Source organism: Pseudomonas sp. MF6767 (genome assembly GCF_016405475.1).
In the GTDB taxonomy this organism is placed as follows: Bacteria; Pseudomonadota; Gammaproteobacteria; order Pseudomonadales; family Pseudomonadaceae; genus Aquipseudomonas; species Aquipseudomonas paracarnis.
This window is the reverse complement of the sequence record NZ_JAEKCY010000001.1, coordinates 395,848-508,240: the sequence shown is the minus strand read 5'-3', so window position 1 is coordinate 508,240 and position 112,393 is coordinate 395,848. Positions and strand designations below refer to the sequence as shown.

Annotated in this window: 103 protein-coding genes and 2 pseudogenes (1 of these 105 cut by a window edge); 48 read left to right on the top strand and 57 right to left on the bottom strand. The window is 61.4% G+C overall.

Annotation, left to right across the window (positions count from 1 at the left end):
- From JFT58_RS02355 to phoB, 3 genes are all read right to left on the bottom strand, one after another.
- Positions 1-886 carry the 5' portion of a hemolysin family protein gene (locus tag JFT58_RS02355; protein WP_003195620.1) on the bottom strand. 455 nt of this gene lie to the left of the window's left edge, so 886 of the gene's 1,341 nt are visible here — the first part of the coding sequence; the start codon lies at positions 884-886; the stop codon falls past the left edge of the window.
- A gap of 257 nt (positions 887-1,143) precedes the next feature.
- On the bottom strand, positions 1,144-2,430 hold the full coding sequence (gene phoR / locus JFT58_RS02350) for a phosphate regulon sensor histidine kinase PhoR (RefSeq protein WP_219857405.1): 1,287 nt from the start codon (positions 2,428-2,430) through the stop codon (positions 1,144-1,146).
- A gap of 79 nt (positions 2,431-2,509) precedes the next feature.
- Complete coding sequence (gene phoB, locus JFT58_RS02345) at positions 2,510-3,199, bottom strand: phosphate regulon transcriptional regulator PhoB (RefSeq protein ID WP_003195617.1); 690 nt, start codon at positions 3,197-3,199, stop codon at positions 2,510-2,512.
- 152 nt (positions 3,200-3,351) lie between these two features.
- Between phoB and JFT58_RS02340 the strand changes: the two genes are divergently transcribed.
- Entirely contained in the window at positions 3,352-3,729 is a 378-nt protein-coding gene (locus JFT58_RS02340; RefSeq protein WP_054896059.1) for a COG4315 family predicted lipoprotein, read from the top strand.
- 123 nt (positions 3,730-3,852) lie between these two features.
- Here JFT58_RS02340 and ubiA read toward each other — a convergent pair whose 3' ends face one another.
- A complete protein-coding gene (gene ubiA, locus JFT58_RS02335; RefSeq protein ID WP_054896058.1) occupies positions 3,853-4,743 on the bottom strand; it encodes a 4-hydroxybenzoate octaprenyltransferase in 891 nt (296 codons plus the stop codon).
- Positions 4,743-5,306, bottom strand: coding sequence for a chorismate--pyruvate lyase family protein (locus JFT58_RS02330; RefSeq protein ID WP_034129121.1), 564 nt, complete (start codon positions 5,304-5,306; stop codon positions 4,743-4,745). Before JFT58_RS02330 ends, ubiA begins: the two co-directional genes overlap by 1 nt.
- A 195-nt stretch (positions 5,307-5,501) precedes the next feature.
- On the opposite strand from JFT58_RS02330, the gene JFT58_RS02325 reads away from it, so the two are divergent.
- The 3 genes from JFT58_RS02325 to JFT58_RS02315 all read left to right on the top strand — a co-directional run bounded on the left by JFT58_RS02325 (position 5,502) and on the right by JFT58_RS02315 (position 7,320).
- Positions 5,502-5,669 carry a rubredoxin gene (locus JFT58_RS02325; protein WP_014720509.1) on the top strand — a complete coding sequence of 56 codons (168 nt, stop codon included), beginning with the start codon at positions 5,502-5,504 and terminating at the stop codon, positions 5,667-5,669.
- 36 nt (positions 5,670-5,705) lie between these two features.
- On the top strand, positions 5,706-6,854 hold the full coding sequence (locus JFT58_RS02320) for an NAD(P)/FAD-dependent oxidoreductase (RefSeq protein WP_054896057.1): 1,149 nt from the start codon (positions 5,706-5,708) through the stop codon (positions 6,852-6,854).
- A 190-nt stretch (positions 6,855-7,044) separates the two neighbouring features.
- The gene (locus JFT58_RS02315; RefSeq protein ID WP_003195589.1) at positions 7,045-7,320 is read left to right on the top strand and encodes an HU family DNA-binding protein; all 276 of its coding nucleotides are present in this window, start codon (positions 7,045-7,047) and stop codon (positions 7,318-7,320) included.
- 103 nt (positions 7,321-7,423) lie between these two features.
- Here the strand turns inward: JFT58_RS02315 and JFT58_RS02310 are convergent, their stop codons facing one another.
- From JFT58_RS02310 to tssA, 12 genes are all read right to left on the bottom strand, one after another.
- Positions 7,424-7,798, bottom strand: a complete 375-nt coding sequence (locus JFT58_RS02310; protein WP_044269929.1) for a DUF4259 domain-containing protein — start codon at positions 7,796-7,798, stop codon at positions 7,424-7,426.
- Between the two features lie 10 nt (positions 7,799-7,808).
- A complete protein-coding gene (locus JFT58_RS02305; RefSeq protein WP_082423351.1) occupies positions 7,809-12,179 on the bottom strand; it encodes an RHS repeat-associated core domain-containing protein in 4,371 nt (1,456 codons plus the stop codon).
- A gap of 14 nt (positions 12,180-12,193) precedes the next feature.
- Positions 12,194-12,628 (bottom strand): DcrB-related protein, encoded by a 435-nt coding sequence (locus JFT58_RS02300; protein ID WP_054896056.1) that lies wholly within the window; start codon positions 12,626-12,628, stop codon positions 12,194-12,196.
- Positions 12,629-12,643: 15 nt separating this feature from the next.
- Positions 12,644-14,590 carry a type VI secretion system Vgr family protein gene (locus JFT58_RS02295; protein WP_054896055.1) on the bottom strand — a complete coding sequence of 649 codons (1,947 nt, stop codon included), beginning with the start codon at positions 14,588-14,590 and terminating at the stop codon, positions 12,644-12,646.
- Positions 14,591-14,746: 156 nt separating this feature from the next.
- Positions 14,747-17,407 carry a type VI secretion system ATPase TssH gene (gene tssH, locus JFT58_RS02290; RefSeq protein ID WP_198834285.1) on the bottom strand — a complete coding sequence of 887 codons (2,661 nt, stop codon included), beginning with the start codon at positions 17,405-17,407 and terminating at the stop codon, positions 14,747-14,749.
- Complete coding sequence (tssG, locus tag JFT58_RS02285; protein ID WP_034129114.1) at positions 17,400-18,443, bottom strand: type VI secretion system baseplate subunit TssG; 1,044 nt, start codon at positions 18,441-18,443, stop codon at positions 17,400-17,402. Before tssG ends, tssH begins: the two co-directional genes overlap by 8 nt.
- Complete coding sequence (gene tssF, locus JFT58_RS02280; RefSeq protein WP_054896053.1) at positions 18,407-20,266, bottom strand: type VI secretion system baseplate subunit TssF; 1,860 nt, start codon at positions 20,264-20,266, stop codon at positions 18,407-18,409. Before tssF ends, tssG begins: the two co-directional genes overlap by 37 nt.
- Positions 20,263-20,778, bottom strand: coding sequence for a type VI secretion system baseplate subunit TssE (tssE, locus tag JFT58_RS02275; protein WP_034129256.1), 516 nt, complete (start codon positions 20,776-20,778; stop codon positions 20,263-20,265). The genes tssF and tssE overlap by 4 nt, the downstream gene beginning before the upstream one ends.
- A gap of 72 nt (positions 20,779-20,850) precedes the next feature.
- Complete coding sequence (locus tag JFT58_RS02270) at positions 20,851-21,339, bottom strand: Hcp family type VI secretion system effector (protein ID WP_003195562.1); 489 nt, start codon at positions 21,337-21,339, stop codon at positions 20,851-20,853.
- 155 nt (positions 21,340-21,494) lie between these two features.
- The gene (gene tssC, locus JFT58_RS02265) at positions 21,495-22,991 is read right to left on the bottom strand and encodes a type VI secretion system contractile sheath large subunit (RefSeq protein ID WP_003195559.1); all 1,497 of its coding nucleotides are present in this window, start codon (positions 22,989-22,991) and stop codon (positions 21,495-21,497) included.
- Positions 22,992-22,993: 2 nt separating this feature from the next.
- On the bottom strand, positions 22,994-23,500 hold the full coding sequence (gene tssB, locus JFT58_RS02260; protein WP_003195557.1) for a type VI secretion system contractile sheath small subunit: 507 nt from the start codon (positions 23,498-23,500) through the stop codon (positions 22,994-22,996).
- Between the two features lie 54 nt (positions 23,501-23,554).
- A complete protein-coding gene (gene tssA, locus JFT58_RS02255) occupies positions 23,555-24,571 on the bottom strand; it encodes a type VI secretion system protein TssA (RefSeq protein ID WP_054896052.1) in 1,017 nt (338 codons plus the stop codon).
- Positions 24,572-24,964: 393 nt separating this feature from the next.
- On the opposite strand from tssA, the gene tagH reads away from it, so the two are divergent.
- The 13 genes from tagH (at position 24,965) to JFT58_RS02190 (ending at position 42,451) form a co-directional block, all read left to right on the top strand.
- Positions 24,965-26,293, top strand: a complete 1,329-nt coding sequence (gene tagH / locus JFT58_RS02250; RefSeq protein WP_054896051.1) for a type VI secretion system-associated FHA domain protein TagH — start codon at positions 24,965-24,967, stop codon at positions 26,291-26,293.
- 57 nt (positions 26,294-26,350) lie between these two features.
- Positions 26,351-26,860, top strand: a complete 510-nt coding sequence (gene tssJ, locus JFT58_RS02245; RefSeq protein ID WP_034129109.1) for a type VI secretion system lipoprotein TssJ — start codon at positions 26,351-26,353, stop codon at positions 26,858-26,860.
- Between the two features lie 18 nt (positions 26,861-26,878).
- A complete protein-coding gene (gene tssK / locus JFT58_RS02240; RefSeq protein ID WP_198834284.1) occupies positions 26,879-28,213 on the top strand; it encodes a type VI secretion system baseplate subunit TssK in 1,335 nt (444 codons plus the stop codon).
- A 6-nt stretch (positions 28,214-28,219) separates the two neighbouring features.
- Positions 28,220-29,509, top strand: a complete 1,290-nt coding sequence (locus tag JFT58_RS02235) for a DotU family type VI secretion system protein (RefSeq protein ID WP_054896050.1) — start codon at positions 28,220-28,222, stop codon at positions 29,507-29,509.
- Positions 29,506-33,006, top strand: a complete 3,501-nt coding sequence (tssM, locus tag JFT58_RS02230) for a type VI secretion system membrane subunit TssM (RefSeq protein ID WP_054896049.1) — start codon at positions 29,506-29,508, stop codon at positions 33,004-33,006. Before JFT58_RS02235 ends, tssM begins: the two co-directional genes overlap by 4 nt.
- Entirely contained in the window at positions 33,003-33,656 is a 654-nt protein-coding gene (gene tagF, locus JFT58_RS02225; protein ID WP_054896048.1) for a type VI secretion system-associated protein TagF, read from the top strand. Before tssM ends, tagF begins: the two co-directional genes overlap by 4 nt.
- Positions 33,657-34,376: a PP2C family protein-serine/threonine phosphatase gene (locus JFT58_RS02220; RefSeq protein ID WP_034129104.1), complete on the top strand. Its 720-nt coding sequence runs from the start codon at positions 33,657-33,659 to the stop codon at positions 34,374-34,376.
- Entirely contained in the window at positions 34,373-37,351 is a 2,979-nt protein-coding gene (locus tag JFT58_RS02215; protein ID WP_054896047.1) for a serine/threonine-protein kinase, read from the top strand. The genes JFT58_RS02220 and JFT58_RS02215 overlap by 4 nt, the downstream gene beginning before the upstream one ends.
- The gene (locus JFT58_RS02210) at positions 37,351-38,055 is read left to right on the top strand and encodes an ABC transporter ATP-binding protein (protein WP_019818123.1); all 705 of its coding nucleotides are present in this window, start codon (positions 37,351-37,353) and stop codon (positions 38,053-38,055) included. The genes JFT58_RS02215 and JFT58_RS02210 overlap by 1 nt, the downstream gene beginning before the upstream one ends.
- Entirely contained in the window at positions 38,055-39,239 is a 1,185-nt protein-coding gene (locus tag JFT58_RS02205; protein ID WP_096144021.1) for an FtsX-like permease family protein, read from the top strand. Before JFT58_RS02210 ends, JFT58_RS02205 begins: the two co-directional genes overlap by 1 nt.
- Positions 39,232-40,944, top strand: coding sequence for a formylglycine-generating enzyme family protein (locus JFT58_RS02200; protein WP_054896045.1), 1,713 nt, complete (start codon positions 39,232-39,234; stop codon positions 40,942-40,944). The genes JFT58_RS02205 and JFT58_RS02200 overlap by 8 nt, the downstream gene beginning before the upstream one ends.
- Before the next feature lie 84 nt (positions 40,945-41,028).
- Positions 41,029-41,952 carry a type VI secretion system-associated lipoprotein TagQ gene (tagQ, locus tag JFT58_RS02195; RefSeq protein WP_054896044.1) on the top strand — a complete coding sequence of 308 codons (924 nt, stop codon included), beginning with the start codon at positions 41,029-41,031 and terminating at the stop codon, positions 41,950-41,952.
- Positions 41,953-42,076: 124 nt separating this feature from the next.
- Positions 42,077-42,451, top strand: coding sequence for a hypothetical protein (locus tag JFT58_RS02190; RefSeq protein ID WP_003195530.1), 375 nt, complete (start codon positions 42,077-42,079; stop codon positions 42,449-42,451).
- Positions 42,452-42,580: 129 nt separating this feature from the next.
- On the opposite strand, the gene JFT58_RS02185 is transcribed toward JFT58_RS02190, so the two are convergent.
- The 6 genes from JFT58_RS02185 to exbB all read right to left on the bottom strand — a co-directional run bounded on the left by JFT58_RS02185 (position 42,581) and on the right by exbB (position 49,514).
- Positions 42,581-43,981: an aminoacyl-tRNA deacylase and HDOD domain-containing protein gene (locus JFT58_RS02185; RefSeq protein ID WP_032894530.1), complete on the bottom strand. Its 1,401-nt coding sequence runs from the start codon at positions 43,979-43,981 to the stop codon at positions 42,581-42,583.
- Positions 43,982-44,194: 213 nt separating this feature from the next.
- A complete protein-coding gene (recG, locus tag JFT58_RS02180; RefSeq protein ID WP_054896111.1) occupies positions 44,195-46,270 on the bottom strand; it encodes an ATP-dependent DNA helicase RecG in 2,076 nt (691 codons plus the stop codon).
- Between the two features lie 8 nt (positions 46,271-46,278).
- On the bottom strand, positions 46,279-47,199 hold the full coding sequence (locus JFT58_RS02175; RefSeq protein WP_003195523.1) for a hydrogen peroxide-inducible genes activator: 921 nt from the start codon (positions 47,197-47,199) through the stop codon (positions 46,279-46,281).
- 156 nt (positions 47,200-47,355) lie between these two features.
- Positions 47,356-48,102, bottom strand: a complete 747-nt coding sequence (locus tag JFT58_RS02170; protein ID WP_003195521.1) for an energy transducer TonB family protein — start codon at positions 48,100-48,102, stop codon at positions 47,356-47,358.
- Positions 48,099-48,524 (bottom strand): TonB system transport protein ExbD, encoded by a 426-nt coding sequence (exbD, locus tag JFT58_RS02165; protein ID WP_003195519.1) that lies wholly within the window; start codon positions 48,522-48,524, stop codon positions 48,099-48,101. The genes JFT58_RS02170 and exbD overlap by 4 nt, the downstream gene beginning before the upstream one ends.
- Before the next feature lie 6 nt (positions 48,525-48,530).
- The gene (gene exbB / locus JFT58_RS02160; RefSeq protein ID WP_034129097.1) at positions 48,531-49,514 is read right to left on the bottom strand and encodes a tonB-system energizer ExbB; all 984 of its coding nucleotides are present in this window, start codon (positions 49,512-49,514) and stop codon (positions 48,531-48,533) included.
- 188 nt (positions 49,515-49,702) lie between these two features.
- Here exbB and JFT58_RS02155 point away from each other — a divergent pair, with 188 nt between their 5' ends.
- Positions 49,703-50,554, top strand: coding sequence for an SDR family oxidoreductase (locus tag JFT58_RS02155; protein WP_054896043.1), 852 nt, complete (start codon positions 49,703-49,705; stop codon positions 50,552-50,554).
- Positions 50,555-50,680: 126 nt separating this feature from the next.
- Here the strand turns inward: JFT58_RS02155 and JFT58_RS02150 are convergent, their stop codons facing one another.
- The 6 genes from JFT58_RS02150 to JFT58_RS02125 form a co-directional block, all read right to left on the bottom strand.
- Complete coding sequence (locus JFT58_RS02150) at positions 50,681-51,421, bottom strand: hypothetical protein (protein ID WP_054896042.1); 741 nt, start codon at positions 51,419-51,421, stop codon at positions 50,681-50,683.
- A gap of 56 nt (positions 51,422-51,477) precedes the next feature.
- The gene (locus tag JFT58_RS02145) at positions 51,478-51,858 is read right to left on the bottom strand and encodes a RidA family protein (protein ID WP_003176922.1); all 381 of its coding nucleotides are present in this window, start codon (positions 51,856-51,858) and stop codon (positions 51,478-51,480) included.
- Positions 51,859-51,882: 24 nt separating this feature from the next.
- Positions 51,883-53,988: a bifunctional GTP diphosphokinase/guanosine-3',5'-bis pyrophosphate 3'-pyrophosphohydrolase gene (gene spoT / locus JFT58_RS02140; RefSeq protein WP_054896041.1), complete on the bottom strand. Its 2,106-nt coding sequence runs from the start codon at positions 53,986-53,988 to the stop codon at positions 51,883-51,885.
- 60 nt (positions 53,989-54,048) lie between these two features.
- Entirely contained in the window at positions 54,049-54,312 is a 264-nt protein-coding gene (rpoZ, locus tag JFT58_RS02135) for a DNA-directed RNA polymerase subunit omega (protein WP_003195508.1), read from the bottom strand.
- A gap of 167 nt (positions 54,313-54,479) precedes the next feature.
- A complete protein-coding gene (gene gmk / locus JFT58_RS02130) occupies positions 54,480-55,100 on the bottom strand; it encodes a guanylate kinase (protein WP_019818119.1) in 621 nt (206 codons plus the stop codon).
- Between the two features lie 10 nt (positions 55,101-55,110).
- Positions 55,111-55,974 carry a YicC/YloC family endoribonuclease gene (locus JFT58_RS02125; RefSeq protein WP_054896040.1) on the bottom strand — a complete coding sequence of 288 codons (864 nt, stop codon included), beginning with the start codon at positions 55,972-55,974 and terminating at the stop codon, positions 55,111-55,113.
- Between the two features lie 217 nt (positions 55,975-56,191).
- Between JFT58_RS02125 and rph the strand changes: the two genes are divergently transcribed.
- Positions 56,192-56,914, top strand: a complete 723-nt coding sequence (gene rph / locus JFT58_RS02120; protein ID WP_003195497.1) for a ribonuclease PH — start codon at positions 56,192-56,194, stop codon at positions 56,912-56,914.
- Positions 56,915-56,936: 22 nt separating this feature from the next.
- Positions 56,937-57,305 (top strand): DUF4870 domain-containing protein, encoded by a 369-nt coding sequence (locus JFT58_RS02115; protein WP_003195495.1) that lies wholly within the window; start codon positions 56,937-56,939, stop codon positions 57,303-57,305.
- A gap of 59 nt (positions 57,306-57,364) precedes the next feature.
- On the opposite strand, the gene JFT58_RS02110 is transcribed toward JFT58_RS02115, so the two are convergent.
- Complete coding sequence (locus tag JFT58_RS02110; protein ID WP_003195493.1) at positions 57,365-58,144, bottom strand: exodeoxyribonuclease III; 780 nt, start codon at positions 58,142-58,144, stop codon at positions 57,365-57,367.
- 82 nt (positions 58,145-58,226) lie between these two features.
- Here JFT58_RS02110 and pyrE point away from each other — a divergent pair, with 82 nt between their 5' ends.
- Positions 58,227-58,871, top strand: a complete 645-nt coding sequence (pyrE, locus tag JFT58_RS02105) for an orotate phosphoribosyltransferase (protein WP_054896039.1) — start codon at positions 58,227-58,229, stop codon at positions 58,869-58,871.
- Between the two features lie 165 nt (positions 58,872-59,036).
- Here pyrE and argB read toward each other — a convergent pair whose 3' ends face one another.
- From argB to coaBC, 5 genes and pseudogenes are all read right to left on the bottom strand, one after another.
- Positions 59,037-59,942, bottom strand: coding sequence for an acetylglutamate kinase (argB, locus tag JFT58_RS02100; protein ID WP_003213275.1), 906 nt, complete (start codon positions 59,940-59,942; stop codon positions 59,037-59,039).
- Positions 59,943-59,961: 19 nt separating this feature from the next.
- Positions 59,962-61,368 (bottom strand): annotated as a pseudogene (locus JFT58_RS02095) (phosphomannomutase/phosphoglucomutase); the annotation flags it as partial.
- Positions 61,301-61,555 (bottom strand): hypothetical protein, encoded by a 255-nt coding sequence (locus JFT58_RS02090; RefSeq protein ID WP_198834283.1) that lies wholly within the window; start codon positions 61,553-61,555, stop codon positions 61,301-61,303. The gene JFT58_RS02090 and the pseudogene JFT58_RS02095, both read right to left, overlap by 68 nt.
- Before the next feature lie 67 nt (positions 61,556-61,622).
- Positions 61,623-62,078, bottom strand: a complete 456-nt coding sequence (dut, locus tag JFT58_RS02085; RefSeq protein ID WP_034129254.1) for a dUTP diphosphatase — start codon at positions 62,076-62,078, stop codon at positions 61,623-61,625.
- 5 nt (positions 62,079-62,083) lie between these two features.
- The gene (gene coaBC / locus JFT58_RS02080) at positions 62,084-63,292 is read right to left on the bottom strand and encodes a bifunctional phosphopantothenoylcysteine decarboxylase/phosphopantothenate--cysteine ligase CoaBC (protein ID WP_003195481.1); all 1,209 of its coding nucleotides are present in this window, start codon (positions 63,290-63,292) and stop codon (positions 62,084-62,086) included.
- Between the two features lie 142 nt (positions 63,293-63,434).
- Here coaBC and radC point away from each other — a divergent pair, with 142 nt between their 5' ends.
- Positions 63,435-64,109 carry a RadC family protein gene (radC, locus tag JFT58_RS02075; RefSeq protein WP_072445639.1) on the top strand — a complete coding sequence of 225 codons (675 nt, stop codon included), beginning with the start codon at positions 63,435-63,437 and terminating at the stop codon, positions 64,107-64,109.
- 125 nt (positions 64,110-64,234) lie between these two features.
- Here radC and JFT58_RS02070 read toward each other — a convergent pair whose 3' ends face one another.
- Entirely contained in the window at positions 64,235-65,827 is a 1,593-nt protein-coding gene (locus tag JFT58_RS02070; RefSeq protein WP_054896029.1) for an ABC transporter substrate-binding protein, read from the bottom strand.
- A 457-nt stretch (positions 65,828-66,284) separates the two neighbouring features.
- Here JFT58_RS02070 and rpmB point away from each other — a divergent pair, with 457 nt between their 5' ends.
- Complete coding sequence (rpmB, locus tag JFT58_RS02065) at positions 66,285-66,518, top strand: 50S ribosomal protein L28 (protein ID WP_003176907.1); 234 nt, start codon at positions 66,285-66,287, stop codon at positions 66,516-66,518.
- Positions 66,519-66,529: 11 nt separating this feature from the next.
- Positions 66,530-66,685 (top strand): 50S ribosomal protein L33, encoded by a 156-nt coding sequence (rpmG, locus tag JFT58_RS02060; RefSeq protein ID WP_003176906.1) that lies wholly within the window; start codon positions 66,530-66,532, stop codon positions 66,683-66,685.
- 148 nt (positions 66,686-66,833) lie between these two features.
- On the opposite strand, the gene JFT58_RS02055 is transcribed toward rpmG, so the two are convergent.
- Positions 66,834-67,196: a cupin domain-containing protein gene (locus JFT58_RS02055; RefSeq protein ID WP_014720478.1), complete on the bottom strand. Its 363-nt coding sequence runs from the start codon at positions 67,194-67,196 to the stop codon at positions 66,834-66,836.
- A 230-nt stretch (positions 67,197-67,426) separates the two neighbouring features.
- Between JFT58_RS02055 and JFT58_RS02050 the strand changes: the two genes are divergently transcribed.
- Complete coding sequence (locus tag JFT58_RS02050; RefSeq protein ID WP_054896028.1) at positions 67,427-68,920, top strand: aldehyde dehydrogenase; 1,494 nt, start codon at positions 67,427-67,429, stop codon at positions 68,918-68,920.
- A gap of 178 nt (positions 68,921-69,098) precedes the next feature.
- Positions 69,099-70,241 carry an MFS transporter gene (locus JFT58_RS02045; RefSeq protein ID WP_054896027.1) on the top strand — a complete coding sequence of 381 codons (1,143 nt, stop codon included), beginning with the start codon at positions 69,099-69,101 and terminating at the stop codon, positions 70,239-70,241.
- Positions 70,242-70,365: 124 nt separating this feature from the next.
- Here the strand turns inward: JFT58_RS02045 and JFT58_RS02040 are convergent, their stop codons facing one another.
- Entirely contained in the window at positions 70,366-71,934 is a 1,569-nt protein-coding gene (locus JFT58_RS02040; protein WP_054896026.1) for a phospholipase D family protein, read from the bottom strand.
- Positions 71,935-71,995: 61 nt separating this feature from the next.
- Complete coding sequence (locus JFT58_RS02035) at positions 71,996-73,420, bottom strand: aminotransferase-like domain-containing protein (protein ID WP_054896025.1); 1,425 nt, start codon at positions 73,418-73,420, stop codon at positions 71,996-71,998.
- 167 nt (positions 73,421-73,587) lie between these two features.
- Here JFT58_RS02035 and JFT58_RS02030 point away from each other — a divergent pair, with 167 nt between their 5' ends.
- Positions 73,588-73,812 carry a DUF1127 domain-containing protein gene (locus JFT58_RS02030; protein WP_054896024.1) on the top strand — a complete coding sequence of 75 codons (225 nt, stop codon included), beginning with the start codon at positions 73,588-73,590 and terminating at the stop codon, positions 73,810-73,812.
- Here the strand turns inward: JFT58_RS02030 and JFT58_RS02025 are convergent, their stop codons facing one another.
- On the bottom strand, positions 73,813-75,105 hold the full coding sequence (locus tag JFT58_RS02025) for an NAD(P)/FAD-dependent oxidoreductase (RefSeq protein ID WP_054919714.1): 1,293 nt from the start codon (positions 75,103-75,105) through the stop codon (positions 73,813-73,815).
- A gap of 115 nt (positions 75,106-75,220) precedes the next feature.
- Here JFT58_RS02025 and JFT58_RS02020 point away from each other — a divergent pair, with 115 nt between their 5' ends.
- Positions 75,221-75,574 (top strand): YkgJ family cysteine cluster protein, encoded by a 354-nt coding sequence (locus JFT58_RS02020; RefSeq protein ID WP_054896022.1) that lies wholly within the window; start codon positions 75,221-75,223, stop codon positions 75,572-75,574.
- A gap of 71 nt (positions 75,575-75,645) precedes the next feature.
- Here JFT58_RS02020 and JFT58_RS02015 read toward each other — a convergent pair whose 3' ends face one another.
- Positions 75,646-76,134 carry an Lrp/AsnC ligand binding domain-containing protein gene (locus tag JFT58_RS02015; RefSeq protein ID WP_003176896.1) on the bottom strand — a complete coding sequence of 163 codons (489 nt, stop codon included), beginning with the start codon at positions 76,132-76,134 and terminating at the stop codon, positions 75,646-75,648.
- A 156-nt stretch (positions 76,135-76,290) separates the two neighbouring features.
- Here JFT58_RS02015 and dadA point away from each other — a divergent pair, with 156 nt between their 5' ends.
- From dadA to JFT58_RS01985, 6 genes are all read left to right on the top strand, one after another.
- The gene (gene dadA / locus JFT58_RS02010; RefSeq protein WP_054896021.1) at positions 76,291-77,592 is read left to right on the top strand and encodes a D-amino acid dehydrogenase; all 1,302 of its coding nucleotides are present in this window, start codon (positions 76,291-76,293) and stop codon (positions 77,590-77,592) included.
- Positions 77,564-77,917 (top strand): RidA family protein, encoded by a 354-nt coding sequence (locus JFT58_RS02005; RefSeq protein ID WP_034129083.1) that lies wholly within the window; start codon positions 77,564-77,566, stop codon positions 77,915-77,917. The genes dadA and JFT58_RS02005 overlap by 29 nt, the downstream gene beginning before the upstream one ends.
- A gap of 79 nt (positions 77,918-77,996) precedes the next feature.
- Entirely contained in the window at positions 77,997-79,070 is a 1,074-nt protein-coding gene (alr, locus tag JFT58_RS02000) for an alanine racemase (RefSeq protein ID WP_034129082.1), read from the top strand.
- A gap of 116 nt (positions 79,071-79,186) precedes the next feature.
- The gene (locus JFT58_RS01995) at positions 79,187-79,735 is read left to right on the top strand and encodes a cupin domain-containing protein (RefSeq protein WP_014720470.1); all 549 of its coding nucleotides are present in this window, start codon (positions 79,187-79,189) and stop codon (positions 79,733-79,735) included.
- Between the two features lie 182 nt (positions 79,736-79,917).
- Complete coding sequence (locus tag JFT58_RS01990) at positions 79,918-80,328, top strand: c-type cytochrome (RefSeq protein ID WP_034129081.1); 411 nt, start codon at positions 79,918-79,920, stop codon at positions 80,326-80,328.
- Positions 80,329-80,466: 138 nt separating this feature from the next.
- Entirely contained in the window at positions 80,467-82,389 is a 1,923-nt protein-coding gene (locus JFT58_RS01985; RefSeq protein ID WP_054896020.1) for an acetyl-CoA hydrolase/transferase C-terminal domain-containing protein, read from the top strand.
- 116 nt (positions 82,390-82,505) lie between these two features.
- On the opposite strand, the gene JFT58_RS01980 is transcribed toward JFT58_RS01985, so the two are convergent.
- Together JFT58_RS01980 and rep are read right to left on the bottom strand one after the other, a co-directional pair.
- On the bottom strand, positions 82,506-83,078 hold the full coding sequence (locus JFT58_RS01980) for a xanthine phosphoribosyltransferase (RefSeq protein WP_003195447.1): 573 nt from the start codon (positions 83,076-83,078) through the stop codon (positions 82,506-82,508).
- A gap of 58 nt (positions 83,079-83,136) precedes the next feature.
- On the bottom strand, positions 83,137-85,146 hold the full coding sequence (gene rep / locus JFT58_RS01975; protein ID WP_005792464.1) for a DNA helicase Rep: 2,010 nt from the start codon (positions 85,144-85,146) through the stop codon (positions 83,137-83,139).
- Positions 85,147-85,412: 266 nt separating this feature from the next.
- On the opposite strand from rep, the gene JFT58_RS01970 reads away from it, so the two are divergent.
- Positions 85,413-87,077 carry a putative bifunctional diguanylate cyclase/phosphodiesterase gene (locus JFT58_RS01970; protein WP_198834282.1) on the top strand — a complete coding sequence of 555 codons (1,665 nt, stop codon included), beginning with the start codon at positions 85,413-85,415 and terminating at the stop codon, positions 87,075-87,077.
- A gap of 125 nt (positions 87,078-87,202) precedes the next feature.
- Here JFT58_RS01970 and JFT58_RS01965 read toward each other — a convergent pair whose 3' ends face one another.
- Positions 87,203-88,606: a NorM family multidrug efflux MATE transporter gene (locus JFT58_RS01965; RefSeq protein WP_198834281.1), complete on the bottom strand. Its 1,404-nt coding sequence runs from the start codon at positions 88,604-88,606 to the stop codon at positions 87,203-87,205.
- Between the two features lie 152 nt (positions 88,607-88,758).
- On the opposite strand from JFT58_RS01965, the gene JFT58_RS01960 reads away from it, so the two are divergent.
- The 3 genes and pseudogenes from JFT58_RS01960 to JFT58_RS30705 all read left to right on the top strand — a co-directional run bounded on the left by JFT58_RS01960 (position 88,759) and on the right by JFT58_RS30705 (position 91,832).
- On the top strand, positions 88,759-89,679 hold the full coding sequence (locus JFT58_RS01960; RefSeq protein WP_014720465.1) for a LysR substrate-binding domain-containing protein: 921 nt from the start codon (positions 88,759-88,761) through the stop codon (positions 89,677-89,679).
- Positions 89,680-89,855: 176 nt separating this feature from the next.
- Positions 89,856-90,929: pseudogene (locus JFT58_RS30710) on the top strand (Cache 3/Cache 2 fusion domain-containing protein); the annotation flags it as partial.
- 42 nt (positions 90,930-90,971) lie between these two features.
- Complete coding sequence (locus JFT58_RS30705; RefSeq protein WP_430459260.1) at positions 90,972-91,832, top strand: methyl-accepting chemotaxis protein; 861 nt, start codon at positions 90,972-90,974, stop codon at positions 91,830-91,832.
- 3 nt (positions 91,833-91,835) lie between these two features.
- Here JFT58_RS30705 and JFT58_RS01950 read toward each other — a convergent pair whose 3' ends face one another.
- Positions 91,836-92,750: an ABC transporter six-transmembrane domain-containing protein gene (locus tag JFT58_RS01950; protein ID WP_034129060.1), complete on the bottom strand. Its 915-nt coding sequence runs from the start codon at positions 92,748-92,750 to the stop codon at positions 91,836-91,838.
- A gap of 112 nt (positions 92,751-92,862) precedes the next feature.
- On the opposite strand from JFT58_RS01950, the gene JFT58_RS01945 reads away from it, so the two are divergent.
- Positions 92,863-93,438 carry a TetR/AcrR family transcriptional regulator gene (locus JFT58_RS01945; protein ID WP_034129059.1) on the top strand — a complete coding sequence of 192 codons (576 nt, stop codon included), beginning with the start codon at positions 92,863-92,865 and terminating at the stop codon, positions 93,436-93,438.
- A gap of 6 nt (positions 93,439-93,444) precedes the next feature.
- On the opposite strand, the gene JFT58_RS01940 is transcribed toward JFT58_RS01945, so the two are convergent.
- Positions 93,445-94,941 carry a YifB family Mg chelatase-like AAA ATPase gene (locus JFT58_RS01940; RefSeq protein WP_054896017.1) on the bottom strand — a complete coding sequence of 499 codons (1,497 nt, stop codon included), beginning with the start codon at positions 94,939-94,941 and terminating at the stop codon, positions 93,445-93,447.
- A gap of 645 nt (positions 94,942-95,586) precedes the next feature.
- Complete coding sequence (locus JFT58_RS01935) at positions 95,587-95,850, bottom strand: accessory factor UbiK family protein (protein ID WP_003195432.1); 264 nt, start codon at positions 95,848-95,850, stop codon at positions 95,587-95,589.
- Between the two features lie 423 nt (positions 95,851-96,273).
- On the opposite strand from JFT58_RS01935, the gene glnK reads away from it, so the two are divergent.
- From glnK to sutA, 4 genes are all read left to right on the top strand, one after another.
- Positions 96,274-96,612, top strand: coding sequence for a P-II family nitrogen regulator (gene glnK / locus JFT58_RS01930; protein WP_002555808.1), 339 nt, complete (start codon positions 96,274-96,276; stop codon positions 96,610-96,612).
- A gap of 34 nt (positions 96,613-96,646) precedes the next feature.
- Entirely contained in the window at positions 96,647-97,984 is a 1,338-nt protein-coding gene (locus tag JFT58_RS01925) for an ammonium transporter (protein WP_020302863.1), read from the top strand.
- Between the two features lie 209 nt (positions 97,985-98,193).
- Positions 98,194-98,619 (top strand): secondary thiamine-phosphate synthase enzyme YjbQ, encoded by a 426-nt coding sequence (locus JFT58_RS01920; protein WP_054896016.1) that lies wholly within the window; start codon positions 98,194-98,196, stop codon positions 98,617-98,619.
- A 102-nt stretch (positions 98,620-98,721) separates the two neighbouring features.
- Positions 98,722-99,054 (top strand): transcriptional regulator SutA, encoded by a 333-nt coding sequence (sutA, locus tag JFT58_RS01915; RefSeq protein ID WP_014720461.1) that lies wholly within the window; start codon positions 98,722-98,724, stop codon positions 99,052-99,054.
- A gap of 187 nt (positions 99,055-99,241) precedes the next feature.
- Here the strand turns inward: sutA and JFT58_RS01910 are convergent, their stop codons facing one another.
- The 6 genes from JFT58_RS01910 to lptM are packed head-to-tail and all read right to left on the bottom strand — an operon-like array spanning position 99,242 to position 103,829.
- The gene (locus tag JFT58_RS01910; RefSeq protein WP_014720460.1) at positions 99,242-99,937 is read right to left on the bottom strand and encodes an HAD family hydrolase; all 696 of its coding nucleotides are present in this window, start codon (positions 99,935-99,937) and stop codon (positions 99,242-99,244) included.
- A complete protein-coding gene (gene xerC / locus JFT58_RS01905) occupies positions 99,934-100,833 on the bottom strand; it encodes a tyrosine recombinase XerC (protein ID WP_034129054.1) in 900 nt (299 codons plus the stop codon). Before xerC ends, JFT58_RS01910 begins: the two co-directional genes overlap by 4 nt.
- Positions 100,834-100,835: 2 nt before the next feature.
- On the bottom strand, positions 100,836-101,552 hold the full coding sequence (locus tag JFT58_RS01900) for a DUF484 family protein (protein WP_054896015.1): 717 nt from the start codon (positions 101,550-101,552) through the stop codon (positions 100,836-100,838).
- Between the two features lie 13 nt (positions 101,553-101,565).
- Positions 101,566-102,396: a diaminopimelate epimerase gene (gene dapF / locus JFT58_RS01895; protein ID WP_034129052.1), complete on the bottom strand. Its 831-nt coding sequence runs from the start codon at positions 102,394-102,396 to the stop codon at positions 101,566-101,568.
- A gap of 3 nt (positions 102,397-102,399) precedes the next feature.
- The gene (gene lysA / locus JFT58_RS01890; RefSeq protein WP_054896014.1) at positions 102,400-103,647 is read right to left on the bottom strand and encodes a diaminopimelate decarboxylase; all 1,248 of its coding nucleotides are present in this window, start codon (positions 103,645-103,647) and stop codon (positions 102,400-102,402) included.
- A 14-nt stretch (positions 103,648-103,661) separates the two neighbouring features.
- Positions 103,662-103,829, bottom strand: coding sequence for an LPS translocon maturation chaperone LptM (gene lptM / locus JFT58_RS01885; RefSeq protein WP_003195417.1), 168 nt, complete (start codon positions 103,827-103,829; stop codon positions 103,662-103,664).
- 238 nt (positions 103,830-104,067) lie between these two features.
- Between lptM and cyaY the strand changes: the two genes are divergently transcribed.
- The 3 genes from cyaY (at position 104,068) to rnk (ending at position 105,166) form a co-directional block, all read left to right on the top strand.
- Positions 104,068-104,400 carry an iron donor protein CyaY gene (gene cyaY, locus JFT58_RS01880; RefSeq protein ID WP_054896013.1) on the top strand — a complete coding sequence of 111 codons (333 nt, stop codon included), beginning with the start codon at positions 104,068-104,070 and terminating at the stop codon, positions 104,398-104,400.
- Complete coding sequence (locus tag JFT58_RS01875) at positions 104,400-104,621, top strand: DUF1289 domain-containing protein (RefSeq protein ID WP_215908744.1); 222 nt, start codon at positions 104,400-104,402, stop codon at positions 104,619-104,621. The genes cyaY and JFT58_RS01875 overlap by 1 nt, the downstream gene beginning before the upstream one ends.
- Positions 104,622-104,752: 131 nt before the next feature.
- Positions 104,753-105,166, top strand: a complete 414-nt coding sequence (gene rnk, locus JFT58_RS01870; RefSeq protein WP_034129049.1) for a nucleoside diphosphate kinase regulator — start codon at positions 104,753-104,755, stop codon at positions 105,164-105,166.
- On the opposite strand, the gene JFT58_RS01865 is transcribed toward rnk, so the two are convergent.
- The 3 genes from JFT58_RS01865 to JFT58_RS01855 form a co-directional block, all read right to left on the bottom strand.
- Positions 105,163-108,003, bottom strand: a complete 2,841-nt coding sequence (locus tag JFT58_RS01865) for a class I adenylate cyclase (protein ID WP_054896012.1) — start codon at positions 108,001-108,003, stop codon at positions 105,163-105,165. The two genes, rnk and JFT58_RS01865, sit on opposite strands and share 4 nt — an antisense overlap.
- Before the next feature lie 169 nt (positions 108,004-108,172).
- Positions 108,173-108,427 carry a TIGR02647 family protein gene (locus JFT58_RS01860; RefSeq protein ID WP_003195403.1) on the bottom strand — a complete coding sequence of 85 codons (255 nt, stop codon included), beginning with the start codon at positions 108,425-108,427 and terminating at the stop codon, positions 108,173-108,175.
- Between the two features lie 95 nt (positions 108,428-108,522).
- Positions 108,523-108,807: a hypothetical protein gene (locus JFT58_RS01855; protein WP_014720450.1), complete on the bottom strand. Its 285-nt coding sequence runs from the start codon at positions 108,805-108,807 to the stop codon at positions 108,523-108,525.
- Between the two features lie 125 nt (positions 108,808-108,932).
- Between JFT58_RS01855 and JFT58_RS01850 the strand changes: the two genes are divergently transcribed.
- Positions 108,933-109,592 (top strand): glutathione S-transferase family protein, encoded by a 660-nt coding sequence (locus JFT58_RS01850; protein WP_034129047.1) that lies wholly within the window; start codon positions 108,933-108,935, stop codon positions 109,590-109,592.
- Between the two features lie 42 nt (positions 109,593-109,634).
- On the opposite strand, the gene argH is transcribed toward JFT58_RS01850, so the two are convergent.
- The gene (gene argH, locus JFT58_RS01845; protein WP_054896011.1) at positions 109,635-111,029 is read right to left on the bottom strand and encodes an argininosuccinate lyase; all 1,395 of its coding nucleotides are present in this window, start codon (positions 111,027-111,029) and stop codon (positions 109,635-109,637) included.
- 500 nt (positions 111,030-111,529) lie between these two features.
- Between argH and JFT58_RS01840 the strand changes: the two genes are divergently transcribed.
- Positions 111,530-112,276: a LytR/AlgR family response regulator transcription factor gene (locus JFT58_RS01840; protein WP_034129045.1), complete on the top strand. Its 747-nt coding sequence runs from the start codon at positions 111,530-111,532 to the stop codon at positions 112,274-112,276.
- The last annotated feature ends 117 nt before the right edge of the window (positions 112,277-112,393 follow it).

Sequence of the window (112,393 nt, the reverse complement as noted above, 5' to 3'; positions counted from 1 at the left end):
ATTCGGGGATATGGTCCAGGGCAGCCAGTTCCAGGAGCAAATCCTTGATGTGCAGCAAGCCGACAAACTCGTTGCGCACCGCGTCATACACCGGGTAACGGCTGAATTTATGGCGACGGAACAGCGCGAGGATTTCCTTGAGCGGGGCGTTGAAGTCCAGGGTCACCAGGTCTTCCCGGGAGTTGGCCCAGTCCACTACTTCCAGCTCGCCCATTTCCACGGCGGAGGCGAGGACGCGCATGCCTTGGTCGCTGGGGTCCTGGCCACGGCTGGAGTGCAGGATCAGCTTGAGTTCTTCGCGGCTGTAATGGTGCTCATGGTGCGGGCCAGGCTCGCCTTGGCCCGCGATACGGAGGATGGCGTTGGCACTGGCGTTGAGCAGGTAAATGGCCGGGTACATCGCCCAGTAGAACAGGTACAGCGGCACGGCCGTCCACAGCGACAGCAGCTCGGGTTTGCGAATCGCCCAGGATTTGGGAGCCAGTTCGCCGACCACGATGTGCAGGTAGGAAATCACGAAGAAGGCGGCAAAGAACGACACGCCCTTGATCACTTCCGGCGACTGCACGCCGACCGCGCCCAGCATCGGCTCGAGGATGTGCGCAAAGGCCGGCTCACCGACCCAGCCCAGGCCCAGGGACGCCAGGGTGATACCCAGCTGGCAAGCCGACAGGTAGGCGTCGAGCTGGCTGTGCACGGTACGCAGGATCTGCCCGCGCCAGCCGTTCTTATGGGCGATGGCCTCGACGCGGGTGGCGCGCAGTTTGACCATGGCAAATTCCGCCGCAACGAAGAAACCGTTGAGCAGTACCAGGATCAGTGCAAAAAGAATCATGCCGAAATCGGCGAAGAGTGTAGCGAGGGTAATGCCAGGGGAAGGGTCCATGATGGGGTTTTGCAGGTTCCGTGTGTTCAATAGGGGTGACAGGGTGGGCCTGAAAGGCAGGCGCAAGTCGGCCAATGTAGCGGCTGACGGGGCGCTTGCCTAGTGCCCGCTGCCGGGCGGGGCTGCAAAGTCGTGTCGCAGAACCCGTGTGGGAGCTGGCTTGCCTGCGATGGCGGTCTGCCTGCTACCGATAATTTGGCTGACCCGCCGTCATCGTAGGCAAGCCAGCTCCCACAGTGGGCCGTGCTCACTTCCGCTTAATCATCGGCCTCGACCGCTCGCGAACGGTTTACCTGCGCCGGCGGAAAATGACAGGTAAAGGTACTGCCATGCCCCAGCACGCTGCTTATTTCCAGGCGGGCCCGATGGCGCAGCAGCACATGCTTGACGATGGCCAGGCCCAGCCCGGTGCCGCCGGTGTTGGAGTTGCGGCTGGAGTCGACACGGTAGAAGCGCTCGGTCAGGCGCGGCAGGTGCTTGGCGTCGATACCGATACCCGAGTCCTGCACACTCAGGTGCGCGCCGTGCTCGTCGGCCCACCAGCGAATGCGGATATTGCCCTTGTCCTGGGTGTACTTCACCGCGTTGAACACCAGGTTGGAGAATGCACTGCGCAATTCGCCTTCACTGCCCTTGAGCAATACGGTTGGGTCGGCCTCCAGCGTGATCTGCTGCCCGCGTTCGCCCGAGAGGGCCTGGGCATCGTTCTTGATCGTCTGCAACAGGCTCTGCACCGCCACGGGGTGGTTGTCCGAGGGGTAGTCCGTGGCTTCAAGCTTGGCCAGCAACAGCAGGTCGTTAAGCAGGGTTTGCATGCGCGAGCCTTGCACTTGCATCTGCTGCAGGGCGCGGCTCCAGCGCGGGTTGATCTCATCGACATTGTCCAGCAACGTCTCCAGGTAGCCGCAAATCACCGTCAAGGGCGTACGCAGCTCATGGGAAACGTTGGCGACGAAGTCTTTGCGCATCTGTTCCAGCTGGTGAATACGGGTCACATCACGTACCAGCATCAAGTGCTCGTTGTTGCCGTAGCGAGTCAGGTACAGCTGGATGCGCACGCGGTCGTTGGTGGGCGAGGGGATTTCCAGGGCTTCTTCGTAGTTGTCCTGCTCGAAGTATTCCTTGAAGCGCGGGTGACGCACCAGGTTGGTCACCGGCTGGCCGCTGTCCTGGGGCGTCTTGAGGCCCAGCAGAGTCTCGGCGGCACGGTTCCACCATTCCAGGTTGCCGTCGCTGTCGAGCATGATCACCGCGTCCTTGAGCGCGGCGGTGGACTCCTGCACCCGGTCGATCACCGCTTGCAGGCGCCCGCGTACCCGTTGGTCGCGGCGCTGCAGGTGGTAGATGCTGTCGAACACCTCGCCCCACAGGCCATAGCCATCGGGGGGGGCCTCATCGGGTTTGTGCTGGCGCAGCCATTCATGCAGGCGCAGCAATTGTTTGAGGGTCCAGCCCAGGTACAACGCGATGCCGGCGGCCAGGCTCCAGCCGTAATAGCCACTGATCAGCCCGACCAGCAGGCAGGCAGTGATCAACAGAAGCATGTGGCGGATCAGGGTGCCATGCCAGTTCTGGTTCACTTAAACATGCGTCCTTGTCAGCTGTTAAGGGAGGAGGACTGGCTCAGCCTTTGGTAGAAAACCGATAGCCGGTGCCGCGCACGGTTTGTACCAGATTCTCGTACGCGTCGCCCAAGGCTTTGCGCAGGCGGCGGATATGCACGTCCACAGTGCGCTCTTCCACATAGACGTTGCCGCCCCATACCTGGTCGAGCAGTTGGCCACGGGTGTAGGCGCGCTCCTGGTGAGTCATGAAGAATTGCAGCAGGCGGTATTCGGTCGGCCCCATCTCCGCGGGCTTGCCGTCGATGGTCACGCGGTGGCTGATCGGGTCCAGGATCAAGCCGTCGACTTCGATAGGCGCTTCGCCATCGGTCGGGCCGGCGCGGCGCAGCACGGCTTTGAGGCGCGCCACCAGTTCCCGTGGGGAAAACGGCTTGGTGATGTAGTCATCGGCGCCCACTTCCAGGCCCTGGATCTTGTTGTCCTCTTCGCCCTTGGCGGTGAGCATGATGATCGGGATATCCCCGGTCAGCTCGTCACGCTTGAGACGGCGGGCCAATTCGATGCCCGAGGTGCCGGGCAGCATCCAGTCGAGCAGGATCAGGTCCGGCTTGCGGTCGACGATAATGGCGTGGGCCTGCTGGGAGTTCTCCGCCTCCAGGCAGTCATAGCCGGCCATTTCCAACGCGACGGCGATCATTTCGCGAATGGGCGCTTCGTCGTCAACGATCAGAATGCTCCTGCCAACCATGCTCAATCCTCTTGTCATTTAACTGTCTTGCGCCGCATTAGATAACGGAATTATTGCAGTCGTGTGACAGTAATTTAGTCGCTTGGGCAATTAACGGCACTCTGGACTACCCTTTGGGTCCGAATCCTGACAACCACAAAAGGAAGGTTCCGATGACTTACAGCACTGTTTCCTGGAAAACCCTGCTGGTATCTGCGGTGTTGACGCTGCCAGGGTTGGCGTTTGCGGCAGAGCCGGCGATGACTAAAGATGGGATGTTGGTGGACCACAAGGGCATGACGCTCTACACCTTCGACAAGGACGCTGATGGCAAATCAGTGTGCAAGGACCAGTGCGCGACCAACTGGCCACCGCTGAAGGCAGAGTCCACCGACACCAAGACCGGCGATTGGACGGTGATCACCCGCGACGACCAGACCAGCCAGTGGGCCTACAAAGGCAAGCCTGTCTACACCTACAAGGACGACAAGAAAGCCGGTGACAAGACCGGTGATGGCAAAGGTAGCGTCTGGCACATCATCAAGCCTTAAGTCTGCGGCGCTGCTGAGTCCATCGAGGGCAAGCCCCTCCCACATTTTTTTGATGTGCGAATACAATCAAAATGTGGGAGCTGGCTTGCCTGCGATGGCGCCCCAACAATCACCACAGAATCCTCAGCGAACCGCGTAATCCACCACGATCCCGACAAAAATCGCCAACCCCGCCCAGTGATTATGCAAGAACGCCTTGAAGCACTTCATGCGTTCCCTGTCCCGTGTGTACCAGAACTCCCAGACAAAACAGCCCGCTGCCGCCAGCAACCCGAGGTGGAACCACCCGCCCAGCTCGAACCGTGCGCCGGCCAGCAACAGGCACGCCAGCGCCAGGCCTTGCAGGGTGAGGATGATCACGCGGTCAGCGTCACCGAACAGAATGGCGGTGGATTTCACCCCGATCTTCAAATCGTCATCGCGGTCGGTCATGGCGTAATAGGTGTCGTAGCCCACCGTCCACAACAGGTTGGCGATGTACAGCAGCCACGCGGTGGCAGGCAAATGGCCGGTCTCGGCGGTAAACGCCATCGGCATGCCCCAGGAAAACGCTGCGCCCAGCACCACTTGGGGGTAATAGGTGTAGCGCTTCATGAACGGGTAGCTTGCCGCCAGTGCGAGGCCGCCCAGGGACAGCAGGATGGTGCTGGCATTGGTCAGCAGCACCAGCAGGAAACTGATGCCCATCAGCACGGCAAAAAACACCAGCGCTTCCTTCGAACTGATCTTGCCGCTAACCAGCGGGCGTTGCTCGGTGCGTTTCACATGGCCATCGACCTTGCGGTCGGCCCAGTCATTGATCACGCAGCCGCCGGCCCGGGTCAGTACCACGCCCAGCACGAAAATCACGATATTGATCAGTGACGGCGAACCCTTGCCGGCGATCCACAGGGCCCACAGCGTCGGCCACAGCAGCAGGTAGATGCCGATGGGCTTGTCCATGCGCGTCAACTGAATGAAATCCCAGGCCCTGGGGTTCAGGCGGTTCAAGGACTTGAGCAGACGTTGGTACATCAGCAGTTCTCCGGATGATCTTGCAGCGCGTGCCAGAAACTGGGCAGGAAGACTTCCGCCACCAGCACGCTCAGCGCCCCGCGGTCGAAGCGCGAGCGGCGCGCCCACAGATTATCGGCCTGGTCCGCTGTCGGCAGCCAGGCACGAGGGTAGTGACACACTTCAATGGCCTGGCGGGTAAAGGCGCGGTCGCAGAACAGCAACTCGCCCAGCGAGCGGCTGCCCAGTTCGTCCATGTGCAGCCCGTCGCCCTGCAAGGCACTGCGGGCCGCCACGCTGCGGGCGAACACCCAAGGCTGGCCGTGCCCGCGCAAATACACCTCGCGTACCCAACCGATACTGGCCGGCGGTAGGTCCAGGGCGGCGCATTCGTCGTCGCGCAACGGTTGCCAGCCTTCGAACAGCGGCGTCACGCTGAAACCCTCGTTGGACAGCCACGTCAGCCGTCGCGTCAGCGAGCCTTCGTCAAACAGCCAGTTGAGGGTCAAGGGCGTGGGCAAGGGGCTCAGAAGGCTCTGGGTCAGCCATTGGCAAGCATCGGGAAGGGCGATTGAGTGCGGCACGGTGAGTCAGTATTGGCAGCAAAAGAGGCGGCGAGCTTACCATGGCACCCTGGGCTTTTGCCGTGCCAAACCCGTCGTTTGCGTCGAACGTGCTTGCATCTGCCGGCCCCGATCAGTACAAAACGCCCTGAGCCGCGCGGCAACGCTGGATCCATCGACCGCCGGCCAACACGCCTGAACCTGAGGAAGCATGTAATGAAGAAGTGGCAATGTATCGTCTGTGGCCTTATCTATAACGAAGCGGACGGCTGGCCGGATGACGGTATTGCACCAGGCACTCTGTGGCAGGACGTCCCGGAAGACTGGCTGTGCCCGGACTGCGGCGTGGGTAAGTCGGACTTCGAAATGATCGAAATCGCGTAATCCCGAATTTAAGAAACGTACTACAAGGAGAAAGGAATGAACGCACCTGTCGTGATCATCGGCACAGGATTGGCCGGTTACAACGTCGCCCGGGAGTTTCGCAAGCTCGACAGCGAGACCCCGTTGCTGCTGATCACTGCCGATGACGGACGCTCCTACTCCAAGCCCATGCTCTCCACCGGCTTTGGCAAGAACAAGGAAGCCGATGGCCTGAGCATGGCCGAACCTGGCGCCATGGCCGAGCAACTCAAGGCCCAGGTGCGCACCCATACGCGCATCAGCGGCATCGACCCAGGCCACAAGCGCCTGTGGATCGGCGAGGAAGCGGTGAGCTACCGCGACCTGGTCCTGGCCTGGGGCGCAGAAACCGTGCGCGTACCGGTCGAAGGCGATGCGGCTGAGCTGATTTTCCCGATCAACGACCTGGAAGACTACGCGCGCTTTCGTGCCGCTGCTGCCGGCAAACGGCGCGTGCTGCTGCTTGGCGCTGGCCTGATCGGCTGTGAGTTTGCCAATGATCTGATCCTGGGCGGCTATGAAATCGACCTGGTCGCGCCGTGTGAGCAAGTCATGCCGACCCTGCTGCACCCGGCGGCAGCCGCAGCGGTGCAAGCCGGGCTGGAAGGCATCGGCGCGCGTTTCCACCTGGGCCCGGTGCTCAATCGCCTGCAACGCACGGCTGATGGCCTTGAAGCGCACCTGTCGGACGGTGAAGTGATCCACTGTGACCTGGTGGTGTCTGCCATTGGCCTGCGCCCGCGTGTAGACCTGGCCGCAGCGGCCGGCCTGCAAATCAACCGCGGGATCATGGTGGACCGCCACCTCAAGACCTCCCACGCCAATATCTATGCCCTGGGCGACTGCGCCGAGGTGGATGGCCTGAACCTGTTGTACGTGATGCCGCTGATGAGCTGCGCCCGTGCCCTGGCGCAAACCCTGGCCGGCAATGCCACGGCGGTGAGCTATGGACCGATGCCCATCACCGTGAAAACCCCGGTGTGCCCGCTGGTGGTATCACCTGCGCCACGAGGCACTGAAGGCGTCTGGAGTGTCGAAGGGCAGGGTGCCGACATCAAGGCCCTGTGCCGCGATGCCAGCGGCCGCCTGCTGGGTTACGCACTGACCGGCAGCGCTGTCATGGAAAAACTGGCGCTGAACAAAGAACTTCCGCCGTTACTGGCGTAAATACCACCCGTTCTGTCGCAAACATCACGTTCATACCCCGAGAAAGGCCGCCGCGAGACTGGCGCGGCGCCCGAGGGCATGCCATCCTCACTCCCGTCTGCCGCAGAGTAGAGCCTGCGGCGCCTTGGCGCTGCTCCACCAGAGAGCAGCACGGACATAACAACAAAAAACCGTCAAAGAGGCTTCACATATGCGTAAACCAGATCTCGCAGCCGCCATCGCTGAAAAAGCCGATCTCACCAAAGAACAGGCCAACCGCGTCCTCAATGCCGTCCTCGAAGAAATCACCGGCGCCCTGCACCGCAAGGACAGCGTCACCCTGGTCGGCTTCGGCACTTTCCTGCAACGCCACCGCGGCGCCCGCACCGGCAAAAACCCGCAAACCGGTGAGCCAGTGAAAATCAAGGCGAGCAACACCGTAGCGTTCAAGCCGGGCAAGTCGCTCAAAGACAGCGTCAACCCGTAAGTTAAGCGGTACCGTCTCGAAGGGAGGCGGGGCGGTAAAGAAGATGGGCACGCCGACTGGGTCGGGTGCCCATTTTTTGTTGGGTGCTGATGCGTATGCCAGATTAAGCCAGCTCGCCTAATCGCATTTTCAGAGCGTCGATTTGTTCCTCCACTGCGTTGATAACATCGGCACTGTCGCCCCACATATCAAGAAACCCCCATTCGTCATTGGGCGGATCAATCAGTTGGGTCAGTATTGAAATAGCCTGCTCGATCAGGGGTTTGAGTTGTGCCAGATATTCAGCTGGCCATATATAGGGGTTGCCTAGGGTTTGTAATAGATAACAGGCAGCCCTAAAGGCGTCATAACGTTCTTCAGCGGGATCAAACTGGCTGATTTCGTTGATCAAGACCGCAAAATTTTGTTGCTTCCAGAACTCCTGAAACCAGTCCGCGGCTTCATCGTTTTCCCAAGGGTTGTAATTCCAGGCGCCCATTTTTGACTCCTTAGCCACATTTTCCGAAACGTGATGGTTTAGATTTTTCTGTTGCGACCCAGTTGGGGTTTTTGAATAGCTCACGTGTACCGGCAGGCGCTCGAAGGTTGGAGGTTTTTCCGCCGTCTACGCTCCTGCCGCCATTTCGCACAATTTCACTGGCTTCGACCTTGTAGATTTCCTGGGCGGTGGCCCCGTTCATACTGTGTAACTGTACCGAGCTGATTTTGTCAGCCGGCAGTTTTCCAGAAGCGACATGCTGACTCAGTCTTGAGCCGAAGGTTTGATCAGTAGTGGAACCTACGTAGAGTTTGCCATTTTTGTCAGTAAATCGATAAACACCGACTGATTTTGCATCCGAGCCAAGCGCCTCCAGGAGCGCTGGGTTCAGTCCAAGAGGATCGATCCAAGTCAGTGGGTTCGAGGCATAAGCGTAAAGATTCAAACCACCTGCCAGACCTATAGGGTCAGGTGTCGTAAAACGGCCAACGTCGGGGTCGTAATACCGCAAGGTATTGAAATGCAACCCGGTTTCTCGATCAAGATACTGACCCTGGAATCGCAGGTTTTGCTCCTCGATGAAGTACGCTTCTCGCACTTCTTCAAGGGGCGCGCCCCATGCTTCGTAGCGCGCTTGCCAAACTATGAGCCCATCAGTCTCAGTGAGGTACTCTGGCAGTCCGTTCAGGTCATTGTGGTAATACCGTACGCACTGGTGTTTCCCCGTACCGTCCACTCGAGCTAGCGGGTCATAGCTGTAATTGTCATATAGATAGAGGCTGGTCTGGCTATGCCGATGTTCCTGTAAAAGACGCAAGCCATCCCAGTCGAAGCGTGTTTCTCCCAGGCAGAGCCCATTGGCATCGTGTTCCGTTTTGCCAACACGCCGCCCCAGAGGGTCGTACACCATCCTCACAATCGTGTTCAGCGCGCCTTTCTGGCTATGCACTTTGATCAGGCGATGCTCGGCATTGTAAGTAAACCGTTGCAACCCGCGCGACGTGCTGCTTTTCTCGATCATCCGTCCAAGGGTGTCGTACTTGTAACGTTTGTCTTGATAGGTGAGCAGGCGGTTATGCCTTACCAGGCCGCCTTGGGTCGGGCCGTCGAGCAAATTGGCGGCAGCATCATAGGCGTAGGTTTCGCTGCGTCCTGCTTGGTGGTTGACGAGGATACGTCCCGTACTGTCGTAGCCCAGAAGCTCTTGACGGTCAGTACGACGACGCCCGATCAGGTTATCGCTTGGGTCGTAGCAGTATTCAGTCTCAACCAACGGTGGCAATTGCCACGGTTGGTCAATAATACGACGCTGTCGCGAGCGAACCCGTCCACTTCGATCATAGGCGGTACTCGTTTTGAGTTGGCCCTGAGTGCGTTGCACTTCGCGGTGCAAACGATCCCGCTCGAAGTCGCTAATGACCTTACCATCGAGATTCAACTGATGCAGGTGGCCACTGCCGTAGTACAAGCGATTGAGCCACCGACCATCGGGCAAGCCGGTTTGAATCAGGTTTCCCAGTTCGTCGTAACGATGCTGCACAGAACCGGCCGAGCTTTGTTCCTCTAGGAGCTGCCCCATGGCGTCATAGCTGAAACCGAGTGATTGCTCACTCCCATCAGGCGCTGTGAAAGTGACACCGATCAGTTGGTCGCTCAGGTCGTGGACGTAGCTGGTAGTACCGTCCGCAGTTATTTTGCTGACCAGGCGTCCAACCGGATCTCGCTGAAACTGGTGCGACAATGGGGCTACGGGTTCGCCTTCCGTCCCCGGCAGGTAATCCACGGCGACGACATCAGCCAGCGGATCATAGGTGTAGCGGCGCCGGCTCTGGTCAAGATCCTGCTGCTGTACCATGCGGTCCGCTGCGTCCCATTCAAAGTGATAGCTCTCTCCGTTCTCATTGGTCAGTTTGCGCAGTCGCCCATAGTCGTCATGGTCGAACATCACGCTGCGGTTATGCGCATCCCACCGTTGGTTGACCAAGCCGCGACTATTATAGGCATAGCGTGTGACGGCGCCGCCGGGATCGATGTGAGCAAGCAGATAACCAGTGGCGCTGCGCTGGAACTGTTCCACGCGACCATCCGGAAGCTGGCATTCCAGCAATAGCCCTCGAGGTCCGTACCGGTAGCGCACCGACTCGCCTTCCGCATTGGTCTGCACCACCAGATTGCCGAACGCATCGTATTGATAACGGGTGGGGTAACCCGAGCAATCTACCGCCTCGACCAACTGGTTCCATTCGTCCCAATGCAGTGTCTTGGTTTTTTCAGTGGCGTCGATGATTTGCACCGGCTGCCCGAACCCGTCATACACATAGCGCGTACGGTTTCCCAGTGGGTCGATTTCCTCGACGCAATTGCCACGCTGGTCGTACCGATAATGCCAACTGTTGCCTGCCGGATCGGTTTCCACTTGGGGCAATGCCCAGTGCGCCAGCCATTGCGTGCTACTGGTTCTGGACAGCGGATCGATGACGGCGCTCAGGTTGCCGGACGCGTCATAGTTGAAACGCCACTGGCCTTTTTGCGGATCAATCGCACCGAGCAACTGGCGATCATCGTTCCACTCAAACTGCCACGCATGACCCAGGTTATCGACGTAGCGAGTGATCTGGAACTGCGGGTTCCAATGCCGGGTGCTGACCCGCATCAGGCCGTCGGTCACGCGGGTAATGCCGGCGTCCAGGTCGTAATGGAAGCTGTATTCATCACGCGCATCTGTCCAGTGGCGGCTGACGCGCCATTCCGGGCCGCCTGGCCCAGGTACTTCAGCCCACTGGTAGAAGCAGCGCAGGCCACTCGGCAATTGGTGTTCGACCATTCGCCGGTCATTGTCGTAGGCAAAGCGTCGAAGGGTTGTACCTTGCTCGTCCAGCACTTCAGCCAGATCGCCCACGCTGTCGTAGCGATAACTGACGAGCACATCGCTGCGCGCATCGAAATGGTCCTGGCGCAGGTAGCGCCGCTCGATGTAGCTCACACGCCTAGGGTGTTCAGCCGAGTAGTTCAGTTCTACATGCATCAAATCGTGGGTGTCGCGCAGGCGATACAGTCGGCCCTGACTGTCGTAGTCGAGGAAAATCCGCCCCTCATTGCGATCACCCAGCAGATGCAAGCGCATCCGCGAGTTATTCAGCGGGTCGGGCTCGAACAGGCGATACAGGCCGTCGATGCTCTCGATCAATACCGCGCCGTCGCCACTGCGCCTGACTGCAAGGCCTTGGCCCGGATCGAACGCTCCGCCGGACAACGGGATGTAACCGATCTCCAGGCGGCGTCCTTGCTCGTCGATGTAGATTAGGTTTTCGTCCGCTTCTATCTCGATCGACACCTCATACGCGACGCTCCAGCCAGCGCCAAATAGGCCGTCCCGGCGTGTGTCGAGGCTGCTGTAAAAGCGCTGCCAATCTATCGGGAGCAATCCCTGCAATGTGAAGTCCAGTTCCTCATCCCCGCCCAGGATCTTGGCGCCCGTCGCGCTGTGCACTGGATTGGGCGAGCCATTCATGGCGCTCTTGAGCGCGGAGGTGACCTTGCTGGTTGCGTAAGAGACGGCGCCCCCCACCAGCAAACCACCGACCAGACACGGCAGCTTGGTCCAGAAACACTTCACATTGCCCCGTAACGCCATCACCACGGCAATGGCAAGCCCCACCCCCGGCGTTTTCCCGCTACGAATCTCCTGTACCACAATGGTCTCGCCACCAATGCGCACGTCCGGCGAAATCAAGCCCTTGGCCGTGCCAATCTTGGCGTCACAGGTACTGCGATCCCCGCTGCGTGCCGCAGGCTGCCCATTGATGAACACTGAGCTGGAACCCTCGGCAATGAATTGCAGGGGCATGGGCGGGTGCTTGTTGCACGCCACGGTATCCAGCGGGCAAGGCTCGGTGCCGGGGGTAGGCGAGGCGACGGTCGGGCGCCACATCTGCGAGAAAAACTCCCCGGCCATATCCAGGAAGCTTGGTGCCGGCGGCTCGCTGGGCGCGACCGGTACAGCGGTCATCTTACCGGCTGCGCGGGCGGCCTTTTTGCCATTGATAAACACATTGTGCGAGCCGCTGGTGATGAACGCATCGATTACTGGCGGGAACACCCAGTTGGCGGCGGACTCGCACCAACTGGATATTTTCAAGTCAGCCCCCGTGAGCCCAGCGGTGATGCCGACGACCGCGCCCACCACCAACACCAGGGCCACACCGCCGGTGGCGATGGTCGCACCGGTCGCGAGGAACACTGCCCCGGCAACGGCCAGGCAGCCCACGGTAGTGATCGCCGCATAGGCGGCCACTTCCAGCACACCGCCGAGAATGTCGGCCATCACCGAGGTGTGCAGCAGTGCGTCGCCTTCGCGGGCGGCCCAAAGGTCCTCACTCATTGCTCAGGCTCGACTCAAGGCGTGGCAAGGAAGTTGAGTGTGCTTTTCAGCGTTGCCCAGTGCGCCGCCTCGGCCGGGCCCAGGGGCTGGGCCTTGACGTAACTGAGGGCGATCAAGCGACGTGTGCCCGGTATCTGCATGGCCAGCTGATATTGGTAAATGTTGTCGCTGCCTTTGCTGAAGTGGTTCTGCACTTCAAACGCGTCGATGTCCTGCGCTGGACCGACCTTGACCGCTTGCGCCGGGGAATAGCGAAGGTCCTGGACCTGCTGTTCGAGTTTTTTCAACTGGCCTTCGAAATTGCTTTGCAGGCTCTCGCCATCGGCCAAGGGGCTGCGGCTCACCACCAGGGTAGTGCTCAGCTTGGCGAACTTGAGGATATTGATCGAGGTGTCCTGTACCTCGGCATCGGGCAGGGTGAATTGGGCTTCGTTGATCAGGTAGTTCATGGTGGCGAAATCTCGTTATTGACCAGCACCGGGCTTACCGGGGAATTTTGACTCGACGGCGGACTTGATCGTGCTTTGCACGCCTTGGGCACCGGGCGATGTGCCCTTGTCACTGCCCAGGTTGATGTCCAATTTGCCCTTTGTCTGGATCTTGCTGCTGCCGCTGGAAAACAGGTTGAACGAGCCGCAGGTCAGGTTGATGTCCCCGCCTGCCTTGAGCTCGATCACGCTGTCGCCGCACACCAGGCGAAGACTCTCGCCGGCCTCGATGGTGTAGTGCGTGGCGGCGCTGTCGGACTTGGCACCGCCCACGATCACCGTGTCGTTGTTGCGCACAACCCGCAGGCGATTGCTGCCGATGGTCACCGTCTCGTTATGCCCAATGCTCTTATTCCGGTCATGCCCCACCGAGTGGCTTTCATCCACCTCCACCACGATGTCCTGGTTACGCTCGGCATGGATATACAACTGCTCCAACCCCTTCTTGTCCTCCATGCGGATTTCATTGAAATTGGCCGGCGTGCCGCCTTTGCTGGAGCGGCTTTTCATGCCGCTTTGGGTGGCGTTCTCCGGCAAGTCGTAGGGCACCGTCTGCTCAGCGTTGTACACCCGCCCGGTGATGATCGGTCGGTCGGGGTCGCCTTCGAGGAAGCTGACGATCACCTCTTGGCCGATGCGTGGAATCTGCATCGAGCCCCAGTTCTTGCCGGCCCAGGATTGCGACACGCGAATCCAGCACGAGCTGTTTTCGTTGGATTGGTCGTGGCGGTCCCAGTAGAAATGCACCTTCACGCGGCCGTACTGGTCGGTCCAGATTTCCTCGCCCTTGGGGCCTACCACCAACGCGGTCTGCGGGCCTTTGACGATGGGGCGGTGGGTGTTGGCCAGTGGGCGGAAACTCTGTTGGGCGTCGATGCAGGTCAGGCTGCTTTCGAACTGCGCCGAGCCTGAACCGCCACCGCTTTCCAGGCTTTCTTGCACGATGAAGTAACGGCAACCGACGATCAGGTATTCGCGGTTCTGGTCCTGGCGACTGAAACCGGTGAGGCTGAACAGATGGCCCGAGCCCAGGCCGCGCGCATTGCCGCTGAACTCGATCTGTTCATGCAGGGTTTGCAGGGCCTCAATGCGGGTGCGCGCATAGTGTTCGCCGTCGGCGCTTTGCACGTAGGTGCCGGGGTAGTCGTACAGTGGGTAGTCGCCGGCGGTGTGCGGGCGCGGCATGGCCGAGCGCACGTCGATGCTCGCGCTGGGGCGCTGGAAGTCGTAGTCGTTGAGCTCCAGCGAGCCCGGCTGCACCTCCTGCGCCAAGTGCCAATTGTGCATATGGTCGCGTTCGCGCTGCTGCTCGTCCTTGGGGTAGTAGGGGATCGACGCGTAGCCGGGCACGCTGGTGTGGGCGCCATAGGCGTCGGCCAGCACCAGCACATGGCGGTCCTGTTCATGGCGGAAGAAGTAGTAGATGCCTTCCTGTTCCATCAGCCGGCTGACGAAATCGAAGCTGGTCTCGCGGTACTGCACGCAGTACTCCCACTCGCGATACGGCCGGCTGAGCGCGTCTTCAAAGTCGGAAAAACCCAGGTCACGGAACACCTGCTTGATGATCTGCGGGATGCTCAGGTTCTGGAAGATACGGCAGTCGGAGGTCCGGCTGAGCAACCACAGCCAAGGGCGCAGGGTGACTTGGTAACTGGCGAACTGGCCTTTGTCGATGTTCTGGCTGCACCGCGCAACGATCCCGTGGAAATGCCGCTCGCCGCCGTCCGCCAGTTGCAGGCCGACGCTCATCGGTTTACCCAGCAATTGGTTCAGGTCGATGTTGGCGTCCAGGGACGTCAGTTGCAGCTCATAGTTGAACAGCCGGCCCAACTCTTCACCGCCGCCCATTTCGTTGAGCAGCAGCACATCCGGCCCGAGGGGGCTGTTGATCTTGGCCAGGCGTGAAGCTTGGTTGAATAGCATCGGTAGTCCCGTAAATACCGTCATCACTGACGGAACCGGATCAACTGTGGGAGCTGGCTTGCCTGCGATAGCGGTGGATCAGTCAACATCAATGCTGAATGTCAGACCGCTATCGCAGGCAAGCCAGCTCCCACACTGACCGTATTCCAACAATAGTTATTCGGTGTCGCTGAAGTCGTAGTGCAATTCATTATCCCGACTGCTGATCCGCACCCCCGCCAGTGCCTTGCCTTCCAACATGCGCGTGAGGAATTCGCGGCTCATGTCCGGCAGCAGGCTGTTGGTCAGGATGGTGTCGATCATGCGCCCGCCGCTTTCGGTCTCGGTGCAGCGCGAGACGATCAGGTCGACCACTGCGTCGTCATACTCGAACGCGACTTTGTGGGTGTTCTCCACACGCTTCTTGATGCGGTTCAGTTGCAGGCGCGTGATCGCTTTAAGCATCTCGTCGCTCAGCGGGTAGTACGGGATGGTCACCAGGCGACCGAGCAAGGCCGGTGGGAAAATCTCCAGCAACGGCTGGCGCAGGGCCTTGGCGATTTCCTCGGGCTCGGGGGTGTTCGCCGGGTCCTTGCAGACGTGGGAAATCAGTTCGGTACCGGCATTGGTGGTCAGCAGGATCAGGGTGTTCTTGAAGTCGATCACCCGGCCTTCGCCGTCTTCCATCACGCCCTTGTCGAACACCTGGAAGAAAATCTCGTGCACGTCCGGGTGAGCTTTCTCCACCTCATCGAGCAGCACCACGCTGTAGGGTTTGCGCCGTACCGCTTCGGTCAGCACACCGCCTTCGCCGTAGCCGATATAGCCCGGTGGCGCGCCCTTGAGTGTGGACACGGTGTGGGCTTCCTGGAACTCGCTCATGTTTATGGTGATGACGTTCTGCTCGCCGCCGTACATGGCTTCGGCCAGGGCCAGGGCAGTTTCGGTCTTGCCCACACCCGAGGTGCCGGCCAGCATGAACACGCCAATCGGCTTGCTCGGGTTGTCGAGGCCGGCGCGGGAGGTCTGGATGCGCTTGGCGATCATTTGCAGGGCATGGTCCTGGCCGATGATGCGTTTCTTCAGGTGCTGGTCGAGGTTGAGCACGGTTTCCAGTTCGTTGCGGGCCATGCGGCCCACCGGGATGCCGGTCCAGTCGGCGACCACCGAGGCCACGGCCTGGTAATCCACGGTCGGCAGGATCAACGGGGTTTCGCCTTGCAGAGCGGTGAGGCGCTGTTGCAGATCGACCAGTTTTGCACGCAGTTCATCGTTGCCGCTGTCCACAACCCCGGCCTTCTCGCGCAGGGTTGCGCGGGTGGCGAGCAGCTCATCCACCAGGGTTTTCTCTTCGGCCCAACGGCTTTCCAGCGTGGCCAGACGCTCACGTTCGGCGGTCAGCAGCGCTTCGCTATGGGTTTGACGCGCTCCAATGGCAATGCCGATCGCATGCTCACGGGCGATGATTTGCAGCTCGGTTTCCAGGGCTTCGATACGGCGACGGCTGTCGTCCACTTCCGCGGGGACCGCGTGCAGGCTGATGGCGACGCGGGCGCAGGCGGTGTCCAGCAGGCTCACGGACTTGTCCGGCAACTGGCGCGCCGGAATGTAGCGGTGGGAGAGCTTCACCGAGGCTTCCAGAGCTTCGTCGAGGATCTGCACCTGGTGGTGTTTTTCCATTGTGGAAGCCACGCCGCGCATCATCAGCAGGGCCTTGTCTTCCGACGGCTCGGCAACCTGTACCACCTGGAAACGGCGGGTCAGGGCCGGGTCTTTCTCGATGTGCTTTTTGTACTCGGCCCACGTGGTGGCAGCCACGGTACGCAAGGTGCCACGGGCCAGGGCAGGCTTGAGCAGGTTGGCCGCGTCACCGGTGCCGGCAGCGCCACCGGCACCCACCAGGGTATGGGCTTCGTCGATAAACAGGATGATCGGCTTGGGTGAAGCCTGCACGTCTTCGATGACCTGGCGCAGGCGCTGTTCGAACTCGCCTTTCATGCTGGCGCCGGCTTGCAACAGGCCCACGTCGAGGCTGCGCAGTTCCACGTCCTTGAGCGCAGGCGGTACGTCGCCGGCGACGATACGCAGGGCGAAACCTTCGACCACGGCGGTCTTGCCCACCCCGGCCTCACCAGTGAGGATCGGGTTTTTCTGGCGCCGACGCATGAGGATATCCACCAGTTGGCGAATCTCCTCGTCACGGCCCACGATTGGGTCGAGTTTGCCGCTGCGGGCCTGTTCGGTCAGGTCCACAGTGAAGCGCTTGAGCGCTTCCTGCTTGCCCATCGCGCTGGGCGCCATGGCACCGCTGGCCTCGCCAGGGACGCCGGCATTGAAGCCATCGCTGGCGCTCAAGGCATTTTCCGGCGAGTCACCGACGTATTCATCAAAGCGCTCGCTCAGGGCCTCGGCCTTGATCTTGTCGAACTCGCCGGACAAACCCAGCAGCGCATGGCGCAGGCTCGGTGTCTTCAAGATGCCCAGCACCAGATAACCGGTGCGCACCTGGCTTTCACCGAACATCAGGCTGCCATACACCCAGCCGCGTTCCACGGCTTCTTCCACGTGGGACGATAGGTCGGTGATCGACGTCGAGCCACGCGGCAGGCGATCCAGGGCTTCGGTGAGGTCACGGGCCAGGCGCGCCGGCTCCACGTTGAACTGGCGGATGATGCGGTGCAGGTCCGAGTCCTGCAGTTGCAGCAACTGGTGAAACCAGTGTGCCAGTTCCACATACGGATTGCCCCGCAACTTGCAGAACACGGTGGCGGCTTCGATGGCTTTGTAGGCCACGCTGTTGAGTTTGCCGAACAGTGCGGCGCGACTGATTTCACCCATGCTCTGGATTCCTTGAGGTGGTGGCGTGGTCGGCGTAATGCCGGGCCAGGATTAGGTCGTTGGCGTCATGCGCAGGTTGGCCGAGCCAGGTGTTGAAGCCCAGGCGGAACTGGCCGTTGAGTTGCAGCGCCGGAACTTCGGGTTGTTGCAAAACCAGGTTCAAGTCCCAGTCCAATTCATGGCCCAGGTACTCGGCCACCCACGCCACCAGCTCGTTGAACGGCTGTTGGCCGGGCAGCATGCCCATGTAGTCATCCAGCGTGAGCGGGCCCAGGCGGATGCGGAATTTGTGCTGGCGGTCCCACACGTGGCTGCCCAGGCAGAAGTCCACGCCCAACTGGTTGGCGCTGACCCCCACGCGGCTGCGTTCGGGCAGTTCCAGCCATTGGCCGACGTATTCCTCGATCTCTACCGGCAGGCCGAAGTACTCGCTGAGGATCGCTTTCAAGCCATCCGGGTAACGGGTTTGCGCCGACAGATGGCCGCTGTAATGCAGCTTCGCGGTATCGGGGATCAGCCCTTGATTGAGCAGGCTCGGCATCCCGCGGCCACTCAGGGCGGCGAGGCGGGCGGACCAGTAGTCATCGTCCGGGCGGTCATGGCTGACCGTTGGCCGCGCCTCGGCCCAGGCCCGATAGAACAGGGTCAGCAAGCGATGGTGGAACACATCCAGGAACTGCTTGCTGGTGCTATCGGCGTTGTTGCGTTGGCGCTCGCGCACGTACTCGGTGATGTGCAGCGGCAGCGGCCCGTTGGGGCCGCCGAGGCCGAAAAAGAACTGCTCCAACCGCGCCGGCTTGCCGTCGCCACCGGGGTCGACCGAGGCGAGGGTGGCGGGTGCGAAGGTGCAATCGGCCTGCTGCCCCAGGCGCAGCGGATCATCGGCCAGGCGCAGGGAATGGCCGAGGCGTGGCAGCTCGGGCGTTTCGCACTCGATGCGCCGCAATGCCTGGAAGAAGTCATATTCCCAGGGCTCCTGGTGCATCGCGTCCAGGGTTCTCACAGGGTCGGACGCCGTCCGGGCTTGGCTTTCCATCGCATGATCTCGCCGCGTTCGGTGGTACGGATCACCGTCTCGGTAAAGCTGTTGATCGACACGTAGCGTGCCAGGAAGCGCTCCAGCACTGCACCGAGCAGGAACACGCCGGTGCCGCGAAACGCGTTTTCATCGAACTCCAAGGTGATTTCCAGGCCGCGGCCAAACACAATCGGGCCAGGCATCGGCAGGCGTCGAGTCACCGCCTTGCTGCTGACTTCGCGCAGGCCTTCGATCTGCAATTGCAGGGCGGCGTCATTGCTGTCGCCGTACAGGCGCAGCAGTTCGCGCAAGGCGCCGGCGCCCTGGCCCTCTTCGCTCAAGGACAGGTAGTTGAGCGACAACTGGCTGATCAGGCGCCAGGCCTTGGCGTCATGCGCATGGCTGGCACGCGGGCGGCTTGGCCCGGCGACGCACCGCACGGCCAGTACCGGCGCACTGTCGGCCAGGGTGAAGTCGGTCTTGCCGTTGCCCACGCTCATGAACAGCGGCAGGTCCCGGTTGGTGCACAGTGCCGTCACGCCCAACTGGCGCAGGTCATGGCGATACGGCGCCTGGCGGCTGTCCACCAGGCTGACGAAGGTTTCACTGCCCACATAAGTGGAGCGCGGGCCATTGCGGCGCTGATCGCTGGACAGCACACGCGGCTCGCGGCGCACGCTGTAATACGCTTGGTCGCGGCCATAGCGCGACGGATCGCGCACCGCATAGAACGGCAAGAACGGCTGCTCCGGACCGGTGCCATGGCCAGTAATGCCGCTCAAGGAGTGAATCTCGAAATCCATCGGCCGCGTACGGTCGGCGATCACGTGGTGTTCATTGACCCGGTCGGACAAATGGATGCGGTCCACGCGCTTGGGGAACAGGTTGATGGCGGGCGTGCAGAACGGCAAGAACTGCGCCGCGCCGACACTGCCTTCCAGGCTCGGTTCGTGGCGGTCGAACAGCACGATCAGTTCCAGCTCCTGGCCGTCACACCGTTTGACCGCACGGCTCAACTCGGCGAACTCAACGAACAGGAAGCGATGGGGCAGGGCGAAGTACTCCTGCAACAGGCGATAGCCCTGGAACGCCCGCGCTACCACCGGCATGGCCGCATCGGCATCATCGAACCCCCGCGAGCGCAACGCGCCCTGGGGCAGGCGCTCGACCCAATCGCCACCGGGCTGGCGCGCAAACACCGCGCAGGCGTTGCCCAGTAGTTGTTCGTAAAGGCGAAACGGTTGTTCATCAGCGCCGCTCAGGTACAGCGGCAAGGTATCCAGGTCGAGGCTGTTGAACGGCAGCTCGGCACCGGTGCGCAGGGTCAGGCGCAGGCCGGCCTTGGCTTTCGGTTCGCTGGCGGCCAGGCGCCCGAGCACGGCGGCGGGGTTGCCGAAATATTCGGCGTTGTTGACCTGCAAAGGCCACAGCGTCACCGGGTGCGCGGTGCGGTACTCGCAGCAGGTCTGGGTTTCACGACCCAGGGCGGCACGCAGCACCGTATCACGGGGTAGCGGGAAACCGCCGGCCAGGGAGCCTTCATCGGGGTCGGTCTGCAGTTGCACTACGGTCATCGACGGCGTCGGTGCCAGGTAGTGCGGGTAGGCGATTTCCAGCAAGTTGTGGGTGAAGGTCGGGTACTCGGCGTCGAGCTTGAGCTGCACGCGGGCCGTGAGATAGGCGAAGCCTTCAAGCAAACGTTCGACGTACGGGTCGGCGCAGTCCATACCGGACAGGGTCAGCCGACTGGCGATCTTCGGGTATTCCTTGGCGAACTCGGCGGCGCTTTCGCGCACGTGGTGCAATTCCTGGTTGTACAGCTCCAGCAGGCGCGGGTTCATGGGCGTCTCCGCTGGTCGGCATTCAGCACGCGCACATGGCCGGACTCCAGGTCCACGTCGGTCTGCAACAGCAAACGCAACGGCACCGGCTGTGCCCACAGGTCGCCTTCAATTTCGAAACTCAGGGCGTTGTGATTCATCTCGCCATGGCCCATGCGCGCCTTGACTCGCAATGTGTGGCGCAAAATACGCGGCTCGAAAGTGGCGATGGCCTGGTAAATCAAGGCTTCCAGGGCTTTGATGTCGACGCTCGAAGCGCTGTTGCCCGCCAGTGCCGGCAGGCCGTAATTGACCACCGAAGTGCCGGCCGGGGTGTGCAGCGTGGCATCGGTATCGAGTAACGAGGTGGTGTTAAGCAACCACGCCAGGTCACGCAGCACCGAGGCCTTCAATTGGGTCAGGGACAGCACGCGTTTGTCGGCGCTTTCCTTGGGGTTGGTCGGGTCTTCGTCGGTCAACCGGTCCAGCAGGGACGGTTGCAGACGGTCGCGGGAAGCGATTTCAGTTACCACCAAAGCAGCTCCACGGACGGGTTGCGAGAGGGACACAATGGCCGTGGCACCGGGCCACGGCCACAAGGGCTATCAGCGTTTGGTGTTGGAACGGATGTTCCAACCAAACTTGATGGCGCCGCCGTCTTTGGTGCCGTCGGCTTTCTGCGGCTGGTAGTCGACCATCACTTGGGCAAAGTTCAGGGTGACGTTTTCGGTCAGGCGATCATCGCTGCCCGAACCGCCGGTGCTCAAGGAGGTGACCAGCACTTCTTCCAGGTTGATCACCATGTACTCGACCTGGCTCTCGCCACCGGCCTTGCGCACGGTCAGCTTGACCTTGTCGATGTGCTTGCCGCTGGCGCAGTGCATCATCAGGTTGGGCGAAGCCTTGTCGACGTACTTGGTCAGCGACAGGTCCTGGATATTCACCTTGCCCGCGCCACCGCCACCGCCGACGTGCATGTTGCCGGACTGGGACATGCCCCAGCTCCAGTTCAACACATCGATTTCGTCCTTGTGGGCCTTGTCCATGGACTCGCCCTTGATGTCGCCGATCTTGATGAAAATATCAACAGCCATGTTTTCTCCCTGTGTGGCCCATGCCACTTGATTGGGTGATCGTTCCCACGCTCTGCGTGGTAACGCATCCTGTGACGCTACGCGTCACCGGGACGCAGAGCGTCCCGGGCGGCATTCCCACGCGGAGCGTGGGAACGAGCTAGCTCAATCGTTACTTATGCGCTTTTTGCCGAAGGCAGTTTCGATACCAGGCGCAACGACACCGTCAGCCCTTCAAGCTGATAGTGCGGGCGCAGGTAGAACTTGGAGTTGTAATACCCCGGGTTGCCTTCGACTTCTTCCACGATCACTTCGGCCGCCGCCAACGGGTGCTGGGCCTTGGTGGTTTCGGTGGAGTGCGCCGGGTCGCCGTCGACGTAGTTGAGGATCCAGTCCTGCAACCAGCGCTGCATTTCGTCCTTCTCTTTGAAGGAGCCGACCTTGTCGCGCACGATGCACTTCAAGTAGTGGGCGAAACGGCAGGTGGCGAACAGGTACGGCAGGCGTGCGGCCAGGTTGGCGTTGGCGGTGGCGTCCGGGTCGTCGTATTCGGCAGGTTTCTGCAGCGACTGGGCGCCAATGAACGCGGCGAAGTCGGTGTTTTTCTTGTGCAGCAGCGGCATGAAACCGTTCTTCGCCAGTTCCGCTTCACGGCGGTCACTGATGGCGATTTCGGTCGGGCACTTCATGTCCACGCCACCGTCATCGGTAGGGAACGTGTGGGCCGGCAGGTTTTCCACTTCACCACCAGACTCGATGCCGCGGATGCGCGAGCACCAGCCGTAGTGCTTGAACGAACGGTTGATGTTCACTGCCATGGCGTAGGCGGCGTTGGCCCAGGTGTACTTGGAGCTGTCGGCGCCGTCGGTGTTTTCTTCGAAAGCGAAGGCTTCCACCGGGTCGGTCTTGGCGCCGTACGGCAGGCGTGCCAGGAAGCGCGGCATGGTCAGGCCGATGTAGCGCGAGTCTTCCGATTCACGCAGCGAGCGCCAGCCGGCGTATTCCGGGGTGGTGAAGATCTTGGTCAGGTCGCGTGGGTTCGACAGTTCCTGCCACGAACCCATGCCCATCACGGTCGGCGAGGCCGCAGCGATGAAAGGCGAGTGCATGGCGGCGCAGACTTTCGACAGCTCGCCCAGCAGTTCCACGTCGGGCGGCGACTGGTCGAAGTAGTAGTCACCCACCAGGCAGCCGTAAGGTTCGCCACCGAACTGGCCGTATTCTTCTTCGTACATCTTCTTGAAGATCGGGCTCTGGTCCCACGCGGTGCCCTTGAATTTCTTCAGGGTCTTGTGCAGGTCTGGCTTGGAGATGTTGAGCACGCGAATCTTCAGTTGCTCATCGCTCTCGGTGTTATTGACCAGATAATGCAGGCCACGCCAGGCGCTTTCCAGTTGTTGGAAATCCTGGTGGTGGATGATCTGGTTGACCTGGGCGGTGAGCTTGGCGTCGATGGCGGCGATGATCGATTCGATCGACTTGATCGCGTCGTTGGACACCAGGTCGGTTTGCGCCAGGGCCTGTTCAGCCAGGGTGCGCACCGCGGTTTCAACGGCTTCGCGGGCACGCTCGGTCTTGGGCTTGAATTCTTGCAGCAGCAGGTTCGCGAACTCGCTGGCTTCTTCGGTGGTACCCAGGATCTGGCTGCCTTCGCGGGCGGTATTGTCCGTCATGATTACTGCTCCCCTGCAGGCTTGGGCGCGCTGGCAAGTGCCTGAAGCAATGCCGGGTCCTTGATCGCCTTCATGATGATTTCTTCAGCGCCAGTCTTGCCGTCCATGTAGGTCAGCAGGTTGGCCAATTGGGTGCGGGCTTCGAGCAGCTGGTTCAGCGAGTCGACCTTGCGGGCCACGGCGGCCGGGCTGAAGTCGTCCATGCTTTCGAAGGTGATGTCCAGGCTCAGGTTGCCTTCGCCTGTCAGCTCATTGGGTACGTGGAACGCGACGCGTGGCTGCATGGCCTTGAGGCGTGAGTCGAAGTTGTCGACGTCCACCTCAAGGAACTTGCGGTCGGCCACGGGTGCCAGCGGCTCGGCAGGCTTGCCGGCGAGGTCGGCCATCACGCCCATCACGAAGGGCAGCTGGACCTTTTTCTCGGCGCCGTAAAGCTCGACGTCGTACTCGATCTGCACTCGAGGCGCACGGTTGCGCGCGATGAATTTCTGAGAACTTTGCTTCGCCACGTTGCTGCTCCTGGTCGCTTGAGCGACGGTGTTGTTACTGCACGGTCCGGCGGCTTACTCGCTGTCGGGGCCGCGCAGGTTTTCAAATTGGGACATGCCATCGGGAATCAGATTGCGAACGATGGCCGCAAAGTCGGCATGTACCAGATTCTTGGCTCGGTTCAACAGCACCGGCAGCGGGCTCGAAGGCTCGTGGCGGGTGTAGTACGCAAGGATTTTGTCGAGGCTGCGCAGCACATCGTCGCGGGTGGCGATGTCGCCCGTCGGGCGAGGGGCTGCGGGCGCGGCGGCGTCGACCGAGGGGGCATTGTCTTCACTGACGGCCTCGGGATCGCTGCTGCTGTCGGTGTCTGGCACCGCTTGATTGAGAAGTTGCAGGGCCTGTTTGAGCGGCTGCTTCAAGGCGCTGAGGTCCACGCCCTGGGCGGAACCGACTTGGTCATTGACCTGTTGCTCAATGGCCTCGCACGCCGTGCGCGCCGCGCTCAAGGCGTCGCGGGTGGCTTGCAGTTGTTCGGGGTCGCTGTCCAGGAACGCGGCGTTGAGTTGCTGGTTGCCCAACTGTTCATCGGCAAAACTCTGCAGGCCGCTGGCGTTGAGCGCGGCGCGCAGGCTCACGGGCCCGAAGGTGCGCGAGCGTGTCAGGATGCTTTCGCGCAGCAGCCGAATATTGGTTTCGCAGGTCAGGCCGGTAAGGGCGTTGATGCGCACGGTGGGGTCGTTGTCATCGTCGGCATCCAGGCGCGGGTGCAGATCGGCCCAGTATTGGCGCAGCAAGGCGTTGATCAGCGTGAGGACTTCGGCCAGCCCGGCCACACCCTGGAGGGCGAGGGTGCTTTGCAGCAGAAAGTGGGTGATGCGCAGGTCTTTGCTGCGCTGCAACAGGTCGAGGCTTTGCTGCTGGATGCTGCGCCACTCGGGCGGCTCAGCGGGCAGGATCGAGTCGCCCATGCTGCGTTCGGGTTGGCCCTTGGCATCACGTTCCAATTGCAGAAATTGCGCGTCATATTCCATGTCCTCGCCACAAGGCGACGTCGCGGAAACGGCGGTGAGCAGCAACGGCACATCCACTGAATTCGATCTCCTTATCGGCCCGCTGGATGGCGGGCAATTCATGCACTAGTTGCGTAATGAACTTTGCATGTTTTCTTGGTCATACACTCAGTGCGCCACTACTGTGCCATCACTGATGTTCAAGAAGTTGTGCATTTTTGGTGTAGTACTTATGGCTTGTCAAGGTAAGCTATTCGCCCTCTGTGACAGATGTGCGGTGTTTAACAACCTGCGCGACTGGCGAGTCGAAAGGCGCGCCCAGAGCGGATTTTTGTCATGGAAGCCAGTTAAGATCAGCGATCATGCTGGTAAAAGCAGATTTTGGCGGTCGTTTGTACGACAGGACGGGACTCTCCAGGGCGGTGCTGCCTCCTGGGTAGACTGCGCGCGATGTATCAGCAAGGAGGCAAGATGTCGCTGTGTTTGACTATCACTAGTTATCACAAGATCACCCCTGGGCAATGCCCCGAAAAGTCCATGGATCAGGGCGTGATGGCTATTGGCCGCAGTTCTGACAATGACTGGGTATTGCCCGACCCTGAGCGTCTCGTCTCTTCGCAACATTGCGTTATTCAATACAAAGATGGCCGTTATTACTTGACCGATAACAGCACCAATGGTGTGGAGTTGGTCAAGGCGGGTATTCGTATGCGTCGGGGTAACAGCGAGCCGTTGCAAGATGGTGAGTTGATCCGCATCGGCGATTACGAAATCCAGGCGCGTATCGACTTCAACGTGCAGGCCATCGACAGCCAGCCATTTGCCGGTGACTCACCCAACAGCTTTGAAGCGCTGATGGGCGCCGTGGCGAGCCAACCTGCGCCCACACCGATGATCGCGCCGCAGTTCCAGGGCGCCTCGGCCATGGAAACCTTGCCAGACCTGTTCGACTTCCTCAGCCCCACCGCCGTGCCGCCGCCTACCGTGGCGGATCATGTGCCGTCCGAGCAACACGATTTTCGCCCCCCGGCTCCAGTGGCCGGACCGGCGCCCGAAAAGCCATTGGTGCAAGGCTCGGTGATTCCCGAAGACTGGGACCTGTTCAGCGACGCGCCCGCCCCCGTCGTCAATGCTGCGCCCGCCCCAGCACCGATCATCCCGTCGCCGCCCGTGGTCGAGCCTGTTGCGCTCCCCGTGGCCAATGCCGAGCCACCACCGGACCTCCTGCAAGCCTTCCTGCGCGGTGCGGGCCTGGACCAGTTGCGCCTGGACAAAGCCGACGCCTGCGCGCAGATGGAAAGCATCGGCCGCAGCTACCGGCTGATGGTCGAGGGCCTGATCGACGTATTGCGCGCCCGTGCCAGCCTCAAGGGCGAGTTTCGCATGCAGCAGACGATGATCCGCCCCGCCGAAAACAACCCGTTGAAATTCGCCCCGAATGCCGATGAAGCGTTACTGCTGTTGCTGCGTCATGGCAACCAGGCGTTCATGGCGCCGGACCTTGCCGTACGTGACAGTTTCGACGACCTGCGCGCCCACCAGTTGGCCGTGATGGCTGGCGTGGAAGCGGCGATCAAGCACTTGCTCACGCGCTTTGAACCGGCGCAGCTGGAGGAGCGCATGGGCAAGCCCGGCGGCCTCTCCAGTCTCTTCAATGGTTCGCGCCAGGCCCAGTACTGGCAGCAGTTCACCGAGCTCTACAGCAACATTTCCCGCGAGGCCCAGGACGATTTCCAGGACTTGTTCGGTCGTGAATTCAGCCGGGCCTACGAAGAACACAGTGCACGACAGCGACGCTGAAAACGCCTCGCACCAATGAATAAAACGGATAGCTAAATACGTCATTGAGGACGCAGGATGATTCCCAGGTTTTTACTCGCAGCCGCTACCGTGCTGCTGCTGACGGCGTGTGCCAACGACACTGCCAAACCCCAGGCGGCTGCCGAGGCCGAAGCTGACACGGCCGCCGTTGAGCTGCATTTTCACGCGATTGCCGGGCTTAACCCCGGTGCCAACGGCCAGGCCGCGCCGGTGCGGGTGCGCATTTTCGAATTGAAAAACGCCGCGACCTTTTCACGCTCCGATTACTTCGCCCTGGCTGACCGTGCGCAATCCACCCTCGGCCTCGACCTGCTGGACCAGGACGAAGTGATGGTGCAGCCCGGCCAACAACTGAGCCTGCAGCGCGATCTCGACCCGTCCACGCGCCAGATCGGCTTGCTGGTGGGCTACCGCGAGTTGGACCGTGCGCAATGGCGCACGGTCATCAACGTGCCGCCGCGCCAATACAGCGAATACCAGATCAGCCTCGACGTGCATGCCGTGCGCGCCGACGTCGTGGCTTCCCCATCCAGCCCAGCCCAATAACAAGCAATCGGAGCCCCCATGTCCTGGAACAATCGCGTGGTCTGGTCGGAAGGCATGTTCATCGGAACGCAGCACTTCCAGCAGCATGACCGTTACCTGGAAAACCTGATCGATGCCCGCAGCCGCCCGTTGTCGGCGGGTGCCTGGGGGTTCTCCGAGCTGCTGATCGACCAGGGCCTGCTGGCCCAGGGCAAGCTGGCGATCGTGTCGGCCCGCGGCCTGTTGCCCGATGGCACGCCGTTCAATATTCCCCAGGACGACCTGGCGCCGAGCCCGTTGAATATCGACGACAACCTGCGCGACGGCCTGGTCTACCTGGCCCTGCCGCTCAAGCGTGCCGGCGCCCGTGACACGGTGGACGAGGGCGAGGCCCTGGAAGCCGCGCGCTACGTGAGCCAGGTGCGTGAAGTGCGCGACGACAACGCCCCGTTCGAAAACCGTGCACCGGTGGCCGTGGGGTCGCGGGCGTTGCGCCTGCTGACGGCGCAGGACGGCATCAGCGACTACGCGGCCATCGGCCTGGTACGCATCAAGGAAAAGCGTGCCGACCGTGCGTTGGTGCTCGATGACACTTACATCCCGCCCGTGCTGGACGTGGCCGCGAGCAAACCGCTGACGGCCTTTCGCAGCGAACTGCTGGGCCTGTTGCACCAGCGTGGCGAAGCCCTGGCCGGCCGCGTGGTGGCCTCGGGTGCCGGGGGGGCCTCGGAGATCGCCGACTTCATGCTGCTGCAACTGGTCAACCGCGCCCAGCCGCTGATCCAGCACTTCAGCCAGTTGAGCCCGTTGCACCCGGAGCGCTTCTTCAGCGAACTGGTCAGCCTGGTCGGTGAGTTTTCCACCTTCTCAACCTCCAGCCGTCGCCCCCAGGAATACCCGCAGTACCAGCACGATGACCTGGCCCTGAGCTTCATGCCGGTGATGGCGGCCTTGCGTGAGGCGCTGTCGATGCTCATCGACAGCAAGGCCACGCCGATCCCGATTGTGGAGAAAGCCTACGGCATTCATGTGGCGATGCTGGCCGACAAGACCCTGCTCGACAACGCCAGTTTCATCCTCGTGGTGCGCGCCGATGTGCCCGGCGAAACCCTGCGTGCGCGTTTCGGCCAGCAGAGCAAGGTCGGCTCGGTGGAGCACATCCGCGACATGGTCAACCTGCAACTGCCGGGCATCGGCCTGCTGCCGTTGCCGGTGGCGCCGCGCCAATTGCCTTACCACGCCGGCAGCACCTACTACGAGCTGGACCGTGGCAGCGAGCACTGGCAGCAGCTGAATAATTCCGGCGGTTTCGCCTTCCATATCGCCGGGCAGTTCCCGGGCTTGAACCTGGCCTTCTGGGCGATCCGAGGATAATTGGCGATGCATCCCAATGATGATGACCGCACCCAGTTCATGCCGCGCCCGGGTGGCCGAGAACCTGCACCCGCGCGTGCCGAACCTGCGCCGCTGTCGATGCCGGCTGCGCCGATCCTCACCGGCAAGAGCCAGGGCCTCAACCCGCTGGAAAGTGCCGCCGGCCCGTTGCTGGCGTTGTTGACGCGGTTGCGCAACACCATTGCCCATCCCGCGCCGGCCAGCCTGCGTGCGCAGTTGCTGGCGTACCTGCGCCAGTTCGAAGAACGCGCCGAAGCCGCCGGTGTGGCACGCAATGAAGTGCTGTTGGCCCGTTACGCGCTGTGCACTGCCTTGGATGAAGCGGTGCTGAGCACGCCGTGGGGCAGCACCAGTGACTGGGGTAAGCAGAGCCTGCTGATCACCGTGCACAACGAAGCCTGGGGTGGCGAAAAGGTTTTCCAGTTGCTTGATCACTGTCTGCAAAGCCCACGGGAACGCCTGTACCTGCTGGAGCTGTTGTACCTGTGCATGTGCCTGGGTTTTGAAGGGCGTTACCGCGTGATGACCGACGGGCGCAGCCAGTTGGAAGCCTTGCGTGAACGCACCGCCGCAGCGATACGCAGCGCCCGTGGCGAGCACGAGCGTGAGCTGTCGCCGCACTGGCGCGGTGTGACCGTGGCCCGTGATCGCCTGGCGCAATTCATGCCGCCATGGATTGCCGTGGCGATTGGCTTGGCGCTGCTGTTGGCGTTGCTGTTCGGCCTGCGCATGAAGCTGGCCTCGGACGCCGAGCCGGTGTTCAAGAATATTCATGCCCTGGGCGAGATCCCGGTGCAGGCCATCGACCGTCCGGTGGCGCAGCCCAAAGTGATTGAGCGCCCGCGCCTGGCCGGGTTTCTGGCCGATGACATCAAGGCCGGCCGCGTGGCGGTGGAAGACAAGGTTGACCGCTCTGTGGTGACCATTCGTGGCGATGAGCTGTTCGCCTCGGCCAGCTCCAGCATCGTCGATGACTACCAGCCGCTGATGCTGCGCATCGCTGACGCCATTCGCAAGGTCAAGGGCCAGGTGCGTGTCACCGGGCACAGCGACAACCGCCCGATTGCCACGTTGCGCTTCCCCTCCAACTGGGCGTTGTCCGAAGCCCGGGCCAAGTCGGTGCTGGAGATTCTCGCGGCCAAGACCGGCCAGGCCGAGCGCTTCAGTGCCGAAGGCCGCAGCGACACGGAGCCGTTGGCTACCAACAGTACTGCCGAAGGCCGTGCCCGCAATCGTCGGGTTGAAATCACCGTATTGGCGGAGGGCGTCGAGTGAAGGCGTTTTTCAGTTTCATGATTCGCTGGGTGATCCCCGTGCTGGGCCTGATTGCCCTGAGCCTGATCATCTGGTTTGTTGGCCCGCTGCTGGACGTGCTGGTGCCCGAAGGGCGCCGTTGGGCGCTGATCGTGCTGGTGTTTGCGCTGTGGGTGGCCTACCGCGTGTTCCGCATTATCCAGGCCCGTCGCCAGGCCGCCGAAGTGATGCGCAGCCTGGCCGCAGAAACCCCGGTCGACCCCAACAGCGTTGCGACCGCCGAAGAGCTGTCCACGCTGCGCCAGCGCATGGACGAAGCCCTGGCACTGCTGAAAAAGGCCAAGCTGGGCGGCGATGAGCGCCGCAACCTCTACGAGTTGCCGTGGTATGTGATCATCGGTCCGCCGGGCTCGGGCAAGACTACCGCGCTGGTCAATTCCGGGCTGCATTTCCCGCTGGCGGCGCAATTGGGCGCCGGTGCGGTGCGGGGCGTGGGTGGTACGCGCAACTGCGACTGGTGGTTTACCGACCAGGCCGTATTGCTCGACACCGCTGGCCGCTATACCACCCAGGACAGCAACTCCACGGTGGACAAAGCCGCCTGGCTGGGCTTTCTCGACTTGCTGAAAAAGCAGCGTTCCCGCCGGCCGATCGACGGGGCGTTTATCGCCATCAGCCTCTCGGATCTGCTGCTGGGCACCGACGCCGAGCGCGCAGCCCATGCCGCCGCGATTCGCCTGCGCATCCAGGAGCTGTATACGCAGCTGGGCGTGCGTTTCCCCATCTACCTGATGCTCACCAAGCTCGACCTGGTGCCGGGCTTCATGGAGTTCTTCGACAACCTGAGCAAGGAAGAGCGCGCCCAGGTGTGGGGCATGACCTTTGCCCTGGACGACGGCAAAAACAGCGACAGCCCGCTGGCGCACCTGCAAAGCGAATTCGAGGGCCTGGAGCAGCGTCTCAACGAACGTCTGGTCGAGCGCTTGCAGCAGGAACGCGACCCGGCACGACGCGACCTGATCTACGGCTTCCCGCAGCAGTTCGGCGCGCTGAAAGATTGCCTGCAAAGCTTCCTCGAAGGCGTGTTCAAACCCAACGCCTTTGAAGAGCGCGTGTTGCTGCGTGGCGTGTACTTCACCAGCGGCACCCAGGAAGGCAGCCCGATTGACCGCCTGATCGGTGCCATGGCCCAGAGTATGAACCTGGACCGCCAGCACCTGGCGCGCCAGAGCGGCACCGGGCGCAGTTACTTCATCGAAAAACTCTTCACCGCCGTGGCCTTTGCCGAGCGCGGCCTGGTGGGGGTGAACCCGAAAGTCGAGCGGCGCCGCAAGTGGATCGCCCGTGGCGTACTGGCGGCCACCGTCGCGCTGGTGGTGGTGGTCAGCAGCCTGTGGTGGGTGAGCTATCGCGCCAACCAGGCATATATCGCCCAGGTCGATCAGAAGGTCGCGCCCCTGGGCCAGACCGTACAGAACCTGAGCCCGGCACAGCGGGAAGTGCTCGCCGTGCTGCCGTTGCTCAATGCGGTGAAGAACCTGGCGGGGGATTCGCCGAGCTGGTCCGAAGGGCTGGGGCTGTACCAGGGCGATATGCTCGAAGCCGAGTCCGCCAGCGTGTACCGCAAACTGTTGATCGCCGTGTTCGCGCCACGCCTGGTGACGCGTATCGAAGAGCAACTGCACGGCGGCGGTAACTCGGACTTTCTCTACGAGGGCCTCAAGGCTTACCTGATGCTCGCCGACACCGAGCATTACGACCCGGACTTCATCAAGGCCTGGATCGCCCTGGACTGGGACCGCAACTTGCCCCGCGACCTGCCGGCCGACCAGCGTCAGGCCCTGGCCGGGCACTTGCAAGCGCTGTTCGAACGCCATCCGCCGAGCGCGCGCCTGGACCCACGGCTGATCGACGACCTGCGTCGCCAATTGCAGCAATTGCCGGTAGCCCAGCGCGTGTACGACCGCGTCAAGCGCCAGAAACTGCCCGAAGGTATCCCGGACTTTCGTCTCAATGAGGCCGCCGGTCGCGATGCCGCACTGGTGTTCAGCCGCAAGAGCGGCAAGCCATTGGGCGAGCCGTTGAGTGGTTTCTTTACTGCCAAGGGCTATCGCCAGGCGTTTTTGCTCAGCAGCCTGAACCAGACCGGCACCCTGGCCGAAGAGCAATGGGTGCTGGGCCATGAACAGGCCGACCAGCAGAACGTGGTGAGCCTGGCCGCCGACGTGCGCCGTTTGTACTTCCAGGATTACCAGCGCCAGTGGGACTCGTTGCTCGCCGACATCGACTTTGTGCCGATCACCAGCGTGGCACAGGCCGCCGATGTGCTGCGGGTGATTTCCGGGCCCACCTCGCCGCTGAAAAAGCTGTTGGTGGCGGTCGCCAGGGAAACCGACCTGCAAGCCGAAGAACGCCAACTGGCCGCCAAAGGCGTGCCGGTGGAAGGCGGCGTGGACAAGCTCAAGGAGCGCCTCGGCAGTTTGCTGGGCGAGGCACAACCGACGGCGAATGCCCCGGCACCGGCGGATGATCCGGTGACCGCACACTTTGCCGAACTCAACAGCATCGTCAGCAAAAACGAAGGCGAACCGGCGGCCATCGACGGCCTGCTATCGGACATGAATGCGCTGTATGTGCAGGTCAGCGCCATGGTCGGTGCCAGCGGCGATGCCTTGCTCGGCGAGGCCAAGAACCAGGCGGCGGCTGCCGCCACGCGGGTCAGCCTGAACGCCGAGCGCCAGCCGCCGCTGGTGCAGGGCATGGTCAAGTCGGTGGTCAATTCCACCACCAACAGCATGATGGGCGGGGTGCGTAACCAGCTGAACGCGGCCTGGGTCAGTGAAGTGGTCAACGTGTATCGCCAGTCGTTGGCCGGGCGTTACCCGATGTCGCCGGGCAGTGCGCGGGACGCCACCCTGGATGACTTCGGCCAGTTTTTCGGTGTGGGCGGGGTGATGGACAACTACTTCCGCAAATACCTGCAGCCCTATGTGGACACGTCGGCACAGACCTGGCGCTGGCAACCGGGGGCGGCGCAGAAGCTGGGGATTGCTCCTGGCGTGCTGCAAACCTTCCAGCGTGCGGCGACGATTCGGGACGCGTTCTTCCGCTCCGGTGGCACCCAACCCATCGTGCGTTTCGAACTCAAGCCGGTGTCGATGGACCCTACCATCACCCAGTTCCTGCTTGACCTGGACGGCCAGCAGTTGAGCTACGACCACGGCCCGAGCCGGCCGGTAGCGATGCAATGGCCGAGCCCCGGCAGCATTGGCGTGGTGCGTATTTCTATCATGCCGCCGTCGGCCAGTGGTCGCTCCGGTATCACCCTGGACGGCCCGTGGGCCTGGTTCCGTCTGCTGGAGCAATCAGACCTCACGGCAGGCAACTCGCCGGACCGTTTCAACCTGCGCCTGCGGGTCGATGGCGCGAGCATCGCCTACGAGTTGCGCGCCAACAGTGCGTTCAACCCATTCAAGAGCCGCGTGCTCAGCGGCTTCAGCCTGCCGGAGCGGCTATGACGACCCTGGGTTTCTACGGCAAGTTGGCCAGCCGCGGGGACTTCGTCAGCCGCGCCTTGCCCCAGAGCTTTATAGGCCCGTGGGACAGCTGGCTGGCAGCGGGTTTGCTCGCCAGCCAGAACAGCCTCGGCGCTGACTGGCTGAATGCGTACTTGGTCAGCCCGTTGTGGCGCTTTGTGCTGGCGCCGGGCGTGTGCGGGCCGGATGCGGCGGCGGGCGTGGTGATGCCAAGCATTGACCGGGTCGGGCGGTATTTTCCGCTGGCGGTGGTGACCTTGCTGGATCACGACACCAACCCGGCGTCGCTGGTGGGCGGTTCGGACGCCTGGTTCGAGCAGGCTGAAACCTTGTTGCTCAGCACCCTCGACAGCGGCGCGACCTTCGAAAGCTTCAACGCCGGGCTCGACGAGTTGGGCGTGCCGGCCAGCGAGCCGCGGGCGGTGGACAGCCGTTTCGCCGGCCTGCAAAGGGTGGCAGCCACCGTGCCGCACCAGCGTATGACCGCACTGGCCGAACAGGCGTGCGAGGGCGCAAGCCTGTGGTGGGGGCGAGGTTCGCAGCGTATCTCCCCCGGTTTATTACGGTGCCAGGGCCTGCCTGCCGCCAGCGATTTTGCGCAGTTTTTGCTCGGACAAGAAGGTGTGGTGTAGATGGGCGTGACGTACGAATCCGCGAGCAAAAGCCATGTGGGCATGGTTCGCCAAGTCAACGAAGATGCCTTTCTGGACCTGCCGGAAAACCGCTTGTGGGTGGTGGCCGATGGTATGGGCGGGCACGCGGCGGGGGACTATGTCAGCAGCTTGATCGTCGATAGCCTGCGCCATGTGCCGCTGGGCCGCTCCCTGGACGAATACTCAGCGGCGCTGCGCAATGACCTGCTGCGCATCAACGCGGCCGTGCGCGAAGAAACCGCCAACCGTGGCGTGACCATGATGGGCAGCACCGTGGTGGTGTTCGCCGCGCGCGGCTTGCGCGGGGTGTGCCTGTGGGCCGGCGACAGTCGCCTGTACCGCTTGCGCGACGGCGTGCTGGAAAGCATTTCCCGCGACCACAGCTACGTACAAGACCTGCAAGACAGCGGCCTGCTCAGCGAAGCCGACGCCCGCACCCACCCGCGCTCCAATATCGTCACCCGCGCCATTGGCGTGGAGGCCCAGTTGGACGTCGCCTCGGTGGACCTGTTGATCGCCCCCGGCGACAGCTATTTGCTATGCAGTGATGGCCTCAACAAGACCGTCGAAGACCATGAAATCCGCGACGTGCTCAGCCATGACGCGCCGGATGAAATCGTGCGCAGCCTGGTGCACTTGGGGCTCAATCGCGGCGCACCAGACAACATCACCACCCTCGTCGTGAAGGTCTCGTCATGAACATCGTCATCCCGGGTTATGACATCGAAGGTGAGATTGGCGAAGGCGCCATGGCCAGCGTGTACTTGGCGACCCAGCGCTCGCTGGAGCGCAAGGTGGCGTTGAAGGTGATGGCGGCAGCGCTGGCGGCCGACCCGAGTTTCTGCGAACGCTTCCTGCGCGAGGGCAAGACGCTGGCGCGTTTGTCACACCCGCACACGGTGACCATCCATGACATCGGCAACGTCGGTGAGCTGTATTACATGGCCATGGAATACCTGCCCAATGGCACGCTCAAGGAGCGCATTGCTGCTGGGCTGACCCCGGAGCAGGGCGTGACGCTCATCCGCCAGATTGCCTCGGCCCTGGGCTATGCCCATGCCCAAGGGCTGGTGCACCGTGACGTCAAGCCGGCGAACATTCTGTTTCGCGCCGATGGCACGGCAGTGCTGTCGGACTTCGGGATTGCCAAGTCGCTGGACGATCGCACCCAATTCACCCAGGCCGGGTTTGCCGTGGGCACGCCGAGCTACATGAGCCCCGAGCAGGCGCGGGGTCAGGAGATCGATGGCCGCGCCGACCTCTACGCGCTGGGCGTGGTGCTGTATGAAATCCTCGTCGGCAAGCTGCCTTACAACGGCACAGATGCGCTCTCCACCGCGCTGGCGCACCTGACCGAACCCTTGCCGGAATTGCCGGTGCATCACGGGCGCTACCAGGGTGTGCTGCGCAAGTTGTTGGCCAAGGACCCGGCGGAGCGTTATCCGGATGCGGCAGCGTTGTTGTTGGCGCTGGATCAACTGCCTGCTGATGAATCGGATGCCACGCTGGTGCGGCCGCTGCCGATTCCATTGAGCGTTGATCTGGCGGGCATCACGCCTGTCACCATCGACATTCCGACGGATAAACCGCAACCGCAGCCAATAGTGCGTCAACCGGTGGTCACGCCGACGCAGCACAATGCTCCGTCCGAGCAGCGCCGTGGGCCGGTATTGGCCTTGGCCGCTGTGGCGGTCGCCGTCGCGTTGGCCATTGGCGGCGCCAGCTACTGGTGGTTGAACGGCGGCGATGAACCGGCCAAGCCGCCAGCCGCCGTGGCGCCCAAGGTGACGCCGCCCGTGGCTGTCGCTGAAGTGGATGGCGGTCAGCGCCCGTTGCTGATGGCAGGCAAGAAAACCTTGTTCCAGCGTGTACTCAGCAAACCCGGCGCCCTGCTTTCAGTGGACGCTGGGAGCCCGCCGGGTAGAGCGCTGCCGGCGTTTTCCGTGCTCTACGTGTATCAGCGCAAAGAAGTCGATGGCAGCCCGTGGGTGCGCGTCGGCGCCGCTACCGATGGTCGCAGCGACGGTTGGCTGCCGGCCTCCCAGGTCAGCGACTGGAAACAAAGCCTGGTGCTCAAGTTCACCGAGCGCTCAGGCCGGGCGCCCGTGATGTTCCTGCGCCAGCCCGGTGAGGTGGAAAAACTACTGGCTGACCCTGCTGCAGCGAAAAGCGCCTTGGCCAAGGCGCAGAACAACCGAGAAGACAACCAGCAAGTCCTGGCCCTGGAACCCACCGCCAGCGCGGTGCCGCAGAACCAGTTCTACCTGTTGCCGATCTTCGATTCCAAAGAGAGCTTCGACGACAACGGCCAGCCGGTGCAGTTGCTCAACGTGGCCTCCATCGACCCAGGCAGCCGCGCCGCTGCCAGACCGGCCAGCCCGACGCTCAGCGCGAATGCCGACGCATTCCGCACGGCGGTGGTGCTGGTGGTGGACACCACCGTGTCGATGCAGCCCTACATCGACCAGATTCGCGACGTGGTGCATGAGCTACAAACCCGCATTGCCGAGCGCGGCGAGTTGGACAGCGTCAGCTTCGGCATGGTCGGCTTTCGCAGCAGCATCCAGAAAACCCCGGGCCTTGAGTATGTCGCCAAGACCCTGATCAGCCTCGACCAAGGTCGCGACCCGCAGCGCTTTCTGGATATGGCGCGCCAGGTCAAAGCGTCGACGGTGTCCAGCCACTCGTTCAACGAAGATGCGTTTGCCGGGGTGATGCAGGCAGTGGACGGCATGGATTGGTCCGGCTACGGCGGGCGCATCATCCTGCTGGTTTCCGATGCCGGCGCGCTGCGCAAGAACGACCCGTTCGCCGCCACCCAGATGAACGAAGCCGAAGTGCGCCAGGCGGCCCTGGGTAAGCAGATCAAGATCTATGCGCTGCACCTGCGCACTGATGCCGGCAAGAAAACCCATGCCGGCGCCGAGAGCCAGTATCGCGTTCTCACCGCCGACGCCAACCCGCAGATCGGCGACCTGTATACGCCAGTGCCAGGGGGCGATGTGCGCAAGCTGGGTGAGCGCGTCGATGAGATCGGCACGGTATTCGCCAACCTGGTGCATCAGGTGCGCAGCAATACGCCGCAGCCAGTGCCGTTGCTCAGTGCCGCGCCGAGTCTGGCGGACAAGTCCGCCGCCGTCGGCTATGCCATGCACATGGACTTTCTCGGGCGCAAGACCGCGAGCCAGGCACCGCAATTGGTCAGCGCCTGGACCGCTGATCGTGACCTAACCAACCCGGCGCTGCCAGCGTTCCAGGTGTGCGTGATGTTGACCAAGCTGCAACTCAACGACCTGCAACAATCGTTGAAGTTGATCGTGGATGCAGCGCGCAAAACACAAAGCTCGCCCAAGGATTTCTTCCAGGAAATCGCCAGCGCCTCGGCCTATATGAGCCGCGACCCGCAGGCCCTGCGCAAGGGCGGCAACCTGGCTGACGGCGGCCTGCTCGGTGAATACCTGGAGGGCCTGCCGTACCGCAGCAAGTCGCTGAACATGACCCAGGACCTGTGGTTGTCATTGAGCGTGGCCGAGCAGGAAGACTTTATCGACGAGCTGGATTCGAAAATCCGCCTGTATGAAACCTTCCATAACGACGTGGCCAACTGGGTCCGTTTCGGCGATGCCGAACCGGGCGATGCGTTGTATCGCGTGCCGCTGTCGACGCTGCCGTAATGTTGAACCTGAGCGCGGTGCACAAGAGCCGGGGCGTCGGTAGCCAGCGCTACAGCCTGGTGATCCCTGCGTTGCAGCTGGGCGCGGGTGAACAACTGGCAATTGTCGGCCCCAGTGGTTGCGGCAAGAGCACCTTGCTCGACCTGCTGGCGCTGGTGTTGGCGCCGGATCAGGTGGGGCAGTTTGCATTCAACCAACACGACGTCGGCGCGCTGTGGCGTGCCGACCGGCAATCGGCGCTGGCCGCGTTACGCAGCCAGCACTTGGGCTATGTGCCGCAGACCGGGGGGTTGCTGGGGTTTCTGGACGTGCGCGGCAATATCGCGCTGTCGCGCCAACTGCTGGGCTTGCAGGACGACGGCCGCGTGGCGCGCCTGGCTGAGCAGTTGCAGATCAGCGATCAGTTGGCCAAGCGCCCGGCGGCGTTGTCGGTGGGCCAACGCCAGCGGGTCAGCTGTGCGCGGGCTCTGGCCCATGGGCCGCAACTGGTGCTGGCTGATGAGCCGACGGCGTCCCTGGACCCGCTCAACGCCGAGCGCGTGATGCAGGCGCTGCTGGCCCAGGCCCGCGAACACCGTACGGCCTGTGTGATCGCCACCCATGACGAACCGCTGGCCCGCGCCAGTGGCTTGCAGGTGCGGCGTATCAGTTGCCAGCGCGACCCAGACGGCGGCGTCACCGCAACCCTCGGGGAGGCGTGCTGATGCGCATCGGCCTGGTTGCTTCGCTTGCGTGGCAGGACTACCGCAACGATGGGTGGCTGTCGGCCTGTTCGGTGTTGGCATTGGTGGCGGTTATCGCGCCATTGCTGGTGTTATTCGGGCTGAAATTTGGACTGGTTAGCAGTTTGACCGAACGCTTGGAGACCGACCCCGCCAGCCGTGAAATCATCCCGTTGGGCGGTGGTCGATTCAGCGCGGCGTTTATCGCGCAGCTGGGTGAGCGCAGCGATGTCGCGTTTGCTGTGCCGCGCACACGGCAGATTGCGGCCACGGCGCAGGTGGGCACCTTGACCCTGGAAATGCTGCCGACTGCCGCAGGCGACCCGTTGTTGGCAGGCTTGCCGATGCCCCACGGCCTGGACCAGATCGTGCTCAGCCATACCGCCGCCGAAAAGCTCGCGGCAAGGCCCGGTGATTGGCTGGACACCAGCTTTGCGCGGCAAGTGGCGGGGCGCGTCGAGGCCCAGCGCACGCGGTTGCAGGTGCTGGCGGTGTTGCCGCTGGAGGCCTTCGCTCGCGAGGGCCTGTTTGCCGATCTGGCGTTGCTGGAGGCAGCGGAAGATTACCGCGATGGCCGTGCGGTGCCGGCGTTGGGTTGGGCCGGTGAAGCGGCGAGCGTGAGTGAACAGCGCATCTACCCGGCGTTTCGCCTGTATGCGCGCAGCCTCAGTGATGTGGAACCGTTGCGGGTGTATTTCGCCGAGCAGAACCTGTTGGTTTCAACCCAGGCGCACACCATCGCTCAAGTGCAATCGTTGAGCCGCAACCTGTCGATTGTGTTCTGGATCATCGCCGGGTTGGCGTTGGCCGGGGCGTTTGCGGCGATTTTCGCGGGGACCCTGGCGGCGGTGGCGCGTAAGCACCGTGAACTCTCGGTGTTGCGCCTGCTGGGGTTTTCCACCGCCGCGTTGTTGCTGTTTGTGCTGCTGCAAGCGCTATACAGCGCGGGTTTTGCCGCTGTGCTCAGCGTTGGGCTGTATGGCCTGGCTGAGGCGGCGTTGAACAAGCTTTTTGTGCAGGTGCCAGGCGAGTACGCCAGCCATCTGTTGGCGCGCCATTACGGCCTGGCCCTAGTGGCGGTGCTCGGCGTCAGTGCCGTGGCGGCCGCCTGTGGTGGTTGGCGGGTGGCCCGTATCCAGGCTTCTGAAGGAATCAGAGATGTATAAATTACTGGGCGCCTGCGTGGCGCTGAGCCTGGCCTCGCTGGCCTGGGCTGATGAAGCAAGTGACAAGCTCGACAACCCCAAGCCGTTGCCGGACGACGTGAGCCTGCCGCTGCCCTGCGAAGGTAACATGGTATTCCGCTACGCCTACATTCTGGCCCAGGGCACCCTGGATGACCGTGAAATCAGCCTGGGCTACCCCTTTGCCGAAGGCGAGGCGGGTTATCAGCAGTCGTTTATTTCCGGTTACCGCCGCGACTTCATCAACGGCCAGTTCACCCTCAAGGACTTGCCCAAGGACTGGAGCAAGGTCATCGCGCCGCAGATGCCGAAGACCGACGCCAAGACCCCGCTCAAGCCCATGCTGTACTTCATTGGCAAATACGAAGTGACTGCTCGCCAATACGCCCAGGTGATGGCCCAGGCGCAGGCCCTGGCCAGCGGCGAACCGGCGCCGGCGTGTGATGCGCCCATGGGCATGGCCGGGCGTTTGCCCAAGGTGAAACTGTCGCGCTTTGAAGCCGAGCGTTTCTCGGCGGTGTACAGCGCCTGGCTGATGAAATACCACCGCGAACTGCTGCCGGTGAGCGGGCGCGGTGCGTCGACCGAAGACGGTGGCCTGGGATTTGTGCGCCTGCCCACCGAAGTGGAATGGGAGTACGCCGCGCGCGGCGGCCAGGCGGTGAGCCGCCAGGACCTGGAAGGCCGGCTGTATCCACGGCGCGTCGAGGGCAGTGAAAGCGATGGCCCGCTGGCCGATTACGCGGTGTTCAACCAAGTGGCCGGCGGCACCGGCCAGGCAGCGCGGTTGATGCCCATCGGCACCAAATTACCTAACCCCATCGGCATGTTCGACGTGATCGGCAACGCCGCGGAAATGGTCCAGGAATCCTTCCAACTGGTACACGCTGGCCGCCGCCAGGGCACCTACGGCGGCTTTGTGGTCAAGGGCGGCAACTACCTAGAAGGCGAGGGCACGTTGTTCACCGGCATGCGCCGCGAATACCCGCTGTTTGCCGCTGATGGCACCGAGCAAAGCAACGAGACCACCGGTTTTCGCGTGGCGATTGGCGCGTTGTCGGCGCCGCGCTCGCGCTACAAGGAGCTGTTCGCCCAGTGGCAGAAGGAAGGCCGCCTGGCCGCGCTGACCGATGCCATCGACGACGCCCAGGACCCGACCAAACGCCTGGACAGCATCATCGCCGCCAGTGTCGATCCCAAGCTGCAAGCCGAACTGGGCCTGGTCAACGAAGAGCTCAAGCGCAACGTGTCGCTGATCGCCCAGCAACGCGAAGAAGCGGCGGGCAATTTGATCCAGTCGGCGGCGTTGGTGGCCGAGACCATCAGCAACTACAACATCCGCCTGGCCAACCTGCACAAGAGTCGCCAGCAGGCGGTGGACAGCAAGGACGAGGCCAGCACGCAGCTGTTCGACATGGCCATCACCAATGGACGCAGCGCGTTGGACGGCGCGGTGGCGATTTACATCGACAACCTGGCCACCGGCACGCGCTACACCGATGCGGTGATCCAGGCGCAGTTTCAACGGATCAAGGAAGAGTTGGATCGCAAGCCAGTGCTCGGCAAGAGCCTGGTGACGCGCGCGACACTGTTCGTTCGCCATGTTGGCAACTACCGCAAGCAACAGCGGGCCGACCCGGCAACGATCTTGAAGGAATTGCTCGCAGCGAGCGGTCAGCGGTCTTGATCGTTGGCTGTCTAGCGAGCTTGGAAGGGACTCAGGCGGCGGTGGGCCGTGCTGGGCAAGTCAAACTTAACAGAGATCACATCTATGCTTTTTTCCCGTAAGGCGGTTTCCAAGCGTCACCTGCTGCTGATCGCAGCTGGTTTCAGCACCGTGTTGACTGGTTGCGCTACGTCGCCTGCGTCCAAGGTGGCGTCGAGCACCAAGGTCGAGTACTACCCCAACTGCTACGAGCCGGTGCAGCACCTGCGCGCCACCGATTCGGACATGACCAAGTCGGTCGTCACCGGTGCCGCGATCGGCGCGGCCGGCGGTGCCCTGCTGGGCGCGCTGACCGGCGACAAGGACAGCCGTGGCCGCAATGCCGCGATCGGTGCCGCAGGCGGCGCCCTGGCTGGCGGTGCGGCGGGTTACTACACCGAGCGCCAGAAACAGATCACCGATGACAACCAGCGCATCGCGTCCTACTCCACCGACTTCAACAAAAGCGCCTCGGACATCGACCGCAGCACCGCCTATGCCAAGGCGTCGCAGCAGTGCTACCAGAGCGCATTCACCAAGCTGGTGGCTGATCGCAAGGCCAAGACCGTCAACGACACCGAAGGCCGCAAGCGCCTGGCGGAAATCGTCGCGGGCCTGAAGGAGTCCAATGACCTGATCGTGACGGTCAACGGCAAAGCCAGCGAAGACCTGAACAACTACACCCAGGCCTACGAGAAAGACCTGCAACAGGTCGGCGTACAGCGCAGCGATGTGGTGACCGTGGCCACCGCCGATACCACGCCAGTGGTCGCTACGACCAAGGGCAAGAAAGCCGTCAAGCCAGCCAAGAAGCCGGTTCTGCCGACAGTGCCGAAAGAAGCGGTCACCACCGAACGTAGCATCCAGACCGTGCAGGCCAAGCAAGCTGAAAGCAAGCAGGTCGCCAGTGCGGGCAAGACCCAGATCGAAGCAACCTGCCGCAATCCAAACCTGGCCGACTGGGCGCCAGTGCCTTGCCCTAACGTTTAAGTACTTGTTGCTATAAGCGTTAAACGCCAACCGATCTGCGCCTAAAGCGCGAGATCGGTGGCGTTCCTTTTGCAAATCGTTACACTGCTGCGGCCACTCCAATAAATACACCGAGGCCGTGTGCATGAAATTTCGTCTTCTCCTGTGGGTGCTGGGCCTGATGATGGGCAAAGCCAGCCGCACCAACCCCGCCTTCCAGCAGCAACTGGGTGACAAAGACCTGGCCTTCCAGCTGCAGACCCTCGACGGCAAGGTTGCCCGTCACTTCATCGTCAAAGACCAGCGCATCACCAGCCGCTCAGGTGTCCACCCGGCGCCGGCCTTCGCGATTGCCTTCAAGGATGCCGCCTACGGCTTCGCCACGATGCAGGCGAAGAACAAGCAACTGGCGTTCATGACGGGGATTCAGGACAAGTCGATCCAGATCAAGGGCAACCCGGCACTGGTGATCTGGTTCCAGGGTCTGACCAAGTATTTGAAGCCGAAGAAAAAGAAGTAGGTGGTCAGGTAGACCGAGTTGGATTCATCGCAGGCAAGCCAGCTCCCACAGTGACCGCGTTCCAACTTGGAAATACGGTCAACTGTGGGAGCTGGCTTGCCTGCGATAGCGGTTTAACAGGCGGTGGGCTTACCCCTGGCTGAACTGCGAAGCCAATTCGCGCAACAGCACTTCGGCATCCAGCACTTTACCCACCACGTCCTCGGCCTTCTCGCGGCTCAGGCCCAGGCGCTCAAGCAACGCGTCGGGAATGGATTCATCCGGCCCGGAGCCAATCCCCCGGCTGCGCAACAGGCGCACCGCCAGGCACACCAGGTTCGGATACTCGGCGTATTGCCCGTCATACGTGGGATCGTGCTGGAAGCGCAGGGCGGTGCACAGTTCGTCCGGCATGTCCCAGTAGCGCATCAGCCAGGCGCCGATCTGTTCGCGGCTGATGCCCAGCAAATGTTGCTCGACGTAGCTGTGGCACAGGTGCGGGTTGACCTCCAGGTGGCGGCAGATCAGCGAGAAGTGCGGCGGAAACACGTGGGCCAGCAGCAGGTAGCCGAAGTTGTGCAGCAAACCTGCCAGGTAGGTCAGGCCGGCTTCCGGGCGTTGGGCGCGGGGCATGGCGCGGGTCAGGCCCTCGATCACGGCGGCGGTGTAGATCGACTGGTGCCAGTACGGCGTGGACAGGTGCGGGCGGTCCTTGGGCAGGCTCAGGGTTTTGCCCAGGGCCAGGCCCAGCGCCAGGTTGATCACAAGATCAAAGCCCAGCACGCGCACGATGGCGTCTTCGACTGAGCGGATCTTGCCCGGCGAGGCGTAGTAGGGCGACGCGGCCCAGCTTACGACCTGGGCGGCAAGGGCCGGGTCGGTTTCCACCACGCCAGTAATGTCGTCGATGGTGGCGTTGGGATCCACGCGCAGCTTGATGATCTTCTGCGCCGTGTCGGCCAGCGGCGGAATTTCGATGGTCGCTTCCAGGCGTTGCTGGATACGGCGAGCGGTGAAGGCTTGCATCGCCTGGGTGATTTCCTCGCGGTCATCATTGGGGCGGTCGAGGTTCGGACGGATGTTGCTCAAGGGCTCACCGAACTGCGCGGCGCTGGCCTTGGTGAGCAGGCTCTTGAAGGCGTCGGTGGGGATTTCCAGCAACAGCCCGGCTTCGCCCGAATGCACCAGCAGGCTCGGCTCATTGAGCAAGCGGCCTTCGTACAGGCACGGCGAACTGGTCAGGGGCGGCAAGCCCGGCAGCAGGCTCAGGTCATGCTTGCCCAGCATGCGCTCGACCCGCTCGGGGGCGACGGCCGTGAGGCGGCGACCGGTGAGTTCGGCGAGGCGGTTGAGGTCCAGCAATTGGCTTTGGGGAAACAGCACCATGAGCGCGCCAACCGCATCTTCAAGCAACACCGCCTGGACCTTTCGGGCAGGGTTCAGGCCAGGCTGTTCGATGACTTCCGTGTAGGGGATGGCGAGCTTTGCGAGCAGCGCCCGAATGACCGGCGGGGCGGTCAGTGGGGCTGTGGCGAGGGCAACTTCTGACATGGCCTGATCCAATTTCTTACATTCATTGGAGTATAACCAGCTTGATACGGGTGTTGGTCGGATAAGTGGCGTTTGTGATGAGGTTGGCGGTGTGCTGATTACCCTGTAGGAGCGAGCTTGCTCGCGAAGACCTTCCTGGCGGCGCCATCATCCAGAGCGTCCGCGTCATCGTTGGCGTTTTTCGCGAGCAAGCTCGCTCCTACAGGGAAGAGGTCAAACCTGGCCGTACTGTTGGCCGTGGCGTAGCCAGCGGTTGAGCAACGGGCTGACGTGGTCGGGCCAGCGCTCAAGCAGGGCCTGGGCGGCGTCGCGGACTGCGGGCAACAAGTCAGCATCGCGCATCAGGTCGGCAACCTTGAATTGCAGCAGGCCGGTCTGGCGCGTGCCGAGCATTTCACCCGGGCCGCGCAGTTCGAGGTCTTTTTCGGCAATGACAAAACCGTCGTTGGTTTCGCGCATGATGCCCAAGCGCTGGCGACCGATCTGCGACAGTGGCGGATGATAGAGCAGCACGCAGTGGCTGGCGGCACTGCCCCGGCCAACCCGCCCGCGCAATTGGTGCAGTTGCGCCAGGCCCAGGCGCTCGGGGTTTTCGATGATCATCAGGCTGGCGTTGGGGACGTCCACGCCCACTTCAATCACGGTGGTCGCCACCAGCAATTGCAGGTTGCCGGCCTTGAACTCGGCCATTACCGCGGCTTTTTCCGCCGGTTTCATACGGCCATGGATCAACCCCACCTTGAGCTCACCCAAGGCACTGGTGAGGTCTTCATAAGTGGTTTCGGCGGCCTGGCAGGTCAGTTCTTCGGACTCTTCGATCAGGGTACACACCCAGTACGCCTGGCGGCCTTCGGCGCAAGCACCGCGCACGCGCTCGATCACTTCGACGCGCCGGGTGTCGGTGACCAGCACGGTGTTGACCGGGGTACGCCCCGGCGGCAGTTCGTCGAGGATCGAGGTGTCGAGGTCGGCGTAGGCGCTCATGGCCAGGGTGCGTGGGATCGGCGTGGCGGTCATGATCAACTGGTGCGGGTTCATGCGCCCGCCCACGCCTTTCTGGCGCAGAGCCAGGCGCTGTTGCACGCCAAAGCGGTGCTGTTCGTCGATGATCACCAGTGCGAGGTTCTTGAACTGCACTTCGTCCTGGAACAGCGCATGGGTGCCCACCACCATCGGTGCGCCGGCGGCGATCTGCTCCAGGGCGGCCACGCGGTTCTTGCCTTTGAGCTTGCCAGCCAGCCACGCCACCTCCAGGCCCAGCGGTTCGAGCCAGCGCTTGAAGGTGATGAAGTGTTGTTCGGCGAGGATTTCCGTCGGTGCCATCAGCGCCACTTGATAGCCAGCTTCCAGGGCTTGCAGGGCGGCGAGGGCAGCGACCACGGTCTTGCCTGCCCCTACGTCACCCTGGATCAACCGCAGCATCGGTTCTTGCTGGCTGAGGTCGTAGGCGATTTCATTGCCCACGCGCTGTTGCGCGCCGGTGGGCGCAAAGCCGAGGTTGGCCAGGTATTGCGCAGGCAGCCGCGTGGCTCTGGGCATCGCCGGGGCGCGCAGGGTACGCATGCTTTCGCGCAGGCGTTGCTGGGACAGCTGGTGCGTGAGCAGTTCTTCAAAGGCCAGGCGATGCTGGGCCCAGTGATGACCGAGGGCGAGTTCGTCCACATCGGCATCGGCGGGCGGGTGATGCAAATAGCGAATCGCATCGGCCAGGGGCGCCAGCTGATAGTCGCGGGCCAGCTCCAGGGGCAGCCAATCGGGCAGGCTTTGCGGGCCGAGCATGGTCAGGGTCTGCATGCACAACTGGCGCAGGCGTTGCTGGGTCAGGCCCTCGGTCAGCGGATAGATCGGCGTGAGCGTGGTGTCCACCGGTGGCGGCTCATCGCCGGTAATGGCGCGGTATTCCGGGTGGTAGATTTCCAGGCCTGATGCACCTGGGCGTGCCTCGCCATAGCAGCGCACGCGGGTGCCACGCTTGAGGCCTTCCTTCTGCGCGTTGCTGAAGTGGTAGAAGCGCAGGCTCAAGCCGCCGGTGCCGTCCTGCAGGCGCACCACCAGGCTGCGGCGCTTGCCCATCACCACGTCGGCGCCACTGACGGTGCCTTCGATCACCGCGTCTTGCCCAGGGCGCAAATGGCCGATGGGCACCACGCGGGTGCGGTCCTGGTAGCGCAGGGGCAGGTGGAACAGCACGTCCTGAAGGTTCTCCAGGCCGACCTTGGCCAGCTTCTCGGCCATGGCCTCACCGACACCCTTGAGTGCCGTCACCGACACCTGCGACAGCTCAGTCATACCGTGGCTTAGCTCGCAACGGGCGGCTTGGCCACCGAACACAGACGGATCGAGTCCGCGAGAATCTCAATCGCTTTGGGGCGCGGGAAGCTGGCGCGCCAGGCAATCGCTACGGTACGGAACGGCACCGGCGGCGTGAGTGGGCGCACTTCGATCACGCCCTGGGCGTAGTGATGGCTGTCTACCGCAGACAGCGGCAGGATCGAGATACCCAGGCCGGAAGCGACCATATGGCGAATGGTTTCCAGGGAGCTGGATTCCACCGTGGTGTGCTTGGCGCCGTCGTTGCCCTTGGTCAGGGTCGGGCAGGCTTCCAGCACCTGATCGCGGAAGCAGTGGCCTTCACCGAGCAGCAGCAGGCTCTTGTCGTTGAGCAGGCCGGCGTCGATGGTGTCCTTCTTGGTCCACGGGTGGGAGGCCGGCATCAGCACGTAGAACGGCTCGTCGTAGAGCGGCAGGGTCAGCACGTCCGCTTCGTTGAAGGGCAGGGCGATGATGATCGCGTCCAGCTCGCCGTTGCGCAGTTTGTCGCGCAGCACGTGGGTGAAGTTTTCTTCGATATACAGCGGCATCTGCGGTGCGACGCGATGCAGTTGCGGGATCAGGTGCGGGAACAGGTAGGGGCCGACCGTGTAGATCGCGCCGACCTTGAGCGGCGCGGTCAGCTGGTTCTTGCCGGCCTGGGCCAGTTCGCGAATGCTTTGCGCCTGTTCCAGGACCTTCTGCGCCTGGGCAACGATACCTTCGCCCACCGGGGTGAGGCGCACGGCGCTCTTGCTGCGCTCGAAAATCAGCACACCGAGTTCGTCTTCAAGCTTTTTCACACCCACCGACAGCGTCGGCTGGCTGACGTGGCAACGCTCGGCGGCATGGCCGAAGTGCTGTTCTTGGGCGAGGGTCACGATGTAGCGTAATTCTGTGAGAGTCATAGCGGGCGTCCATGAGGTTGCGGGCCAAGCATACCGGCTGCAATCGATAGACGCACGTTATCAGAACTTTGCTGGGGATTGAGTGGGGAATATCGGAATTTTACTGAGGTATTAAAGCGAATGTGGGAGGGAGCAAGTCCCTCCCACAGTGCTCTCTCAGCGGCGACGCTTGTCGATGTTGTAGACGAACGGCGCGACCAGTTCGACGCTGCCGTTTTTCAGCAGATCGGCAGGTGGCTTGGGTAGCGGCTGAGCCTTGCGGATCATCTCAAGGGTTGCACGGTCCAGGTCGGCGTTGCCGGAGCGGCCTTCCAGTTCGTAGGACAGCACATTACCTTCGCCATCGACCACGAAGCGCAAGCGGTTCATACCTTCCTTGCCACTGCGTTGGGCGCCGGGCGGGTACTTCTTGTACTTCTGCAGATGCGCCAACAAAGTGCTTTGCCAGGATGCCTGGGCGGCCAGCTGCTGTGCCGACGGGCCTGGCGTAGGCTGGGCGGACTTCTGCGCAGGTGCGTTGCTCGGCGGCGTTTCGCTCGGTGGCTCCTCGGAAGGTTTCTCCTTGGGCGGCTCGGGCTTCTTCTCCACCGGCTTTGGCGGTTGTGGCTTAGGCTTGGGCTTGACCGGCTTGGGCACCTGGATCGTTGGCTTGGGCGCCTCGGCCAGCTTCGGCAGGGGCAGCTCTTCGACCGGTGGCGGCGGCGGCGCAACGACCTTGGGCGGTGCTGGAGGCGGCGGCGGTGCTGGCAGCGGCGCCAGGTCGATGACCATGGCGGCGGGTGGCAGCTGGATCGCCTGCGGCGCGGACCATTGGAGCGCGATGATGATCGCGACGGCATGCACGCCCAGCACGACGGCGAGGCTGGTGCCATAACGCGTCAGTTTGTGGCGCGTCGTGATCATTTCTTGGCTGCCGTCTCAAGTCCGACCAGGCCTACCTTGAGGTAGCCGGCTGCCCGCAGGGCATCCATCACGCTCATCAGGTCGCCGTAGTCCACGCCTTTGTCGGCCTGGAAGAAGATGGTCGTGTCTTTCTTGCCTTGGGTCTTGGCATCCAGCACCGGCCCCAGGGTTTCAGCCTTGACCTCTTCTTCGCCCAGGAACAGGCGTTGGTCCGCCTTGACGCTGAGGAAGATCGGTTTTTCCGGCCGCGGCGCCGGCTTGGCGCTGGACGCGGGCAGGTCCACCTTGATGTCCACGGTTGCCAGCGGTGCCGCCACCATGAAGATGATCAGCAGCACCAGCATCACGTCGATAAACGGCGTGACGTTGATTTCGTGGTTCTCGACGAGTTCGTCGTCGCCTTGATTCAAATGCAGGCCCATGGCCGATTACCCCACTTTCACCATGTGCGGTTGCGAGCTGCGCTCGGTAGGCAGGTGATCGAGGTCACGGCTGACGAGCAACAGGACTTCTGCCGACGCATCCGATACCTGAGCCTTGTAGCCGGCGATCGAACGGGCGAAGACGTTGTAGATCACCACCGCAGGAATTGCGGCAACCAGGCCCAGGGCGGTAGCCAGCAGGGCTTCGGCGATGCCGGGGGCAACGACGGCGAGGTTGGTGGTCTGGGTTTTGGCGATACCGATGAAGCTGTTCATGATGCCCCACACGGTACCGAACAGGCCGACGAAGGGTGCGGTGGAACCGATGGTAGCGAGTACGCCGGTGCCGCTGCTCATGTTACGGCCGCAGGCGGCCACCAGGCGCTCAAGGCGGAAGCTGACGCGCTCCTTGATGCCTTCTTTTTCACGGGTGTTGGCCGACAGGCGCATTTCTTCCAGTGCGTCGTGCACCAGCAGGTTGGCCAGGGTGCCCTTCTTGGTCGCGGTTTCGCTCGCTTCCTTGAGGGTGGTGGCTTTTTTCAGGTGGACGATTTCAGCGCGCAGACGACGCTTGGCGCCCAACAGCTCGAAGCCTTTGGCAATCCAGATGGTCCAGGTGATGATCGAGGCAATGGCCAGGCCGATCATTACGGCTTTCACCACCACGTCAGCATTCTGGTACATGCCCCATGGCGACAAGTCGTGGGCCATGCCCAGGGTGTTGTCTTCTTCCAGCACCACGCCGGTTTCGTCGGCAGGTGCGGCGGCGCCGGCGGCCTGGGCCGGGTCGGTGGCCACTGGCGCGACGGCAGGCGTTGCCGCAGTAGCGGCATTTTGCTCGGCAGCTGCCGGAGCGGCTGGGGCAGTGGCGTCAGCGAATGCGGCGGTCGGTGCCAGCAATACGCTGAACAGCATCGCAGCAATCGCACGCCAGGCGCGGGAGGGGCTGTGAAGCTTGGTTGGCGAAGCGGGGGTTGTATGACGTGTCATGCTGGCCGGACCTGAGAGAAAAAATGGGTGATCGTCCTTCCAGACCATTTAGGGTCGAGGACAAATGGGCGGTTATTATTGCAAGTAATTCTTGTTAACTAAAGTGGCACTGTTACTTTATTTCGCTTTTTACTGGCCGTTGATCCACTCGCGCGGCTAATCTGCGCCTTTGAGAATGGAGTTTTATGATGTCTGCGCCTTCTGTTGTGATTGCCGGTTGCGGTGATGTGGGTAGTCGGCTGGCTAGCCAATTGCTGGCCTCGGAATGGGAGGTTCACGGCCTGCGCCGCGATATTTCGCGCCTGCCCGACGGGGTGATCGGCATCGCCGGCGACCTGTTCAAAAAGGACTGCCCGGACACCTGGCCGATCGGCGGGGTGGATTATCTGGTGTACTGCGCCGCTGCCACCGACCACGACGAGGCCGGCTATCGCGCCGCCTACGTGCAAGGGTTGCAGCATGTGTTGGAGTGGTTGGAAGACTACGGCCAGACGCCCAAGCATTTGCTGTTTGTCTCCAGCAGCAGTGTGTATGGGCAGCAAAACGGCGAGTGGGTCGACGAAACGTCCGAGACGCAAGCGAAGGGCTATTCCGGGCAGGTGATGCTGGAAGCTGAACAGGTGGCGCTCAACAGCGGTATTCCAGCGACCATCGTGCGACTGACCGGGATTTACGGCCCGGGTCGGGAATGGCTGCTCACTCAGGTTCGCCAAGGCTATCGCGTAGCGGTTGACCCGCCGTTGTATGGCAACCGTATCCACGCCGATGACGCCGCGGGCCTGCTCGCCTTTTTGCTGCGGCATGTGGAAAAAGGCGGTTCGCTGGACAAGTTCTATATCGGCGTTGACGATGCGCCGGCACCACTGGCCGAGGTGGTGGCGTGGTTGCGCGAGTACCTGGGTGTGACCGAATGGGCCGAGGACGCCAGTGTGCGGCGTGCGGGGAGCAAGCAGTGCAGTAATGCACGTATGAAGGCGCTTGGCTGGACGCCGACATACCCGACTTACCGGGAAGGCTATGCGGCGATTCTGAAAGGCTGAAGCGCGGCAAAAAATGTGGGAGCTGGCTTGCCTGCGATAGCGGTATATCAATCACATCTTTGTTGGATGTAATACCGTCATCGCAGGCAAGCCAGCTCCCACATTTGGATTTGGGCGAGGCTTTTATTACTTTTCAAGCAACCATTGGCGAGGGCCTGGCGTAAACGAAGGCACTTCATCGGCCTGCGCGGTATTGATCGCCTGGAAGATCTCCAGTTGCTTACCCTTGCGCGTGAAGATCCATGGGTTGCCCTGGCCGTTCAGTTGCAGCCAGATGCTGTCATAGCCGCCGCTCATGGAGGCGCAATCGCCTGCCAGGCAGAGTGAATAACGATCAACCCCCGGCAGGCCGGCGACCTTGCCGTCTGCCTGGAACTGCACCGTGGCGCCGCTGCCGGTGCCGTCGCTGATCTTCCAGTCGCCGCCCATATAGGCCGCGTACAGCGTGCGTTCGAAGTTGGCGCCCAGTGGCGCGCCTTCTGGGGCCGGGTCTTTGGCGCGGGCAAACAGCTGCTCGGGCTCGTTGTCGTTGGCCACTTGCAGCAGTTGTTTGCCTTTGCGTTTGAGTTCGGTGGCAGAGCTGCCATAGAAATCCACGTTCCATGCGCCGGGCTTTTCACCCGACAACTTGCCTTCCGCCACTTCAAAACCGTTGTAGTAGCGCGCCTGCAAAGCCTTGGTGTTGACCTCCCACTCGAGGTTGGGGCCATAGGACTGCAGGGCTTCACGCAAAGGGCCGCCCTTGGCTGCCGCGTCGATGGCGGCCTGGTTGATCCAGGTACCGCTTACATCCAGGTCGGCGGGGTTGCTGGCACAGCCGCCGAGCAACAGGGCGAGCAACGAGGAGGCTACAAGCGCTTTGCGCATTACGAAATCCTTCTGAAACGAAGTCGGCGCAGCCTGTTTGGGCTGCGCCGGGTGTTTTACTCGATGACCAGAATGGCGTCCATCTCAACCTGTGCACCCTTTGGCAGGGCGGCAACGCCGATGGCGGCGCGGGCTGGGTAAGGTTGTTCGAAGTACTTGCCCATGATCTCGTTGACCTTGGCAAAGTGGCTGAGGTCGGTGAGGAAGATGTTCAGCTTGACGATGTCCTTGAACGAACCACCGGCAGCTTCAGCCACGGACTTGAGGTTTTCAAAGACCTGCACGGTCTGGGCTTCGAAGCCTTCAACCAGTTCCATGGTCTTTGGGTCCAGCGGGATCTGGCCGGACATGTAGACGGTGTTGCCCGCCTTGATCGCCTGGGAATAAGTGCCGATGGCGGCTGGAGCTTTATCGCTGGTGATAACTGTCTTGGTCATGAATGACTCCTTGTAATGGATCGGTTATGCACGCATGCGGGTGATGCGGATCACACCGGTCAAGGCGCGCAACTTTTTGATCACGCGGGCCAGGTGCACGCGGTCGTGCACGCTGACCACCAGTTGGACCACGCTGATGCGACCATCGCGTTCGTCCATGCTGATTTTCTCGATATTGCCGTCGGCGGCGTTGACGCTGCTGGCCAGCAGGGCGATGAGGCCGCGCTGGTGTTCCAGCTCCACTCGCAGTTCGACGTTGAATTCGCCGGTGACATCCTTGGCCCACGAGAGCTGGATGCATTTTTCCGGGTTGTGGCGGATTTCGGTGATGTTGCGGCAGTTGTCCAGGTGCACCACCATGCCTTTGCCGGCGGACAAGTGGCCAACAATCGGGTCGCCTGGGATCGGCGTGCAACATTTGGCGTAGCTGAGCACCAGGCCCTCGGTGCCGCGAATCGCCAGTGGGCCTTCGGGGCTCGGCAACTGTTCGCCTTCGCCCAGCAGGCGGCGCGCAACCACGTAGGCCATGCGGTTGCCCAGGCCGATGTCTTCCAGCAGGTCTTCGATGGTTTCCTGTCGGTACTCGTGGAGCATCGCTTGCACGCGCTCTTGCGGAATCTTGTCCAGGGCGCTGTCGAAGCCGTTGAGCACCTTGTTCAGCAGGCGTTCGCCCAGGCTGATGGATTCGGAGCGGCGCTGCAATTTCAGCGCGTGGCGAATATGCGTACGGGCCTTGCCGGTGACCACGAAGTTGAGCCAGGCCGGATTCGGGCGAGCGCCCGGTGCGCTGACGATCTCCACCGTGGAACCGCTTTGCAGCGGTTCGGACAACGGGGCAAGGCGCCGGTTGATGCGACAGGCGATGCAGCTGTTGCCGACATCGGTGTGCACCGCGTAGGCAAAGTCGACCGCCGTGGAGCCTTTGGGCAGCTCCATGATCCGGCCTTTGGGCGTGAACACGTAGACCTCGTCCGGGAACAGGTCGATCTTCACGCTTTCGATAAATTCCAGGGAGTTGCCGGCACGTTGCTGCATTTCCAGCACGCCCTTGACCCATTGGCGCGCACGGGCATGGGTGCCTTTGGGCTGCTCGTCACCGCTGGACTTGTACAGCCAGTGGGCGGCAATGCCGTTGTTGGCCATCTCTTCCATTTCGCGGGTGCGGATCTGGATCTCGATCGGCACGCCGTGCATGCCAAACAGGGTGGTATGCAGCGACTGGTAGCCGTTGGCCTTGGGAATTGCGATGTAGTCCTTGAAGCGGCCCGGCAGGGGCTTGTACAAATTATGTACAGCGCCCAGTACGCGGTAGCAGGTATCGACCTTGTCGACGATGATCCGGAACGCATAGACGTCCATGATCTCGTTGAAGGCCCGACGCTTGCCGCGCATCTTTTTGTAGATGCCGTAGATGTGCTTCTGCCGGCCGCTGACCTCGCCCTGGATCTCGTCGATCGCCAGGCAATGGCTCAGGGACTCTTCGATCTTGTTGACGATTTCCTTGCGGTTGCCCCGTGCGCGCTTGACCGCCTGGTAGATGCGCGCCGAACGCATGGGGTGCATGGCTTTAAAGCCCAGGTCTTCGAATTCGATACGAATGGCGTGCATGCCCAGCCGGTTGGCGATGGGCGCATAGATTTCCAGGGTTTCCTTGGCGATGCGCCGGCGCTTTTCGCCGGACAGCACTTCCAGCGTGCGCATGTTGTGCAGCCGGTCGGCCAGCTTGACCAGGATCACCCGAATGTCTCGGGCCATGGCCATGGCCATCTTCTGGAAGTTTTCCGCCTGGGCTTCGGCCTTGGTCTCGAAGTTCATCTGGGTCAGCTTGCTGACCCCATCGACCAGTTCGGCCACGGTTTCGCCAAATTGCGCACTGAGCGCTTCCTTGGCAATGCCGGTGTCTTCGATCACGTCATGCAGCATCGCGGCCATCAGGCTCTGATGGTCCATGTGCATGTCGGCAAGAATATTGGCCACCGCAAGAGGATGGGTGACATACGCCTCGCCGCTACGTCGGCGTTGGCCGTCGTGGGCTTGTTCGGCGTAGAAATACGCTCGGCGAACCAGGTTGACCTGGTCTGCGCCGAGGTAGGCCGATAAGCGATCGGCGAGGGCGTCTATGCTCGGCAAAGTGTGAACTCCTGCCGATGGCTGTGACCCCGCGCCGTGCTACGTCGACCAGGCATAGGCTTAGACGTCCTCGTTGGACTCGCCTTCGAACGCTGCAAACAGCGGTTCGTCTTCAACGATTTCGGCGTTGGCGATGAACTCGTAGCTCATCAGGCCTTCAGCGATTTCACGCAGGGCTACAACGGTAGGCTTGTCGTTTTCCCACTGGACCAGAGGCTCTTTGCCGCCAGTGGCCAGTTGACGGGCACGCTTGGTAGAGAGCATGACCAGCTCAAAGCGGTTATCCACGTGTTCTAGGCAGTCTTCAACGGTTACGCGGGCCATGGTATTCCTCGGAGCGAATGCAAGATGCGCGCTGCCCGGTTGGGCGAGCGGACTGAGCAGTTTAAAAAATCACCAGCGTTTAGGGAAGCGCTGATTTTTCGCAGGCCTTCGCAAAACCGCTACAAGTGCCAATGTAAGGCCCTTGCAGCTGTTTTGGGAAGAGTCAATCAGCCGAGCAATTCGGCGAGTAATTTGCCGAAACGCTGCTGTTGGCGCTTTTGCTGCAGTTGGTTGGCGCGGAAAATCGCCTTCAAATCATCCAGGGCGTGGGTAAAGTCGTCATTGATGATCAGGTAGTCGTAGTCGACGTAGTGGCTCATTTCGCTGACGGCTTCACGCATGCGGCCCTCGATAATTTCATCGCTGTCCTGGCCGCGGTTGGTCAGGCGTTGGTGCAGGGCTTGGAGCGATGGCGGCAGGATGAAGATGGAGCGCGCCTTGGGCATCAGCTGGCGCACTTGCTCGGCGCCCTGCCAGTCGATCTCCAGGATCAGGTCGTGGCCTTCGTCCAGGGTCTGTTGCAGGTGGCTCTGCGAGGTGCCGTAGAGGTTGCCGAACACTTCGGCGCGCTCCAGGAAGTCACCGTGTTCGATCATCTTGACGAACTCGGTACGCTCGACGAAGTGATAGTGCACGCCGTCCACTTCGCCCGGGCGCATGGCGCGGGTGGTGTGCGAGACCGAAATGCGGATCTGCTCGTCAGCGTCGGTCAAGGCCTTGACCAGGCTGCTCTTGCCCGCGCCCGAAGGGGCGGAAATGATGTAAAGGGTGCCGGTGCTGTGGGTCATGGAGGGTGCCTTACTCAATATTCTGTACTTGTTCGCGCATTTGCTCGATCAACACTTTGAGGTTGACCGCCGCCGTGGTGCTGCGCGGGTCGAACGCTTTGGAGCCCAGTGTATTGGCTTCGCGGTTGAGTTCCTGCATCAGGAAGTCCAGGCGCCGACCGGCGGCACCGCCGGACTTGAGTACGCGGCGCACTTCAAGAATATGGGTGCTCAGGCGGTCGAGTTCTTCGGCCACGTCGCTCTTCTGCGTGAGCAGGACCATTTCCTGTTCCAGGCGCGTCGGATCGAGGTCGGCCTTCATGTCGGTGAAGCGGTCGAGGACCTTCTGGCGCTGGGTGGCGAGCATCTGCGGTACCAATTCGCGCAGGGTCACTACGTCGGCTTCGATCGATGTCAGCCGCTCGTTGATCAGGCGCGCCAGTTCGGCGCCTTCGCGTTCACGGCCGGCCTTGAGCTCCTTCAGGCCCTGGTTGAACAGGGCGAGGGCTTCGGCATTCAAGGCCTGTGGGTCTGCCGCGTCGGCCACCAGCACGCCGGGCCAGGCCAATACTTCCAGAGGGTTCAATGCGGCTGGCTGTTTGATCAGGCCGGCGATGGTTTCGGCCGCGGCCACCAGTTGGGCGGCGCGGTCTCGGTCGACCTGCAGCGGCTTGCCGGTGGTTTCTTCGGTAAAGCGCAGAGTGCATTCCAGCTTGCCGCGGGAGATGCCCTGGCGCAGCGCTTCACGAACCGCGCCTTCAAGGTCGCGGAACGACTCCGGCAGGCGCAGGTGCGGCTCCAGGTAACGGCTGTTGACCGAGCGCAGTTCCCAGCTGAGGGTGCCTTGGGCCCCGGCTTTTTCGACACGGGCGAAGGCGGTCATGCTGTGCACCATGGAGGTACCTCGCGATGCAGTCCCGCAAATACGGGCTGATGGGTAAATTGAAGCCGACAGGCTGCGAAGGCGCAGGAGTGTAGCGCAGTGGGGCGGGTGCGCCAAAACAATGGCCGATCGCCTGACCATTCGTAACCGAATTTTTTAGAAGTGCCTCGAACCGGCTTGCGGCTCTATAATGCTCGGCAGTTTTTCGTCCTCAGTACAGGTATCCCCTATGAAACGTCCAAGTGGTCGCGCTGCCGATCAGCTCCGCTCGATCCGCATCACCCGCAACTACACCAAACACGCCGAGGGATCCGTACTGGTCGAGTTTGGCGATACCAAGGTCATCTGCACTGTCAGCGTCGAAAACGGCGTGCCGCGCTTCCTCAAGGGCCAGGGCCAGGGTTGGTTGACCGCTGAATACGGCATGCTGCCGCGCGCCACTGGCGAGCGTAACCAGCGTGAAGCCAGCCGTGGCAAGCAAGGCGGGCGTACCCTGGAAATCCAGCGCCTGATCGGCCGCTCCCTGCGTGCCGCCCTGGATATGTCCAAGCTGGGTGACGTCACCCTCTACGTCGACTGCGACGTGATCCAGGCTGACGGCGGTACCCGCACGGCGTCCATCACCGGCGCCATGGTGGCCCTGGTCGACGCTTTGAAAGTCATCAAGAAGCGTGGCGGCCTGAAAGCGGGTGACCCGCTCAAGCAGATGATCGCCGCTGTGTCTGTTGGCATGTACCAGGGCGAGCCTGTGCTGGACCTGGACTACCTGGAAGACTCGGCCGCCGAGACCGACCTCAACGTGGTCATGACCAGCACCGGTGGTTTCATCGAAGTGCAGGGCACTGCCGAAGGCGCGCCATTCCAGCCGGCTGAGCTGAACGCCATGCTGGCCTTGGCCCAGAAAGGCATGACCGAAATCTTTGAATTGCAGAACGCCGCGCTGGCTGACTGAGCCGGCCCCAAGGAGAAGCGCCATGAATGACAGCCAGTTGCCGGTCCCGGCCCCGTCCAAGGAAGTACGCCAGTGGGCAATGTTGTGTCATTTTGCGGCATTCCTGGGGTTGGTATTCCCCTTCGGCAGCTTGCTGGGGCCGTTGATCCTGTGGCAGTTCAAGAAGGACATGGACCCGCTCATCGATGACCAGGGCAAGGAGGCGCTGAATTTCCAGATCACCGTGGCGATCGCCTGGCTGGTGTGCCTGTTGCTGGGCTTCGTGGTCGTTGGCTTCTTGCTGATGACCGTGCTGGTGATTGGTGCGTTGATACTGACGATCATCGCCGGTATCAAGGCCAACAAAGGCATTGCCTATCGCTATCCGTGGACCTGGCGCCTGGTCAAGTAACCGGGCGGCCACAAAAAAACCGACATCACTGTCGGTTTTTTTGTACCTGGAAAAAGACCTCAGATGGTCAATGTCCAGTCGTAGTCCACGATCAGCGGCGCGTGCTGCGAGAAGCGCGGCTGGCGCGGCAGGCGTGCACTGCGTACGAACCGGCGCAGACCTGGGGTCAGCAGCTGGTAGTCGAAACGCCAGCCCAGGTTGAGCATCTCAGCCTGTTCGTTATCTGGCCACCAGCTGTACTGGTCGCCTTCGCGGCTGACTTCACGCAGGGCATCGACATAGCCCATGTTGCCGACAATCTCGTCCATCCAGGCGCGTTCTGGCGCCAGGAAGCCCGGGGATTGCTGGCTGTCGCGCCAGTTCTTGATATCCAGCTTCTGTTGCGCCACGTACAGCGAGCCACAATAAATGTACTCGCGACGTTTGCGTCGCTGTTTATCCAGGTAACGGGCGAAATCGTCCATTAGCTTGAATTTCTGGTTCAAGTCTTCATCGCCGTTTTGCCCGGAAGGAAGCAGCAAGGTCGCGATGCTGACCTTGTCGAAATCGGCTTGCAGGTAACGCCCGTAGCGGTCGGCTGTCTCGAAGCCGAGGCCGCTGATGACCGCCTTGGGTTGCAACCGCGAGTACAAAGCCACGCCACCTTGGGTGGGCACTTCGGCATCGCAGGCATAAAGGAAGTAGCCATCCAGTTGGAAGGCTGGGTCGTCCAGTTCAAAGGCGGAGGCACGGGTGTCCTGCAGGCAGATGACGTCGGCATTCTGTGCTTGCAGCCAACTGAGCAAACCACGCTCGACTGCAGCCTGAATACCATTAACGTTCACACTGATGATCCGCATAAATGGCCCCAAAAATCGCGTGCGTGTATGATACACGCCGTCCACCCAATTAGCTAAATCCGTGGTATCTGAGGCTTTTTTCATGCAGGCGTATCAGCGCGATTTCATTCGTTTTGCCATCGATCGCGGCGTTTTACGCTTCGGTGAGTTCACCCTCAAGTCCGGGCGCATCAGCCCGTACTTCTTCAATGCGGGCCTGTTCAACTCAGGTTCGGCCCTGGCTCAGCTGGGCCGTTTCTATGCGGCAGCCATCGTTGAGAGCGGTATTTCCTTCGACGTACTCTTTGGCCCGGCCTACAAGGGTATTCCCCTGGCAGCGGCGACGGCGGTAGCCCTGGCGGAGCATCACGGGCAGGACTTGCCGTGGTGTTTCAACCGTAAGGAAGCCAAGGCCCATGGTGAAGGTGGCAGCCTGGTCGGCGCGCCATTGACCGGCGATGTACTGATCATCGATGACGTGATCACCGCGGGTACTGCTATCCGTGAAGTGATGCAGATCATCGCTTCCCAGGACGGCGCCAAGGCTGCCGGTGTGTTGATCGCCTTGAACCGCCAGGAGCGTGGCAACGGTGAGTTGTCGGCGATCCAGGAAGTGGAGCGTGACTTCGGCATTCCGGTGGTGAGCATCGTGTCGTTGAACCAGGTGTTGCAGTTCCTGGAAGATGACTCGCAGCTCAAGCAACATTTGCCGGCTGTGCGTGCATACCGCGAGCAGTTCGGCGTCTGACACTGAATCCTGTGGGAGCGGGCTTGCCCGCGATAGCGATGTGTCAGGCGGTGCATTTTTGCATGTACTGTCGTCATCGCAGGCAAGCCAGCTCCCACATTTGAACTGTGTACAAACAAAGGCCCCGCTCAATTCAATTGAGCGGGGCCTTTTGCTTTGCAGCGATCAAGGGCGCTTGCGGTTACTGATCAACGTACCGACACCGGTATCGGTGAAGATTTCCAACAGTATTGCATTTGGCACGCGGCCATCCAGGATCAGCGAGCTGCCGACGCCGCCCTGCACGGCTTCCAGTGCGCAACGGATCTTCGGCAACATGCCGCCGTAGATGGTGCCGTCGGCGATCAGGTCGTCTACCTGCTGGGTAGTCAAGCCGGTCAGTACCTTGCCTTCCTTGTCCATCAAGCCGGCGATGTTGGTCAGCAGCATCAGTTTTTCAGCCTTCAGTGCTTCCGCCACCTTACCGGCTACCAGATCGGCGTTGATGTTATAGGACTCGCCATTAGCACCCACGCCGATCGGCGCAATTACCGGGATGAAGTCGCCCTTGACCAGCAGGTTGAGCAAATCGGTGTTGATGCCGATGACTTCGCCCACCTGGCCGATGTCGATGATTTCCGGCTGGGTCATCTCCGGCGTCTTGCGGGTCACGGTCAGTTTCTTGGCGCGGATCAGTTCCGCATCCTTGCCGGTCAGTCCGATGGCGCTGCCGCCGTGGCGGTTGATCAGGTTGACGATGTCTTTGTTGACCTGGCCGCCGAGGACCATTTCCACCACGTCCATGGTTTGCGCGTCAGTGACACGCATGCCATCGATGAAGTGACTCTCGATCGACAAACGCTTGAGCAGGTCGCCAATTTGCGGGCCGCCGCCGTGGACGACCACGGGGTTGATCCCCACAGCCTTCATCAGCACGATGTCGCGGGCAAAGCCGGTTTTCAGCTCATCGCTTTCCATGGCATTGCCGCCGTACTTGATCACCAGCGTCTTGCCGACGTAGCGTCGAATATAAGGCAACGCTTCGGACAGGACCTTGGCGGTGTTGGCAGCGGCTTCGCGTTCGAGGGTCATTCAGGGCTCCGGGCAAAAATCAGAACGGTAATTGGAGATCAGGGGCAACACGTTTCAACTGGGCGTGGAACACGTCCTTGATGCGCTGCAACTCCGCTTCGGTATCCGCCTCGAAACGCAGGACCAGCACCGGTGTGGTGTTGGACGCGCGAACCAGGCCCCAGCCTTTGGCGTAATCGACTCGCACACCATCAATGGTGGTCAGGTTGGCGCCTTCACCCCATTGCGCATCGTGCAATGCGTCAATGATGCTGAATTTGCTCTCCTCGGTCACATGGATATTGATCTCTGGCGTAGAAATATCATTCGGGAAGGTCTGAAACAGCTCTTCGGCCGTGGATTTCTCCTTGCTGAGGATCTCCAGCAGGCGAGCGGCGCTGTAAATACCGTCGTCAAACCCGAACCAGCGCTCCTTGAAGAAGACGTGGCCGCTCATTTCACCGGCCAACAGCGCGCCGGTTTCCTTCATTTTCTTTTTGATCAACGAGTGACCGGTCTTCCACATTAGCGGGCGACCACCGTATTCCTTGATCAATGGCGTCAGGCGACGAGTGCATTTCACATCGAAGATGATCTCGGCGTTGGCATTGCGCGCAACCACGTCTCGAGCAAACAGCATCAACAGGCGGTCCGGGAACACGATCTCGCCGGTTTCGGTCACCACGCCCACACGGTCGCCGTCGCCATCGAAGGCCAAGCCGACGTCGGCGCCCACTTCCTTGACCTTGGCAATCAGGTCTACCAGGTTTTCCGGCTTGCCTGGGTCCGGGTGATGGTTGGGGAAGTTGCCGTCCACTTCGCAGAACAGTGGGATCACTTCGCAGTTCAGGGCTTCGAGCAATTGCGGGGCAATCACACCCGCTGCGCCGTTGCCGCAGTCCACCACGACTTTCAAGCGGCGGGCGAGCTTGACGTCGCGAGTGATTTCATCGGAGTAGCGCTGGAGGATATCGACCTTGGTGATGCTGCCGGTGCCGCTGGTCAAGTCGTTGGTCTTCAGGCGGGTGTGCAGGGCCTGGATCTGTTCATTGGCGAGGGTGTCGCCAGCGATGACGATCTTGAAGCCGTTGTAATCCGACGGATTGTGGCTGCCGGTGAGCATGACCCCGGATTTGCCCGCCAGTACGTTGGCGGCGTAGTACAGCGCGGGGGTTGGCACCAGGCCGACGTCGCTGACATGGCAGCCGCTTTCAGCCAGGCCCTGGATCAGTTGCTCGACCAACTCCGGGCCGGACAAGCGGCCGTCACGGCCTACCGAGACGTTGGGTTCGCCTTGGGCCAGGCTCTGGGAGCCGATGGCGCGGCCGATCCAGTAGGCGGTTTCGGCGGTCAGGGTTTTGGGGACCACACCACGGATGTCATAGGCGCGAAAAATGCTGTCGGGAAAGGTCGGGGCTACGCGGGCTGCGGTACTCATCGCGGGGGAAACTCCATCTGAAAGGGGGCAAGGCGGGCCTGATGTGGCTGGCCGGCAGGCTCAAACTGAAGGGTATGACGGCGTTTTCGGCAGAGAGTTCGTGGTGTAAAAATGCCATCGGCGCTTCGGCCTCGGCATTATTTTTACCTAAATCTTTGATTTTATTATAGAAATCTCGATGATCATTTCCGCGCATTCTTTATCCTGAAAGGCCGGGCGGCGGTGTGTGGCCGGACGATTGCGCCCGGCCACGTTCAGCTTAGTCAGTGACTGCCGGAATGCCCAAAACCGCCTGCACCACGTTGGGTTTCGTCGAATTCCTGTACCAATTCGAAATGCGCCTGCACCACCGGCACCAATACCAACTGGGCAATGCGCTCGCCGACGGCGATGTTGAAAGCAGTCTGGCCACGGTTCCAGCACGACACCATCAACTCGCCCTGGTAGTCGGAATCGATCAGGCCGACCAGGTTGCCTAGCACGATGCCATGTTTATGGCCCAAGCCGGAGCGCGGCAGGATCAGCGCCGCCAGGCCAGGATCGCCGACATAGATCGACAAGCCCGTGGGAATCAGGATGGTCTGGCCCGGCTCAAGGACGGTGTCTTGCTTGAGCATGGCGCGCAGGTCCAGGCCGGCGGAGCCCGGCGTGGCGTAGGCCGGCAGAGGGAATTCGCTGCCGAGGCGTGGGTCGAGAATCTTGGCTTGCAAAGCGTGCATGGACATTAAACCTGGTTCAGCCGTTGGGCGATAAAAGAGATCAGTTGGCGGGCAATCTTGCCCTTGCTGGTCTGGGCGAAAAGGGTGGCGTGCAGTTCACGGTCGATCACGCTGCACGCATTTTCCTCGCTGTTGAAGCCGATGCTCGGGTTGGCGACATCATTGGCAACGATCAAATCGAGGTTTTTGTCTTTCAGTTTGCGTGCGGCGTAGTCCAGCAGGTGCTCGGTCTCGGCTGCGAAGCCGACGCTGAACGGACGGTCCGGACGGGTAGCGATGGTGGCCAGAATGTCCGGGTTACGCACCATTTGCAGGAGCAGGCCGTCGCCGCTCGTAGGGTCTTTCTTGAGCTTCTGCGGGGCCACGACCTCGGGTCGGTAATCCGCAACCGCTGCCGAGGCGATAAACAGGTCGCAGGGAATGGCGGCTTCGCAGGCCGCCAACATGTCCCGGGCGCTGACTACGTCGATACGCGTAACGCGATCAGGGGTCGGCAAATGTACCGGGCCGGTGATCAGTGTGACCCGTGCGCCTGCCTCGACCGCAGCTTCTGCCAACGCGAAGCCCATTTTTCCTGAGCTATGGTTGGTGATGTAGCGCACCGGGTCGATGTTTTCCTGGGTCGGGCCGGCGGTGATCAGCACGTGCTTGCCGGTCAGGGCCAGATGCTGGAAGCACTCGGCTGCGCACTGCGCCAGGTCGGTGGCTTCGAGCATGCGGCCCAGGCCGACGTCGCCGCAGGCCTGGCTGCCGGAAGCCGGGCCGAACACCTTGAGGCCGCGGGTTTGCAGGAGTTGGGTATTGGCCTGGGTGGCCGGATCGCGCCACATGGCCTGGTTCATGGCCGGTGCGATAGCGACGGTGGCGTCGGTGGCCAATACCAGGGTGGTGAGCAGGTCATCGGCAATGCCCTGGGCCAGGCGGGCGATCAGGTCGGCAGTGGCCGGGGCTATCAGCACCAGGTCGGCCCATTTGGCCAGTTCGATATGGCCCATGGCGGCTTCTGCGGCCGGGTCCAGCAGGTCGAGGTGAACCGGGTGGCCGGACAACGCTTGCATGGTCAGCGGGGTGATGAACTCACTGCCACCACGGGTCATGACCACGCGCACTTCGGCGCCCTGGTCCAGGAGCCTGCGAACCAACTCTGCGCTCTTGTAGGCGGCAATGCCGCCGCCGACGCCGAGAACGATGCGTTTCCGATACAGACGCTGCATTGGTTTGCCTTTCCAGTTCAGTGATGCCAGTTCAATGACACCTGCGATGACCCCTCCCCAGGTGAAATCGCAGGCAAAAAAGAGGGCCCTACGATAACACAGCGCCCGCCGGGCAACAGCGGAGCAGATACAGGGAGGTGGGATGAGTATTCGTGATTGGCCCGTGGCAGAGCGTCCACGGGAGAAGTTATTGGAAGGCGGCGCGGCGAGCCTGTCTGATGCCGAGCTGTTGGCGATCTTCCTGCGTACGGGGGTGGCCGGCCGAAGTGCGGTGGATCTGGCGCGCCATCTGTTGGCCCAATTCGGTGGCCTGCGCCCGTTACTGGAGGCCAGCCAGACGCTGTTCAGCCAGCATCTGGGGCTGGGGCCGGCGAAGTTTGCCCAGTTGCAGGCGGTGTTGGAGATGTCCCGGCGCCACCTGGCTGAGCGCTTGCGGGCTGACTCTGTGCTGGAAAGCCCGCTGGCCGTGCGCGAGTACCTCAAGGCACTGCTGCGCCATGAGCCCCATGAGATCTTCGGCTGCCTGTTCCTGGACTCCAAGCATCGGGTGCTAGGGTTCGAGGTCATGTCCCAAGGCACGATCGACGCTGCGATTGTCTACCCGCGACAGGTGGTCAAGCGCGCCTTGGCGTACAACTCGGCGGCATTGATCCTGTGTCATAACCATCCGTCGGGAAGCACGGAGCCCAGCGCGGCTGATCGAAAATTGACCAAGCTGCTGCAAAAGGCGCTGGACGTGGTGGATGTGCGGGTGCTGGACCACATCATCGTGGGCGATGGTGACCCGCTGTCTATGGCTGAATACGGTTGGCTGTAACGGCCCTGCCTCTGTAGGAGCTTGCTCGCGAAAAACCAGAGGGCCCCGTGGGGTGTCAGGTTTTTCCGCGTCATCGTTGACGATTTTCGCGAGCAAGCTCGCTCCTACAGGTGGGGGGGTGTGCCTTAGGGCTTGAGGCTGACTTTCGAATAGTCCTGGCGCCCGAACGGGCTTACCTGGTACCCCTGGATGTTCTGGCGGGTCAAGGCAAACGCCGTCGGATGCGCCAGTGGCAGCCACAGCGCCTGTTGCTGGATCTGCGCCTGGGCCTGCTGATACAGCTTGCTGCGCACACCTTGCTCACTGGTGGTTTTGCCCGCACTGATCAACTTATCCAGGGTGGGGTCGCAATAGCGGGCAAAGTTGGTGCCGGACTTTACCGCGGCGCAGGAGAACTGCGGCGTCAGGAAGTTATCCGGGTCGCCGTTGTCCCCGGCCCAGCCCATGAACAGCAAGTCGTGCTCGCCGGCCTTGGCGCGGCGGATCAACTCGCCCCATTCGATCACGCGAATCTCGGCCTGGATGCCAACCTTGGCCAGGTCGGCCTGCAACAGTTGGGCGCCGAGGTTCGGGTTGGGGTTCAGCAGGCTGCCGGTAGGGCGGGTCCATATTGTGGTCTTGAAGCCGTCCTTGAGCCCGGCGCGGCCCAGCAGCGCCTTGGCTTTGGCGAGGTCCTGCGGGTAGCCTGGCAACTCTTTGGCATAGCTCCAGGTGTTCGGCGGGTAGACACCGTTGGCCGCTTCGGCGGTGCCTTCGAATACGGCCTTGAGGTAGCTGTCCTTATCAAAGGCCAGGTTGATCGCCTGGCGCACTTCGGGCTTGTCCAGCGGTGGGTGCTGGCTGTTGATAGCGACGAACGCGGTCATGAAGGCGGCGGTTTTTTCCACCTTCAGCGCCGCGTCTTTTTCGGCCTCGCCCACGTCCAGGGGCTTGGGTGACAGGGCGATCTGGCATTCATCGCGGTGCAGCTTCTGCAGGCGTACGTTGGCGTCCGGGGTGATGGCGAAAATCAGGTTATCCACCGCCGGTTTGCCGGCGAAGTAGTCCGGGTTGGCCTTGTAACGCACCACGGCATCTTTCTGGAAACGCACGAACACAAACGGGCCGGTGCCGATTGGCTGGCTGTTGAGCTTCTCGGGTGTGCCGGCCATGAGCAATTTATCGGCATATTCAGCCGGATAGATCGACGCAAAGCCCATGCTCAGTGCTGGGAGGAAGGTGGAATCGGCATGGTCGAGGGTGAAGCGTACGGTCAGTGGGTCAAGGGCGTCGATTTTCTTGACCAGTGCCGGCAATTGCAGGGATTGGGCGTGAGGAAAGCCGCTCTGGGCGATCTTGTGCCACGGGTTGGCCGGGTCGAGCATGCGCTCGAAGCTGAAGCGTACATCTTCGGCCGTCAGGGTGCGGCTTGGGCTGAAATAGCTGGTGCGATGGAATTTCACATCGGGGTGCAGTTTGAAGGTGTACGTCAGCCCATCGGGCGACACTTCCCAGCTATCTGCAAGGCTCGGTACCAACTTGCCACTGGCCGCGTCGAATTCCACCAAACGGTTCATCAGCACGTCGGCCGAGGCGTTGGTGGTGGTCAGTGAGTTGTACTGCACCACATCGAACCCTTCGGGGCTGGCCTCGGTGCATACGCTCAAGTTGGTGGCCGCAACGGCCATCGGCGCAATAAAGAGAGGGGCAAGCAATAGCGGTAGGGCAGCGAGGCGCATATTCGGTTTCCTGTGCAGATCGAAGGCCCATCTGCGAGTGCAGTCTGGAAAAAGCCTACCGTAGAGGTCTGATTGATAAATGACTAGCCCATTTTTGCCTGTGCTTTTGGCCAAAATGCTGTTTTGATGGCGCCTCAGCGTGTTTCGCCGTGCACTTCCCTGTGACCGCAGACGTTGTAAATCATTCTGTGCGACGAGCGGTCGGCTGTTACAGCGGCCCCTCCTGGCAGTGGTTCAGGCACTTGTGGCCAAGATTTACGCTGCTAAAAGTACACAGGTTGTTGTTGCACTGGGGTCTTTCTGGTATAAAGCAGCGCTCTTTTCTAGGGGCCCGGTTCCTTCACTGTAGGTGTAGCCGGTAAGACCCTAAAGAAACGCGGCGCCTGGCGCCAAATGACTGAGAGATTAAGCGGCCAACCCATGCCGGGTTGGGCATGTGGTTTTAGAGGGCTGAGGCATGTCGAGAGTCTGTCAAGTTACCGGTAAGGGTCCGGTGACTGGGAATAACATTTCCCACGCAAATAACAAAACCCGTCGTCGTTTCCTGCCGAACCTGCAGCATCACCGCTTCTGGGTTGAAGAAGAGAAACGTTTTGTTCGCCTGCGTGTATCTGCTAAAGGCATGCGTATTATCGACAAGCGTGGCATCACTGTCGTGCTGGCCGAAATCCGCGCCGCTGGCAAGATCTAAGGAGCTCTATCATGCGTGAATTGATTCGAATGATCTCTAGCGCCGGTACTGGTCACTTCTACACTACCGACAAGAACAAGCGTACTACCCCGGACAAGCTCGAAAAGAAAATGTTCGACCCGCGCGTTCGCAAGCACGTGATCTACAAAGAAGGCAAAATCAAGTAATTGATTTTCTTCCTTGTGAAAAAAAGCCCGTATCTCACGATGCGGGCTTTTTTTTGCCTGATGTCCCCACGCTCTGCTGATCGTTCCCACGCTCTGCGTGGGAATGCCGTCTCGGACGCTTAGCGTCCCGTTGTCGATCAATCAATGATCAGGCTTTCTCTTCAAACACCACGTAGATCTTGCGGCACGCTTCCAGCACTTCCCAGGTACCGCTGAAACCGGCAGGGATCACAAAGCGGTCGCCGGCCCGCAGTGTCTTGGCATTCCCCTCAGCATCGCGCAACACCGACACGCCTTGCACGATCTCGCAGTACTCATGCTCGGTGTAATTGACCTTCCACTGGCCCACTTCACCTTCCCAGACGCCCGCGTTCATCTGGCCGCATGGGCTGTTGTAGTGGTTGTAGAGTGTCTGTTCGGGGTCGCCCTTGAGGATTTTCTCGGCGGCAGGGCGGTAGCGTTCGGGGGCGGTGTTGGCTTGGCTGAAATCGACGATGTCCTGGATGCTCATGTGCATTTCCCGTCTGGCCTGCAGTTGGAGAGCCCAAAGTCTATGTTTATTAAAATGAACATCGCAAGGGCGTTTGCCGCCGTTATGTCAAATATATTGAAACATCCCCAGCCGCTGGTTTAGGGTGGCAGCTGCCTTGAGCCGAACAGCAGGCTGGCCGGGCAAGCATTCGTGATGGCGCCGGGATAAACCTCCCAGGCCCTTGTATTCAATAAGAGGAGGACACTCGCATGACCACCCTGACCCGTGCCGACTGGGAACAACGCGCCAAGGCTCTGAAAATCGAAGGCCGCGCCTATATCAATGGCGAATACACCGCCGCCGTTTCCGGTGACACCTGCGAATGCATCAGCCCGGTGGATGGGCGCTTGCTGGCCACTGTCGCCAGCTGTGATGCCAGCGATGCCCAGCGCGCCGTGGAAAATGCGCGTGCCACTTTCAATTCCGGCGTGTGGTCGCGCCTGGCACCAGCCAAGCGCAAGTCCGTCATGATCCGTTTCGCCGCGCTGCTCAAGGCTAACGCCGAAGAGCTGGCGCTGCTCGAAACCCTGGACATGGGCAAACCCATCAGCGATTCCCTGAACATCGACGTCCCCGGCGCGGCGCAAGCCCTGAGCTGGAGCGGCGAGGCGATCGACAAGATCTACGATGAAGTCGCCGCCACGCCCCACGATCAACTGGGCCTGGTGACCCGCGAGCCCGTCGGCGTCGTTGGCGCCATCGTGCCGTGGAACTTCCCGTTGATGATGGCCTGCTGGAAACTCGGCCCGGCGCTGTCTACCGGCAACTCTGTCATCCTGAAGCCGTCCGAAAAATCCCCGCTCACCGCCATCCGCATCGCCGCGTTGGCCGTTGAGGCTGGTATTCCAAAAGGCGTGTTCAACGTGCTGCCTGGCTATGGCCACACGGTAGGTAATGCGCTGGCGGTGCATATGGACGTCGATACCCTGGTGTTCACGGGCTCCACCAAGATCGCCAAGCAACTGTTGATCCGCTCCGGCGAGTCGAACATGAAGCGTGTATGGCTGGAAGCCGGTGGCAAGAGCCCGAACATCGTGTTTGCCGACGCGCCGAACCTGCAAGCGGCGGCCGAATCCGCCGCCAGCGCCATTGCCTTCAACCAGGGCGAAGTCTGCACTGCCGGCTCGCGCCTGCTGGTCGAGCGTTCGATCAAAGACACCTTCCTGCCGCTGGTGATCGAGGCCCTCAAGGGCTGGAAACCCGGCAATCCACTGGACCCAGCCACCACTGTGGGTGCATTGGTGGATACGCAGCAGATGAACACCGTGCTTTCGTACATTGAAGCTGGCCACGCCGATGGCGCCAAGCTGGTCGCGGGTGGCAAACGCACCCTGGAAGAGTCCGGCGGCACCTACGTCGAGCCGACGATTTTCGACGGCGTGACCAATGCCATGAAGATCGCCCAGGAAGAGATCTTTGGCCCCGTCCTGTCGGTGATCACTTTCGACAGCGCCGAAGAAGCCATCGCCATCGCCAACGACACCCAATACGGCCTGGCTGCGGCGGTGTGGACGGCGGACATCTCCAAGGCACACTTGACGGCCAAGGCTCTGCGCGCCGGCAGCGTGTGGGTTAACCAGTACGATGGCGGCGACATGACTGCACCGTTCGGTGGTTTCAAGCAGTCGGGTAATGGCCGCGACAAGTCGCTGCATGCATTCGACAAGTACACCGAGTTGAAGGCGACCTGGATCAAGCTCTAAGCAACACGGCTGATCCCCCTGTAGGAGCGAGCCTGTGTGGGAGCTGGCTTGCCTGCGATAGCATCACTGAGGTGTGGCTGACACACCGAGGCGTCTGTATCGCAGGCAAGCCGGCTCCCACATAAGCTCGCTCCTACAGTTCGTTTTGCAAAGCAGAATTATCCACAGGAGCATGGCAATGCGTTGGGCGACTTATTTCGCCGTGCTGGCCTCGGTACTCAGCGTTGGCCTGGCCCTGGGTGTCAGCATGCCGTTGGTATCCTTGCGTCTTGAAGGCTGGGGTTATGGCAGTTTTGCCATTGGCGTAATGGCCTCGATGCCGGCATTCGGCGTACTGCTGGGCGCCAAGGTTTCCAGCCGCATGGCGTCCTGGCTCGGCACTGCCAACCTGATGCGCCTGTGCCTGTGGGCCGGTGCGGTGTCCATCGGCTTGCTTGCAATCCTGCCCAGTTATCCGGTGTGGCTGGTGCTCAGGCTGATGATCGGGGTGATCCTGACCATCGTATTTATCCTGGGTGAAAGCTGGATCAACCAATTGGTGGTCGAGCGGTGGCGTGGCCGGCTGGTGGCGCTCTACGGCTGCAGCTATGCCTTGAGCCAGCTGTCGGGGCCGTTGCTGCTGGGCCTGATTGGCACCGACCATGACTACGGCTTCTGGGTCGGCGCAGGCCTTTTGGTGGTGGCGCCGCTACTGTTGCTAGGACGTACCGGGGCGCCGACGGCGGATTCGTTCAGCGTGACATTTGGCGACCTGTGGCGCTTTTGCCTGGGCCTGCCGGCGATTGCCTGGGCCGTGGCGTTGTTTGCTGCGTTCGAAGCGATGATCCTGACGCTGTTGCCGGTGTACTGCCTGCAACAGGGTTTTACTGCCGAGATCGCCTTGGCGATGGTCAGCACGGTGGTGGTGGGCGATGCGTTGCTGCAATTGCCTATTGGCGCGCTGGCCGACTATCTGCCGCGACGTACCCTGTTTCTGGCCTGTGCACTGCTGTTGCTGGCGTCGAGCCTGGCGGTGCCGTTATTGGTGCACACGTTGCTGATCTGGCCGGTGTGGGTGCTGTTCGGCGCCAGTGCCGGCGGGTTGTTCACCTTGTCGCTGATTTTGATTGGCGAGCGCTACCGCGACGATGCGTTGGTGCGTGCCAACGCTCACGTGGCGCAGCTGTGGGGCATTGGCTGCCTGATCGGGCCGCTGGTGGCAGGAGCGGGCAGCCAGTGGATCAGCGGGCATGCGCTACCGCTGCTGATGGCCGCCGGGGCGCTGGGTTTGGTGGTGCTGTTGCTGCGCCAGGGGGCTTTCGGCGCTACGCAGCCGGCCTGACCTTTAACGCGGCCAATGTGGGAGCTGGCTTGCCTGCGATGACGGTTTGTCAGCCAGCTTATTTGTTGTCTGGCACACCGTTATCGCGGGCAAGCCCGGCTCCCACAGGTGATCCGCAGGGGTTTTAGAGCATGCGTTCCAGGCCAACACTGGTGGCGAACCAGGCATTGAACCGTCGCCACCAACTGCCCGGTTCGCGGGTCAGGGTGTGCATCTGGCCGTTGTCTTCTGTCACCCACACCACCTGGCCGTCCTGCAGTTTGGCCTCATAGCTCAACGCCGGCGCCATGCCTTCCAGCGCCAGGTTGCGCACGTGTTCAGCCAGCTCGGGACTGTCCACCAGTACGCCGACTTCGGTGTTCCACAGCACTGAGCGCGGGTCGAAATTGAATGAGCCGATAAACGACTTTTCTCGGTCGAAGATCATCGCCTTGCTGTGCAGGCTGGAGTCCGAGCCGCGCCAGCTGCCATGCCGAAACAGGTGCGGGCCGCTGCTTGCGCTGGGGTCGCCCGGTTGCCGGCGCAGCTCATAGAGCTTTACTCCGTGCTCCAGCAGCGCCTTGCGATACGGCGCATAACCGCCGTGCACGGCCGGTACGTCGGTGGCTTCGAGGGCGTTGGTCAGCAGGCGCACCGAAACACCCGCATCGGCACGCCCTGTGAGGTAGACCAGCCCAGGTTGGCCCGGTACGAAGTAAGCCGAAATCATGATCAGCTCATGGCTGACACCCGCCAGCTCTGGCGCCAGCTGAGTGGTCAGCAACAGTCGGGGGTCGGGGTCGGCCTTGGCCAGTACCTTGCTCGGCGCGTCCCACAGCGCCTGGTTCCAGGCCCAGATCAACTCGCGGCGCCAGATGTCCATGCGGGGCTGGGTCTGGTAAGTGCGCAGGCGGTTATACAGCGCGTGGTTCTGCTGACGGGACTGAGCCAGGGAGGCTTCAAGGCGCCCGCGGGCGACGGCGAGGTCGACCTTGGAGGGTTTGTTCGAGACGAAGTCATCGATAGGCTTGCTCAAGGCGCTGTTCCAGTACTGGTCGAAGCTGTGACCCAATTGCTCGGCCACCGGCCCGACGCTGAGCATGTCGATGTCTGTGAAATTCAGGTTAGGTTCGGCGTCGAAATACTCGTCGCCCAGGTTGCGCCCGCCAACGATGGCCACGCTGTTATCGGCCAGCCACAGCTTGTTATGCATGCGCCGGTGTTGCAGTGACAGGTTGAATACACGGCCCATGGCGCGCGTGACGCCGGTGCTACGGCCCAGATGCAGCGGGTTGAACAGGCGTATCTGCACCTTGGGATGGGCGGCGAGGGTGGCGATGATCTGGTCGAGGCCATCGCTGGTGGTGTCGTCCAGCAGAATCCTTACTCGCACCCCGCGGTCGGCGGCCTTGAGCAGTTCGTCCACAAGCATGCGTGTGCTGATGCCGTCGTGCACGATGTAGTACTGCAAGTCGAGGCTGGTCTGGGCGTTGCGGATCAACTCGGCACGTGCCATGAAGGCTTCACTGCTGTTGGGCAGCAAGCGGAAGCCCGAGCGTCCTTGGTAGGGGGCGGCCTGGGCCTGGATCGAGCGACCGAACGAGGAGTCCTTCGCCGGCAGGGCATCGCTGGGGATGCGCGGGGTGTCGACCGTGGCACAGCCGCCCAGGGCCAGGGCGCCCAGCAGGCAAAACGGTAAAAGCCGTCGAATCATCAAGGAAACTGCTTCCAGGTCAGGGCGGTTGTGGCATATGACGGCATTTGCTCGGGAAAGGTCAGTCCGCCGTCTCTTGCAGCATCTTGCGTGCAGCGGCACCTACCTTGCGCACGGCCTCTTCAATCTGCGTCGTTGGCTTGGCAGCGTAGTTCATGCGCAAGCAGTTACGGTACTTGCCGGAGGCGGAGAAGATACTGCCTACAGCCACCTGTACACCTTGTTCCACCAGCACGCGGTTGAGCTTCAAGGTGTCGAAGCCCTCCGGCAGCTCAATCCATAGCATGAAGCTGCCTTGGGGCCGGCTGGCGCGCGTGCCAGCGGGGAAATAACGGCTGACCCAATCGAGCATCAAGTCGCGATTACGCTGGTATTGGGTACGCATCCTACGTAAATGAGGCTCGAAATGACCGCCTTTGAGGAATTCGGCAATGGCAATCTGCGGCTGCGTGGCCGTAGAGCCGGTGCTGATGTATTTCATGTGCAGCACCCGCTCCAGATAGCGTCCCGGTGCGACCCAACCAATGCGCAGGCCGGGCGCCAGAGTTTTGGAGAACGAGCTGCACAGCAGCACACGGCCGTCTTCGTCGAAGGATTTGATGGTGCGCGGGCGTGGGTAGCTGTAGGCCAGCTCGCCATACACATCGTCTTCGATAATCGCCACGTCAAAGCGCTGGGCCAAGGTCAGCAAGGCGCGTTTGCGCGCTTCCGGCATGATGTAGCCCAAGGGGTTGTTGCAGTTTGGGGTGAGCTGGATGACTTTGATCGGCCACTGTTCCAGCGCCAGCTCCAGGGCCTCCAGGCTGATGCCGGTGAGCGGGTCGGTGGGGATTTCCAGGGCTTTCATGCCCAGGCCCTTGAGGGTCTGCATGGCACCGTGGAAGCTGGGCGAATCCACCGCGACGATATCGCCGGGCTCACAAATGGCGTGAATGCTGGCGGAGAGGGCTTCGTGGCAGCCAGTGGTGATCACGATGTCTTCGGCGCTCAGTTGGCAGCCGGAGTCCAATGACAGCCGGGCGATTTGCTCACGCAGTTCCATACAGCCGAGGATATTGTCGTAATACAGCCCCGGCAGGTCTTGGCGCCGGCTGACACGGGCGAGGCTACGCAGCAACGGCTTCAAGGTAGGCGACAATACATCCGGCATGCCTCGGCCCATCTGTATGACGTCTTTGCGCGGCACCGCACGAATCAGTTCCAGCACCAGGTCCCATTGGGAGATTTCCACTGGTCGTTGGGCCGGGCGGCCTATCTCGGGCAGTGCCGGCAGTTCACGGCCCACCGGAACAAAATAGCCCGACTTGGGCTTGGGCATCGCCAGGCCGTTGTCTTCGAGCAACCGATACGCCTGCTGCACGGTGCTCAGGCTTACCCCATGTTCCACACTCAAGGCCCGCACCGAGGGCAGTCGATCGCCCGGACGATAGAAGCCCTGTTCAATACGGGTGCCGAGCAATTCGGCGAGGTTGACGTAAAGGGTCATGGGTGGTCGCTCCCGAGGGACCAGTACAGATAGGGGAAAAATACAGGATTCAACCACTCAAAGGCAGCATCTGTATGTATTTAATAAAAGTTGGCTGAATCTGTAATGGTTCTGGCCGCCCACGCATGCTGATCACTCAAGGCAACAGGCCAATGAGGGGCAGTCAAATGAGCGGCATGAGCGATGTACGGCTGGCGTTACGCAGTCAGGAACTGGACGTGGCGCAGGAGCAGGTGATCACTGCCTCGGCGCCTGGCCGCTGGAATCTGTTCTGGCGCCGTCGCCATACGCGCAAGGCCCTGCTGGATCTGAGCCGCGAGCAGTTACGCGACATCGGGCTGACCGCCGATCAGGCGCGCCGTGAGGGTTTGAAACCCTTCTGGCGCGATTGATCAGAGCAGTTCTTTGAGGCGGTGCCAGAGCATCCCCAGTGCCAGCAGCGGCGAACGCAGGTGTTTACCGCCGGGGAAGGTGATGTGTGGCACTTGGGCGAACAGATCGAAACGCCCCTGTTGCTGGCCGCTGATGGCCTCGGCCAGCAGCTTGCCCGCCAGGTGCGTGGCGTTGAGGCCATGGCCGGCATAGGCCTGGGCGTAATACACGTTGGGTTGATCGGCCAGGCGGCCAATCTGCGGCAGGCGGTTGGCGCCGATGCCGATCATGCCGCCCCATTGGTAGTCGATTTTCACATCTGCCAATTGGGGGAATACCTGCAGCATCTTCGGTCGCATGTAGGCGCCGATGTCCTTGGGGTCTCGACCGGAGTAGTGGCAGGCGCCGCCGAACAACAGGCGACGGTCGGCGGACAGGCGGAAGTAATCCACCGTCACGCGCTGGTCACACACGGCCATGTTCTGCGGTAACAGGCGGGTGGCTTGCGCCTCGCTCAAGGGCTCGGTGGCAATGATGTAGCTGCCGGCAGGCAACACCTTGCCGCTCAGTTGCGGGTTGAGCCCGTTCAGGTAGGCGTTGCAGGCCAGTACCAGGGTCTTGGCGCGCACAGTGCCTTGGGCGGTATGCACCTTGACCTCAGGGCCATAGTCGATACGGGTCACTTGGGATTGCTCGTACAGCGCCACGCCCAACTGCTGGGCAACGGCAGCCTCACCCAGTGCCAGATTCAGCGGGTGCAGATGGCCGGAACCCATGTCGATCATGCCGCCTACATAGCGATCAGAGCCGATTACGGTGCCCATCTCGCTGGCTTGCAACAGGCGCACTTCGTGGCGGTAGCCCAGGCTGCGCAGCTCTTCGGCATCCTCGGCCAGGCCCTGCAGGTCGCGGGGTTTGTTGGCCAGGTCGCAGTAGCCCCAGGTCAGGTCACAGGGGATCTGGAAGCGCTCCACACGCTCGCGCACGATCTCCACGGCTTCCAGGCCCATCAGCTTCATCTGGCGCACGCCGTCGCTGCCGATCACCTGGGTGAACTGATCCAGCCCGTGGCCGACACCGCGAATCAACTGGCCGCCATTGCGCCCGCTGGCGCCCCAACCGATTTTGCGCGCCTCCAGCAACACCACGCGAAAGCCGCGCTCGGCCAACTCCAGGGCGGTGTTGAGCCCGGAGAACCCCCCGCCGATCACACAGACATCGGCGTTCACCTCACCCGTCAGCGTCGGGTAATCCGGTTGCGGGACGCTGCTGGCGGCGTAGTAGGAAGCGGTGTGCCGGGCGCTGGCGGTCATGGGGAACCTCCCTGTCTGGAAAATTTGACGCAGGATACAGGGGTCGCACGACGCTGTCTGCGCGGGGCTTTTTGCGTCAGAATCCACGTCTATTCGCCGTTCGGTATGGGTTTCGATGAGTTGCAACAGTCAGAAAATCAGCGCGCTGCGTCGCCAGATTCCTTCGTTCGAGTGCGTCCCCGGTTGCCACGACTGCTGTGGGCCGGTGACCACCTCGCCCGAGGAAATGTCGCGTCTGCCGCGCAAGACCGCTGCCGAGCAAGAGGCGGCGATGGACGCGCTGAACTGCGTACACCTGGGGCCCAAGGGTTGCACGGTGTATGACGAGCGGCCGCTGATCTGTCGCCTGTTCGGCACCACCAAGACCTTGCCGTGCCCCAATGGCAGGCGGCCAGTGGAGCTGATTCATCCGCGGGTGGAGAAGCATATTCATGAGTACATGGCGAGTACCCGGCAGGTGTTGGTCTAGCGGATGTACTCGGTTAAAACTGTGGGAGCTGGCTTGCCAGCTCCCACATTTGACCGTGTTGTGTCACTGGGTCAGTCAGGGATCGGCAGGTTCAGGCTCTCTTTCACCTCTTCCATCACGATATAGCTCTTGGATTCCCGCACATGGGGGAGTTTGAGCAGGATATCGCCCAGCAATTTGCGGTACGACGCCATCTCCGAGATTCGCGCTTTCACCAGGTAGTCGAAATCACCCGACACGAGATGGCATTCCAGCACGTGAGGCAGTTTCAGCACGGCTCGGCGAAATTCTTCAAAGGTGTCACCCGACTTGTAATCCAGGCTGATCTCGACAAATACCAGCAAACTTCCCTTCAAATGCTGGGGATTGAGCCGTGCGTTGTAGCCCATGATGATCCCTTCGCGCTCCAGGCGCCGCACGCGCTCGGTGCAGGGCGTGGTGGACAGCCCGACCTTTTCCCCCAGCTCCGTGAACGAGATGCGCCCGTCGGTTTGCAGGATGCGCAGGATATTGCGGTCGATCTTGTCCAGCTCCCGCTTGGTCTGGGTGTTGGTACGCATAGGGGATACGCCTCTGTCAAAAGGGTTTTTGCCAAGAATTGTCGCCAAATATAGGCATTTATATAGTGAAATGCACTGCCGATTGTTTTTTACACTGCGCCCATCATTGCTCGAATAACACACGTCAGCGGCTGAGCCCGCGATGAGGATATAAAAATGCGCGTTCTGGTCTTGGGTAGCGGCGTCATTGGGGTGACCAGTGCCTACTATTTGGCGCGGGCCGGCTTCGACGTTGTGGTGGTTGATCGTCAGCCTGCCGCTGCCATGGAAACCAGTTTCGCTAATGCCGGTCAGGTGTCCCCTGGCTACGCCTCGCCATGGGCCGCGCCGGGTGTGCCGCTCAAGGCCATCAAATGGCTGCTTCAGCGCCACGCGCCGCTGGCGATCAAGGCCACCGCCGATATCGACCAATACCTGTGGATGGCGCAGATGCTGCGCAACTGCACGGCTAGCCGCTACGCGGTGAACAAGGAACGCATGGTGCGCCTGTCCGAGTACAGCCGCGACTGCCTTGACGAATTGCGCGCCGAGACCGGCATTGCCTACGAAGGGCGCAGCCTCGGGACTACCCAACTGTTCCGCACCCAGGCCCAGCTCGATGGCGCCGCCAAGGACATCGCCGTGCTGAAAGAGTCCGGCGTGCCATTCGAATTGCTCGACCGAGCCGGCATTGCCCGGGTTGAACCGGCCCTGGCCAGCGTCACCGATATCCTCGCGGGTGCCTTGCGCCTGCCCAACGACCAGACGGGCGATTGCCAGATGTTCACCACGCGCCTGGTCGAAATGTGCAAACAATTGGGCGTGGAATTCCGCTTCGAACAAGACATCCAGCGCCTGGACTACGCAGGCGACCGCATCAACGGTGTGCTGATCGACGGCAAGCTGGAAACTGCCGACCGCTATGTACTGGCTCTCGGCAGTTACTCGCCCAAGTTGCTCAAGCCATTGGGGATCAAGGCGCCGGTGTACCCGCTCAAGGGTTATTCGCTGACTGTGCCGATCACTAACCCGGCAATGGCGCCGACCTCGACCATTCTCGATGAAACCTACAAAGTCGCGATCACCCGTTTCGACAACCGTATTCGCGTCGGTGGCATGGCTGAAATAGCCGGTTTTGACCTGTCGCTGAACCCGCGGCGACGTGAAACCCTGGAGATGATCGTCAACGACCTTTATCCTCAGGGCGGCGATCTGGCCCAGGCCAGTTTCTGGACCGGCCTGCGCCCGACCACCCCGGACGGTACACCGATTGTGGGTGCCACGCCGTTCAAGAACCTGTTCCTGAATACAGGCCACGGTACCCTCGGTTGGACCATGGCCTGTGGTTCAGGTCGCTTGCTGGCCGACCTGATGGCGAAGAAAACGCCGCAGATCAGCGCCGCAGGCCTCGATATTTCCCGTTATGGCAACCACCAGGAGTCCGCACAACATGTCAATCCAGCGCCAGCTCACCAATGAGCGCATGAGCCAGATCGTTGTCCACAGCGGTACCGTGTACCTGGCAGGGCAAGTTGGCGACGACATGAGCGCCGGGATTGAGCAGCAGACCCGTGAAACCCTGATCAATATCGAGCGCTTGCTGGACCTTGCGGGTACCGACAAGTCCAGGTTGCTGTCGGTAACGATCTACCTGAAGGACATCGACGCCGACTTCGCTTTGATGAACGCGGTATGGGACAAATGGCTGCCCAAAGGCGTCGCCCCGGCCCGAGCCACGGTCCAAGCCAAGCTGTGCGAACCCGAGATTCTGGTAGAGCTGTCTGTCGTGGCTGCGCTGCCTTAACAACGATCCCTCTCCCGGTGCCGGCGTTGTTGGTCGGCACCGGTTTTTTATTGACTTTGCTGCCTAGAAGCCTGCCGCCATGCGTCCAGCCCGTGCCCTGATTGATCTCCAAGCCCTGCGCCATAACTACCAATTGGCCCGAGAAGTCACCGGGGCCAAGGCCCTCGCCGTGATCAAGGCCGATGCCTACGGCCATGGCGCGGTGCCCGTGGCCCAGGCACTGGAGGCGCAAGCCGACGGGTTCGCGGTGGCGTGCATCGAGGAAGCGCTGGAACTGCGCGCCGCCGGCATTCGTGCGCCGGTGTTGCTGCTGGAAGGTTTTTTCGAAGCCGACGAGTTGCCGCTGATCATCGAGCAGGATTTGTGGTGCGTGGTGCATTCGCTTTGGCAGTTGGACGCCATCGAGCAAGCTCGTTTGAGCAAGCCGCTGACAGTGTGGCTGAAGCTGGACTCGGGCATGCACCGTGTGGGCCTGCACCCCAAGGATTACCAGGAGGCGTATCAGCGCCTGCTGGCGAGTGGCAAAGTGGCGAAAATCGTGCTGATGAGCCATTTTGCCCGCGCCGATGAGCTCGATTGCGTCAGCAGCAACGAACAAGTAACGGTGTTTGAGGCGGCGCGCCAGGGGCTGGCGGCTGAGGTCAGCCTGCGCAACTCACCGTCTGTATTGGGCTGGCCAAGCGTGTCCAGCGACTGGGTGCGCCCCGGTATCATGCTTTATGGCGCAACGCCCTTTGGCGAAGACCAGGCCCTCGCCGCGCGCTTGCAGCCTGTGATGACCCTGGAGTCCAAAGTCATCTGCGTGCGCGAGTTGCCGGCCGGTGAGCCGGTGGGCTACGGCGCCAGGTTCGTCACGCCCAAGCCGATGCGCATCGGCGTGGTTGCCATGGGTTATGCCGACGGTTACCCACGTCATGCGCCGACCGGTACCCCGGTGCTGGTCGCTGGCCAGCGCAGCCGGCTGCTGGGGCGCGTGTCCATGGACATGCTGTGTGTCGACCTCACCGACTTGCCCCAGGCGGGCCTTGGTTCCACCGTAGAGTTGTGGGGCAAGCACATCCTCGCCAGTGATGTTGCCGTGGCCGCCGAGACCATCCCCTATCAGATTTTCTGCAATCTGCGCCGAGTGCCAAGGCTCTATAGCGGCGCTTAGCCGCCGGCAACGAACCGAGCACACCGGGATTTAGGCCCAAGTGTTGTAAATACTGAACGCTGTCGCCATGATAACGCTCAATTACAACAAAGCCTGAATCCTAGGAGGCTCCTGCATTGGACGTCGGCGAACGACTGCAATCCATCCGTAAACTCAAAGGTCTTTCCCAGCGTGAGCTCGCCAAGCGTGCGGGCGTCACCAACAGCACCATTTCGATGATCGAGAAAAACAGCGTCAGCCCCTCGATCAGCTCCCTGCGCAAGGTGTTGGGCGGTATCCCCATGTCCATGGTCGAGTTCTTCTCCGAAGAAGTGCTCCAGGAAATACCGACGCAGATCGTCTATAAAGCCAATGAGCTGATCGACATCTCTGACGGTGCCGTCACCATGAAACTGGTGGGCCGGGCGCGCCCAAGCCGGGCTATCGCATTTCTCAATGAAATCTACCCTCCGGGTGCCGACACGGGCGAAGAAATGCTCACCCATGAAGGCGAAGAAACCGGAATTCTGGTGGAAGGGCGCCTGGAATTGGTGGTCGGTCTTGAAACTTTTGTGCTCGAAGCGGGCGATAGCTACTACTTTGAAAGCACCAGGCCTCATCGTTTTCGCAATCCGTTCGACGTGCCGGCGCGACTAATCAGCGCAGCCACACCCGCGAACTTTTAAGAATAGAGGCGCCCTGCCAGCGTTGCAGAGGTTCCCGCAGCTGTACACCGTGAGGCCGAATCTCCCTTTATTTAATAGGGTTGTTTCGGCCAGGCGGGCTAACCGTTATACTTTCGCCGCCTGCGAAACCGTGGCCGCAGGCGTGAATAGCCACCATTGAGGGTGAACGCGTGAACCTAATTATGAAAATGCTGGCTGCACCAGCAACCGTACTGGCCCTATGGGCTGTCAGCGCTCAAGCTGCGACCAATGATGACATTGCCAAGCGCCTGGAGCCTGTGGGCCAGGTTTGCGTCCAGGGCCAGGAATGCAAGGGCATGGAAGTTGCCGTGGCAGCCGGCGGCGGCGGCGCGAAAACCCCCGATGAGATCATCGCCAAGCACTGTAATGCGTGCCACGGCAGCGGCCTTTTGGGTGCGCCAAAAATTGGCGACACCGCCGCATGGAAAGAACGCGCCGACCATCAAGGTGGCCTCGATGGCATCCTGGCCAAGGCCATCACCGGTATCAACGCCATGCCGCCCAAAGGCACCTGCGCTGATTGTTCGGATGACGACCTCAAGGGTGCGATCAAGAAGATGTCCGGGCTGTAATCGGCCGATCTTCGTCAAAAATGCCGCTTACCAGCGGCTTTTTTGTGCCCGCGATTTGGTATTCAGGCTGTTCATTGCAGCAAAGACCCGGCAAGCTCGGTCCAACCCCTAATTCATGGAATGTTCGGGAGCAGTCGGATGGTGCAGTTGTGTTCAATCGAGCAAGCAGTTGACGACGTACTGGAGCGCCTGCCGGCGCATATCCACATGGGCATGCCGCTGGGGCTGGGCAAGCCCAATCTGTTCGTCAACGCGCTGTACCGGCGCATCGCAAAATTGCCCGAACGGGCGCTGACGCTCTATACGGCCTTGAGCCTGGGCCGTCCTACGCAGGGTGACGGTCTTCAAAAGCGCTTTATCGAACCTTTCATCGAACGAGTGTTTGGCGACTACCCCGAGTTGGATTTCCTCGCGGACCTGCACAAGGGCAGCCTGCCGAGGAATATCCGTGTGCAGCAATTCTTCATGCAGCCCGGCAGCTTGCTCCACAGCGCCGCGGCGCAACAGGATTACGTCAGCAGCAACTACAGCCATGCGGCCCGCGACATCAATGCCGCCGGCCTGAACCTGGTGGCGCAATTGGTTGCCAGTAGCAGCGAGCATCCCGACCGCCTGAGCCTGAGCTGCAACCCGGATATCACCCTCGACCTGATGCCCATGATCGCCAAGCGCCGCGCGGCTGGGGAGACCATCCTGGTCGTCGGCCAGGTCCATAGCGATTTGCCCTACATGCCTGGCGATGCCGAGTTGGGCATGGATGAGTTCGACTACCTGCTGGATGAAAAAGACAGCACCACGCTGTTCTCCACTCCGAACATGCCGGTGGGCTTTCAGGATCATTTTATCGGCCTGCATGCCAGCACCCTGGTGCGTGATGGCGGTACGTTGCAGATTGGCATCGGCTCCATGGGCGATGCACTGACGGCTGCCTTGCTGGCGCGCCAGGCCGACAACGAAGCCTATCGCCTGTTGCTCACCGACTTGGATGTGTACCAGTGGGCGCCGTTGATCAGCCGCGAAGGCGGCGTCGAGCCGTTTGCCCGTGGCCTTTATGGTTGCAGCGAGATGTTCGTCAACGGCCTGCTGGTATTGGCCGATGCCGGGATCGTGCGGCGCAAGGTCTACCCGGACGTGGCGACCCAGATGCAGGCCAACGCGGGCACCCTGGACGACGCGGCGCAGCCCGATGGCGTGTCGATCCATGGCGGTTTCTTCCTGGGGCCGCGCAGTTTTTACCAGCGTCTGCAGGAAATGACCCACGCCAAGCGCCAAGCATTCAACATGACCCGCATCAGCTATATCAACGAGCTGTACGGGCAGGAAGAACTCAAGCGCCTGCAGCGCCTGGATGCGCGGTTTATCAACAGCGCCATCATGGTCACCTTGCTCGGTGCTGGCGTGGCTGATCAGTTGGAAGACGGTCGCGTGCTCAGTGGTGTGGGCGGGCAATACAATTTCGTGGCCCAGGGGCATGCGCTGGAAGGTGCACGCTCAATCCTGATTTTGCGCAGCTGGCGTGAGTCGGCGGGTGAGGTCAGTTCCAATATCGTCTGGGAGTACGGCCACTGCACCATTCCCCGGCACCTGCGGGATATCGTCATTACCGAATACGGTATTGCCGACTTGCGGGGTCAGACGGATGCCAAGGTGATCGAAGCGTTGCTGAACATCACTGACTCAAGGTTCCAGCACGACTTGATTGAGCAGGCGCAAAAGGCCGGCAAACTGCCCAAGGACTTCCAGTTGGATCCGCGTTTTGCCGACAACACGCCGCAGCGGCTCCAGGCGATTCAGGCCAGGCACCGTCGCTTGTTTCCCGAATACCCCCTGGGCAGTGACTTCACGGATGAGGAGCGGGACTTGTTGCGGGCGCTGAACTGGCTCAAGAGCAAATTCAAACTCACGGAAATTCTGGAGTTGGGCAAGGCGGCACTCGACGCGCCGGAGCCGGAGGCGTTTCCCGAGCATTTGCAGCGGATGCGCTTGGATAAGCCGGAGGGCATCAAGGAAGACCTGTATCAACGCTTGCTGCTGGCCGGACTGCAGGCCACCGCCCACTGACGGCGCAACGCAAAACCTAATGTGGGAGCTGGCTTGCCTGCGATAGCGGTGTGTCAGTCGACATCTCTGTCGACTGACACACCGCTATCGCAGGCAAGCCAGCTCCCACACAGTGATTACTCGATAAAGGTCACGACACCACCGGCCAGCGACTTCACCCGCGCCAGCGACTCAACCCGATAACCCTGTGCATCCAGTTCTGCACGCCCACCCTGGAACGACTTCTCGATCACAATGCCCAAGCCGGCTACGGTCGCGCCGGCCTGCTTGATGATCGAGATCAGCGCTTGGGACGCCTTGCCGTTGGCCAAAAAGTCATCGATCACCAGCACGCGGTCGCTGCTGGTCAGGTGGCGCGGGGAGATCGCCACGGTGCTTTCGGTTTTCTTGGTGAAGGAATACACCGTGGCCGACAGCAGGTTTTCCGTGAGCGTCAAGGATTGCTGCTTGCGCGCGAAGATCACCGGCACACCCAGGTTCAGCCCGGTCATGATCGCCGGGGCAATGCCCGACGCTTCGATGGTGACGATCTTGGTGATGCCCGAATCCTTGAACAGTGCGGCGAACTCGTCGCCGATCAGTTTCATCAGTGCCGGGTCGATCTGGTGGTTCAGAAAGGCGTCAACCTTGAGGACCTGATCGGAAAGCACGATGCCTTCTTCGCGAATTTTCTTGTGCAGTGCTTCCACGGAAAGCTTCCTCTAATGGCGCGTTGTGCGCCGAAAGTAGATTAAAAAGTAGTCGATTCTAGCGCTTTAACATCGCGCGTATATCCGCCAAGGCGGTGTTGCCGCGAACGGCCTTCACCTCGGTGGGAGTGTCGTCATTGCCTTCCCAGGCCAGGTCGTCCGGCGGCAGTTCATCCAGGAACCGGCTGGGGGCACAATCGATGATTTCACCGTATTGCTTGCGCTTGGCGGCAAAGGTGAAGGCCAGGGTCTGACGAGCGCGGGTAATGCCCACGTAGGCCAGGCGGCGTTCTTCCTCGATGGTGTCGGCTTCGATGCTGGAGCGGTGCGGGAGGATTTCCTCTTCCATGCCCATGATGAACACGTAGGGAAATTCCAGGCCCTTGGACGCATGCAAGGTCATCATCTGCACGCCTTCGGCACCGTCTTCCTCTTCTTGCTGGCGCTCGAGCATGTCGCGCAACACCAGCTTGCCGATGGCGTCCTCGACGGTCATCTCGCCGTCTTCGTCTTTTTCCAGGGTGTTCTTCAACGCCTCGATCAGGAACCAGACGTTGCCCATGCGGTAATCGGCGGCCTTGTCGCTGGAGCTGTTGGTGCGCAGCCAGTTTTCATAGTCGATGTCCATGACCATGCTGCGCAGGGCGCTGATCGGGTCTTCGCCGGCGCACTGCTCGCGGACCTTGTCCATGAAGCGCTTGAAGCGTGACAGGCGATCAGTGAAGCGCGTGTCCAGGTGTTCGCCCAGGCCGATTTCGTCGGTGGCGGCGTACATCGAGATCTTGCGTTCGGTGGCGTAGTTGCCGAGCTTTTCCAGGGTAGTGGAGCCGATTTCCCGGCGCGGCACGTTGATCACGCGCAGGAAAGCGTTGTCGTCGTCCGGGTTCACGATCAGCCGGAAGTAGGCCATCAGGTCTTTGACTTCCTGGCGTCCGAAAAAGCTGTTGCCGCCCGACAGGCGATACGGCACCTGGTGATGCTGCAGCTTCAGCTCGATCAGTTTGGCCTGGTAGTTGCCGCGATACAGGATCGCAAAGTCGCTGTAGGGCCGGTCGGTGCGCAAGTGCAGGCTGAGGATTTCCACGGCGACGCGCTCGGCTTCGGCGTCTTCGTTGCGGCAGCGGATCACACGGATCTCGTCACCATGGCCCATCTCGCTCCACAGTTGTTTTTCGAACTCGTGGGGGTTGTTGGAGATCAGCACGTTGGCGCAACGCAGGATGCGGCTGGTGGAGCGGTAGTTCTGCTCCAGCATCACCACTTTCAAGGAGGGATAGTCTTCCTTGAGCAGCATCAGGTTTTCCGGGCGGGCGCCGCGCCAGGCGTAGATCGACTGGTCGTCGTCGCCCACCACGGTGAACTGGTTGCGCGTGCCGATCAGTAACTTCACCAGCAGGTATTGGCTGGCGTTGGTGTCCTGGTATTCGTCCACCAACAGGTAGCGCACCTTGTTCTGCCACTTCTCCAGGATGTCCTTGTGCTCCTGGAAAAGCTTGACTGGCAGCAGGATCAGGTCGTCGAAGTCCACAGCGTTGAACGCCTTGAGCGTACGCTGATAGTGGGTGTAGACGATGGCAGCGGTCTGCTCCTTGGGGTTGCGTGCAGCTTCCAGGGCTTCGGCGGGCAGGATCAGGTCGTTTTTCCACGAGCCGATCATGTTCTTGATTTCGTCGACGCCGTCGTCGCCCGCGTATTCCTTCTGCATGATGTCGGTCATCAGGGCCTTGACGTCGGTCTCGTCAAAGATCGAGAAGCCCGGCTTGTAGCCCAGTCGCACATGCTCCTTGCGGATGATGTTCAGGCCCAGGTTGTGGAAGGTGCACACGGTGAGGCCACGGCCTTCGCCACCCTTGAGCAGGGTGCCGACCCGCTCTTTCATTTCCCGCGCCGCCTTGTTGGTGAAGGTCATGGCGACGATGTACTGGGCGCGGATGCCGCAGTTCTGGATCAAGTGCGCGATCTTGCGCGTGATCACGCTGGTCTTGCCGGAGCCTGCACCGGCGAGCACCAATAGAGGGCCGCCGACGTAGTTCACGGCTTCTTGCTGCCGGGGATTGAGTCGGGACATACGGAATTTCAGGGGTCGTTGTTCAAAAGGGCGGGCATTTTAACAGGCTGGAAAGATTCTGCTGCCATAGAACGACGGTGTGACGTACCACTCGATCTAAATTTGCCGGTTTTGCTACTTTGCCGCAGGATGTTAAGGATTATTCGAGACTAATATTTACAGTCTGCGTGTTTGATAACACCTATCATTTGTCATCCTTTGTCATTGTCAGGCCGCACGTCATAATGGCACCGCTAATGAAATTTTGCAGAGTCTAGGGAGTTAGCGTGTCTACGCCTGTCGAACCCTTGCGTTTGCTGCTGCTGGCCGATGAGCCCGAGTGGGCAGCGTTGTTGCGCGAGTGCCTGGAGCCGATGGGCGAAGGGGCTGTGCTGATCAGTGCGCCCAACTGGGACTCGGTAAGCCGCCTGTTCGATGACGACCAGGGTGCTGTGTTATTGACCACGCCCAGCCTGCAGCCCGGCCCCGGCCGGTGCAGCCTGCCGTGTGTATTGCTGCTGGAGCAGGAGCCACTGGTGTCGCCGCTGGGTGTCAGCGATTGGTTGGTGTCGGATGCATTGGACGCCGACACCTTGCGCCGCTGCCTGCGCCATGTGCGCGAGCGCGGCGTGCTGGAAAACACCTTGCAGCGCCTGGCCGAGCAAGACCCGCTCACCGGTATTGCCAACCGTCAGGGCTTCCAGACCTTGCTGGCCGCCCGGCTGGCAGAAAACGAAGGCCGTGGCCTGGCCCTCGGCCATCTGGACCTGGACAATTTTCGTCATGCCAACGATGCCCTCGGCCATCAGGCGGGCGACCGTTTGATCCTGCAAGTGGTGTCGCGGCTCAAGAGCCAGCTCGAAGCCGGGGACCAACTGGCGCGCCTGGGCAGCGATGAGTTTGCCTTGTTGATCGATACCCGCCGGGCGCCCCAGCGCGCCGAATGGATGGCCGAGCGCATCACCGAAGTGATGGCCGAACCCTATTGGGTGGATGGCGAAAGCCTGTTGATCGGTTGCAGCCTGGGCATGGCCCATGCTCGAGCCCGCGCTGGCGCCGACCCGTTGATGTGGCATGCCCATATCGCCATGCAGCAGGCCAAAAGCACCCAAGGCTGTACCTTTCATATCTTCAATGAACGCATCAACCGCAACGCGCGCAGCCTGGCCGACCTGGAAAGTGAACTGCGCCGGGCTTTGCGTCGCGATGAGTTGGAGCTGCATTACCAGCCGCGACTGGACCTGGACGATGGTCATATCGTTGGCCTCGAAGCTCTGGTGCGCTGGCGCCACGGTGAACGCGGCTTGTTGCCGCCTAGCGAATTCGTGCCGCTGGCCGAACAGAGTGGTCTGATCGTGCCATTGGGCTACTGGGTGATCTCCCGAGCTCTGCGCGACATGCAAGACCTGCGTGAACGCGGCCTGCCGCCGCTGCACATGGCGGTCAACCTGTCGTTTCGCCAGTTCCAGGACAGTCAGTTGCTGTCTACCCTCAGCCGCCTGATTGCCGAGCGCGGCGTGGAAGCGCAATGGCTGGAGTTCGAATTGACCGAAACCGCCGTGATGCGCCGCAGCGACCTGGTCAAGCAGACCATGGACGCCCTTGGCCGGCTGGGTGTGCGGTTTTCCCTGGATGATTTCGGCACCGGTTTTTCGTCGTTTGTGCACCTCAACAGCCTGCCGATTGCCTTGTTGAAGATCGACAAGAGCTTTGTCGGCGGCATGGAAGAGCGCGAAGAAAACCGCAAGCTGGTGCACGCCATGATCAACCTGGCCCACAACCTCAACCTGGAAGTGGTCGCCGAAGGCGTGGAAACCCCTGAGCAGCTTGAGCTTTTGCGCTTGTTTGGGTGCGACCAGGTCCAGGGTTACCTGATCAGCAAGCCGTTGCCGCTGCCCGAGCTGGTGGAAAACCTGATGTTCGGGCAAAGCCAGCAGGCGCTGTTGGGTTAAGCCTTCAAAGTGGTTCAAATGTGGGAGCTGGCTTGCCTGCGATAGCGGTCGTTCAGCTAATAATGATTAGCCTGACACACCGCTATCGCAGGCAAGCCAGCTCCCACATGTGCCGCGTGTACTCGCTAGTCAGGCAGGGCCGCTCGGAATCCAACAGGAGCATCCGGCTCCTGCCGAATCATCCGCTTCATTTTCGCCTCAAATGCCCAGGTCAGGCTCACCGCCGCACACGCCAGGCCCAGTGCCAGGCCCCACCAGACGCCTGTTGGCCCCCAACCCAGGGTGAACGCCATCAACCAGGCTGACGGTGCGCCAATCAGCCAATAGCAACCCAGGCCCACCAGGAAGGTGGTCTTGGCGTCCTTCAAGCCACGGATACAACCCATGGCTATGGTCTGCACGCCATCGAACAATTCAAACCAGGCGGCGACGGCCAGCAGGCTCACCGCCAGGACGATGACGTCATGGAACGCCGGGTCGTCATGGTCGAGGAACAGTCCGATCAGCGGGTCGGAAAACAGCCACAGTACCGCCGCAAACCCCAACATCACCATGGCGCCGAATCCTATGCCCACTCGTCCGGCCAGGCGTGCCTGCAGCAACTGCCCGGCGCCGTAATGCTGGCCGATGCGCATGGTCACCGCGTAGGACATCCCCGCCGGCACCATGAAGGCCACCGAGACAATCTGCAGGGCGATCTGGTGTGCCGCCAACTGCGTGCTGCCCATGGTGCCCATGCACAACGCCGCAAAGGCAAACAACCCGACCTCTACCGCATAGGTGCCGCCAATCGGCAGGCCCAGACGCCACAGCTCGCGCAGGTAGTGGGTATTCAGGCGCAGCAGGCCGGTGCCCAGCGGGTAGGCGGCGTAGGCGCGGTTGCTGCGGATGTACCACATCAGTGCTAGCGCCATGCCATTGGCGACGATGGCGGTCACCAGGCCGATGCCCATCAGGCCCAGTTTCGGCAGGCCGAACATGCCTTCGATCAGCGCATGGTTGAGCAGGTAGTTGACCACGGTGCCGCACAGGCTGATCACCATCACCGGGGTGGCCTTGCCGATGGCGCTGGTAAAGCCGCGCAGGGCCATGAAGCTCAGGTAGCCGGGCAGGGCAAAGGGCAGGATCGTCAGGAATTGCCCGGCCGCATGCACGTTGGTTTCGGTCTGGCCGAACATCAGCAGCACCTGCTTCAAGTTCCATAACAGCAACGCCGCCGCCAGGGCCATCAACCACGCCAGCCACAGCCCGGCCTGGGTCAGGCGAGTGGCGCCGTCGATATCGCCCGCGCCATGGCGAATGGCGACCAGGGTGCCCACGGCTGCGATCACGCCGATGCAGAAGATCGCCACGAACGAATAGCTCGCCGCGCCCAGGCCTCCGCCGGCCAGTGCCTCGGGGCTCAAGCGCGCCATCATCAAGGTGTCGGTCAGCACCATCAGCATGTGCGCCAACTGTGAGGCAATCAACGGCCCCGATAGCCGCAGAATGGCCCAGAGTTCGGTACGTGCCGGATGTTGCATGATCATCACACTCGAATGGTCAGGAAGGTGGGGAAGGGTTGATTCTCGGCGCATTCAGCGCATTGCACAAAAGGATAAAAGCGATCGTTGGCATGATTAAAACTCATGCATGAGCGATTCTGGTAGGGTTTCCAGATTGCGCAGTCGGAGCTTTCAGCATGTCTCGTCGTCTTCCTCCTCTTTATGCCTTGCGGGCATTTGAAGCGGCCTCCCGTCACCACTCGTTTACCCGTGCGGCTGAGGAATTGTCGATTACCCAGAGTGCGATCAGCCGGCATATCCGTACGCTCGAAGATTATTTCGCCTGCCGATTGTTCCAGCGCAGCGGGCGCACGTTGCAGCTCACGGAAGCGGCGCGTTTGTTGCTGCCAGGCGTACGGGAAGGCTTCGCTGCCCTGGAGCGTGCTTGCCATACCTTGAATGCCGAAGATGACATCCTGCGTATGAAGGCGCCGTCCACCTTGACCATGCGCTGGCTGCTTGCGCGGTTGAGTCGCTTCCGCGCATTGCAGCCAGGCAATGAGGTGCAACTCACCAGTGCGTGGATGAGCATTGATGAAGTGGACTTCAACCAAGAGCCATTCGACTGCGCGGTGTTGCTCAGCAACGGGCACTTTCCGGCGGACTGGGAGGCCAGTTATCTGTTTGCGGAAATGCTTATCCCGGTGGGAGCGCCGAATCTGTTGGACGACGGTCCCTGGGACGTGACGCGGCTGGCAACCGCCGAACTGCTGCACCCGACGCCTGACCGCCGCGACTGGCGTTACTGGCTGCAGCGCATGGGGTTGTCATCTCACGTTTCACTCAAGGGTGGGCAGGTGTTCGACACGCTTGAATTGGGCATGATAGCCGCCGCCCGAGGCTATGGCGTCTCCATGGGGGATTTGCTGATGGTGGCCGAAGACGTGGCGCAGGGACGCTTGAGCCTGCCGTGGCCTACGGCCGTGGCCAGTGGGGAAAGCTACTACCTCGTGTGGCCGAAAACCCGTCCGGGTGGCGAACGTTTGCGACGGCTGGCGGAATTTCTTCAGGGTGAAGTCAAGGCGATGGAATTGCCTCAGGTTGAACGCCTCGATTGAGTAGGGCCGGACCGTTTGTGCAATCGTTTGCGGGATACCCCTGTGATTCGCTCAAGTATTGCCAAATGCCGCCGAAGAAAGGTGTTGGAACCCTCGTGCACTACCGTTTCCCACTAGATAATTTGCCGAGCAGCGCTATGAGATCAGGATGATCCTGGCCTCGGCCAGGAGCTGTCATGTCTCAACCTCGTGCCCGGATTGCCTCCCAGTTAGGCCTTGCACTCGCCGTGATTCTGGCTGTCGTGATCAGCGGCAGTACGGTCTTTGCCTTGCGTACCCTCGACTCCGCCAACCTCGCCACCCGCGAGGAACACTTGGCCAGCGAGGCGCGTTTGCTCGCCGACCAACTCAACACCTTCCACAGCACCTTGCGTGAAAGCACCCAGCGTTTGAGCGGGCTGTTTGAAAAGCGCTTCGGCGCCGGCTTGAGTGTGCGTGCGGACCAGCCCGTAGCCGTGGCCGGCGTGCAGACGCCGAGCCTCTACCTGGGCAATGAGGTGCTGAACAATAACTTCGAAGAGGTGGATGAGTTCAAGCAGATGTCCGGTGGCGTGGCCACGGTGTTCGTGCGCAGCGGCGACGATTTTATCCGCGTCAGCACCTCCCTGACCAAGCAGGACGGCAATCGCGCCATTGGCACCGTGCTCGACCGTCAGGGCGCGGCCTACCAGCGCGTTGTGAGCGGCCAGACCTACATCGGCCGTGCCGTGTTGTTCGACCGCTCCTACATGACCCAATACAGCCCCGTACGTGACAGCAGTGGGCAGGTCATCGCCGTGCTGTTCATCGGTTTCGATTACACCGATGCGCAGAACGCCCAGTTTGAAAACCTCAAGCGCTTCCGCATCGGCCAGACCGGCTCCCTCGCGCTGCTGGATGAGCAAAAGCACTGGCTGGTGCCGCCGGCTGGCGTGCAAGCGCCGGATCAGGCGATTGCCGTGATGCTCGACCTGGCGAAAAAGCCGGGTGCTGGCCGTTTCTGGAGCGACAAAAACGAAGATTTCTATAGTGTCTCGGTGCCGTTTGAAGGCGGCCCTTGGGCGGTGGTAGCGAGCATGCCCAAGGCTGAGATTCGCGCAGTGACCTGGGAAGTCGGCATCCGCCTGGTGATCGGCAGTGTGCTGGCGATGTTGCTGGCAGTGGGCGCCACGGTGTGGCTGTTGCGCAGCAAGCTGGCGCCATTGAGCGAGCTGGTGCGCCAGGCCCAGGCCCTGGGTGCGGGCGATTTGAGTGCGCGGCTCAATGTGTCCAGCCATGACGAAATCGGCCAGCTGGCGCGTAGTTTCAACCAGATGGGTGAGGCGCTGTCGACCATGGTGTCGCATATCCGTACCGCCGCCGAACAGGTCAACAGCCGCGCCCAGGCGCTGTCGGGCTTGTCCGGCGGTGCCTATGAAGGCATGGAGCAGCAGTCCGGCGAGATCACCAGCATGGCCGGTGCGGTGGAAGAGTTCAGTGCTACCTCGCTGAACATTGCCGACAACATGGGCAACACCGAGCGCCTGGCTCAAGAGAATGCCCAGCAAACCCGTATCGGCCGCAGTTCGATGCAAGAGGCGTCATCGTCCCTGGAACATATCGCCACTGCGCTGAACAGCACCGCTGCCGTGATCAACACCCTGGGCCAGCGTTCCCAGGAAATCGGCGGGATCGTCGGCGTGATTACCGCCATCGCAGAACAGACCAACCTGCTGGCGCTCAACGCTGCCATCGAGGCCGCGCGCGCCGGCGAGCAAGGCCGTGGCTTCGCCGTGGTCGCCGACGAAGTGCGCAACCTGGCTTCGCGCACCCGCCAGGCCACCGATGAAATCTCCGGCATGATCCAGAGCATCCAGCAGGAAACCGGTAACGCCATCAGCACCATGGAGCACGGCAATGCGCTGATGCAGGAAGGCCTGTCGCGCAACGCCGATGTGGCCTCGGCCCTGGCGCGTATCGACGAGCAAAGCCGCTCGGCCGGCCAGCAATTTGCTGCGATCACCACCGCCACCCAGGAACAGAGCAGCACCGCGACCTTGCTCAGCAGCAACCTGCAGAGCATTGCGCTGGCCAACAGCGAGCAGCGTGAAGTGGTGTCCAACCTGGCGGTTACCGCCAAGGAACTGGAGACCTTGGCGGCAGGCTTGCGTCATGAGGTGGATCGGTTTCGTTGAGGCTCAGGCCTCCCCAAGCCCTGGGTCTACGCGCTTGCCAATGTCCTTGAGCCGCGCCAGTTGGTCGACCATGCCTGGCGCTTCGTCCAGGCTGGTGACGAAGGTCCACAGATAGGTCATGACGGCGTAGATGTGGCCGGCCTTCACCGCTGGGGACATGGCCAATTGGCTGATCGCAACCACGAACAGTAAGGCCGCGGTCATGCCGATAAACAGGAACGCCGCAGCCTCGCGGTCTGACAGCCAGATGCGCAGGCGTGACAGCACCTGGTAGTGGCGTCGCAGGGTCGGCGCGCCGACCTTTTCGACCAGGCCGATTTCTTTTTCCAGGCGGTTGTTCAGACGTTCGTGCAGCGCCTGATTGCGCTGGGCAAAACGCGGCAACAAGGTGATGCACAGCAGCAGGGCCGCCAGGCACGCCATGCCTACCCATGGCTCAATCACGATCAGCATCACTGCCGCGCCCACAATCGACACCAACGCCGTGGCGATGATAGGCACGTGCTTTTCAAAGAAGTCGACAAACTCCCGAGCAAGTACTACCCGTGCCGCCGATTTCGAGGTGCTGTGGTTCTGTTGGCGCTGGTTGAGAATGACCGGCACCGCAAGGTCCGCGTAGATGCGCGTGAACGTACGGGTGTCCAGCGCCCGTCTCGCCGCCCCAACGGCCCAGAACGCCATGACCACGGCGGCATACAGCAACGCACTGGTGGTATCGCCACGGATAATCGAATCCACCGCGAACCCGGCAAACAGTGGGTAAGCCAACAACAGCGCGTTCTCCAGCGCCACCAGCGACAAGGTGCAAGACAGCTTGCCGGGATAGGCTCTGGCAATAGCCTTGAGGGTCTGGCTGGCAGACTGCTGGCCGATTTTCTTGCTTTCTTCGATCAGAATTTGTGGGGTGACGGATGTCATGGGTGCACCAGAGGAGTAATAGACGCTATTATTGAGCGACTGCTCAAGTATCCTTGAGCGATCGCTCAAAAAGCAAGCGCCGCTTATCTGCTCGTGCTCGAAGGAATTGCCCATGTCGCGTACCGACCGTAAAGACCAGATCATCGCCGCCGCCCTGGAGCTGTTTCGCAGCAAGGGTTTCGCCGATGTATCCACCCGTGACCTCGCCGAACATGCCGGCTTGTCGCGCAGTCATGTCTATCACTACTTCAGCGACTGGAATGAACTGCGCCGCGAAGCCTTCGTACGCTTTGCCAATGAGCAACTGGATGAAGTGCGCGAGCCGTTGGCCGATGCGCCACCCCTGGAGGCGCTCGTGGGTTTTTTGCGCGACTGCCTGCCCAGCACCGCTGACGCCGGCTGGGCGCTGTGGCTCGACGCCTGGGACGAGGCCATGCATGACGCGCAAATGACCCAGGCTTATCTGGTAATCAACGCCCAATGGCAAAGCATGCTTGCCGAGGTGATCGAGCGGGGCGTTGCCGATAGCGTCTTTCGCTGCGAGTCGGCTCAACGCGCTGCACGGCAGATCTTCGCCCTGGCGATGGGCTATGCCGATGACCTGATGCTCAAGCCTTCCGCAGAGTCCGCAGAAGCGGCGCTGCAAGAAGTGCTGGAAGTGGCGAGGCTGCTGCTGGATTTTGCCTGACAAGTGCTAGCCATTTGCGGCTGGTCGGTACTGCAACGCCTCCGCCAAATGATGGCGGGCGATGCCTTCCACTTGCTCAAGGTCCGCCAGGGTGCGAGCCACCTTGAGCAATCGATGGGCTGCGCGCAGTGATAATGTCAGCCGCTCACACGCGCTTTCCAGCCAGCTTTCATCGGCTTTGGCCAACTGGCAGTGTTCGCGCAGCCGGGGCAGATCGAGGAATGCATTGGCGCAACCCTGGCGCTGGTGCTGGCGTTCCCGGGCTTGCGCCACCTGAGCGGACGCTTGCGCGGTGGTATCACCGGCTTGTTGGGCGGGGTTCAGCGCAGTGACCTCCCGCGCGACTGTCAGGTGCAAATCAATCCGGTCCAGCAACGGCCCGGAGAGCTTGTTGCGATAGCGCTGGATCTGCTCCGGTGTACACCGACAACGCCCGCTGGGCTCGCCCATGTAGCCGCAAGGGCAGGGGTTCATCGCCGCGACCAGTTGAAAGCGCGCCGGGAAGCGCACCCTGTCACGGGCGCGGGATATCACGATATGTCCCGATTCCAATGGCTCGCGCAGCACCTCCAGCACCTTGCGATCGAACTCTGGCAGCTCATCCAGGAACAACACCCCGTGATGGGCCAGGGTGATTTCCCCCGGTTGTGGCTTCGAGCCGCCACCCACCAGCGCCGGCCCGGATGCCGAGTGGTGCGGCTGGCGAAACGGGCGGTTTGGCCAATGGCTCAGCGGTGCCAGGCTGACCACGGATTGGATCGCTGCCACTTCCAGCGCTTCCTGCTCGCTCAACGGCGGCAGCAAGCCCGGTAGCCGGCTGGCCAATAAAGTCTTGCCGGTGCCTGGTGGCCCGGTGAACAACAGGTTATGCGCACCCGCCGCCGCGATCAGCAATGCTCGCTTGGCCGCGAGTTGGCCCTGTACTTCACTCAGGTCCGGGTAAGGTTTGTTCAGATACAGCAAGCCGTCGGACGCGTAGGGCTCAATCGGCACATGCCCATTCAGGTGCGCCACCACTTGCAGCAGGTGATCCACCGCAATCACCTTCAACCCCGACGCCAGGCACGCCTCCTCGGCATTGGCGCGCGGCACTATGACGGTGCGCCCGGCCTTGCGCGCCGCCAGCGCGGCCGGCAACACCCCCTTCACCGCGCGCACCTCGCCGGACAGCGCCAACTCGCCAAGGCATTCCACGTCATCGAGCATCAACGCCGGCACTTGCACACTGGCTGCCAGGATGCCCAGGGCAATCGCCAGATCAAAACGTCCGCCGTCCTTGGGCAGGTCGGCGGGCGCGAGATTGAGCGTGATGCGGCGGGCCGGATATTGCAGCGCCGAGTTGAGGATGGCGCTGCGCACGCGATCCTTGCTTTCCTTCACTGCAGTTTCGGGCAAACCCACGAGAGTGAGAGACGGCAGACCATTGGCCATGTGCACCTCGACGGTGACGGCGGGGGCTTCTACACCGATCTGGGCGCGGCTGTGGACGATGGCGAGGGACATGCTCGTTCCTTGAATGGGAGGGCCGCTTCCTGCGGTTTTTTCAAGGGTAGACGAGGTGGGATGGAGCGGGGCGGGGAGGTTTTACAGAACGTATCCGGGCGGCAATGCAAAACAAATGTGGGAGCGGGCTTGCCTGCGATGGCTGTGTGTCAGCAAAGAATCATCCGCTGATGCACCGCCATCGCAGCTTAGGTATCTACACAACTTTGTAGGCTGTCGCAGCAAGGTAACCACGATGCGAAGCGAGTCGCTCTTGATCTGCTTTTGATCTTAGGCGCCCCGTTAAACCACGCTGGCGAATTACGGGCACACCGAGCCTAAGCGAGGTGCCGAGTGGTGGGGCAAGAGCGTTTTGCTTACTTTTGTCTGGGCCGGCATTCCGGCTTTTCAAAAGTGAGCCGCCGTCAGGGCGGAACCCTAAGTGGCCGTTACCGCAGCAATGGATATGTACACAATCCAGCTGTGTTGACTGTCAGGGCGCTATCGCAGGCAAGCCAGCTCCCACATTTGGATCGCGGTGCGTCAGTTAGAACAGCGTCGGCTATCCGGTCGTCACGGGAGCAAGCTCTCTCGCCACAAGTCCAGCGTCGCCACAGCTGTGTAGATACCTATGGCCATCGCAGGCAAGCCACACACTCACCGTGTTTATTCAGCAGAGGGTGGCGTCAACCGTGCTTCAAGTTCAGCCACCTTCGCCTCCAGGCTCTCCAGCCGCGCACGTGTGCGGGCCAGTACCACCATCTGGCTGTCAAACTCTTCCCGGCTGACCAGGTCGAGCTTGCTGAAACCGCTCTGTAGCAAAGCCTTGAACTGGCTTTCGATTTCATTGCGGGGCAGCGGAGTGTCGCCGCTGAACAGGCGAGAGGCGTGGCCGCTCAGGGCGTCGAGGAAGTCTTTGGGCGCGAGCATTGGACATATTCCGGAAAACAGTTGGTCGGCAGTGTACCACGCAGCGTCTATAGTCATTTTCACGCCCCGCTGCGCACGGTTTTCGCGCATTGGGGTGGGCGGCTGCGCACTGTTTTGATGCGCATTGCGGCCGCACAGGCGCCCCGTAGGTGGGCATAAGCGGGCAAAGGATTGATTTCGGTGGTTTTTACGGAGCTGGCAAGGTTTCTGCTTAGACGATCATGACCCATGCACTGATGCAGTCGCTGTGACGAATGCAGTGCGCCGACGGATCCGGGGTACAGGGCTCGTCACCAGTGGTTCGCTGGCGTCGCGACGGCAAATGCCGAGGCGACGATGCGTTACAAAGCCAGGCACTGCGCTTAGACTTGAGACGGGTTTGTTTTCCTGGGGCAAGTCCACCAAATTCGGGAGAGAGTTTTCATGAAGCTAGTCACTGCCATCATCAAGCCGTTCAAGTTGGACGATGTACGCGAGTCACTGTCCGAGATCGGCGTGCAGGGCATTACCGTTACTGAGGTCAAGGGCTTCGGTCGGCAGAAGGGTCATACCGAGCTGTATCGCGGCGCGGAATACGTGGTCGATTTCCTGCCGAAGGTGAAGATCGATGTCGCCATTGACGACAAGGATCTTGATCGGGTTATCGAGGCGATAACCAAGGCGGCCAACACCGGCAAGATCGGTGACGGCAAGATCTTCGTGGTCAATCTGGAACAGGCTATTCGCATCCGTACCGGCGAAACCGATACCGACGCAATCTAAGCCGCCAAACCCCAACGCCCCAGGAGAAAACAATATGACTCTGCGTAAATTCGCAGGGCTCGGAGCCCTGCTGTCCATCGTAATGCCAAGCCTGGCCATGGCGGCAGATGAAGTGGCTGCTCCAGTCCTCAATTCCGGCGACACCGCCTGGATGCTTACCGCCACCGCGCTGGTGCTGTTCATGACCATCCCTGGCCTGGCGCTGTTCTACGGCGGCATGGTCCGCTCCAAGAATATTCTGTCGGTGATGATGCAGTGCTTCGCCATCACTGGCCTGATCAGCATCCTCTGGGTTGTCTACGGCTACAGCATCGCGTTCGATACCACCGGTATGGAACAAGGTGTGGTCAACTTCAATTCCTTCTTCGGCGGCATGGGCAAGGCGTTCCTGGCGGGTGTCACCCCAGCCAGCATCACCGGGCCGGCGGCGCTGTTTCCGGAAGCCGTGTTCATCACCTTCCAGATGACCTTTGCCATCATTACTCCGGCGCTGATCGTCGGTGCTTTCGCTGAGCGTATGAAGTTCTCCGCGATGCTGATCTTCATGGCTATCTGGTTCACCCTGGTCTATGCGCCGATTGCGCACATGGTCTGGAGCGGCAATGGCGGCCTGATGTGGGACTGGGGCGTGCTGGACTTCGCCGGCGGCACCGTTGTGCACATCAACGCGGGTGTGGCTGGCCTGGTGGCGTGCATCGTGCTCGGCAAGCGCAAAGGCTTCCCCACCACCCCGATGGCCCCGCATAACCTGGGCTATACCCTGGTGGGCGCGGCCATGCTGTGGATCGGCTGGTTTGGCTTCAACGCCGGTTCCGCTGCGGCGGCCAACGGCACCGCGGGCATGGCGATGCTGGTAACTCAAATCGCTACCGCAGCTGCGGCCCTGGGCTGGATGTTTGCCGAGTGGATCACCCACGGCAAGCCAAGCGCACTGGGTATCGCCTCGGGCGTGGTCGCCGGCCTCGTCGCCGTGACACCAGCGGCTGGCACCGTGGGCCCGATGGGCGCCCTGGTGATTGGTCTGGTCGCCGGTGTGGTGTGCTTCTTCTGCGCGACCAGCCTCAAGCGCAAACTGGGTTATGACGACTCCCTGGACGCCTTCGGCGTGCACGGTATTGGCGGTATCGTCGGTGCGATCCTCACCGGTGTGTTCGCAGCTCCTGCTCTGGGCGGCTTCGGCACCGTGACCGATATCGCGGCCCAGGTCTGGATCCAGTGCAAAGGCGTGGGCTTCACCGTGATCTACACGGCGATTGTGACCTACGTCATCCTCAAGGTGCTCGACATGGTCATGGGCCTGCGTGTCACCGAAGAAGAAGAGGCGGTCGGCCTCGACCTGGCGCAACACAACGAGCGCGGCTACAACTTGTAACTACGCGAAAAAAACATGCCCGGCTTGCCGGGCATTTTTTTGCCCGGCGTTTGTCTGTGGCTAAAGGTGCGTGGGTTTTTTATCGACTTTGTGATGGGATCCACACTGCACTTTTAAGGGTGCAAATGTCTTACAGGCATGAAGGCGTATTAGGCACTTTGTTTTTTCCCAGAGCGCGCTAGAATGCGCGCCGATGGGCGGAGAACTGTATGTGGCAACAGACCCTGATTACCCTGCGGGCCAAGCCCAGGGGCTTTCACTTGGTAACGGACGAGTTGCTTGCCGGCTTGCCTGAATTGAGGGCGTGCCGTGTGGGCCTGTTGCATCTGTGGCTGCAGCACACCTCGGCCTCGTTGACCGTCAACGAGAATGCCGACCCGGCGGTTCGCCGTGACTTCGAGCGTTTTTTCAACCTGCTGGTGCCACAAGGTCGCGCAGGGTTTGAACATGACGACGAAGGTCCGGATGATCTGCCGGCGCACTTCAAGGCCAGTCTGCTGGGCTGCCAGCTGAGTTTGCCGGTCAAGGCCGGCCGCTTGGCGATAGGGACCTGGCAAGGTGTTTATCTGGGCGAGCACCGTGATCATGGCGGTGCTCGTAAAGTCCTCGCCACCTTGCATGGTGAAGGGGCATAAGCCACTGGTGATCCAGTGGATGTTGATTTTTTTCCGGCAACCTCGACAGAGGGTGAAGCTGGGCTATAACTAATCTGCTTTTCGCAAGTCATGAGGTAGAACATGAGCGACGATGATCTGGAACAAGACGACCTCGAAGTAGGTGATGAAGACGACACCGAAGACGGTCTTGAAGTTGCGGCCGAAGACGTTGCTGAGGACGTCGATGACAGTGTTGGCGATGACGCGGCTCCCAAAGCCAAAGGCAAAGCCAAGGCGGCTGTGTCGGTAGACGAGTTGCCGAGCGTTGAAGCCAAGAACAAAGAGCGCGATGCCCTGGCCCGTGCGATGGAAGAGTTCCTCGCTAAAGGCGGCAAAGTGCAGGAAGTCGAGGCCAACGTGGTGGCTGATCCACCGAAGAAGCCGGATAACAAGTACGGCAGCCGACCTATCTGAGGTCTGCCTCCTGCTTGTAAGAAAAGCCCGCCGTCGCTGCGGGCTTTTTCATGCCTGGAGCAATTTACCGGTTTGCTGCAATACCCTGTGGGAGCTGGCTTGCCTGCGATAGCGGTCTATCTGCGAGCCCTGTGTTGACTGATCCACCGCTATCGCAGGCAAGCCAGCTCCCACATTGGGGGCAGTGTTAGCTCCAGCGACTCAGCAGTGGCGGTAACTCCGTCAGGCTGCGAATCTGCGCATCCGGGCGCTTGTCACCCTCCCAGGCCTTGCCCGTGGGGTTGAACCACACTGCCCGCAGTCCCGCCTGCTGCGCGCCGGCGATGTCATCCCCAGGATGATCGCCCACATGCACTGCCGCGCTGGCGTCCACACCGCCACGTTGCAGTGCTTCATGAAACAGCCGTGCATCCGGCTTGGCGATGCCGATATCTTCAGCGCGCAGGGCAAAGTGAAAGTAGTCCGCCAGGCCCACACGCTGCACATCGGCATTGCCATTGGTGATCACGCCGAGCAGGAAGTGCTGGCGCAGCGCCTTGAGCATCGGCTCGGCTTCCGGAAACACGGTGAGTTGGTGGCGTGCGTGGATGAACGCTTCGAAGCAGACATCCGCCATCTCTGTGGCCTCAGGCTGGGGATAACCGGCCTCCTCGAACGCATGCATCAACACGCGATGACGCAGCAGGCTGATACGGTGTTTGAGTTCGGGATGACGCTGCAGCACCTGCTGGCGCAGGCTGGCAAAATGCTCAAGGGGCAGGTCGCCGACCTTGGACGCGTGGGTCGCCAGCCATTCGCGCATCGACGCTTCGGCGCTGATGATGACGGGTACGTTGTCCCAGAGGGTATCGTCCAGGTCGAAGGTAATCAGCTTGATACTCATGAGTCGCCGCCCTTGATGCGTTTGGCCCGTGGATGGGCGCTGTCGTACACCGTTGCCAGGTGCTGGAAGTCGAGGTGGGTGTAGATTTGCGTGGTCTTGATATCCGAGTGCCCGAGCAGCTCCTGCACGGCGCGCAGGTCCTGGGAGGATTCGAGCAGGTGGCTGGCAAAGGAATGACGCAACATGTGCGGGTGCAGATTCTGCCCCAGCTCGCGCTCGCCGGCAGCCTTGACCCGCAGTTGAATCGCGCGCGGCCCCAGGCGCCGGCCTTGCTGGCTGACAAACACGGCATCGTCTGCAGGGTTGGTCAGAAGGCGTAGCGGCAGCCATAGCTGCAAGGCTTCGCGGGCTTTCCTGCCCACGGGCAGTACGCGCGTCTTGCTGCCTTTGCCGAGCACTTGCACCAGGCCATCGGCGAGGTCCAGCTGATCGAGGTTCAGGCCCGTCAGCTCCGACAGGCGCAGGCCCGAGGAGTAGAACAGCTCCAGGATTGCCTGGTCGCGATGGGCCAGGAAGTCATCCTCGACGGCACCGTCGAGCAATTGCAGGGCGCGGTCTGTGTCCAGGGTCTTGGGCAGGCGCCGTTCGCCTTTGGGCGGTGACAGGCCATTGGCCGGGTCGTGGTCGCACAGGCCTTCGCGATTGAGGTAGTGATAGAGGCCGCGCACCGCCGATAGCAGGCGAGACAGGCTGCGGGAGGATTGGCCCTGTTGGTGCAACCGGGCGACCAGGCTGCGCAGGGCCTGGATATCCAGGGCCTTCCAACTGCTGACGTGCTGTTTTTCGCAATAGGCCAGGACCTTGTTCAAGTCCCGCCGATAAGCTTCCAGCGTGTGGGACGACACCTGGCGCTCATTGCGCAGGTGAGCGCAGTAAGCGTCCAGTTGCCGCTCCATGATCAGCGCACCGCGCGCAGGGTGGTGGTGTGGCGTGGCAGGACGCGGCCCAGCACTTCGGCGATATAGGTCAGGAACAACGTGCCCACCGAGCTTTTGTAGTGCGCCGGGTCGCGGCTGGCGATGGCCAGTACCCCGTGCAAGCCTTGATGGCTGAGGGCGATAACGGCCGTAGAGCCGATCTGCTTGCGCTGTTCGGCGCCAAACAGGAAGTCCAGCTCATGCTCGCGCAAGGTGCCGCTGACGGTCTTGCCTTCGGACAGCAGGCCACCGATGGCCGTCTGCGCTTCGCCACCTGTGACCCAGCGCCCCACCGGCATCGGGTTGTCGCTGAACAGGATCAGGCTGACGAAGGGCACCTGGAAATCCTCGCGCAGGCTGTCTTCCACGGCGATCACCGTTTCTTCCAGGCTGGCGGCATCCATCAGGGCCAGAATCAGGCGGCGGGTCTTGTCGAACAAGCGGTCGTTGTCGCGGGCCACGTCCATCAGATGAGAGAGTCGGTGGCGCATTTCAATGTTGCGCTCGCGCAGGATCTTCATTTGCCGCTCCACCAGCGACACGGTATCGCCGCGCTGGTGGGGGATGCGCAGGGCCGGCAGCAGTTCTTCGTGCTCGACGAAGAAGTCCGGGTTAGCCTCAAGGTACGCCGCGACAGCAGCGGCCTCCAGGCTTTCACTCGGGGTAGCGTGTGCGGGTACTTGAGGCTTATCGGTCATTAGCTTGGCTCACTCATAGACGGACCTGTCCTTCGTATACACGCGTGGCTGGCCCGGTCATCATCACCGGGTGGCCAGGGCCTGCCCATTCGATGGACAAACGTCCGCCGGGCAGGTCGATCAACAGTGGCGAATCCATCCACCCCTGGCTGATCGCGGCCACGGCAGCGGCGCAAGCACCGGTGCCGCAAGCCTGGGTTTCGCCGGCGCCGCGTTCCCATACGCGCAATTGCGCACGGTTACGGTCGATCACCTGCAGGAAGCCCACATTGACCCGTGCCGGAAAGCGCGGGTGATGTTCGATCTTCGGCCCCAGTTCATGCACGGGGGCGTTATTGATGTCGGTGACCCGCAGCACCGCATGGGGGTTGCCCATGGACACGGCGGCGACCTCCACGGTTTTGCCCTCCACATCCAGTGGGTAACTGAGGGCCTGCTCGGTGGCCTGGAACGGAATATCCGCCGGCACCAGGCGTGGGGCGCCCATGTTGACGCTGATCTGGCCATCATTGCGGATGTCCAGTTCGATCACGCCACCCTTGGTTTCGACGCGAATCTGGCGTTTGGCAGTCAGGCGTTTGTCGAGCACAAAGCGCGCAAAGCAGCGCGCGCCGTTGCCACACTGTTCCACTTCGGAACCGTCGGAGTTGAAGATCCGGTAACGGAAATCCACCTCCGGGTTGCTCGGCGCCTCGACCAGCAGCAACTGGTCGAAACCGATCCCGGTGTGGCGATCGCCCCACTGTTTGGCGTGCTTGGGCAGGATGTGCGCGTGCTGGCTGACCAGGTCGAGGACCATGAAATCATTACCCAGCCCGTGCATCTTGGTAAAACGCAGCAGCATGGCTTACTCCGGCAGCAGGCTTTCGCCAGCATACAACTCGGCTACCGTCTCGCGGCGACGCACTTCAAATGCTTGATCACCGTCCACCAGCACCTCGGCGGTGCGCCCGCGGGTGTTGTAGTTGGAACTCATGACAAACCCGTAGGCTCCGGCCGAATGCACGGCCAGCAGATCACCTTCTTCAAGCGCCAACTCACGATCCTTGGCCAGGAAGTCGCCGGTCTCGCAGATGGGCCCGACGATGTCATAGGCGCGGGCGTCGCTTGCGCGCGGCGTCACGGCGGTGACATCCATCCAGGCCTGGTACAGGGCCGGGCGGATCAGGTCGTTCATCGCCGCATCGACGATGGCAAAATCCTTGTGCTCGGTGTGCTTGAGGTACTCGACCTGGGTCAGCAACACGCCAGCGTTGGCGACGATGTAGCGGCCCGGCTCGAACATCAGCGTCAGGTCGCGGCCTTCGATGCGTTCGCGCACGGCCTGGATATAGTCGGCAATCAGCGGCGGCTCTTCATCGCGATAACGCACGCCCACGCCACCACCGAGGTCGATGTGGTGCAGGTAGATGCCGCACTCGCCCAGACGGTCGATCAAGGCCAGCAGGCGGTCGAGGGCATCCAGGAACGGTGGCAGGGTAGTCAGTTGCGAGCCGATATGGCAGTCGACACCCAGCACTTCCAGGTTCGGCAGTTGGGCGGCGCGGATGTACACGTCCTCGGCGTCGGCGATGGCAATGCCGAACTTGTTTTCTTTGAGACCGGTGGAGATGTACGGGTGGGTGCCGGCGTCGACATCCGGATTGACGCGCAGGGAGATCGGCGCACGCACACCCATCTCGGCGGCGACCATTTGCAGGCGCTCCAGCTCGTCGGTGGATTCGACGTTGAAGCAATGCACGCCGACTTCCAGGGCGCGGCGCATGTCTTCGCGGCTCTTGCCGACGCCAGAGAAGACAATTTTGTCTGCCTGGCCGCCGGCGGCCAGTACGCGTTCCAGCTCGCCACGGGACACGATGTCAAAACCAGCGCCAAGACGCGCCAGGACATTGAGTACACCCAGGTTGGAGTTGGCCTTGACTGCGTAGCACACCAGGTGCGGCACGCCGTCGAGGGCGTCGGTGAACGAGCGGTATTGGGCTTCGATATGCGCACGCGAGTACACATAGGTCGGGGTGCCGAAGCGCTGGGCAATCGCGGACAAGGCCACGCCTTCCGCGAACAGCTCGCCGTCCCGGTAGTTAAAAGCGTCCATAAGTTTCCCTTAACTTAGTAGGTGTCGTGCTTATGGGCTTTTGACGGCTTTTGCGACGATTGCGCCTGTTCGTTTGGATCTTTGCTGTCATCCGGCAGGTACAGCGGGCCTTTCTGGCCACAGGCACTAACGAGGCAAGCGACCGCGACGAGCGCAGCAAGGGAAGAGATCAGGCGCTTCATGGCGAAATCCTTGAATATGCATTAATTGCGCCCGAGTATACCGACCACCCGCCAGCTTGCCTATGCGCCGCACCACCCGTCCGGCGGGGGTTTGCCGAGACAGTAGGGAAGCAGGCTACGATGTCTGGGGATATTTCGTACCGTCATCCGTGATGAAATCAGTATCCTTTGCAATCGGCGAAGCTCGCCCGTATCGTGCGGCGCTTGAGCAAAACCAGACACTTTTGAGGTTGCCACAATGAGTTTGACCGAAGCCCGTTTTCACGACCTGGTGGATGCCACCCAAGAGAAGCTGGAAGATATTTTCGACGACAGCGGCCTGGACGTGGACCTGGAAAGCTCGGCCGGTGTGCTGACGGTCAAGTTCGAGAGCGGCCAGCAATTGATCTTCAGTCGCCAGGAGCCGCTGCGTCAGTTGTGGCTGGCGGCGCGCTCCGGTGGCGTTCACTTCGACTACGATGAAGAAAGCGGCACATGGCAGTGCGACAAGAGTGAAGAGTTGCTGGGTGAGATGCTCATGCGCCTGGTTCAGGAATACACCGGCGTCGAGCTGGATTTCGACGAGATCTGATGGTGAGTGAGCCTGTAGCCGTACGCCCGCCCAAACCGCTGTTCAGCAATGTCAGCCCGGCGGTGCCGTCACCTTGTATCAGTTTGTGTCGCCTGGACGAGCGGAAAGTCTGCCTTGGCTGCTTTCGCCATGTGGAAGACATCCGGGAATGGCGCTCTGCCGACGATGCGCGGCGCCGGGTGATCTGCGCCGAGGCCGAGCAGCGCAAGGCGAGCGCCTGACGGCGTCTTGTTTATTTGTGTCGCTGTGGTAGTGTCCGGATACACCTCCATTCATTGAGGTCCGTGAGAACCCCGCCTTTTCCTGGCGGGGTTTTGCTTTTTTGTGCAGAAAAAAGGAGTCTGCCTGAATCATGACCACCGCACCGTCCATCATTCTTACCCGTCTTGACGTGCAGCGTCTGGAGCAACTGATCGACCGCTTGGGCGACGAGTTTCCCGGCGTCGAAGCGTTGCAAGCCGAACTCGACCGCGCCGAAGACGTGGTTGGTCACGATGAAGTGCCTGCGGGTGTCGTGACCATGAATTCCAGCGTGCATTGTCGTGAACAAAGCAGCGGCAAGGACTATCACCTGACGCTGGTCTACCCCAAGCACGCGAACGCCGACGAAGGCAAGATTTCGATCATGGCGCCCGTGGGCAGCGCATTGCTTGGCCTGCAAGTGGGCCAGCACATCGACTGGCCGGCGCCTGGCGGCAAGACCCTCAAGCTGGAATTGCTCAGCGTCGAAGGCCAGCCCAAAGATGGTGGCGCCTTCCCGCTCTAAACCTGATCCAAGGCCGCATTGAGTGACTGTTCCAGTTCGGCTTTATAGCGCAGGTACAGATTGCTTGGGCTTTGCACATCACCGAGCAGCCCCGACAGATCCAGGTCAGTGATATAGCCGCGGTAACGCTCGGTTTCCCGACGTTGCCCGACGATCTCCCGGGCGACCACTGCAAACAGCTGGTCGCCAAATTCCAGTTCGGAAAACTCCCGCTGATTACAGTACAGGGTGATCCCTACCTGGCCTGGCGCGCCTTTACCGATGATGGCCTGCACGTCATAAAACGCCTTGTTGGCCGGGTCTTGCGGGGCCGGTCGTGGCTCCACGCCCCGCGCCCGGCCGTTGCCCGATGGCAACAGTTGGTAGTACAGGATCTGTACTTCGCCCGCAGGTTGCTGGGTGTCCAGGGACAATAGCGCTTCCCGACGGTACAGGATCGATTGCAAAAAGCGTTGCAGTGGGGCCAAGAGGCTTTGCTCATCATGAAACGGCAAGCGCTGTTGCCAGAGCGCGTTGAATTCGTCGAGCACATAGACGTCGGCGAAGCCTTCATTGACCCGGTAGAACACCTGCACACACTCGGCTTGGCCCATGGGCAGCAGCAGCGCCAGGTCGTGGTCTTCCAAGGCCATGGCGTCCAGGTGCCACGGGCTGTAGCTGGCCAGCTCCTCGCTAAGGTAAGCGATCAGCGCGTCCTGAGTCGGCAGTGATACATGGGTGGCTTGGCCCGGTACCAGTTCCATGACGTGATAATGCTGCTGCACCTGGAGCAGGTAGCGATGATTGCCTTGGCCGAGCAGCAGATGCTGCGCGGTGTCGAATACCTCTTCCACCCGCTGGGCAATGAACTGTGCCCGGTTGTGACAAAAACAACGCACTCGCAGGCGTGGCAGATGGTTCGATGGCAATTGGTTGAGATAGTCGCGCAGGCAGTCGAGCAGGGCGTGCGGGCCGTCATAGCGGCTGACCATCACTTCGTTCCAGCTGTTGAGTGTGACTTGGTCCAGGGTCAGCACCAGGTTGTCGCGCACGCCGGCATAGCTCAGGGAGTCGGTGCGCTCCGTGGTCATCAGAATATTCAGGTCGCGATGATGCTTGAGCGGGTCAACCCCGACGTTGATCAGCAGCAGCACCTCTTCTGGCACTGCCGGGCGCAGCAAGCGGACCTCGTCGACACTGGCCAGGGGCAGGGTGATGGTCTGTTGCAGGCTGCCCAGCAGGTTGAACAGCTCGAACTCGGTCATGTCACTGGTGCCGGGGTGCAGCGCCAGGCGGGTGCTGCTGTCGATCACGCCGTTGCGATGGCACCAGGTGAGCATTTCCAGCAGGTCGCGGCTGCGTTTGATCGGTGCAAAGTGTTCCCATTCGAGAGCGGTAAGGTTGCCGTTATACAGACCCCAATGGTGTTGGCCCGGCTCCTTGCGGTTGGGCGACTGCACCAGAGTCAAGGTATCTTCGGCCAGGTCAGGGGCGATGCCGGGGTTGATGAACTCGACCTTGCCGGCCTTGCGCTCGAACGCCGCGTACAAGCGGCGGCCCAGTACATTGAGTTCGCGCTTATTGACCGCGCTGGCGGTCTGTTCGCTGCGGGTGAACTGCGTGAGGAAGCGGTAGCTGTAGTTCAACTCATTGACCAGAGCGCGGCGCTCGGAGGCGACCTGGCGCACTTTCCATTGGCTGCGGCTGTCCAGCAGGGCCAGTTGGCGCGTGTCCCAGCTCCACTCATGCGCCAGGCGTTCCAGCAGTTGCCGTTGCCAACCGGCGGTGCGCTGGCCGGCGCTGAGCTTGCGGTTGACCTTCAGGTACAGGCTGCGCCGCACCAATTCCAGGCGCTCCAGCTCGTTGCGGGCCTTGAGGTACTCCTCGATACGGCGGTAGACCATGATGTACGGGTCCAACTCATCCAGGTCTACCTGATGGCTGAACACCGCCTGTTTGAAGCGCAGGCTCAGGCAGCGCACGTTCGGGTGTTCGCTTGCGTAGACCTCGGTCAGCAGCAGCTTGAGCACCGACTTGTAGGGCGACTCGATGCCCTTGAACAGTTGCCACAGCCCGGCCCCGATAAACTCCCCTGGAGGAATATGAGCCAGATGGCCGAGGTCGAGGGTTTCATCGGTGCGGATAAAACGCTTGGACACCAGGGTGTGAGTAAATTCGGCGTAGCGGCTTTCTTCGTAGACCGGCACCAGCCACCAGATGGGCGTGCGCCCGGCCAGCCAGATCGCGGTGCGATAGAACTCATCCAACAACAGGTAGTGCTGGGTGGTGCCGCAGTCGTCGGAACTCAGTTGCGTATCGCGATCACCCAACACAAAGCGCGTCGGGTCGATCAGGAAGAAATGCGCTTCGGCGCCCATGCCCAAGGCCCAGGTTTCCAGCAGTTGGCACTTTTTGCGCAGCTCGGCCAGCTCGGTTTCGCTCAAGTCGGGAGCGTGGCACACCCACACGTCCATATCGCTTTGATCGGCCTGGGCCAGGGTGCCAAGGCTGCCCATCAGGAACAAGCCGTGGATCGGCGTAGGCGGGTTGCCGTGGCGCGGTTTATAGGAGAACGAACGGGTCAGGCGCTGGGCATCGGCCAGGGTCTGGGCGTGCGGTTCGAAATTCGACAGCCCGGCCGGCGTGCTGCTAGAGACATAGCCCGGCAAGAGCGGGTGATTGACGTGGAAAAACAGCGGCAACAAGGCCAGCACGCTTTGCTGACGTGGCGTCAGCCCCTCGACGGCCCGGGCCATGCGGCCTTGATTGAGGGTCATGAAACGCGCGCGCAGTTGGGTCAGCACCTTGCGGTCGATGCCTTCGTCCAGATCGGGGCGGATTTCATGGGTGCGGGTCATGTCGAACTCGTTGGCTCGCAGGGCCCGACGCGGGCGGCCATGCAGGAGTTTACAGACAGTAGCGTAGGAGTTTTAGAGGGAAATGGCTTTTTGGCGTCAGAATTCTGTATGCCGCGCAGCAGTGCCCGCGGAATCCGCAGGCGGCGGACTCCATGGGCAGTATCAGGTATCAGGCGGCTTCTTTGGTGCTGGCAGTGGTGAGGATGGTCAGCAGGGTTTGGGCTTGCTCGGCAGCGTCCCGGCCAAGACTCGTCAGGTAGCCCCCGTCCGGTTGGTCGATCAGCCCTTTGGCATGGAGGCGCTTGGCAGCGGCGATGGCAGTGGGGGCGGCAGTCTGATGGACTTTCAAGCCTTCCTTGGTGCTGTCCAAGGGGAAGAGTACAAGGATTTCCAGTTCGGCAACCAACTCAGGGGTATACGACATAAGGACTCCAGACTTTCTAAAATTTATTAGAGGCTAGCAGGCCATAAGGTGAACGCACTTTGCCGAACTGTCCAGCGTGTTGCTGCGTGCCGGGGTTATTCCTTTTCCGGCGGCAGCTCGGGCAGTGCCCGCAGTGCCGTTTCATACCACTCGGTATTGAAGGCGCGGTCATCTTCGAGCATGGCATCGATCTCGAACGCCAGCACGTGAGCCATCAGATTCAGGATATCTTCGCGCTCGTAACCCACCAGGGTCAGTTTGTTGAACGTAGCCTTGGCCGCTGGCGGGTTATCGCTCTCGATCTGGTTCTCGATGGCTTCGATCAGCGTGGTCTCGGTGAATTCTTCTTCGTCGTTGTCGATATCGGTCGGCTCGCTCATGGCAGGCTCCTCAAGGAAAGGGCGTCAGTCTACCCCCATTCAGGTGGGTGATGCTGCTGGTCAGGGTGCCCTCAAGGATCTATAACTCTTGCAGCCAACCCCACACCCGGCCTGGAGGCTTTGCGATGCTCAAGCTTTACGGATTTTCGGTCAGCAACTACTACAACATGGTCAAGCTGGCGTTGCTGGAGAAAGGACTGCCCTTCGAAGAAGTGCCTTTTTACGCCGGGCAAACCCCCGAAGCTTTGGCGGTCAGCCCCCGCGGCAAAGTGCCGGTGCTGGGTGTGAAGCAGGGGTTCATCAACGAAACCAGCGTCATCCTCGAATACCTCGAGCAGAGCCAGGAAGGCCCGGCGCTGTTGCCCGCCGACCCGTTTGCGCGGGCTCAGGTGTTGGCGTTGTGCCGTGAGATCGAGCTGTACATCGAACTGCCTGCGCGGGCGTGTTACGCCGAGGCTTTTTTCGGCATGACGGTGCCGGAGGCGATCAAGGAAAAATCCAGGGCCGAGCTGCTGCTTGGGATGGGTACGTTAGGCCGGCACGGTAAGTTTGCGCCTTATGTGGCAGGTGAGAGCTTCACCCTCGCGGACCTGTATTTCATGTACAGCCTCAGCCTGGCCTGCGGTGTGGGCGAAAAGCTGTTTGGGCTGGACCTGCTGGAGCAGTTGCCGAAGGCGAAGGCATTGTTGGCGCGCCTGAATGAGATGCCCAATGCGCAGAAGGTAGAGGCGGACAGGCAGGCGGCGATGCCGGCGTTCATGGCGATGATTGCGGCCAAGAAATAGAGTCGCTTTTGTGGCGAGGGAGCAAGCTCCCTCGCCACAGTTTTAGCGGCTGGCGAGCAATGCCTTGCCGCGCACGACCGCCGCCTTGACCTGTGCCGGCGCAGTGCCGCCCACATGGTTACGGGCATTCACCGAGCCTTCCAGGGTCAGCACGGCAAACACATCCTGCTCGATCTGGTCGCTGAACTGGCGCAGTTCTTCCAGGCTCATTTCCGCAAGGTCCTTGCCGGTGTCCACACCGTACTTCACGGCGTGGCCAACGATTTCGTGGCAGTCACGGAACGGCAGGCCACGGCGCACCAGGTAATCCGCCAGGTCGGTCGCGGTGGAGAACCCGCGCAGTGCCGCTTCACGCATGATCGCGTGCTTTGGCTTGATCGCCGGGATCATGTCGGCAAAGGCGCGCAGCGAGTCGCGCAGGGTGTCGGCGGCGTCGAAGAGCGGTTCCTTGTCTTCCTGGTTGTCCTTGTTGTAGGCCAGTGGTTGGCCTTTCATCAGGGTCAGCAGGCCCATCAGCGCGCCAAACACACGGCCGCTCTTGCCACGCACCAGCTCTGGCACGTCGGGGTTTTTCTTTTGCGGCATGATCGAGCTGCCGGTGCAGAAGCGGTCTGGCAGGTCGATGAACTGGAATTGCGCGCTGGTCCATAGCACCAGCTCTTCGGAGAAGCGCGACAGGTGCATCATCGCGATGCTGGCTGCGGCGCAGAATTCAATGGCGAAGTCACGGTCCGACACGCCGTCCAAAGAATTGCCGCCCACGGCGTCAAAGCCCAGCAGTTGTGCGGTGTACTCACGGTCGATCGGGTAGGTGGTGCCGGCCAGTGCAGCGCTGCCCAGCGGCATGCGGTTGGCGCGCTTGCGGCAATCGACCAGGCGTTCGTAGTCGCGGCTGAGCATTTCGAACCAGGCCAGCAGGTGGTGGCCGAAGGTCACGGGTTGTGCGGTCTGCAGGTGGGTGAAGCCGGGCATGATGGTGTCCGATTCACGCTCGGCCTGCTCCAGCAAGCCTTTTTGCAGGCGGGTGATTTCGCCCAGGATCAGGTCGATCTCATCGCGCAGCCATAGGCGGATATCGGTGGCGACCTGGTCGTTACGGCTACGGCCGGTGTGCAGTTTTTTGCCGGTCACGCCGATGCGATCAGTGAGGCGTGCCTCGATGTTCATGTGCACGTCTTCGAGGTCTACGCGCCAGTCGAACGTCCCTGCCTCGATCTCACCGCGGATGGTGGTCAGGCCGTCGATAATGCTGTCACGCTCGGCGTCGGTCAGCACGCCGACCTTGGCCAGCATCGTAGCGTGGGCGATGGAGCCCATGATGTCGTGGCGGTACAGGCGTTGATCGAAGGTGACGGAGGCGGTGAAGCGCGCGACGAAGGCGTCGACGGGTTCACTGAAGCGGCCGCCCCAGGACTGGTTGGTCTTGTCGGTGCTCATGGATTCGCTCGTGATCTGCTTAAAAGAGGCATGAAGGTGTGCAGGCGATCATAACAGGGTTGCCCGTGGAGGCGGTGCTGCGGGTGGTCGGCAATTTTTTTGTGTAAGAGATGGCTAAGTGCCTTGCCGCCGACCGCATCCAGGACGAGACTGGTGACAGGTACTTATTGAAACGATATTTGACGATTGAGCAATGTCGCCTCACTGAGCGTCTACAGTTGGACTGATAGTGTGTGAATGCACCAAAGTCGGGTGATGCGGTCATAACCAGACTATCCATTAAACAGGGGGGTATTCGGATTGTTTATCAGTGAACCCTACGACGATGCCCGAATGCAGCGGGTCTTGGGCGCTATTGAACAGGTCCGGGTAAATTTGGGTGCCATTCTCAGGGCACTTTTTGCCGCTCGCGCTAGTCTTAGCGTGGATCGCTGTGACGTCAGTCACCGCACCTGTCTACGCTATCCTTGTGCGAGACTCACGCAGGAATCCAGCGCAATATGAATGTCCTGATCGTTGATGACGAACCCCAAGCCCGCGAGCGACTGAGCCGTCTGGTCAGTGAACTCGAGGGTTATTCAGTCCTTGAACCGAGTGCCACCAGTGGCGAGGAGGCGTTGACGCTGATCGACAGCCACAAGCCCGATGTAGTGCTGCTCGATATCCGGATGCCGGGCTTTGATGGCCTGCAGGTCGCCGCCCGCTTGAGCGAACGCGAATCGCCGCCTGCCGTGGTGTTGTGTGCGGCGCAGGATGAGTTTTCTGCACAGGCGCTGGAAGACAGCGGTGTCAGTTTTCTCGTCAAGCCGGCCACTGCCGAAGCCTTGCTCAAAGCCTTGAAAAAAGCCGAGCGTCCCAGCCGCGCCCAACTGGCTGCCTTGACGCAACCGGCTGCGCAAAGTGGTAACGGGCCACGCAGCCATATCAGCGCGCGTACCCGCAAGGGCATCGAACTGATCCCGCTCGGCCAGGTGGTCTACTTTATTGCCGATCACAAATACGTGACCTTGCGCCACGAGACCGGTGAAGTGTTGCTCGATGAGCCGCTCAAGGCGCTTGAAGACGAGTTTGGCGAGCGTTTCGTGCGCATTCATCGCAACGCGCTGGTCGCCCGTGAACGTATCGAGCGCCTGCAGCGCACGCCCCTGGGGCACTTTCAGTTATTCCTGAAGGGGCTCAATGGCGATGCGTTGATCGTCAGCCGACGCCATGTCGCTGGCGTGCGCAAAATGATGCAGCAGCTTTAGCCCAAGGGCTGCGGCGCGGTCTGCATTCCTTATCCCGGTGCGACGTGGCCAGGGAGGCCCCGCACTTGCTGATTCAAATCAAAGCGTATTTGCCTGAGCTGTTATTATCCGCCGTAT

What these genes read in the sequence shown, in the direction of transcription:
- tssJ (WP_034129109.1), top strand. Translation starts at nt 26,351, where the DNA reads ATGATTCCCAGGTTTTTACTCGCAGCCGCTACCGTGCTGCTGCTGACG.
- JFT58_RS01850 (WP_034129047.1), top strand. Translation starts at nt 108,933, where the DNA reads ATGCTCAAGCTTTACGGATTTTCGGTCAGCAACTACTACAACATGGTC.
- JFT58_RS02070 (WP_054896029.1), bottom strand. Translation starts at nt 65,827, where the DNA reads ATGCGCCTCGCTGCCCTACCGCTATTGCTTGCCCCTCTCTTTATTGCG.
- phoR (WP_219857405.1), bottom strand. Translation starts at nt 2,430, where the DNA reads ATGCTTCTGTTGATCACTGCCTGCCTGCTGGTCGGGCTGATCAGTGGC.
- JFT58_RS30705 (WP_430459260.1), top strand. Translation starts at nt 90,972, where the DNA reads ATGGGTGAGGCGCTGTCGACCATGGTGTCGCATATCCGTACCGCCGCC.
- JFT58_RS02030 (WP_054896024.1), top strand. Translation starts at nt 73,588, where the DNA reads ATGAGCGGCATGAGCGATGTACGGCTGGCGTTACGCAGTCAGGAACTG.
- JFT58_RS01985 (WP_054896020.1), top strand. Translation starts at nt 80,467, where the DNA reads ATGGTGCAGTTGTGTTCAATCGAGCAAGCAGTTGACGACGTACTGGAG.
- JFT58_RS02220 (WP_034129104.1), top strand. Translation starts at nt 33,657, where the DNA reads ATGGGCGTGACGTACGAATCCGCGAGCAAAAGCCATGTGGGCATGGTT.
- JFT58_RS02170 (WP_003195521.1), bottom strand. Translation starts at nt 48,102, where the DNA reads ATGATCACGACGCGCCACAAACTGACGCGTTATGGCACCAGCCTCGCC.
- exbD (WP_003195519.1), bottom strand. Translation starts at nt 48,524, where the DNA reads ATGGGCCTGCATTTGAATCAAGGCGACGACGAACTCGTCGAGAACCAC.
- tagH (WP_054896051.1), top strand. Translation starts at nt 24,965, where the DNA reads ATGTCGCTGTGTTTGACTATCACTAGTTATCACAAGATCACCCCTGGG.
- JFT58_RS02270 (WP_003195562.1), bottom strand. Translation starts at nt 21,339, where the DNA reads ATGGCTGTTGATATTTTCATCAAGATCGGCGACATCAAGGGCGAGTCC.
- JFT58_RS02025 (WP_054919714.1), bottom strand. Translation starts at nt 75,105, where the DNA reads ATGACCGCCAGCGCCCGGCACACCGCTTCCTACTACGCCGCCAGCAGC.
- JFT58_RS02175 (WP_003195523.1), bottom strand. Translation starts at nt 47,199, where the DNA reads ATGACTCTCACAGAATTACGCTACATCGTGACCCTCGCCCAAGAACAG.
- JFT58_RS01990 (WP_034129081.1), top strand. Translation starts at nt 79,918, where the DNA reads ATGAAAATGCTGGCTGCACCAGCAACCGTACTGGCCCTATGGGCTGTC.
- gmk (WP_019818119.1), bottom strand. Translation starts at nt 55,100, where the DNA reads ATGACCCACAGCACCGGCACCCTTTACATCATTTCCGCCCCTTCGGGC.
- argH (WP_054896011.1), bottom strand. Translation starts at nt 111,029, where the DNA reads ATGAGCACCGACAAGACCAACCAGTCCTGGGGCGGCCGCTTCAGTGAA.
- rnk (WP_034129049.1), top strand. Translation starts at nt 104,753, where the DNA reads ATGACCACCGCACCGTCCATCATTCTTACCCGTCTTGACGTGCAGCGT.
- radC (WP_072445639.1), top strand. Translation starts at nt 63,435, where the DNA reads ATGAGTATTCGTGATTGGCCCGTGGCAGAGCGTCCACGGGAGAAGTTA.
- JFT58_RS02300 (WP_054896056.1), bottom strand. Translation starts at nt 12,628, where the DNA reads ATGAACTACCTGATCAACGAAGCCCAATTCACCCTGCCCGATGCCGAG.
- JFT58_RS02035 (WP_054896025.1), bottom strand. Translation starts at nt 73,420, where the DNA reads ATGACCCTTTACGTCAACCTCGCCGAATTGCTCGGCACCCGTATTGAA.
- JFT58_RS02235 (WP_054896050.1), top strand. Translation starts at nt 28,220, where the DNA reads ATGCATCCCAATGATGATGACCGCACCCAGTTCATGCCGCGCCCGGGT.
- xerC (WP_034129054.1), bottom strand. Translation starts at nt 100,833, where the DNA reads ATGGAGCGGCAACTGGACGCTTACTGCGCTCACCTGCGCAATGAGCGC.
- dut (WP_034129254.1), bottom strand. Translation starts at nt 62,078, where the DNA reads ATGCACGCTTTGCAAGCCAAGATTCTCGACCCACGCCTCGGCAGCGAA.
- JFT58_RS02045 (WP_054896027.1), top strand. Translation starts at nt 69,099, where the DNA reads ATGCGTTGGGCGACTTATTTCGCCGTGCTGGCCTCGGTACTCAGCGTT.
- phoB (WP_003195617.1), bottom strand. Translation starts at nt 3,199, where the DNA reads ATGGTTGGCAGGAGCATTCTGATCGTTGACGACGAAGCGCCCATTCGC.
- rpmB (WP_003176907.1), top strand. Translation starts at nt 66,285, where the DNA reads ATGTCGAGAGTCTGTCAAGTTACCGGTAAGGGTCCGGTGACTGGGAAT.
- JFT58_RS02125 (WP_054896040.1), bottom strand. Translation starts at nt 55,974, where the DNA reads ATGGTGCACAGCATGACCGCCTTCGCCCGTGTCGAAAAAGCCGGGGCC.
- JFT58_RS02200 (WP_054896045.1), top strand. Translation starts at nt 39,232, where the DNA reads ATGTATAAATTACTGGGCGCCTGCGTGGCGCTGAGCCTGGCCTCGCTG.
- JFT58_RS02055 (WP_014720478.1), bottom strand. Translation starts at nt 67,196, where the DNA reads ATGAGCATCCAGGACATCGTCGATTTCAGCCAAGCCAACACCGCCCCC.
- ubiA (WP_054896058.1), bottom strand. Translation starts at nt 4,743, where the DNA reads ATGTACCAACGTCTGCTCAAGTCCTTGAACCGCCTGAACCCCAGGGCC.
- JFT58_RS02320 (WP_054896057.1), top strand. Translation starts at nt 5,706, where the DNA reads ATGAACGCACCTGTCGTGATCATCGGCACAGGATTGGCCGGTTACAAC.
- JFT58_RS02005 (WP_034129083.1), top strand. Translation starts at nt 77,564, where the DNA reads ATGTCAATCCAGCGCCAGCTCACCAATGAGCGCATGAGCCAGATCGTT.
- JFT58_RS02115 (WP_003195495.1), top strand. Translation starts at nt 56,937, where the DNA reads ATGAATGACAGCCAGTTGCCGGTCCCGGCCCCGTCCAAGGAAGTACGC.
- pyrE (WP_054896039.1), top strand. Translation starts at nt 58,227, where the DNA reads ATGCAGGCGTATCAGCGCGATTTCATTCGTTTTGCCATCGATCGCGGC.
- JFT58_RS01910 (WP_014720460.1), bottom strand. Translation starts at nt 99,937, where the DNA reads ATGAGTATCAAGCTGATTACCTTCGACCTGGACGATACCCTCTGGGAC.
- JFT58_RS01900 (WP_054896015.1), bottom strand. Translation starts at nt 101,552, where the DNA reads ATGACCGATAAGCCTCAAGTACCCGCACACGCTACCCCGAGTGAAAGC.
- JFT58_RS01925 (WP_020302863.1), top strand. Translation starts at nt 96,647, where the DNA reads ATGACTCTGCGTAAATTCGCAGGGCTCGGAGCCCTGCTGTCCATCGTA.
- alr (WP_034129082.1), top strand. Translation starts at nt 77,997, where the DNA reads ATGCGTCCAGCCCGTGCCCTGATTGATCTCCAAGCCCTGCGCCATAAC.
- cyaY (WP_054896013.1), top strand. Translation starts at nt 104,068, where the DNA reads ATGAGTTTGACCGAAGCCCGTTTTCACGACCTGGTGGATGCCACCCAA.
- JFT58_RS02110 (WP_003195493.1), bottom strand. Translation starts at nt 58,144, where the DNA reads ATGCGGATCATCAGTGTGAACGTTAATGGTATTCAGGCTGCAGTCGAG.
- JFT58_RS02050 (WP_054896028.1), top strand. Translation starts at nt 67,427, where the DNA reads ATGACCACCCTGACCCGTGCCGACTGGGAACAACGCGCCAAGGCTCTG.
- JFT58_RS02205 (WP_096144021.1), top strand. Translation starts at nt 38,055, where the DNA reads ATGCGCATCGGCCTGGTTGCTTCGCTTGCGTGGCAGGACTACCGCAAC.
- glnK (WP_002555808.1), top strand. Translation starts at nt 96,274, where the DNA reads ATGAAGCTAGTCACTGCCATCATCAAGCCGTTCAAGTTGGACGATGTA.
- JFT58_RS02040 (WP_054896026.1), bottom strand. Translation starts at nt 71,934, where the DNA reads ATGATTCGACGGCTTTTACCGTTTTGCCTGCTGGGCGCCCTGGCCCTG.
- JFT58_RS01855 (WP_014720450.1), bottom strand. Translation starts at nt 108,807, where the DNA reads ATGAGCGAGCCGACCGATATCGACAACGACGAAGAAGAATTCACCGAG.
- JFT58_RS02090 (WP_198834283.1), bottom strand. Translation starts at nt 61,555, where the DNA reads ATGCGCGGAAATGATCATCGAGATTTCTATAATAAAATCAAAGATTTA.
- JFT58_RS02150 (WP_054896042.1), bottom strand. Translation starts at nt 51,421, where the DNA reads ATGCGCAAAGCGCTTGTAGCCTCCTCGTTGCTCGCCCTGTTGCTCGGC.
- tssG (WP_034129114.1), bottom strand. Translation starts at nt 18,443, where the DNA reads ATGGAAAGCCAAGCCCGGACGGCGTCCGACCCTGTGAGAACCCTGGAC.
- JFT58_RS02210 (WP_019818123.1), top strand. Translation starts at nt 37,351, where the DNA reads ATGTTGAACCTGAGCGCGGTGCACAAGAGCCGGGGCGTCGGTAGCCAG.
- recG (WP_054896111.1), bottom strand. Translation starts at nt 46,270, where the DNA reads ATGACTGAGCTGTCGCAGGTGTCGGTGACGGCACTCAAGGGTGTCGGT.
- JFT58_RS02190 (WP_003195530.1), top strand. Translation starts at nt 42,077, where the DNA reads ATGAAATTTCGTCTTCTCCTGTGGGTGCTGGGCCTGATGATGGGCAAA.
- coaBC (WP_003195481.1), bottom strand. Translation starts at nt 63,292, where the DNA reads ATGCAGCGTCTGTATCGGAAACGCATCGTTCTCGGCGTCGGCGGCGGC.
- JFT58_RS01935 (WP_003195432.1), bottom strand. Translation starts at nt 95,850, where the DNA reads ATGCTCGCGCCCAAAGACTTCCTCGACGCCCTGAGCGGCCACGCCTCT.
- lptM (WP_003195417.1), bottom strand. Translation starts at nt 103,829, where the DNA reads ATGAAGCGCCTGATCTCTTCCCTTGCTGCGCTCGTCGCGGTCGCTTGC.
- tssH (WP_198834285.1), bottom strand. Translation starts at nt 17,407, where the DNA reads ATGGGTGAAATCAGTCGCGCCGCACTGTTCGGCAAACTCAACAGCGTG.
- lysA (WP_054896014.1), bottom strand. Translation starts at nt 103,647, where the DNA reads ATGGACGCTTTTAACTACCGGGACGGCGAGCTGTTCGCGGAAGGCGTG.
- JFT58_RS02015 (WP_003176896.1), bottom strand. Translation starts at nt 76,134, where the DNA reads ATGCGTACCAACACCCAGACCAAGCGGGAGCTGGACAAGATCGACCGC.
- tagQ (WP_054896044.1), top strand. Translation starts at nt 41,029, where the DNA reads ATGCTTTTTTCCCGTAAGGCGGTTTCCAAGCGTCACCTGCTGCTGATC.
- JFT58_RS02340 (WP_054896059.1), top strand. Translation starts at nt 3,352, where the DNA reads ATGACTTACAGCACTGTTTCCTGGAAAACCCTGCTGGTATCTGCGGTG.
- JFT58_RS01965 (WP_198834281.1), bottom strand. Translation starts at nt 88,606, where the DNA reads ATGATCATGCAACATCCGGCACGTACCGAACTCTGGGCCATTCTGCGG.
- JFT58_RS02310 (WP_044269929.1), bottom strand. Translation starts at nt 7,798, where the DNA reads ATGGGCGCCTGGAATTACAACCCTTGGGAAAACGATGAAGCCGCGGAC.
- JFT58_RS01945 (WP_034129059.1), top strand. Translation starts at nt 92,863, where the DNA reads ATGTCGCGTACCGACCGTAAAGACCAGATCATCGCCGCCGCCCTGGAG.
- JFT58_RS01875 (WP_215908744.1), top strand. Translation starts at nt 104,400, where the DNA reads ATGGTGAGTGAGCCTGTAGCCGTACGCCCGCCCAAACCGCTGTTCAGC.
- JFT58_RS01950 (WP_034129060.1), bottom strand. Translation starts at nt 92,750, where the DNA reads ATGACATCCGTCACCCCACAAATTCTGATCGAAGAAAGCAAGAAAATC.
- JFT58_RS02155 (WP_054896043.1), top strand. Translation starts at nt 49,703, where the DNA reads ATGTCTGCGCCTTCTGTTGTGATTGCCGGTTGCGGTGATGTGGGTAGT.
- JFT58_RS01860 (WP_003195403.1), bottom strand. Translation starts at nt 108,427, where the DNA reads ATGTCGTATACCCCTGAGTTGGTTGCCGAACTGGAAATCCTTGTACTC.
- JFT58_RS02185 (WP_032894530.1), bottom strand. Translation starts at nt 43,981, where the DNA reads ATGTCAGAAGTTGCCCTCGCCACAGCCCCACTGACCGCCCCGCCGGTC.
- sutA (WP_014720461.1), top strand. Translation starts at nt 98,722, where the DNA reads ATGAGCGACGATGATCTGGAACAAGACGACCTCGAAGTAGGTGATGAA.
- rpmG (WP_003176906.1), top strand. Translation starts at nt 66,530, where the DNA reads ATGCGTGAATTGATTCGAATGATCTCTAGCGCCGGTACTGGTCACTTC.
- argB (WP_003213275.1), bottom strand. Translation starts at nt 59,942, where the DNA reads ATGACCCTCGAACGCGAAGCCGCTGCCAACACCGCCAAGGTCCTGTCC.
- JFT58_RS02215 (WP_054896047.1), top strand. Translation starts at nt 34,373, where the DNA reads ATGAACATCGTCATCCCGGGTTATGACATCGAAGGTGAGATTGGCGAA.
- JFT58_RS01940 (WP_054896017.1), bottom strand. Translation starts at nt 94,941, where the DNA reads ATGTCCCTCGCCATCGTCCACAGCCGCGCCCAGATCGGTGTAGAAGCC.
- exbB (WP_034129097.1), bottom strand. Translation starts at nt 49,514, where the DNA reads ATGACACGTCATACAACCCCCGCTTCGCCAACCAAGCTTCACAGCCCC.
- tagF (WP_054896048.1), top strand. Translation starts at nt 33,003, where the DNA reads ATGACGACCCTGGGTTTCTACGGCAAGTTGGCCAGCCGCGGGGACTTC.
- JFT58_RS01840 (WP_034129045.1), top strand. Translation starts at nt 111,530, where the DNA reads ATGAATGTCCTGATCGTTGATGACGAACCCCAAGCCCGCGAGCGACTG.
- rpoZ (WP_003195508.1), bottom strand. Translation starts at nt 54,312, where the DNA reads ATGGCCCGCGTAACCGTTGAAGACTGCCTAGAACACGTGGATAACCGC.
- JFT58_RS02315 (WP_003195589.1), top strand. Translation starts at nt 7,045, where the DNA reads ATGCGTAAACCAGATCTCGCAGCCGCCATCGCTGAAAAAGCCGATCTC.
- rep (WP_005792464.1), bottom strand. Translation starts at nt 85,146, where the DNA reads ATGTCCCGACTCAATCCCCGGCAGCAAGAAGCCGTGAACTACGTCGGC.
- JFT58_RS02145 (WP_003176922.1), bottom strand. Translation starts at nt 51,858, where the DNA reads ATGACCAAGACAGTTATCACCAGCGATAAAGCTCCAGCCGCCATCGGC.
- JFT58_RS02020 (WP_054896022.1), top strand. Translation starts at nt 75,221, where the DNA reads ATGAGTTGCAACAGTCAGAAAATCAGCGCGCTGCGTCGCCAGATTCCT.
- JFT58_RS01865 (WP_054896012.1), bottom strand. Translation starts at nt 108,003, where the DNA reads ATGACCCGCACCCATGAAATCCGCCCCGATCTGGACGAAGGCATCGAC.
- JFT58_RS02325 (WP_014720509.1), top strand. Translation starts at nt 5,502, where the DNA reads ATGAAGAAGTGGCAATGTATCGTCTGTGGCCTTATCTATAACGAAGCG.
- dapF (WP_034129052.1), bottom strand. Translation starts at nt 102,396, where the DNA reads ATGCTGCTGCGTTTTACCAAGATGCACGGGCTGGGTAATGATTTCATG.
- JFT58_RS01960 (WP_014720465.1), top strand. Translation starts at nt 88,759, where the DNA reads ATGTCTCGTCGTCTTCCTCCTCTTTATGCCTTGCGGGCATTTGAAGCG.
- tssF (WP_054896053.1), bottom strand. Translation starts at nt 20,266, where the DNA reads ATGAACCCGCGCCTGCTGGAGCTGTACAACCAGGAATTGCACCACGTG.
- JFT58_RS02305 (WP_082423351.1), bottom strand. Translation starts at nt 12,179, where the DNA reads ATGAGTGAGGACCTTTGGGCCGCCCGCGAAGGCGACGCACTGCTGCAC.
- JFT58_RS01920 (WP_054896016.1), top strand. Translation starts at nt 98,194, where the DNA reads ATGTGGCAACAGACCCTGATTACCCTGCGGGCCAAGCCCAGGGGCTTT.
- tssK (WP_198834284.1), top strand. Translation starts at nt 26,879, where the DNA reads ATGTCCTGGAACAATCGCGTGGTCTGGTCGGAAGGCATGTTCATCGGA.
- tssC (WP_003195559.1), bottom strand. Translation starts at nt 22,991, where the DNA reads ATGACGGACAATACCGCCCGCGAAGGCAGCCAGATCCTGGGTACCACC.
- JFT58_RS02295 (WP_054896055.1), bottom strand. Translation starts at nt 14,590, where the DNA reads ATGCTATTCAACCAAGCTTCACGCCTGGCCAAGATCAACAGCCCCCTC.
- rph (WP_003195497.1), top strand. Translation starts at nt 56,192, where the DNA reads ATGAAACGTCCAAGTGGTCGCGCTGCCGATCAGCTCCGCTCGATCCGC.
- dadA (WP_054896021.1), top strand. Translation starts at nt 76,291, where the DNA reads ATGCGCGTTCTGGTCTTGGGTAGCGGCGTCATTGGGGTGACCAGTGCC.